We start from the raw sequence: 112,895 nt of genomic DNA, 5'->3' as shown, positions 1-112,895 counted from the left end.
AACTCATCACCGGCGCCCATGCCGACGTGGAGACCGCGCTCGAAGAACTGGTGCGCGTGCACCAGTTCACCTACCGCGTGCTGGACGAAGCCGGCGACGAGCGGCTCTGGGTATCGAGCATGCCGTGCGGCCTGCCGACCGATGAGACCATCCCCATCGGGCGCTACGGCTCATCCAACGTTGGTCGCGCCAAGAGCGTCTACCGCATGGGCCTGAGCCACCGCTACGGGCGGCGCATGCAGACCATTTCGGGCATTCACTACAACTGGTCGCTGCCGGAGGTGTCGAGCGAGCAATATTTCGGGCTGATCCGCAACTTTCGCAGGCACGCCTTCCTGTTGCTCTACCTCTTCGGCGCATCGCCCGCGCTGTGTTCGACCTTCGTCGACGGCCGGCCGCACGAGTTGCAGCCGCTGGGCGAGGGCAGCATGCACATGCCCAACGGCACCTCGCTGCGCATGGGTCGACTGGGCTACCAGAGCGAGGCGCAGGCATCGCTGGCCGTGAGCTACAACAGCCTCGACGGCTATGGCGCGTCGCTCCAGGATGCACTCACGCGGCCGTGGCCCGCCTACGAGGCGATCGGCATCCGCAGTCTCGGCGGCGACTACAACCAGCTCGCCACCAGCCTGCTGCAGATCGAGAACGAGTTCTACGGCACCATCCGCCCCAAGCGCGTGATCTACCCCGGCGAGCGACCGCTGCACGCGCTGCGCGAGCGCGGGGTCGAATACGTCGAAGTGCGGCTGATGGACCTTGATCCCTTCGAGCCTGTCGGCATCAACGCACAGACCATGCGTTTCCTCGATGTCTTCCTGCTGCACTGCCTGCTGACGGACAGCCCGCCCGACACGCGCGAGGAGATCGCCAACCTGGCGCACAACCAGAACGTCACGGCTGCGCGCGGACGCGAACCCGGCCTGCAATTGCTGCGCGACGGCCGTCAAGTGGCGCTCACCGATTGGGGGGCGGAACTGCTCGAGGAATTCGTTGCCATCGCGGGGGCGCTGGATGCGGCCCACGGCGGAACGAAGCACGCCGAGGCCGTGCAGGCCGCCCGCGCCGCGCTCGCCGACCCGGCCGTCCTGCCGTCGGCACGCGTGCTGGAGGCCATGAAAGCGCACGGCAACTCCTTCGTCGGCTTCGTTCGTGCCCAGTCCGAGCGGACACGCGAAACCCTGGTCGCGCTGCCGTTCCCGGCCGAGAAGCAAGCGCAGTTCGAACACATGACGCAAGCCTCGATCGAGGCCCAGGAGCGCATCGAGGCCAGCGACACCATGCCTTTCGAGATCTACCGCGAACAGTACGTGTCTCCGGCGCGCCTCGGCTTCAAGAACCACTGGGCCGAGACGCCGCAAGCCCGCGCCGCGCTCTGACCGGTGTGCACTCGGTAGGTGCATGCCTACCTGCATTGGCCGCTATGACCCACCGTGGTGTCATGAGGGACAGGGATGATGGGCATCAGAGACGAAACATCTGTCAACTCTGATTTGCCCTGTCCTCAAAATGACTTTCAAGACCTACCTGGTCGAAGACAACCCGGTGATCCGGGACAACCTCGTCGGCTTTCTCGAAGACATCGCGGATGCGACGGTGATCGCCCACGCCAGTGGCGAAGCCGAAGCCGTGTCGTGGTTGCGGAACCACCGGGATAGTTGGGACGTGGCGATCGTCGACCTGTTCCTGGACCAGGGCAATGGCCTCGGCGTGGTGGATGCTTGCCGGAAGAGATCGGCCCATCAGAAGGTCGTGGTGCTCAGCAACTACGCGACGCCGGATATGCGTGCGCGCTCCAAGGCGATGGGCGCCGATGCCTTTTTCGACAAGTCCGCCGAAATTGACCTCCTTCTGGACTACTGCGAAAAGCTCAGTAGAACGAACTAGGTCACGGCTGCGACGGGGGAGGCCGTCCGTTTGGGGTAAAACGCGTCGCGTCAACGACTCCAACGAAAGCATTCCGGCATGAGCAATCTCGATTTCAAGGGCCGCGTGGCCATCGTCACCGGCGCGGGCAACGGCCTGGGCCGTCAGCATGCCCTGGCGCTCGCGGCGCGCGGCGCCAAGGTTCTGGTCAACGATCTCGGGGGCGCGCGTGACGGTTCCGGCGGTTCCGTCAGCGCAGCGCAGGCGGTGGTCGACGAGATCAAGGCCGCGGGCGGCGAGGCGATTGCCAATGGCGCCTCGGTCACCGACTTCGAGGCCGTGCAGGCGATGGTGCGACAGGCAGTCGACGCCTGGGGCCGCGTCGACATCCTCGTCAACAACGCCGGCATCCTGCGCGACAAGAGCTTTGCGAAGATGGATGTTGCCGATTTCCGCCTCGTGATGGATGTCCATCTGATGGGCGCGGTGCATTGCACCAAGGCCGTCTGGCCGATCATGAACGAACAGAAATACGGCCGCATCGTGATGACGACTTCGTCGTCCGGCCTTTACGGCAACTTCGGGCAGAGCAACTACGGCGCCGCCAAGCTCGCGCTGGTGGGTCTCATGCAGACGCTGAGCATAGAGGGCGCGAAGAACGACATCCGCGTGAACTGCCTGGCGCCCACGGCCGCCACCCGCATGACCGAGGACCTGATGTCCGAGGAAGTGCTCAACGCCCTCAAGCCAGAGGCCGTCGTGCCGGCGATGCTGGTGCTGGCCGCGCAGGACGCACCCAACCGCGCCATCCTCTGCGCTGGCGCCGGCACCTTCGAGGCGGCGCACATCACGCTGACCCAGGGCGCGTGGATCGGCCTCGACGCCGATGCACCGGAGCAACTCGCGCAGCGGCTCACCGAAGTGACCGACCGCAGTGGCGAGATCGTGCCTCAGAGTGGGGCGGCACAGGGCTCCAACGAAGTGGGCAAGGCCATGGCGAACGCCCGCCAGCACTGACACGCTGCCACACTGCCACTTCGGCCGGCTTTCCAGGAGGACGTCATGACCACGGGTCCCGCACTCGATCCCCTGCCTCTGCCTCCGGGCATCCGGTCGCGATTCGTCGACAACAGCAACGGCCTGTCGATGCACATGCTGGAAGCCGGCTTCGAGACACCCGACAGGCCATGCCTGCTGTTGCTGCACGGATTCCCGGAACTGGCCTATAGCTGGCGCAAGGTGATGCTGCCGCTCGCGGCGGCCGGTTACCACGTGGTCGCGCCCGATCAGCGCGGCTACGGGCGTACCACCGGTTGGCGCGAGGGATTCGACGCCGATCTCGACGAGTTCCGAATGCTGAACCTCGTGCGCGATGCACTCGGACTGGTCGCTGCACTGGGCCATCGCACCGTGGCCGCGGTCGTTGGCCATGACTTCGGCTCGCCGGTGGCCGCATGGTGCGCGCTGGTGCGGCCCGACGTGTTCCGCTCGGTCGTGCTGATGAGCGCACCGTTCGGCGGCGTGCCTCCCATTCCTTTCGACGCGGCCGATTCCGCGCCCGCCGCCTCGGGCCTCGGCGTCATCGCCACGCTGCTGAAGGAACTGGGCGAGCTGTCGCCGCCGCGCAAGCACTACCAGTGGTATTACTCGACGCGTGAAGCCGATGGTCACATGCGCCACGCGCCACAGGGCCTTCACGCCTTCCTGCGCGCCTACTACCACTGCAAGAGCGCGGACTGGCCGGCCAACAAGCCGTTTCGCCTGCAGTCGCTCACGGCCGATGAACTCGGGCAGCTTCCCGCCTACTACGTGATGGAAGCCGACAAGTCCATGGCCGAAACCGTGGCCGCCGATATGCCGACCCCGGAGCAGATCGCAGCCTGCCGCTGGCTGCCCGAGGACGAGCTGGCGGTGTACGCCGCCGAGTACGCTCGCACCGGCTTCCAGGGCGGCCTGCAGTGGTATCGCTGCGGGACCGGCGGACAGTACACGGCGGAGCTGCAGACCTGGTCGGGTCGAACGATCGACGTGCCCTCGTGCTTCATCGCCGGCAGGAGCGACTGGGGCATCTACCAGAAGCCCGGCGACTTCGAGGCGATGCAGGCCAGTGCCTGCACGCAGATGACCGGCGTGCACATCGTCGGCGGCGCCGGGCATTGGGTGCAGCAGGAACAGCCGGAGGAAGTGAGCCGGATCCTGACTCAGTTCGTGCAGCGCTAGCCGGCGGCTTTCAGCGCAGTACCGCTTATGCCTCGCACGCTGAAGCAGTCGATGGGGCGCTGAAACCCCTTCAGTGTGAGCGCCTGCGGAGGCTCCACGTCGAGCATGGCCTCCAGTTGCGCATAGACAGGGCGTGAAATCAGGATCTGACTGCTTGCCGCTTCGCCGCACAGTCGCGCCGCCAGGTTGGTGACCGTGCCGATCGCCCCGTAGTCCCAGCGCCCATCGAAGCCGATCGCGCCGATGGTGGCGAAGCCTTGCGCGATGCCGATGCCGAGTCCCAGCGAGTAGCCGCGCCGCACCCAGCTCTCGGCGATCGATCCGATGCGTTCGCGGATCGCGAGCGACATTCGCACGGCGCGCTCGGCGGCGTCGGGGATGGGGATCGGGTCGTTGAAGAAGATCATCATCCCGTCCCCGGTGAAGTGCTCCAGCGTTCCTTCGTGCGCGAGGATCAGTTCACCGGTCGCGGCGTGGTACTGGCGCAGCACGCCCATCACTTCCTCGGGCTCGGAGCGTTCGGCAAAGGCGGTGAAGCCGCGCAGGTCGAGGAACACCACGGTGATCTCGCGACGATGGCTCTGCAGCGGGTCTTCCGCACCGCCGCTGACGATCAGCTCGGCGAGTTGCGGCGAGAAGAAGCGCCGCAACCGGCCGACCCGTTCGAGTTCGGACACCTGTGTCGCGACGCGGCGTTCGAGCGATGCATTCCAATGCTTCATCTCGTCCACCAGCGATTCGACGCGGTCGTGCAGGCCCTTGATGCGAAGCATCGAACGCACGCGCGCGGCCAGCGCGGCGTGATCCACCGGCTTCGTCAGGTATTCGTCCGCGCCCGCTTCGAGCCCCGCGATGACGTCCTTCAGGTCGGCCATCGCCGTCACCATGATGATGGGCGTGAAGGGGAAGCCGGGGTCGGCGCGCAGGCGCCGGCACACCTCGACGCCGCCGACCTTGGGCATCATCACGTCGAGCAGGATCAGATCCGGAGTGAGTTGCCGGGCGGCGGAAAGTCCCTCTTCGCCGTCGGCTGCCGAGACCACCTCGTAACCCTCGCTGGCCAGCCGGGCCTGCAGAATCTTGACGTTGGTCGCGTTGTCGTCGACGATGAGGATGCGTGGTGGGGTTCTCATCGTCGTTCTCCCGGGACAAAAAATGTAGCGGCTTCGTGGGGGTTCCACAAGGCTGCAACGCCAATGGCGAGTGGTGCGGGAGCACTCTCCCTGGCCCATGGGGAGCCTGGCCATCAAACTCGAACAGCTTGTAACGCAGGTGTTGAAGCGCTCACCTTTCGCCGGACTCGTGCACGGGGTGGCGGGTGTTCGCGCCTCGGTCCACACGAAGCTGCTGTTCGCGTTTCTCATCATCACGCTGCTGTTCATCGCGATGGCGGTTGCCAGCCTGCTGATCCTCGTGAACACCACGGCGCAGAGCCGACTGCTCGATGAGGCGCACGAGCGGGTCAGTTGGGCCCAGCAGAGCCAGCATGCGCTGGACCGGCAGATGCACTTCACCGCACTGGCGCTGTTGTCGAAGGACGAGGCGGCCATCGAGCGCATCCTGCGCGAGAACAACCGCTTCAACGAAACGCTGGCCAAGCTGGAGACCGCCGCCGCGGCCGGGCAGAAGGGCCTGATCGACCAGGTTCGCGCCTCGCAGGACGACGCCATGGGCGTGGTGGCCGACATCGCCAACGCCATCCGCGACGGCAAGCTCGACACCATCACGACCGAACTGCTCAGGCGCGAAGAAAAGCTCGACGAGCAGATCGCGCTGCGCATGGGCCAGCTCGTCGATGTCGAGCAGGATCGCATGGCGCGGCTGCGGGAGAGCGTCGGCGCCGCCAACCGGCGGTCGCTGATCCTCACCTCCGTCTTCGCCGTGAGCGCGGTGCTTCTGGCATGGCTGTGCGGTTTCGTGATTTCCTGGTCCTTCATCCTGCCGGTGCGGGAGGCGCAAGTTTTCCTCGGCGATGTCGCGGCGGGAAACTTCGGGCGCAAAATCTCGGTTCCCAACCGTGACGAATTCGGGGCGCTCGCCGACCGGATGAACCACATGAGCCTGCAACTGCATCGTTTCGACGAATCACAGCGGCAAGCGGCCGCGAAGCTCGTGGACCTGAATGAGCAGTTGTCGCGCGCGAGCAAAGCCAAGTCGGAGTTCCTAGCCAACATGAGCCACGAGCTGCGCACGCCGATGAACGCGATCCTGGGGTTCAGCGAAATGATGATCGACGGGATCTACGGCACGGTGCCCGAAGAGCTCAAGGAGCCGCTCACGGATATCCAGGTGAACGGCCGCAATCTGCTGCGGCTCATCAACGACGTGCTAGACCTCTCGAAGATCGAGGCGGGGCGCATGGAGCTGGCGCTCGGCGAGTATTCCGTCGGCGACGTCGTCAACACGGTCCGGACCTCGCTGCGCTCCATCGCGGCCGAGAAAGGCCTGGAGTTCACGGCGCATGTGCCGGACGACCTGCCAGTGGCGTACGGCGACAGCGGCCGCCTGACGCAGTGCCTGACCAATCTTGCCGGCAATGCCTTGAAGTTCACACGGCAGGGCCGGGTCGACATTGCGGTCGAGCTGTGCGGCAGCGAACTCATCTACCGCGTCGCCGACACTGGCATCGGCATTGCGCAGCAGGAGCTCGACAACATCTTCACGGAGTTCCGCCAGGTCGACACGACCATCACGCGAGAGTTCGGCGGAACGGGTCTGGGGCTCAGCATCTCGAAGAAGTTCGTGGAGCGGCTCGGCGGCCGCATCTGGGTCGAGAGCAAACTGGGGCAGGGCTCCACTTTCATGTTTTCCGTGCCGTTGCGCGCGGGCGAGGGGAGCGAATGAGCGAGCACACGATTCTTTATGTCGAGGACAACGAGTACAACCGCAAGATCGTGCGGCAACTGCTCAGCCGTTCGGCCTGCAAGCTGCTCGAAGCGGCCGATGGCGAGACCGGTGTCGCGCTCGCGCAGCAGCACCTGCCCGACCTCATCCTGATGGATGTGCAACTGCCCAAGATGTCCGGCCTGGATGCCACGAAGCTGCTGACCACCGAAGAGCCGACGCAGCACATCCCGATCATCGTCATCACCTCGTACGCGCTGAGCGGTGATCGCGAGAAGGCGATGCAGGCTGGCGCCTCGAGCTACCTCGCCAAGCCCTACAGCCCGAGCGAGCTGCTGACCATGGTCAAGCAGTTTCTTCCCGGTCTCTGACTGCACAGCGAGGAGGTCGCATGACGATGTCCGTTCGACACGCAGCCCGCCAGGTCGTCGTGGTACTGGCCCTGATGGCGGGCTTCGGCGCCTTCCCGGTACAGGCCGAGGACCAGGCCCAGCAGTTCACGCCCGAGTTCCGCGAAGTCCACAAGGGCTTCGACCCCAAGCACACGCCCAAGATCGTCGCGCCGGACAGCGTGAAGCGCGGGGCGTGGTTCAACGTCACGGTGAGCGTGGGCGCCGAGTCGTTGCATCCCTCGCTCCAGGAGCATTTCGTGCGCTACATCGCCCTCTACAAGGACTCGGTGGAAATCGCGCGCGCGTACCTGCACCCGGTGTATTCATCACCCACGGTGACCTTCACCGTTGCGCTCGATGAAGGCGGGGCCTTGAGGGCGGTGGCCGAGCCCACGCACTCCTCCGCGTGGGAATCGTCCAGGAAGATCACCGTCGTTCCCTGACGAGCGATCAACGGCCTTTCATCTCGACAGTGACCTGCGCGGGCTGCTGGTCGTTGACCGCAACCGTGGCCTGCATCGTGCCAAGTCGTTCCTGCCAGATTTGCAGCTGGTATTGGCCCGGCGGCAGGTTGTCGAAAGCAAAGCGCCCATCCGCACCGGTGACCGCGTAGAACGGGTGCGCCGTCACGACCACCCACGCCGTCATCCACGAGTGCAGGTCGCAGTTGATGCGCACGATCTCCGGCTCCGCGAAGGTGACCGGGATCGTCCGGCCCATCGGCTGCGTGCGGTTGAACGACACGTTGCGCTTGGGTGTCGCGTGGATGTTGTGCAGCAGGCGATCGCTGTTGAGGAAGTCCACGGTCCCGCCCGCAGGAACGACGACGACCCGGGGCATGAACGAGCAGCCCTTCTGGTCCATCTCGACCTTCTCGGTCCGTGGTGGCGATACCGCACCGCGCGGCGGGTTCTCGATCCACACGACCGCGTTGCGGATCTCGCGGGCGGCGGAGACCTGCAGGTCATCGGAGAGTTTTTCAGTCCCGCACAGGTACTGGTCGATCGTGACAGGCACTTTGGTCTGGGCAGGTGCAGTGCCTGCGAAGACGACTTTGCCCCGCACACTGCCGGCCAGGCTAGGACCCAGCAGGCCGCAAGACAGGATCAGCAAGGTAAGGACTCGCGGAAACCGGGCTCCATTCAATGGAAACTCCCTTCATGTGCGACAGCATCGGCGTTGTGCAAAAAGAGTAGTCCACGCGCGCCGAAGCCGTCAATACACCGATCAGTGGAGGAAAAGCGCTATTCGACGATTGCGTCGCCGTCCTTGCGAATCGACTCGCGGTTGCGGTGGCCGTAGAGGCGTCCCAGCGTGCTGTCGAGCGCACGCTTGAGCTTGTCGGAGGCCCCGCGGAAAGCCTCGTCCATGTTGGGCGCGTGCTGCGTGACGGCCAGCGGCTGATGATGGGCGAGTCGCGCTTCCATCACGCAACGCTTGTCGGCCGCACCGCTGGGGTCGTGGTTCTCGTCGCTGAGATGGACTTCCACCCGGGTTACTTCGGCCACGAAGCGGCTCAGGGATTGCCTCAATTCGCCGTCGGCCCACCGCTCCAGCGTGTCCTTGTTCTCGATGCCGTTGCTCGTGTTGACCTGAATCTGCATGCTGTATCCCCTTTCACTTGCCTGATGGCCAAGGCCCTACTTTGCGCCCATTACGTGCCGGCATGCGTAAGCATTTGGGCAACGGCTCCGAGGTTCGAATGCCCACATCGCCGATCGGCTTGAGCCCGAACAGCGGCCGCAGCCAGCGGAATCGGCGAATGAGGCCGTCCGTCAGTACCCAGCATGCAATCAGGGTGATCGCGACCAGCGGGGCGGGTTCCAGCACCGGTCCGAGCCGAAGTGACGCCAGGGCAACGGCGCCGGCAATGATCAGCGTCTGGTGCAGCATGTACCAGGGGTAGACCGACTCGTTCGCCCAATCCAGCCAGCGCCAGGGGCGGTTCAGGTGGCGGTGGGCAAAGCCGAGGATGGCCACGATGGCCGTCCACAGGTAGGCCGCGCGCAGCACCCGCGAGGCCCAGACGACGATCTGGGCGTCGCCATCGGTGACTCTCAGCGCAATGAAGGCTGCAATGCAGGCCATGGCCAATGCGAGCGACCAGCCTCGCAGCCGCTCCAGTTCGCGCCAGATGCCCTCGTCGATGCCCATCCAGTAGCCATAGAGGAACACGGTGAAGTACAGGGCGTGCAAGTACCAGTCGTGAATCAGGTCGTGCGTGGCCGGGAAGCGCGGCGCCAGCACCAGCGTGTACAGCATCAGCGGCAGGGCGGGGAGCACCAGCAGCCGCCAACGCCGAAGCCCCGTGAAGGCGGCACGAACACGCAGGATGGGCGCGGATCGCATCAGCGGCGTCAGCAGCGCCAGGGCGGCGCTGTAGGTGAAGAGATAGGGCAGGTACCAGAGGTGATTCCACGTCATGGGAAAGTCGGACCCGTCGAACGCCCCCTTGGGCCACGGTCCCCCGACCAGATAGCGCGCCATGAAGGCCGCGAAGCCCGGCGCGACCAGTCCGTTGGCGACGCCTTGGGCGTAGGCCTGGTAAGGCACGACCACCGCCATGCCGAAGACCAGCGGCAGCAGCAGCCGCAGCGCCCGCTGCCGGATCAAGGCCAACGGCGCCAACCCCCGGCTGAGGAAGCCGAAGGCCACCCCCGAGACCAGGAACACCAGGTCCATACGCCAGACATTGACGACCACCATCGGCCATCGCAGCCATGCGGCCGCATGCGGGCTCTTGATGTGCCAGGGCCAGTCGGCCACGTAGTACATGCCCACGTGGTAGAGGATGAGCAGCAGGAACGCCAGTGCCCGCAGCGCGTCGATGTCGTGTCGTCGATTTGTTGTCATGCCGTGCTCCTTGTGAACGCCGGATGGCATGGTCAGGCGGCAGGCCGGGTAAGAGGGCGGCCCAGTGACGATGCGTGGCCGGTTTGTGACGAACGGCGACGGCGGGGGACGAAAAATCCGCCATCCCGGCGGATTTCGTGAGAATCCGCGCATGAGCGAGCCGCGGATGAACATGTTCGAGCGCTATCGGCCCTTCCGGCGATGGGTGGAGGCGGGTTTGTGGATGCTCGTGCTGACGGTCCAGGCCGCCTTCGCCACGGTGGTTGCCGTGATCGATGCGCGCGAGGCCGGGCACGGCACGGCGACCTGGCAGCCGGTGACCTGGGAGATTTCCAGCCACCTGGCCCTGCTGGCGCTGGTGCCGGTCCTGATCGTCTTCGAGCGCCGCTTTCCGCTGAACCGGTCGACCTGGCGGCGCAACTGGGCGTGGCATGTGCTGGGAAGCGTGGTCTTCAGCCTGGCCCATGTGGCGCTGATGGTCGGCCTGCGGCAGATCGTCTATGCCTGGGCCGGCAGCCGGTACGACTTCGGCGACTGGCTGGCCCAATGGCCCTATGAGTACCTGAAGGACGCGCGAACCTATGCGCTGTTCCTGCTGGCGATCATGAGCTACCGGCTTTTCATGCTGCGGCTGCAGGGCGAGGCGCGTGTGCTCGATCCGCCCGAAAGCGCGGCGGAGCTGGCCCCCCCTGACCCCCCCGGCTCTCCCGATGCCCCGCCCAGGCCCGATCGTTTCCTCGTTCGCAAGCTGCGTCGCGAATTCCTGATCGCGGCCAGCGATATCGACTGGCTGCAAGCGCAGGGCAACTACGTCGGGCTGCGCGTCAACGGACACGACTACCTGCTGCGCGCCACGCTCACGGACTTCCTGACGCAACTCGATCCCGCGCGCTACGCCCGGGTGCACCGCAGCTACGCCGCCAACCTGGACCGCATCGCCGAGATCGAGCCGCTCGACGGCGGCGATGCGCGCCTGCACATGCGCGACGGCACGCACATCCCGTGCAGCCGCCGCTACCGGCCGGCATTGCAAGCCTGAGGCTGTGCGCCGGCCCGGCGACAATCCACGGTCGTCCCCCGCAGAAAGAGAAAGACACCTCGATGGCCATCCAGTGGTTCCCCGGTCACATGCATCTGACCCAGAAGGCCATCGCCGAGCGCATCAAGGACATCGACGTCGTGATCGAGTTGCTCGACGCCCGCCTGCCCGGCTCCAGCGCCAATCCGATGCTGGCCGACCTCACCGGCCACAAGCCGGGCCTCAAGGTGCTCAACAAGCAGGACCTGGCCGATCCCGAACGCACGGCGCTCTGGCTGGCGCACTACAACGCGCAACCGGCCACGCGCGCCATCGGGCTCGACGCGAGCCAGACCACGCCGGCGCGGCAACTCATCGACGCCTGCCACGAACTCTCACCGCTGCGCGGCGGCATGGCCAAGCCGATGCGCGTCCTGATCTGCGGCATTCCGAACGTGGGCAAATCCACGCTGATCAACACGCTCACCGGCAGCCGCAAGGCCAAGACCGGCGACGAGGCCGGCATCACCAAGCTGGAACAGCGCATCACACTGGCCGACGACTTCTACCTGTGGGACACGCCCGGCATGCTGTGGCCGCGCATCATCGTCGCCAAGAGCGGCTACAACCTGGCCGCGAGCGGCGCCATCGGCCGCAATGCCTTCGACGAAGAAGAGGTCGCGCTCGAACTGCTGGACTACCTGAAGCGGCACTACGCTGGACTGGTCGAGGCGCGCTTCAAGATCGACCCGATCGAGGGCCTGAGCGACGAGCAGGTGCTGGAAGCCATCGGCCGCAAGCGCGGCGCGTTGCTGGGCAAGGGCCGGGTCAATCTGCAGAAGGCGGCCGAGATCGTGATGCACCAATTCCGCAGCGGCAACATGGGCCGCATCACGCTGGAGACGCCGGCGGAGTTTGCGGAGTGGCTCACAGCCGGCCAGCGCGTGGATGCAGAGCGCCAGGCCAAGAAGGAAGCGCGCAAACGCAAGAAGGGCACGGGCCGGCGCGAGGACGATCCGCCAGCCGAAGCACCGTAGCCGGCCGGCTCGGCGAAGCCCTGCCGACTGCGCCGCGTCAGCCTGCCCGGCCGCGCGCGCGATCTCGATCGCGTCGGTGCGCGCGCCCGCGGCCAGCAGGCGCTTCACGAGTTGTCGATCGCGCCCCCGGTCGCCGGCGGACCGGGCTCAGCCGCCGAAGAAGCCATACGAGCCGATCTCCGTCAGTTCGACGGTGACCGGCGGCTCCTCGCAGCGGTCGCGGATGCCGGCCGCGAAAGCCTTGAACTCGGGCAGCGAGGTCAGCGCGTTGCGGCCATCGGGTTCGCGGTTTGGTCGCCTGCAGGAACTGCCGCGCAGGCCTATGCTCGCACGCTCGCCCGTGTCGAAGGGTCCCGTCCCCGCCCGGTTCTCAAGTCTCGCTCAAGGAGTCTTCCGTCATGCGTCACCATCCGCTCGGCCGTACCGGCCTCTTCGTGTCCGAACTTTGCCTGGGCACCATGACCTTCGGCGGCGGCGAAGGCATCTGGTCGCAGATCGGCGACGTTCAGCAAGCCGATGCCGAACGCCTCGTCGGCGCCGCGCTCGATGCGGGCATCAACTTCATCGACACCGCTGACGTGTACTCGGGTGGCCTGTCGGAGCAGATCACCGGACAGGCGCTGAAGAACCTCAAAGTTCCGCGCGAGAGCATGATCGTCGCGACCAAGGTGTTCAGCGAGACCGGCACCGGCCCGAACGCGCGGGGCGCCTCGCGCAGCCACATCATGGACGGCGTCAAGGCCAGCCTGAAACGGCTGCAGCTCGACCATGTCGACCTGTATCAGATCCACGGCTTCGACCCGGCCACGCCGATCGAGGAAACGGTGCGGGCGCTCGACCAGCTCGTGCGACAGGGCCATGTGCGCAACGTCGGCGTCTCCAACTGGGCGGCCTGGCAGATCGTCAAGGCCCTCGGCATCGCCGAGCGCTGGGGGCTGTCGCGCTTCGAGTCGCTGCAGGCCTACTACACCGTCGCCGGGCGTGACCTCGAGCGCGAGCTGGTCCCGATGCTTCGCAGCGAAGGCGTCGGGCTGATGGTGTGGAGCCCCCTCGCAGGCGGCTTGCTCAGCGGCAAGTATGGGCGCGACCAGCAGGGCGAGCAGGGCAGCCGTCGCACGAGCTTCGACTTCCCGCCGGTCCACAAGGACCGCGCCTACGACTGCATCGACGCGATGCGCCCCATCGCGGAGGCGCATGGCGTCTCGGTGGCGCAGATCGCGCTCGCGTGGCTGCTGCACCAGCCGCAGGTCACCAGCGTCATCGTCGGCGCGAAGCGGCCCGAACAGCTCGCCGACAACATGGCCGCCACGCAGGTCGAGTTGAGCGCGGCCGAGTTGGAGCAACTCGACGCGGTGAGTCGACTGCCGGCCGAATACCCCGGCTGGATGTTCACTCGGCAGGGCGAATACCGCCGAAAGCAGCTCGCCGATTCGGCGCGTTGAGCAAGGATGATGGGCATGGTCGGGGCCGAAGTCGCCGGTGCATAGCTTCTTGCAATGAGAACTTTGTATTGAATTGAGATTGAATTCTTGCAATGATATTTTCGTCTCATTAAAGTTCGCGGATACCCAACCCCGACCCCGCCGGAGGACCCGACCATGGCACTCACCCACACGCAGATGGACCGGAAGATCGAAGAGCACTTCAACTTCGAAGCCAACGACGACGTCGAAGGCGTCCTGGCGACCCTCGCGCCCGACGTGGAACACGACATCGTCGGCTCTCCCTCCGGGCCGACGCGCGGCCACGCGGGCGCGCGTCCCTTTTACGAAAGCCTGTTCAGCGACCTGTCGGACGGCAAGGTCGAATGCCTGCGCCGGCTCTACGGCGACGGTTTCCTCGTCGATGAATCGATGTGGCGGGGCACGGCGCCGGGCAGGCCCTTTGGTCTGGAAGGGCGGGGCCGCCCGCTCGAATTCCGCCTGCTGCACGTGGTGGAGTTCGCCGAGAGCGGCGCCATCCAGCGGGAAAACGTGTGGCTCGATCTCGCGGCCGTCATTCAGCAATTGCCCCAGGACTGAGGCCGAGCACGATGCGCATGCGGGCCGAGCAGATTTCCGCCGACAACGTCGTCGGCCGCCCCAACCAGCGCCGCCGAACCCGCAAGGACCTCCTGCAGGCCGCCTCCCGCCTGCTGAAGCAGGGCCGCAAGCCGACACTGGAGGAAATCGCCGAGGAAGCGGCCGTGTCGCGCGCAACGGCCTACCGCTATTTCCCGAACGTCGATGCGCTGCATCGGGAGGCTTCGCTCGACATGGCGGTCCCCGAGCCGGCGGATGTGCTGCAAGGCGTGCAGACGCAGGACCCTGTGACGCGCCTGGAGCGCGTCGATGGCGCGCTGCACGACATGATCGCGGCCAACGAGATTCCGTTGCGGATGATGCTGGCGCATTCGATCGAAAGAGTCGTGCGGGGCGAGCACGACGGCGATTGGCCCGCTCGCCAGAATCGACGCACGCCGCTCATCGAGGCCGCGCTGGAGCCCGCGCGGAATCAGTTCAGGCCGGCCGCGTTCAAGAACTTGAGCCATGCGCTGGCGCTGGTCATCGGCACCGAGGCGATGGTGGTGTTCAAGGACGTGCTGCAGCTCGATGATGCGGAAGCCTTGAAGGTGAGGCGCTGGGCGATCCGCGCGTTGGTGGAGGCGGCGAAGAAAAGTTGATTCGGCTCAGCCGAAGGTCCGCACCAGCAGCGACTCCAAGGTCGCCTCGGCCCCCTTGAGCATCGCCGTCTCCGTCGTCTGGGCGGTCGCCGCGGCTTCCGCATAGCGCGAAAAGCCGATCTGCTTGTCCATCGGCGGCAGCATCACCGACAGCGACTTCAGATCCTGCTGGTTGAGGCTCGCCTGGTTGATGGCCCGCTTGGCGTTGATCTGGAAGTGCCGTCGCGTCCGGTTTGTCTGCAGCGCCGCGAAGATGTAGCGCGGCAGGGCGCGTTCGCGATCCATCACGAGCCGCATCATGTTCGACTCGAACACCGTCGGCTCCGCCAGCGACGGAATCAGCACGCTCTTGCCCAGGTGCTCGGGGCTGTTGACGCGGTTGACAATGATGTCCCCCTCGGCCAGCCCGTACCGCTGGATCTCCTCGTCGTCGAGTTGCAGCCGCTTGATGAGTGCCGGATCGCTCAGCTCGCCATCGCGAAAGCTGTCGATACGCACGATGGGCGTGCCCGTGCCGTAGGCCGACTTGTGCTTGTACAAGCCGTTCTGCGGATTGAGCTTCAGCAGGCTGCCGAGCGGCACGACGGGCCAGCCCTTCGGATTGGTCATCGAGTCGCCGAACAGGTCGAAGAACAATGCCGGCACCATCTGGTTCGTCTTCACGCGGATGTCGCGCCGCAATCGGATCACGCTCTGCGCGCACAGCAGCACGTCGACGATGCGCCGCTGCGCCTTCAGGTCGGGCAGGGGCAGCTTCTGGTCGAGGATGCGCGCATCGGACACGGCCGGGTACAGCGCGCCGGTCGCCAGTTTGCACACGCTGCGGACAAAGCGGCTGGATCGAACGAAGAAGTACAGGTACTCGGGCAGCACGCGTGGCGTCGCGCGCAGCACGCAGAACGCGGTGCTGGCGACTTCGCCGTCGAGCGATTCGGGCACCAGCGCGACCGCATTGAGGTTCGGCCGCACGGTGGAGACGAGCACGTCGCCGGTGCGCATCACTTTGCGCGCGCGGCTCGGCGCCTCAGCGCCCTTCAGGACGCGGGCGCCGGTGACGGTCTTTCTCTTGTTGTCGACGGCGGCGACGTCGACGTAGGTGAATGGGTCATTCGGCCAGGCGGACGGGTTCATCGTGCCCGTTTTCGCCTCGACCACCTCCCTGAGCGCCACCCATGGCGCAGTCATCCATCCAACTCCGCAAGCAGCATTCGAAGCGTTTCCATCTCCTCGGTGCACTCCAGTTGAAGCGCGATCAACTCGTCGAGCAATTCGCGCGGATTTCGATGCTCGGCTTGCGCTTCGCTCAGGGGCCGGTAGCGGCTGGCCGACAGGTTGTAGTCGTTGGCGCGCAGCGCGGGCGCGTCGGCGAACCACCATTTGCCGTTCCACTCGGCCTCGGGTTCGCGCGCCTGCCATTGCGCAAGTGATTCGTCGCGCTGCGCGTAGACCTTTGCGAGGCGGGGCAGGTCATCCTTGTCGATGGGCGTGTCGTGGTTGGCGTCGAGCGCGTAGCCGTCTTGCTCGACGTGGAGGAACAGCACATGCTCGGTTTGCCCGCCCTTGCGAAAGAAGAGCGCCGAGGTCTTCACGCCCGAATACGGATGGAACACGCCGCCCGGCAGGCTCATCACCGCGTCGACCTGGTTGTTCTCCACGAGCTGGCGTCGCAGTGTCTTGTGGGCCGCAGTGGAGCCGAACAGCACGCCTTCAGGCACGATGACTGCGGCGCGGCCGTCGGAGCGCAGGCTGTCGAGCATGTACTTGAGAAAGAGCAGCTCGGTGCTGCTGGTGGCGCCGACCCGCACCTCTTCCGCGATGCGATCCTTGTCGACGCGGCCCGAGAAGGGCGGGTTGGCCAGCACCACGTCGAAGCCGTCCCGCGGCAGGCCGTGCCCGGCCTTCTGCTCGTCTCCGAGCACGGCGGTCAGCACATTGCGCTGCAGGATGCGGACGTTGGCGAGCCCGCGCAGCGTGAGGTTCATTGTCGCCAGCCGCACCATCTTCGGGTCGACATCGTTGCCGAAGAAAGTCTTGCGCTGGAGGATGACGAGATCCTCCGGCGTGAGCCGGTCGCCCAGGCCGCGCCGCTGGCTCTTGCCGTCGACTTCCGCTTCGGAGATGGCGTCGGGCGACGAATGGGCTAGACGGATGTGGTTGTAGGCCGCGACCAGGAAACCCGCGGTGCCGGCGGCCGGGTCGTAGATGGTTTCGCCAAGGGTCGGGTCCACCATCTCCACGACGCTGCGGATGATGTGGCGCGGCGTGCGGAACTGACCCAACTCGCCGGCCTGCCTGATCTGCCGCAGCACGTGCTCGAACAGGTCGCCCTTGGTGTCGGAGTCGGCATCGGCCAGCCCGAGGCCGTCGACCAGGCGAACGACCTGCGAGAGCACCGTCGGCTCGTTGATGCCGAGGCGGGCGCCGCGCATGAAATCGTGCGCGCCAGCGGCGCCGATCTCGGCGAAGAACGGAAACACCTCGTCGCGTACGAAGCGCACGAGCGCATCGCCCGTCAGTTCGCTGGCCCACGCCGACCAGCGGAAGCGGCTGCGCGGAATGGTCGGCGTGCCGGTTTGCAGTACCGTCGCGGCGAGGTTGCCTTCGTGGGCCGAGGGGATGGTGGCGTTCGTCGGGTTCCTGAGGGTCCAATCGCCGTTGAACAAGCTTGTGTAGGGCTGCTTCAGGACTTCGGCGCGGACCTTGTTCTCGTCGTCGATGCTCTCGAGCAGATAGAAGAAGAACAGGAACGACAGCTGTTCTGCGTTGCTGACAGGGTCCGGGTAGCCGCCGCCAAACAGGTAGTCGCGAATCTGGTCGATCGACCGTCGCATTTCAGCGGTCAGGGGCATGGGAACGGGAAGGGGGCGGTGCGCATGGTGAGCCCACGAGTCTACGAGGCAATTCGGCGGCCGACGCCAGGTCGCGAGGTGGGGCAAACTCCGGAGACCCGGCTGCGCCGTCCTTCCCCTTAAAAAATGCACCCATGACCCAGAAGCTGCCCGACTTGGAAATCCTCCCGCGCGACATCTCCGCCTACCGCGACGGCAACACCGGCATCGACTACGTTCACCGCTTCGAATCCGGCCAACCCGGGCCGCACGTGCTGATCAACGCGCTGACCCACGGCAACGAGATCTGCGGCATGGTTGCCGCGACCCATCTGCTGGACACCGGTGTGCGGCCGAAGATCGGGACGCTGACCGTGAGCTTCGCGCATGTGGAGGCCTACAACGCCTTCGACCCGGAGCGGCCGCACGAGAACCGCCAGATCGTGCACAACCTCAACCGCGTCTGGTCCGACGAATGGCTGGACGGGCCGGACGACAGCCCCGAATTGCGCAGGGCGCGCCAACTGCGACCGGTGGTGGCCGCGGCGGACCACATCCTCGATATCCACTCCACGAGCCAGGACGTGGTGCCGTTCTGGGTCTACCCCGCCTTCGATCGCAATGCCAAGGTGGCGCTGGCGATCGGCTTGCCACCGGTCCATCTGGTAATGCCCAGCGGGCTCGGCTCCGGCACGCCGTTGATCCAGCACGGCCTGCATGCAGGTCCCGATGCTCCCGGTGCTGCAATGGTGGTCGAGTGCGGCCAGCACTTCAAGCAGGCCGCCGCCGATCTGGCCACCGAGGTCACGATGCGATTCCTGGCGCACTTCGGCCTCGTCGACAAGGACCCGGCGACGCCCGCGCCCGAGGCGCAACGCCGCTTCGAGCTTCTGCAGACGCATGTGATCCAGTCCGAGGAATTCCGCTTCGTGCGTCCGCTGGTCGGTTTCGAGACCTTCGCGAAGGGCGACCTGATCGCGACCAATGGGCCGGACGAGATTCGTGCACCGTGCGACGAATGCACGATCTTCATGCCGGCGCAGCGGGCGATCGTGGGGCGCGAGGCGGTTTACCTGACGAAACCGCTGTAGGGGCGCCCTCGGGAACTTGCCAGGGAATTATTTCCCCCAGCTGTCCCGCATCCCGGCCGCCCGGTTGAACACGCGCCGGCCGGCGCTGTCCGCGCGCGAATCCAGCACGAAGTAGCCGTGCCGCTCGAACTGGATGGGCGCGCCTTCCTGGGCCTGCGCCAGTGAAGGCTCGACGTAAGCCATGGTGGTTAGCAGGCTCTCGCGATTCAGTTCGTCGAGCAACTCGCCGTTGCCGGGCTGCGGCGCTGCGAACAGGCGCTCGTACAGCCGCACCTCGGCCTGCAGCGCGTCGGCCGCGGCGACCCAGCTGATGTTGCCCTTGACCTTGATCGCGTCGGCGCCCGGCGTGCCGCTCTTGGTGTCGGGCACCAGCCTGGCTTGCACTTCGATGAGTTTGCCGTCCGCGTCCTTGGTGCCGCCGGTGCACTCGATGACGTGGCCGTATTTCAGCCGCACCTTGTTGCCCGGGAAGAGGCGGAAGAAGCCCTTGGGCTGCACTTCCTCGTAGTCGGTGCGTTCGATCCACACCTCGCGGCCCAGCTTGAAATTGCGGCGGCCCATCTCGGGGTGGTGCGGGTGGATGGGGGCCGTGCAATCGTCCAGCACGTCGTCGCCGCCCATGAGTTCGCCCCAGTTGGTGATGACGAGCTTCACGGGGTCGAGCACGGCCATGGCGCGCGGCGCGATCGGGTCGAGCGTGTCGCGCAGGGCGGCTTCGAGGCTCGCGTAGTCGATCCAGCCGCCCGACTTGGTCACGCCGGAGCGTTCGCAGAACAGCTTGAGCGCGTCGGGTGTGTAGCCGCGGCGGCGCAGGCCGGCGAGGGTGGGCATGCGCGGGTCGTCCCAACCGTCGACGTGGCCTTCCTCGACCAGCTGGCGCAGCTTGCGCTTGCTGGTGATCACATGGGTGACGTTAAGGCGCGCGAACTCATACTGGCGCGGATGCGGCGAGGCGACCAGGCCGCCTTCGGCGAGGCGGTCGAGCAGCCAGTCGTAGAAGGGGCGCTGGTCTTCGAATTCCAGCGTGCAGAAGCTGTGGGTGATCTGCTCCAGCGCGTCCTCGATGGGATGCGCGAAGGTATACATCGGGTAGATGCACCACTTGTCGCCCGTGTTGTGGTGCGTCGCACGGCGGATGCGGTACAGCGCGGGGTCGCGCATGTTGATGTTGGGGCTCGCCATGTCGATCCTGGCGCGCAGCACGGCGGCACCGTCCTCGAGCTGGCCGTCGCGCATGGCGCGGAAGCGGTCCAGGTTTTCTTCGGGCGTGCGGGCGCGGAAGGGGCTGTCGGTCCCGGGTGTGTTGAAGTCGCCGCGGGTGGCTCGGATCTCTTCGGCGCTCTGCTCGTCGACGTAGGCCAGGCCGGCGCCGACCAGGTATTCGGCCGCGCGGTACATGAAGTCGAAGTAGTTGCTCGCGAAGTACACGTGCTCGTTGGGCGCACCGGGGTGGGCCGGGTCGTCGGCCAGCACGGCGTCGTATCCGAGCCACTTCACGGCATCGCGGATGGCGTCGACGTATTCCTGCTCTTCCTTCTCGGGGTTGGTGTCGTCGAAGCGCAGGTGGCAGACGCCGCCGTATTCCTTGGCCAGCTCGAAGTTGAGCCAGATGCTCTTGGCGTGCCCGATGTGCAGATAGCCGTTGGGCTCGGGAGGAAAGCGCATGCGCACCCGGGCCGGGTCCTGCATGCCCTGTGCGTGATGGGCGGCGTCGCCCGGCGAGCCGCCCCACTTGCGGGTGGAATAATTGCCCTGTTCGAGGTCGTTTTCGATCACATGGCGCAGGAAATTGCTGGGCTTGGCGGTGTCGTTGTCTGCGGGGGAAGTCATCCACTCATTCTAGGTGGCGCCCCAATGGAGTTACTTTTGGCAACCTTCTTCACAGAGCGGCGTACACCGTCTTGACACTTGCCGCGTTCAATACAGACATGGGCGGCCAACCCCGCCCCTATAGGAGTTCAAATCATGAGCGTCACTCGTTCCACTCTCTTCAAATGGGCTGCCGCCGGAGCGGTCGCAGCGGGCGCACTGCTTGCCACGGCCTCGGCGAGCGCCGGCAACGTGGCCTGGTCAGTCGGCGTCAACGTCCCTGGCGTCGCGGTCGGCGTGGGTGCGCCGTATTACGCGCCGGCGCCCGTCTACTATCCGCCGGCACCGGTGTATTACGCGCCGCCGCCGCCGGTGTACTACCGTCCGGCTCCCGTTTACTACGGCCCGCCACGGGCGTACTACGGTCCTCCGCGTGGCTACTACCGTCCGGCGCCGGGCTACTACCGCAATCACGGCCATCGCCGCGACTGGCGCTAAGCCGAGTCAATAAATCTCTTGCTGTCACATGACGAAACCGGCCCCAGCGGCCGGTTTTTTCTTGGGCGTCAACTTTGTTCTTACATCGCGCGGAAGAGGTGCGCGTAAAGCCGGCTGACCGGGATCTTCTCCGCCCGCCCGCGCAAGTTCAGGTGTTGCTTGCCGGCGTCGTCGCGGTGCACGGACTCGATGGCGTTGCTGCGCACGACCACGGCGCGGTGCACCTGCCAGAAGACGTGGGGATCGAGTTGCGGCAGCAGTTGCTTCAGTGGCGTGCGGATCAGGTATTCGTGCGTGGTGGTCAGCACACGGACGTACTTGTCGGCTGCTTCGAAATACTGCACCTCGTCGATGGGCACCATCCGCACGCTGTTGCCCGATGAGCCGGCCTCGCTGGCGGCGATGAGCTGCAGCGGTCCGCCGTTGCCTGGCGATGGCCCGCCTTGGCCCGCGGCGGCGAGGACCTTGCGCCATTGCGCGAGCGTATCGGCGAGCAGGTCGTCGGCCGGCAATGACGGCGGGTTTCGAGTTTCAAGCGCCTGCCGCAGTCGGTCCACGGTGCGGCGCAGGCGATCGGGCTGCACGGGTTTCAGCACGTAGTCGATGGCTTGGGCGTCGAAGGCGCGCGCGGCGTATTCGTCGTAGGCGGTCACGAAGACCAGTTGCGGCATCGGTGCCTCGTCCGCAGGCCACGCGTCAGCGAGTTCGGCGGCGACGCCCAATCCGTCGAGCCCCGGCATGCGGATGTCGAGGAAGAGCACCTGTGGCAGCCGTTCCAGCGCCTCGCGCACGGCGCTGCGGCCGTCGCCCACCGTGGCGAGGATCTGAAGCTCGGGCCAGGCGGCGGCGAGTTCTGCGCGCAATGCCTGGGCCAGGAGCGGTTCGTCTTCGGCGATGAGGGCGGTCGGGTTCATGTCGGCAAGGGGAAGGTGATGGTGGCGCGCGTTCCGCCGGTCGCGAGCGCGCTCATGGTCATCGAGCTCTGCGTGCCATAGACCGTGGTGAGCCGCTCGCGCACCTGGGCAACGCCGAATCCGCCGGCTTCGGCCGCGGAGGGCGCAGGCGCATTTCCGATGCCCACGCCGGTGTCGCTCACTTCGATGATGAGTTGGCCGCCGTCGCGCCGTGCGCGCACCGTGATCTCGCCGCCTTGCACCTGCGGCTCCAGGCCGTGGCGGATGCTGTTTTCCACCAGCGGCTGAAGCATCAGCGGCGGCACCAGCACGTCGCGCAGGTTCTCGGGCAGGTCCAGCGTGTAGCGCAGCCGGTCGCCCATGCGCACCGACATCAGTTCGAGGTAATCGCCAAGCCGGTCGAACTCGGCGGCGAGCGGATGGGCCAACGCGCGCGATCCGCCGAGCGTTACGCGCAGGTAGCTGTTGAGGCGGTCGAGCATGGCCACGGCGCGCTGCGGATCCGTCGTGATCAGCGCCCGCAGATTGGCCAGCGTGTTGAACAGCATGTGCGGCTCGAGCTGGGTTTCGAGCAGCTTGAGACGCGCATCCGCGGCGTCGCGCTGGGCGAGGGCGATCTCGCCTTCGAGGTACTTGCTCTTGCCGCGGCTGTAATAGAAATAGCAGATCGCGATCCCGGCGACGGCGGTGATGACCAGGGTCGAGGCGAACTTGTGCGGCGCGAAGGTCCAGAACTCGAGCAGGGGCGCACCGGTCCAGGCGTCTCCGATGGCATTGCCGCCGAGGAATCCGGCCGTGATCCCGACCAGCACCAGCAGCACGCCCTTGATGCCGTTCGGCCAGAGCTTCCGGGGATCGGGGCTCAGCATCAGCCGCCCGATGTCGATGACAAACCAACTGATCAGCCCGATCGAGAGCGAATAGACAAGCTGCGCACCCCAGGCGCCACGTCCGGAGATGGCGAGCGCGACGGCGATGAGCGAAGAGAAGAGCGCGGTGGTCAGGGCGTGCCGCAGCAGGTCCACGCCGTTCTCGCGCGTCATGTTGCGCCGGAGGGTGGCGATCACGAGATGTCTCCGGCGTCGGGCGCGCCGCGCAGGATGGGCCACAGTGCTGTCATGGCAGCAGATTCTGGACGAAGAAATCGCGCATGGCTGCGTAGACGGCGTCGAGCGTGCGGCGGTCGAAGCCGGGCGGGTCGTTCAGGAGCCGAGCGGCGCGCGGCGGCAGGTCCGGAGGCATGGGCGAGAGGATCGATCCATGGCCGGCTTCGGTCATGTCCGCGAGCAGCACGCAGCTTGTGCAGGTGGCGCGCACGGCGTCGATGTGCCAGCGCGGCGCGAGCCAGGCGTCCTGTCCGGCGCGCACCAGGCCGAGCGGGATGTGGGGAGCCGCGAGCGTCGGCATGTCGATGGGTGCCGCCATCGGCACCGCGGCCACGGCGACGGCGATGCGCGGATCGGTCCAACCTTCGAGTGCCGTCTCCCCGTCGAACTTCAAACGGATGAACCGGCGGGCCACGCCCATGCGGAGCGCGTCGAGCGGACCGCCGGTCAGTTCGGTGCTGAGACCGACGCAGGTCGGAAAGTCCTCCGCGAGATGGGCTTCGCAATGCCGTGCGAGCAGCGCCGGAGACCAGCGTGCGCCGGCCAGGGTCAGTGCGGTAAGTCCACCGGCCGACATGCCGTAGATGCCGACGCGCTTCAGGTCGAGCAGCGGCGCAAAGCGCGGGTCGACCGCCATTGCGTCGATGGCCTGAGTCACCTCGTGCGGCCGGTGCCTCCACGACGCCGGGCCGACCGCGCTGTGGTCGTGCCAGTTGTCCCCGGCGTGCTCCGGCACGGCCACCGTGAAGCCGGCCGCCACCAGCATCTGGGTCATGTCGGTGTGTACCCAGGGCGCACCGCCCGAGCCGTGCGAGATGACGATCAGGCGGCGGTTGCCGGTGATGGGTGTCGCATCGACGGCGACGTTCAGGGTGAAAGGGCCGCGCCGCACCGCCGTGGCGGGCGCGGCGGTCGGGTAGAAGACCGTGACCGGCCCGGAGTCCGTCGGTGCGGCCAGCACGGTGAGCCCGGTGGCTGCCTGCGCGGCGGAAACCAGAGTGCAGGCTGCAGCCAGCGCCAGCCGGCACCAAGTCGACGCCTTCACCACTGATCTCCCTTGGCGTCGGCGAGCCGGGCGCGTTCGCGGTCCACCATCCGCTCCAGCAGGCGGCCGCCGGGTGCGAAGAGCCACACGGCCGCCCCGTGCAGTACAAGGCCGAGCCCCCAGCCCAGGGCCGGGTAGATCGCCCATCCATGGCCGCTGGCCAGCGAGAAGGCGACCAGCAGCAGGTTGACCGTGACGTAGGCCGTGGCGTGGATGAACCAGCCGATCTTGGCCTTGGCGCGGCGTCGCGCCAGTCGGTCGATGTCGTTCGTGGTCATGGGTGTGGCTCCTTCGGATGTCAGACGGCGAGCGTGGCACGGTCGGCTTGAATCGCAAGGCGCCACAGCCGGATTGCACGACCCATGAAGATACCGGTGAAGACGCCATAAAGCGTGCTGATTCCGACCGCGAACGACACCTGGTGCGCGAGTTCCGGATGCATCGCGAGCAGCACGCCCACGACGTATTTGGTGAAGAAGATACCCATCATCAGCAGCATCGGGACCGCGCTGCCGGCGACGTGAAATTGGCGCGCTGCCGCGTCGTAGCGCGTGCTGTCCGGCAACGCGCGCTGCATCACGAAGCCGAGCAGTGCGAAGGCCGTGACGGCCCAGGCCAGCAATGCCATCGGCGAGTCGCCGAAGGCGGAGGCGACGCCGTAGACCGAAAGCCCCGTCATCACGATGGGCATCAGCGTCACCCGCACGAGGCTCACGCTGCCGGCCAGCAGTTGCCTGGCGCCGAGCCAGAGCAAGGTGGCGAAGAGCGCGAACACCCACTTGGGCGTGTGAAAGAGGATCTGGGTCAGCATGAGCATGGTGGTTCTCCGTGCGGGATTGAGACGAATGAGAGAAATCAGACAAGGCCCAGCCACTGGCCCCAGAGCATGTGGCCGAGATAGCGGCTGGGCAACAGCGTGAAGGCGCCGGCCACGATGCAGGCGCTGATGTAGGTCGCCTGCATCGAGATGCGATGGCTGCGGATGTCGCCCTTGGCAAGCTTCCAGAAGGCTCGCGTCAGCCCGAAGAAGACCACCGACACCAGCAGATGGACGGGCGTGTAGCCCCCGATGTTCGGAAGCTTGAAGTCACGGATGAAGAGGGCCGACACCGCGGTCATGACCATCAGCGTGACCCACGCGTAGCCGAGCGCGCGGTGAAGCCTGGGGTGCTGGGTGCGGCCGCGTCGGGCCCAGAGGACGACGGGTCCGAGGACGAGGGCGCTCACGGCAGCGGTGAGGTGGACGGCGATGATCGGGGACATTTGCACGGCGGGCTCCTGGATCGATGGGCGGACTGTGCCGATCGCTCCCGATGCCCGCCACGCCCATGCGACGAACTGCCTCGAAGCGGCGCCAGTGGCATTCCGCTGTCGCCAGATGCAGGAGGCAATGCCGGCTTTACCGAGGCTTTACGGTTGGAAGGGGCTGGGCGCTACGATTCGGCGCTCCACTAGTAGCCTGCTGCTCCTTTGCCCAACTCACCGATGTCGTCTCCCATCCCCGAGCCCACCTCTACCGTCCATCCCGCCCCCCGGGCTCCCTCGCGCCGGCGCCGCTGGCTGGGCAGCCTGCTGGCGCTGCTGGTGGTAGGCGGGCTGGCGTGGGGTGCCTGGTATCTGATCAAGCGTTCCGGCGAGCCGACCGGCGGCCGCGGCGCCTTCAGTGGTGCGAGTTCCACGGTCGGGCATGCTGCCGCACGCCGGGCCGAACTGCCGATCGTCATCGACGCCCTGGGCACGGTGACGCCGCTGGCGACCATCACGCTGCGCCCGCAGGTCGGCGGCGTGCTGACCGAGGTGCTTTATACGGAAGGCCAATCCGTGACCAAGGGCCAGCTGCTGGCGCGCATCGACCCGCGTCCCTACGAGCAGGCGCTGATGCAGGCCCAGGGCACCCGCGTGCGCGACGAGGCGTCGCTCGAGGCGGCACGTGTCACGCTGGCGCGCTACCGCACGCTTCTGACCCAGGACTCGATTGCCCGGCAGGATGTCGATACGCAAGCCGCGCTGGTCAAGCAACTCGAAGGCACCGTGATCACCGACCGCGCCGCCGAGGCCGCCGCCAAGCTGAACCTCGACTACACGCGCATCACCGCGCCCGTGACCGGCCGCATCGGCCTGCGTACGGTCGACCCCGGCAACATCGTCACCGCCAACGCGACCACCGGGATTGCCGTCATCACGCAGATGAACCCCATCGACGTGCAGTTCGCCGTGCCCCAGGACCGCGTGCCCGACATCCAGGCGCAGCTCGCCAAGGGCGAGCCGCTCTCCGTCAAGGCGCTCGACCGCGTGCGCTCCGCGACGCTCGACACCGGCGTCTTCTCCACGCTCGACAACGTGGTCGACACCAGCACCGGCACCGTGCGGGCCAAGGCCCGCTTCGCGAACGCCGGCACGCCGCTGTTCCCGAACCAGTTCGTCAATGTGCAGATGACCTTGCGCACGGTCGACGCGATCGTGGTGCCGGTGACGGCGGTGCGTACCGGCCCCAACGGCAACTTCGTGTATGTCGTCAATGAAGACCGGACGGTGTCGATGCGCACGGTGAAGCGCGGCGAGTCCACGGTCGACGTGGTCGCGATCGTCGACGGCCTGAAGGTCGGAGAGGACGTCGTGACCGAAGGCGGCGACCGCCTGAAGGACGGCGCCCGCGTGCTGCTGCAAGGCGACAACCCCGCCGCGCAGCGCCCGGCGAACGGCCCGCGCACGGCGCGCGGCGAAGGCAGCAGACGCCAGCGTCCTCCACAGTGAGGGTGAGCGCATGAGCCCGTCGAAGCCATTCATCGAGCGGCCCGTCGCGACGGCGCTGCTCATGCTCGCGATCGTGCTCGCGGGCATGGTGGGATTCCGTTTCCTGCCGCTGGCCGCGTTGCCGCAGGTCGACTACCCGACCATCCAGGTGCAGACGCTCTACCCCGGCGCCAGCCCCGAGGTGATGAGCCGCACCGTGACCGCGCCGCTGGAGCGCCAGTTCGGCCAGATGGCCGGACTCGATCGCATGAGTTCGACCAGCGCCACCGGCGTGTCGATCGTCACGCTGCAGTTCGCGCTCGACCAGACGCTCGACGTCGCCGAGCAGCAGGTGCAAGCCGCCATCAACGCGGGTGGCTCGCTGCTGCCGGCCGACCTGCCGGCGCCGCCCGTCTACGCCAAGGTCAATCCCGCGGATGCGCCCATCCTCACGCTGGCTGTGAGTTCCGAAACCATGCCGCTCACCGAGGTGCAGAACCTCGTGAACACGAGGCTCGCGCAGAAGATCAGCCAGGTTGGCGGTGTCGGTCTGGTGTCGCTCTCGGGCGGCCAGCGGCCGGCGGTGCGCATCCAGGCCAACACCAACGCGCTGGCGTCGGTCGGCATCGGGCTCGACACCTTGCGCACCGCGATCGCCGCGGCCAACGCCAACAGCGCCAAGGGCAGCTTCGACGGACCGAAGCGCGCGTACACCATCAACGCCAACGACCAGCTCGTGACGGCGGCCGATTACAAGAACCTCATCGTCGCGTGGAAGAACGGCGCCCCCGTACGCATGACCGACGTGGCGCGCGTCATCGACGGCGCGGAGAACACTCAGCTCGGCGCCTGGGCGGCCGTGCATTCGAGCGCGAAGACCGGCGAGCAGGACGGCAAGCTGTACCCGGCGATCATTCTCAACGTGCAGCGCCAACCGGGCGCCAACGTGATCGGCACGGTCGACGCCATCAAGAAGCAACTTCCTGATCTGGAGGCATCGCTGCCCGGCTCGCTGAAGGTCGAGGTGCTGAGCGACCGCACGACCGGCATCCGCGCATCGGTCAGCCACGTGCAGCTCGAACTGGCGCTCGCCGTGGTGCTGGTCGTGCTGGTGATCTTCTTCTTCCTGCACAGCGTGCGCGCGACCATCATCGCCAGCATCGCGGTGCCCATCTCGCTGATCGGCACCTTCGGGCTGATGTATCTGCTGGGCTACAGCCTCAACAACCTGAGCCTGATGGCGCTGACCATCGCGACCGGCTTCGTGGTGGACGACGCGATCGTGATGATCGAGAACATCGCCCGCTACCTGGAGAAGGGCGAGCCGCCATTCCAGGCTGCGCTCAAGGGCGCGACGCAGATCGGCTTCACCATCATTTCCCTGACGGTCTCGCTGATCGCGGTGCTGATTCCGCTGCTGTTCATGGGCGACGTGGTGGGGCGGCTTTTCCGCGAGTTCGCGGTCACGCTGGCGATCACCATCCTGATCTCCGCGGTGGTCTCGCTCACGCTGGTGCCGATGATGTCCGCGCGCTGGCTCAAGCCGGAGGCGGAAGAGGGCGGCCGCTTCGGGGCGAGCGTGCAACGCTTCTTCGACCGTGTGATCGCGCGCTATGACATCTGGCTGCAGTGGGTGTTCCGTCACCAGTCGCTGACGATGGTGGTGGCGTTGTTGACGCTGGCGCTGACCGTGCTGCTGTACGTCTTCATTCCCAAGGGGCTGTTTCCGACGCAGGATACGGGGCAGCTCAAGGCGCGGATCGAGGCGGCGCAGGAAGTGTCGTACGCGCGCATGGCCGAGTTGCAGCAATCCGCAGCCAACGCGATCCTCGCCGACCCGGATGTGCAGAGCCTGAGTTCGGTGGTCGGTGTGGATGCAGCGAACAACACGGCGTTGAACACGGGCAGCATGCTCATCAACCTGCGCCGCGATCACGATACGCAGAGTGAAGTGATGCAGCGGCTGCGCGAACGCGTGCGCAGCAACGTGGCCGGCGTGACGCTCTATCTCCAGCCGACACAGGACTTGACGATCGATGCCGAGACCGGGCCGACGGAGTTCCGCGTGTCGCTCGAAGGTGTCGATACCGCGACGGTGAACACTTGGGCGCGCAAGCTCGTCGAGCGTCTGCGCAGCGTGCCGCAGGTGCGCAATCCGACGACGGATGCCGGCGCCCAAGGCTTGGCTGCCTATGTGGATATCGACCGCAACACGGCGTCGCGCCTGTCGGTGACAGCCAGTTCGGTGGACGACGTGCTCTATAGCGCGTTCGGCCAGCGCATCGTCTCGACGATCTTCACCGAGACCAATCAGTACCGCGTGATTCTGGAAGCGCAGCGCGAGGCGCTGGCTTCGCCGGAGGGGTTGGGCAATCTTCAGTTGCGCACGGGTGCGGGCACGGCGACACCGCTGTCTTCGCTGGCGACGGTGCGGGAGCAGTTCGCGCCCTTGCAGGTGACGCGGGTGGCGCAGTACCCGGCGGCGACGGTGGGCTTCGATACGGCACCGGATGTGGCGCTAGGCAAGTCGGTCGCGGCGATCCGTGCGGCGGCGAAGGGCATTGCCATGCCGGCGAGCGTGAGCATGACGTTCCTCGGTGCCGCAGGGGCCTACGAGAAGTCGCTGACCAACCAGCTGTGGCTGATTCTGGCGGCGGTGGTGTGCGTGTACATCGTGCTGGGGGTGCTGTACGAGAGCTACATCCACCCGCTGACGATACTTTCCACGCTGCCTTCGGCAGGTGTGGGTGCGTTGCTGGCCTTGATGGTGACGGGCAATGACCTGGGGGTGATCGGAATCATCGGGATCATCCTGCTGATCGGCATCGTGAAGAAGAACGCGATCATGATGATCGACTTCGCGATCGACGCCGAACGCAACCAGGGGAAGGCGCCGCTGGAGGCGATTCACCAGGCGGCGTTGCTGCGGTTCCGGCCCATCTTGATGACCACGCTGGCCGCCTTGTTTGCCGCGCTGCCTCTGATGTTCGGGTGGGGCGAGGGCGCTGAGCTGCGGCGTCCTCTTGGTTTGGCGATCTTTGGTGGGCTCGTCGTGAGCCAGGTGTTGACGCTGTTCACCACGCCCGTGATCTATCTGGCGTTCGATCGGATGGGGCAGAGGTTTGGACGGAGGGCGACTGCTTGAACCTTTCCAAGCCTTTTGTCGAGCGCCCGATCGCCACGGTATTGCTGACCATCGGCATTGCCCTCGCCGGCATCGTCGCGTTCTTCGTGCTGCCGGTTTCGCCGCTCCCGCAAGTCGACTTCCCGACCATCTCCGTACAGGCCAGCCTTGCCGGTGCAAGCCCGAGCACGATGGCTTCGAGCGTCGCGACGCCTCTGGAGCGCAGACTGGGCATCATTCCCGGCGTCAATGAACTGACGTCGACGAGTTCCAACGGCTCCGCTCGTGTCACGCTCCAGTTCGACCTGAGCCGCAACATCGACAGCGCGGCACGTGAGGTGCAGGCCGCCATCAACGCCGCTCGTGTCGATCTGCCCGCCACGCTGCGCAGCAATCCGACCTACCGCAAGCGCAATCCCACGGCGGCGCCGGTCATCATCCTGGCGCTGACCTCCAAGACCCGCACGCCGGGGCAGATCTACGAAGCGGTGTCGAACATCGTGAGCCAGCGGCTGTCGCAGGTCGAGGGCGTGGGCGAGGTCGAGATCGGCGGCGGATCACTGCCTGCGGTGCGCGTCGAGCTGGAGCCGTTCGCGCTCAACAAGCTGGGCATCAGCACCGAGGATGTGCGCGCGGCCATTCAGGCCAACAACGCCAACCGGCCGAAGGGCGCGATCGAAAGCGCCGATCGCAAACTGCAGATCTATACGCCGGCGCCGGGGCGTCGTGCTGCTGACTACCGCGACCTCGTCATTGCGTGGCGCAACGATGCCGCAGTGCGCCTGGGCGATGTGGCGCGAGTCATCGACAGTGTGGAGAACACTCGCACGCTGGGTCTCTTCAATGGCGAGCCCTCGGTCGTGGTGCTCGTCACGCAATCGCCGGGGGCCAACATCATCGAGACCGTGGACGGCGTGCGCAAGCTGCTGCCCGAGCTGCGCGAGCAACTGCCGCAGGACATCGACATCCAGGTCGCCTCCGACCGCACCAACTCGATCCGTGCCTCGCTGCGCGAGATCGAGTTCACGCTGATGATCTCCGTCGTGCTCGTCGTGCTGGTGGTCGGATTGTTCCTGCGCAAGGCGCGTGCCACCATCGTGCCGGCCGTGGCGACGATCGTCTCGCTGCTCGGCACCTTCGGCGTGATGCACCTGCTGGGCTACAGCCTCAACAACCTGAGCCTGATGGCGCTCACGGTCGCCACCGGCTTCGTGGTGGATGACGCGATCGTCGTGCTCGAGAACACGACTCGCCACGTCGAGGCCGGCATGAACCGCGTCGAGGCGGCACTGCGCGGCGCGCGGGAGGTCGGCTTCACGGTGCTGTCGATCAGCCTGTCGCTGGTGGCGGTGTTCATCCCGCTGCTGTTCATGGGCGGGCAGGTGGGGCGGCTGTTCCGCGAATTCGCGGTCACGCTGTCGGCCGCGGTGCTGATTTCGCTCGTGATCTCGCTCACCACCACGCCGATGCTGTGCGCCATGCTGCTGCGCAGCGAGGCGGAAGAGGGCGGCAAGAAGCCCGGACGCGTGCGCGGCTGGTTCATCCGGCAGTCGGAGCGCGCATGGGACGGCACGCTGCGTGTGTATGCCCACAGCCTCGACTGGGCGCTGGCGAGCAAGGGCGTCGTGATCGTCGTGCTGCTGGCGGTGATCGGGCTCAATGTCTATCTCTTCAACGCGATTCCCAAGGGCTACTTCCCCCAGCAGGACAACGGTCAGCTCAACGCCGGCCTGCGCGCCGACCAGAGCATCTCGTCGGCAGCCGTGGCCGAGAAGCTGCGGCAGGCGGTGGACATCATCCGCAAGGACCCGGCCGTCGACACGGTGGTGGGCTTCTCGGGTGGCGGGCGTGCGGGCGGCGGCTTCATGTTCGTCAACCTCAAGCCGGTGTCCGAACGCAATGTGAAGACGCAGGCCGTCATCGACCGCCTGCGTCCGCAGCTCAACCAGCTCTCGGGGCTGCGCGTGTTCCTGAGTCCGGTGCAGGACCTTCGCATGGGCGGGCGCTCGAGCAATTCCAGCTACCAGTACACGCTCAAGAGCGACAACCTCGCCGACCTGCGTGCGTGGTCGACCAAGCTGGCCGACCGGCTGCGCCAGGAAACCGCGCTGACCGACGTGGACAGCGACGACGCCGACAACGGCGTCGAGACCTTCGTCGAGGTCGATCGCAATGCCGCGGCGCGGCTCGGCGTGACATCGGCCGCAGTGGACAACGCGCTCTACAACGCCTACGGGCAGCGCTCGGTGGCGACCATCTACGACGAGCTCAACCAGTACTCGGTGATCATGGAGTGGTCGCCACGCTTCCAGCGCTCGCCGAACGCACTCAGGGACCTGTACGTGCCCTCGACCCTGAACACGACGACCACCACGAGCGGCGAGTCGATCACGTCCTCGGTCGAACTCAACAAGGACGCGACCACAGGCACGTCGACCACGACCTCCGCCAATCCGGGGTCGCGCACGTCATCCGCCGGCCAGCAGATCGCCACCGACACGACGCTCATGGTGCCGCTGTCGGCCTTCGCGAAGTTCACCGAGCGCGCGGTACCGACCTCCATCGACCACCAGGACACCGAGCTCGCGAGCACTGTCTCCTTCAGCCTGGCCGATGGCGTGAGCCTGTCGGATGCCAAGCGCATCGTCGCGCAGGCCGAGGCCGACATCGCCATGCCGGTCAACGTGCGCGGCAGCTTCCAGGGCACGGCGCTGGCGGCGCAACAGTCGCAGGGGCAGCAGTGGTTCCTGATCATCGCGGCGCTGATCGTGATCTACATCGTGCTGGGCGTGCTCTACGAGAGCCTCATCCACCCGATCACCGTCCTGACCACGCTGCCTTCGGCCGGCGTGGGCGCGGTGCTGGCGCTGCTGCTGTTTCGCATGGAGTTCTCGATCATCGCGTTGATCGGCGTGTTCCTGCTGATCGGCATCGTCAAGAAGAACGCCATCCTGATCATCGACTTCGCGCTGGAGGCCGAGCGCTCGCGCGGACTGACCGCCGTGGAGGCGGTGCGCGAGGCCTGCCTGCTGCGCTTCCGTCCGATCCTGATGACCACGCTGGCCGCTGCGCTCGGTGCGTTGCCGCTCGCCATCGGCTTCGGCCTCGGCGCGGAGCTGCGCCAGCCGCTGGGCGTGGCGATCATCGGCGGACTGATCGCGAGCCAGTTGCTGACGCTGCTGACCACGCCGGTCGTCTACGTGCTGCTCGACAAGCTGCGCCGGCGTCCTGCCAACGAGAAATTCCTAAGCCGCGCGGCCGACGCCTCCGCATGAAGGCCGCGACGGGGCATTCGACACCATGACCGCATCGAACCGACTTTTTCTCCGCCGCCGCACAGGCGGTCTTGAACGCACAGCCCTCGTGCTGGCATTGGCTGCGGCGCTGGCAGGCTGCGCCATCGGCCCTGCCTATGTCCAGCCTGAGACCACGGCGCCGGCCGCATGGAAATCCGCACCCGCTGCGGAGGGCTGGCTCCCCGCGGCGCCCGCCGACGCGCTGGACCGCGGCGAGTGGTGGACGCTTTTCGGCGACCCGGTGCTGAATGAGCTTGCAGCGCGTGTGCAGGTGTCCAACCAGAACATTGCAGTCGCTGTCGCCAACTACTCGCAAGCGCAGGCCCTGGTGCGCGGGCAGCGCGCGGCGCTATTCCCCACCGTCTCGGCCGACGGCGGCGCGCGCCGGGCGGGCGCCCGCAACACTTCGCCAACCAACGCCATGACCGCTTCGCTCAACGCCGACTGGGCGCCGGACGTGTGGGGCCGGCTGCGCAAGGCCGTGGACAGTGCGCAGGCCGGCGCTCAGGCGAGCGAAGCCGATCTCGCCCTGGCACGCCTGTCCACCGTGGGCAGCCTTGCGAGCAGCTATTTCTCGCTGCGCGAGGCAGATGCCGAACTGCGCATCCTGAGGGAAACGCTCGAAGGCTACAAGCGCAGCCTGGAGATCACACGCAACCGCTACGCCGCAAGCATTGCGGCGCAGAGCGATGTGCTGCAGGCGGAGACCCTGTACGTCAACACGCAGGCCGACGCCCTCGAGATCCAGCGGAACCGCGATACGCTGGAACATGCGATTGCCGTCTTGGTCGGCGCCGCGCCTGCGGACTTCTCCTTGCCGGTGGCCGAGTGGAATCCCGTCGTGCCCGGCATTCCGGCCGGCGTGCCCTCGACCCTGCTGCAGCGCCGGCCCGACATCGCCGCTGCGGAGCGTGACGTGGCTGCGGCCAATGCACAGATCGGCATCGCGCGCGCGGCGTACTACCCCAGCTTCACGCTGAACGGGGGCATCAGCAGTGCGTCGAGCCGCGTCGGCGACTTGTTCAATGCATCGAACACGCTCTGGTCTCTGGGGCTGTCCGTCGCGCAGGTCGTGTTCGACGCGGGAGCCATCGGCGCCAGCGTGGACGCGGCCAAGGCCGGTCATGAGGCGTCCGTGGCGCGCTATCGCCAGACGGTGTTGACCGCCTTCCAGAATGTCGAAGACCAGCTCACCGCGGGTGCCAGCCTCGCCGAGCAGGAAGGACTGCGCCGGCAGGCGTCGGCCGCGGCGGACCGCACGGAGCAGCAGTTCGTCAACCGCTACCGCGCGGGCACCATCGACTACACGAGCGTCGTGGTGGCGCAGGTCTCGGCGCTCAACGCGCGGCGCAACCTGCTGCAGTTGCAGGTCAACCGCCAGAACGCGGCCGTGGGACTGATCCAGTCGCTGGGTGGTGGCTGGGAGGCCGAGTGGATGGAGCCGGGAACGCCGCAGCCGCCCGTGGCGCGCGCCGGCTCCTGAGTCGTCAGGCGCCGCGCAGGCGGGGCGCCTGCAGGTAAGCGCCCGACTCGAACAACTGCGCTTCGGCCTGGTCGATGCGCTTGACGACCGCCTTGCCGGAGCGGCTCGCGAGCAGTTCCAGCAATGCCTCCGTCAGCGCGGTGCCCGCCGCGATGGACGGGAAGAAGGACGGGCTGTGGATGGCGAACAGCAGCGTTTCGTCCGCCAGCAACGACAGCGGCGAAGCCTCGCTGTCGGTCAGCGCCAGCACCTTGCAGCCCGCGGACTTGGCGGCTTGCGCCACCTGCAGCGCCTCGCGCGAATAGGGTGCAAAGCTGGCGATGACCAGGGCATCGCCCTTCTTCATCGCGCGCTGCTGCATTTCGAGAGAACCGCCCTGGCCGTCGATCAACTGCACGCTGGTGCGGAACATCCGATAGACGTAGACGAAGGAAAACGCAATCGGAAAGCTGGCGCGAAAACCCGCGGCATGTACGGTGTTCGCCTTCTCCAGCAACGCGCACGCTTTCTGCAGCGAAGCCGCGCTGTGGCGCTCGGTGGCCTCGAGGTTCAGTCGATGCACCTTGAACATCTCGCCGACCAGCGACTGGTCGCTTGCGCGGCCGATCAGCGTGCGGGCGCGCTCCCCATAGGCATCCGGACCGAGGCCCATCTCCGCCGCCATCGCTTCCTTGAGTTGCGGCCAGCCGGCAAAGCCCAGGTGCTGGGCAAAGCGCACCAGCGTGGCGGGCGTGCCCCCGGCGCGAGTGCCGACGGCGCGCATCGAACTCGTCACCACGTCGTTCGGATGGTCGAGCACGTACTTGGCGATTTGCTGGAGCGCAGGGCTCAGGCTCTCGTAGCGCTGGCGCAGGTCTTCCTTGACGCCCATGGTGGCTTCCTTTCCTGGTTGGAACAAATGTACCGGATGAAACAGTGTTGTTCCAGAAAGCGGTTGACGGAACAAATGTTCCAAACAATAATTCCATCAGTACATTGGTTCCAAGCCGGGAAGTCCTCATGACGCATGTCTTTCATCGCCATCTCCGCCATACGCCGCCGGTCGCGGCATCCGCCGCCGGCATGACCATTCGCGATGCGGACGGGCGTGAATACCTCGATGCATCGGGCGGCGCTGCGGTGTCGTCGCTGGGCCATGGCCATCCCGACGTGATTGCAGCGATGCACGCGCAGATCGACACGATCGCCTACGCCCACACCAGCTTCTTCACGACCGAGGTGGCGGAAGAATTGGCAGACGAGCTGATCCGCACAGCGCCCGAAGGCATGAGCCATGTCTACCTCGTGAGCGGCGGTTCGGAGGCGGTCGAGTCCGCGCTCAAGATGGCGCGGCAGTACTTCGTGGAGATCGGCCAGCCGCATCGAACGCACTTCATCGCGCGGCGGCAGAGCTACCACGGCAACACGCTGGGGGCACTGGCGGTGGGCGGCAACGCATGGCGCCGGGAGCCTTTCGCGCCGATCCTGGTGCCGGCCACGCATGTGTCGCCTTGCTATCCGTATCGCGAGCAGCGCGAAGGCGAGACGGCGGAGCAATACGGGCTGCGCCTCGCGGCCGAACTGGAAGCCGCGATCCTCGCGCAGGGCGCGGACCGCGTGATCGCCTTCGTCGCCGAAACGGTGGGCGGCGCGACCGCCGGCGTGCTGAGCCCTGTTCCGGGGTACTTCAAGGCCGTGCGCGAGATTTGCGACCGCTACGGCGTGCTGCTGATCCTCGACGAGGTGATGTGCGGCATGGGCCGCACCGGCACGCTGTACGCGAGCGAGCAGGAGGGCGTCGTGCCCGATCTGGTCCCCATCGCCAAGGGCCTGGGCGGCGGCTACCAGCCGGTCGGCGCGGTGCTGGCGCAGAAGAAGATCGTCGATGCCATGTCGCAAGGCAGCGGCTTCTTCCAGCACGGGCACACCTACCTCGGTCATCCGGTGGCTTGCGCCGCGGCGCTGGCGGTGCAGCGTGTGATTCACCGCGATGGCTTGCTCGCCAAGGTGCGCGACGACGGCGAAGCCTTCGGCGCCATGCTGCGCGGGGCATTGGGCGGTCACGCCAATGTGGGCGACATCCGCGGGCGCGGCTTTTTCTGGGGCATCGAACTCGTGGCGGATCGCGACAGCAAGGCACCGTTTGCGCCGGAGTTGAAGCTGCACGCGCTCATCAAGAAGGAAGCGATGGCGCAAGGCCTGCTGTGTTACCCCTTCGGCGGAACGGTCGACGGCGAGCGGGGCGACCACGTGCTGCTCGCGCCACCCTTCATCGCACCGCGCCAGGAGCTGCAGGACATCGCGGGCCGGCTGGCCTCGGCCATCGATGCCGTCACACGCAGCGTCGCAGCAGCTGGCTCGCGCTGAAGCGCCTCCCGGATTTCGCGTTCCCGTTCTTCAACCTGTACCGAGGAGTCTTCCCGTGGCCTTTGCTCGTCTGTCCATCCTTGCCGGCGCGGCCTGCGTGCTCGCCTCTACCCTGATGCCGCTCGCAGCGGCCCATGCCCAGGACGGCGGCACGCTGACCGCGGCCAACCGCATTCCGCAGGAAAAGCTGTACAACCGCTGGTTCATGTCGCCGATTCCGCCGAAGAACATCAACATCAACTACCCGCTCAACGCCGAGACGAAGGACGCGTTCGCCAATCCGTCGTCGAAGGGGATCTGAGCCTCTCCCATGACCCGCATTGCCCTGATCCACGCGCTGGCCCATTCGGTCGCTCCCATCAACGAGGCGCTCGAACGCGACTGGCCCGCGGCCACGCGCATGAACCTGATCGACGACAGCCTGAGCGCCGATCTCGCGCGCGGCGGGCGTGGACTGGATGAGGCGATGCACGAGCGCTTCCAGCGGCTGGCGCAGTACGCGGTCGACACAGGTGCACAGGGCATTCTCTTCACCTGCTCGGCCTTCGGGCCATGCATCGAGGCGGTGGCGCGGCGGCATGCGGGCATTCCGGTGCTGAAGCCCAACGAGGCGATGGTGACTGAGGCTGGGGCGGGCCAGGGCAAGCTGGGTCTGCTCGCGACTTTCGGGCCGACGCTGGCGTCGATGCCGCCGGAGTTTCCGCTGGACGTGGAACTCGAACTCGCGCTCGCCGAAGGTGCACTCGATGCGTTGAACGCAGGAGACGCTCATCGGCACGATGAACTGATCGTCGCGCAGGCCCGTTTGCTCCACGACCGTGGCTGCACGCGCATCGCCCTCGCGCAATTCAGCATGGCGCGTGCGCGATCGGCCTGCGAGGCGGCCACGGGGCTGCCGGTACTGACCACGGTCGACAGCGCCGTGCGCGCGCTGCGCGAGCGCGTTTGATCTCTGAGCCCATGAAGGACCTTCTCGACAACATCGCCTGGCACACCCTTGCCGGCCCGCATTCGAAATACGCCATCGGCGATGGCCGTGCCCGCCGGTACGCGCCGGGCTTCTCGCCGATCGTCGGGTTCGAGAACGTCCAGAGTCCCGATTTCGACGCACTCGCTCGCTGTTGCGAGCCGGGCGATCGCTTCTATTGCATGGACTGGTCGGGTGACGCGCCGGATGGCTGGCAGATCGAACTGGATTCGACGATGTTCAGGATGGTGTGGGACGCTTCCATGCCCGAGGTCGAGGCCGAAGAGTGGGGCGACGCCGTCCCACTGCGGCCGGAGCATGCGGCGCAGGCCGTCGAGCTGGCCGCGCTGACACGGCCTGGACCCTTCGGGCCGAGGACACCCGAGCTCGGCGAGTATTTCGGCTGCTTCGAAGGGGATCGACTGATCGCCATGGCCGGCGAACGCATGAGCGCGGGTTCGCTGCGCGAGATCAGCGGCGTGTGCACGCACCCCGACTCCCAGGGGCGAGGGCTTGCGCGCCGCCTGGTCGCGAAACTGATTCGCCGCCAGTTGCAGCGCGGTGAAACGCCGTTCCTGCATGTCATGAGGGACAACGAGAGCGCCCACCGTCTCTATGGCCGGATGGGTTTTCGTGACCACTGCGAAGCCATCGTGCGCGTGATCTCGCAGCGCTGAACCGTGCACGGCCCGATCCGTCGCCTGAACGGATCCTGACCGTCGCCATCGCGATAATCGACGCTCTTTCAAGGAGCGTGTGTGGATATCGTTTTGCTGGTCAAGGCCGCCATCATGGGCATCGTCGAGGGTCTGACGGAATTCCTACCCATCTCATCGACAGGCCATCTGATCCTCGCGGGCTCGCTGCTCGGCTTCGACGACGACAAGGCCAAGGTGTTCGACATTGCGATCCAGACTGGTGCGATCTTCGCGGTCATCCTGGTCTATTGGCAGAAGATCCATTCCACCATCGTCGCGCTGCCGCGCCAGCCCAAGGCGCGGCGTTTCGCGCTCAACGTGCTGATCGGCTTCCTGCCGGCTGTCGTGCTGGGACTGCTGTTCGGCAAGATGATCAAGGCGCACTTGTTCACGCCGGTGGTGGTGGCCAGCACCTTCATCATCGGCGGCTTCATCATCCTGTGGGCCGAGAAGCGGCCACCCGGTTCGGTGCGCGTCGAGCACGTCGACGACATGACGCCGTGGGATGCGCTCAAGGTCGGCATCGTGCAATGCTTCGCGATGATCCCCGGCACCAGCCGCAGCGGCGCGACCATCATCGGCGGCATGCTGCTGGGGCTGTCGCGCAAGGCGGCGACCGACTTCTCGTTTTTTCTCGCAATTCCGACGCTGATCGGCGCAGGGGCCTACAGCCTCTACAAGGAGCGCGCGCTGCTGTCGGTGGCCGACATTCCGCTGTTCGCGGTCGGGCTGGTGTTCTCGTTCGTCAGCGCGTGGTTATGCGTGCGCTGGCTGCTGCGCTACATCAGCACGCACGACTTCATCCCCTTCGCGTGGTATCGCATCGCCTTCGGCATCGTGGTGCTGGCGACTGCGTGGAGTGGCGCTGTCGTCTGGAAGGATTGACGCTCGCCCCCGGGCTTGCTCACTTCGTGTAGCCGCCCACCCCCTTCCGGGGGCAGTATCGGTGGCCCGGCGGAGCCGGTTCCACGGTATTCCTGGAAGGGAATCGGGACGGTCGTTGGTTTTTTTTAGGCGAGCAGGTTGCGCAATGAGGCCTCCACCGCAGCGGCCGTCGCGATCGGCTTTTCCATCGGGAACAGGTGGGTGCCGTCGAGCATCATGATGCGGCCCTTGGTGACTTGCTGCGTCATCGTCATGCCGACGCGGCGCATCTCGACCGACTGGCGGCCGCCGATGAAGGCCACGGGGCACTTGAGCGGGTGGGCGCGCAGCAGCGAGCTCAGGTTGTGGGGGAGCGTGTCGTAGATCGCCGTTTCCACATCGCGATCGAAGCTCAGCGCCCGTGCGTCGTCGACATCGAAAGTGCCGTGCTCGATGTAGTCGCGCAGCACGCGCTCGTCCCATTTCGCGAAAGCCTTCTTGCTGCGAAAGTGCTCGAAGACCGCCTCGCGGTGCTCCCAGAGGTTCTTGCGCCTGCGGCTGATCATGCCGGGTGAGACGCTCTTCATCAGCGGCGTGCGCTTCATGAGGTTGATGGTGCCGGCGCGCCAGCCTCCGATGATCGGCGAATCGATCAGCACCACGCCCCTGGCGAGCGTCGGATGGCGCGCGGCGCACATCAGGCTCAGGAATCCACCGAGCGAATGACCGATGAGGAACACCGGCGCGCCGGCCTGCTTGGCGCGTTCGTTCGCGAAGTCCGCGAGCTGCTGTACGAGATGCGGCCAGTTGTCGGTCACAGGATACTTTGGATCGTGGCCGAATTTCTCGATCGCGTCGATCTCGAAGCCGCGATTGCGCAGGCTGTCGAGCATCACGCGGTAGGTGCTCGCGGGAAAGCTGTTGCCGTGGGAAAAGATGACGGGAGGGAGCATGGGAATGCGCGATTTGAACAAGCCGGCCAGCGAAGCGATGCCCGTTCGCAAAACCCCGCGGAACCGGCTTGGCCGGGCCGCCGGGGTTGCCCCCGGCAGGGGGTGGGCGGCCACACGAAGTGGGCGAGCCTGGGGGCGAGTTCTATCTAGATCAGCTTTTCGTCTGGAGTGGAAATCTTGCGCAGCGGGCTGTGCCGCGTGGCAGGCATCTTGAGCGGGTGCTCGGTGAAGGCGTCGTCCCAGACCGGATCCTCGATGCTGTCGAACACCTCGCGCAGCTTCTGTCCCCAGCTGTTGTGCATCATGCGGTAGTAGGGGTTGTCGGCGTCGATGCAGACCACCTTGTCGGTCTGCAGGCGGTTGGCCTCGTAGACCACCAGGTCCAGCGGCAGGCCGACCGACAGGTTCGACTTCATCGTCGAATCCATCGAGACCAGCGCGCACTTGGCGGCTTCGTCGAGCGGGGTGTCCGGCGTCAGCACGCGGTCGAGCACGGGCTTGCCATATTTCGATTCGCCGACCTGGAAGTAGGGTGTCTCGCTGGTCGCCTCGATGAAATTACCGGCGGCGTAGACAAGGAAGAGGCGCATGCCTTCGCCCTTGACCTGGCCGCCGAAGACGAAGGAGACGTTGAAATCCAGCCCGGCGTGCTTGAGCGCCTCGGCATCGCGGTCGTACACGTGGCGCACGGCCGAGCCGAGCACGCGGGCGGCGTCGAACATGCTCGTGGCGTTCCAGATCGTGATCGGCGGGCCGTCCTCGCCGTCTTCCCGTACCTCGCGAAGTTCCTCGATCTGGAGGATTTCGCGCACCGACTGCGAAATGCTCAGGTTCCCCGCGGACAGCAGCACCATGACGCGGTCGCCCGGCTGCTCGTAGACGATCATCTTGCGGAAGGTGCTGATGTGATCCACGCCCGCATTGGTGCGTGAATCGGAGAGAAACACCAGTCCGGCGTTGAGTTTGATGCCGACGCAGTAAGTCATGAGTTCTTCTTGCACGAATCGGACCATCAGCCCTGGTCGCGCAGTTGGAGTTTCTTCAGTGAGTAGAGCGCTTCCAATGCCTCGCGCGGGCTCATCGCGTCGGGGTCGAGCGCGGTCAGCGCGGATTCTACGGCGCTGGCCATTGGTGCCTCGGCAACCGGCGGCGGTGCGAAGAGGTCGACCTGCGCGCGGGTCTGCGTCTGCTGGGCCTCCAGCGCTTCGAGCGCCTGGCGAGCATGGTTGACCACGGCGGCCGGCATGCCGGCGAGCCGCGCGACCTGAATCCCGTAGCTCTTGCTGGCCGGGCCGGGCTGCATTTCGTGCAGGAACACGATGTCGCGCCCCGCTTCGGTGGCGCTCACGTGCATGTTGACCGCGCCGTGGTGCGTGGCCGGGAACTCGGTGAGTTCGAAATAGTGCGTCGCGAAGAGCGTGAAGGCGCGCGTGCGGTCGTGGAGCTGCGCGGCGATGCCGGCGGCCAGTGCGAGGCCATCGAAGGTGCTCGTGCCGCGGCCGATCTCGTCCATCAGCACCAGCGAATGGGCGGTGGCGCCGTGCAGGATCTGTGCTGCCTCGGTCATCTCCAGCATGAAGGTCGATTGCGCATTGGCCAGGTCGTCCGCCGCGCCGATGCGCGTGTGGATCGCGTCGATGGGCCCGAGCCGGCAGGATTCCGCCGGAACGTGCGAGCCGATCGAGGCCAGCAGCACGATGATCGCGACCTGCCGCATGTAGGTCGACTTGCCGCCCATGTTGGGGCCGGTGATGACCTGCATCCGTTGCTGCGGACCGAGGCGGGTGTCGTTGGCAATGAACGCGCCCGATGATTTTTCGGCGAGGCGGGCTTCGACCACCGGATGGCGGCCCTTGTCGATCTCGATGCACGGATGCGCCACAAAACGCGGCGCGCGCCAGTGCAGGGTATGCGAGCGTTCGGCGAGGGCGCACAGCGCGTCGAGCGTCGCCAGCGCGCCGGCCAGCCGAGTCAGCGACGCGACGAAGGGCTGCAGGGCGTCGAGCAGTTGCTCGTAGAGCCATTTCTCGCGCGCCAGGGCGCGGTCCTGCGCCGATAGCGCCTTGTCCTCGAAGGCCTTGAGTTCGGGCGTGATGAAGCGCTCGGCGTTCTTCAGCGTCTGGCGGCGGCGGTAGTTGTCGGGCACCTTGGTGAGTGCGCTTTGCGTGACCTCGATGTAGAAGCCATGCACGCGGTTGAATTGCACGCGCAGATTCGTGATACCGGTGCGTTCGCGCTCGCTGGCTTCGAGCTGCAGCAGGAAATCGTCGCAGTTCTCGCTGATGGCGCGCAGCTCGTCGAGTTCGGCGTCATGGCCTGTGGCGATGACACCGCCGTCGCGCACCAATGCGGCGGGTTCCGGGCTGATCGCGGCCAGCAGCAGTTCGACGCAGCCGGCGGGCGGCGCGAGCTGGTTGGCAATCTGCGCCAGGAGCGATGCCGACGTGGGCAGGGCGGGCGACAGGTGTTCCGCCTTGGCGAGCGCGAGCCGGAGTGCCACCAGTTCGCGCGGGCGCACTTGCCGCAGCGCGACGCGCGCCGCAATACGCTCGACGTCACTGGTGTTCTTGAGTTGTTCCCGCAAGCTGCGCCAGGCCGCGGAGGTGCCGCCCGGTACTGCGGCCTGGAGTGCATCGATGGCTTCGAGCCGGGCCTGCGCATCGCCGCGATCGCGGCGAGGTGCCAGCAGCCAGCGCTTGAGCAGCCGGCTGCCCATGCCGGTCATGCAGGTGTCGAGCAGGGAGAACAGCGTCGGCGATTCCTCGCCGCGCAGGGTCTGCACCAGTTCGAGGTTGCGCCGCGTGGTCGGAGGCAACTCGATCAGGTCGCCATCGCGTTCGACCGACAGCCGTTGGACGTGCGACAGCGCGCGGCCCTGGGTGTGTTCCGCATAACCCAGCAGCGCCGCGGCGGCGGCATGCGCGTTGGTCAGCGATTCGGCGCTCCAGGCCGCCAGGTTGTTGCTGCCCATCTGTTCGCAGAGCTTGCGTTCGCCCAGGCCGCCGTCGAATTGCCAGGCTGGTCGCAGCGACAGGGTGAAGGGTGTGGCGCTGCGGGCGGCTTTCAGGCGTTGCTCGAAGGCAGGTGTCACCTCGGCGCTGTAGAGCAGTTCGCTGGGCGCGATGCGGGCGATCCATGCTTCGAGTGCATCGGCCGGACATTCCGCCAGCCGGAGTTCGGCCCCGGTGACGCTGAGCCAAGCGAGCCCGCAGAAGTTGCGCGTACCTGCGTGCACGGAGAGCAGCAGCGATTCGCTCTTGTCATTGAGCAACTCGGCGTCGGTCAGCGTGCCGGGCGTGACCACGCGAACCACCTTGCGCTCGACCGGCCCCTTGCTTGCGCCGACCTCGCCGACCTGCTCGCAGATCGCGACGGATTCGCCGAGTTTGATCAGCCGGCCGAGGTACGTGTCGACAGCGTGGAACGGCACGCCGCACATGGTCACGGGCTGTCCGGCCGACTGGCCGCGCTGGGTCAGGGTGATGTCGAGCAGGCGCGCAGCCTTTTCAGCATCCGCGTAAAAGAGTTCGTAGAAATCGCCCATCCGGTAGAAGAGCAGAGTGTCCGGATGGTTGGCCTTGAGACCCAGGTACTGGGCCATCATGGGCGTGTGAGGTGCGGTGGCGGGGAGAGTCATCGGAAATGGATCGGTGCGCGGCCGACGGCCGGCAGGCCCGCATCATAAGGAACGGGGGCCTATCCCTCTGCGACGACGGCAGAGGGAGGAAGAAAGCGGCTGGACGAAGCCGCTCAGACTTGGCCGCGGCGCCTGCGGGCGACGCGCACGGCGTCCACCCAGGTATCGACGTTGAATCGCTGGCCGGAATCCGCGATGCGGGCGGACGTGATCCGGTGCAGCGGCACGCGCCGGATGTCACCCGGCAATTCGCCGTGCCCCGTGATCGTCTTCTTCTGCACATCGAGGTGGTCGACCTGCAGCGTGCATTCGACCTTCCTGTCATGGGCGTCGAGGTAGCGAACCCGGATGCGGGGCGTCTCGTCGACCACCGCATGTTCACCCTTGCCCTGGATGAACCATTCGGGGAGGGTGTCGGGCACCGAGTCGCCGGAAGGGTTGATGCCACCGCGCACGGTGGGAATCTCCAGCGGTACGTGGCCCGATCGCACTCGTGCCGCTTCGATGCGGCGCTCCGCCTCGCGGCGCATCGCGGCGCGTCGCCATGCCCACGTCACACCCCACAGCAGCAGGACGCCCGTCAGCAATGCCACGAAAAATTGCCACTGCATCAGCCCGATGCTCATCTGTCGGCCCCCTTGGATTCCTAATGCCTAAGTACTCAGCGGCGGAATTTTCGACCCCCCGTTCGGGATAGTCAAACTATCGCCTGGCATAGCGCGTTTGGGGGATGGGGCGAGCTTCAGTCCTCGTGGGTGTCATGCGTGGCGACCGCACCGAGGCGCCAATAGCCCGCCGCCTTGATCCACTTGGGATTCGCGCCGCGCTCGCCGACCAGATGCGCACGGAGCGCCTTGGCTGCTGTCGACTCGCAGGCCACCCAGGCGTGGAAGTCGCCCTCCGGCAGCTTGAGCTTGCGCAGCGCGTCGAGCAAGGGTGCGCCCACGCCAGGCTCGGCATCGCGGCGGTGCACCCATTGCAGATCGAGCTCGGCTGCAGTTTCGAAGGCGATCTCATCGGCCTCGCCGTCGACTTCCGCCAGCACCACGACGCGCGCGCCGGCCGGCAACTCGGCCAGCCGACGCGAGATCGCAGGCAGCGCCGTGTCGTCGCCGATCAGCAGATGCCAGTCGAAAGCGGTCGGAATGATGAAGGAGCCGCGCGGGCCACCCACGCCGAGGGTGTCGCCCGGTTTGGCGGTTTCCGCCCACAGCGTGGCGGGGCCGGCGTCGTGCAGCACGAAATCGATCTCGAGCGTGCCGGCCTCGGCGTCATGGCGGCGCGGAGTGTAGTCGCGCATGGCGGGCTTCTGGCCAGCCGGCCAGGCGGGGCCGTCGGGGCCGACGCTCGGCACGACCAGCGCACCGGTCTTCTCGTCGGGAAAGAAGATCTTGGCGTGGTCGTCGAAGCCCGGGCTGGTGAAGCCCGCGAGATCGTCGCCTGAGAGCGTGACGCGGATCAGGTGCGGCGTGACGCGCTGCACCTTCTGCACCTGCAGCTTGCGAAATCGCAGCTCGTGGCGCACGCGCCGCGGCAGGCGGTCGGGGGTGGAGGAGGGTGTCGAGGTTTCGGTCATGCGGGAGTTTTCTAGATGCGTTCCAGTTGTTGGGCGGCGCTGTCGAGCACTGCGGCGAATTCGTGGGCTTGTTGTTCTGTGAGCGGTTCGCGCGCGAGGCGCATGCGCATCGCGAGCTTGAGGTTCTCGATGGCACGGATCACCTGCGGCGGCCGGCCGGCCCGGGGGCCGGCGCCGTCGACGCCGCCGTCCATGCGGGCCATCATTTCGTCGGTCGTTTCGCGGTTGGCGGCGAGGAAATCCTTGCCGCCATCGGTGACCGTGTAGCGCTTGCGCCCACCGCCGTCGGCGGTATCGACGCTCACGTAGCCGAGTTCCTCGAGCAGGGTGAGCGTGGGGTAGACGATGCCAGGGCTGGGGCTGTAGCGGCCGCCGAGGCGCTCCTCGATGGCCTTGATGAGCTCGTAGCCGTGGCTGGGCTTGTCGGCGATCAGCTGCAGCAGCACGAAGCGCAGACCGCCATGGCCGAACACCCGGCCGCCGCCGCGCCCGCCGCGCGGGCCGGCATGGTGCTCGCGTCCGCCGCTCAGGCCGTCGCCGTGTTCACCGCGCTGGGTGCCGTGTAAAAAGCGTTTGAAATCCCGCATGGGAGTCTTTCTGTGTCGTCATCTGATTTGTTAAAGATATATCTAAATAGTGTCGAAGTCAAGTCTGACCTTGGGCCGCTGCGCGCGCGGAGCGGTGTGTGAGCAGTCCACGCCATGCCTACGTCGCGCGCATCAACCGCGTGATCGACCACATCGACGGCCACCTTGCCGAACCGTTGGATCTCGCGAGGCTGGCGGAGGTGGCGAACTTTTCGGCGTGGCATTTCCACCGTGTGTTCCAGGCCATGACCGGCGAGACGCTGGCTGATCGCGTCCGGCGGCGCCGGCTGGAGGTGGCTGCGGCCCGGTTGCTGTTCCTGCCGCCCGAGCCCGTGCTGGCCATTGCGCTCGATGTCGGCTTCGGATCGGCGGCGGTGTTCACCCGCTCCTTTAGCGCGCATTTCGGCGTCACGCCGACGGTCTGGAGGCGGGGTGCGTTCCGCGCGTGGGCGGAGACCCGCCGCATCCAGCTTGGCAAGATTCATCAAGCGGACCGCAATCGGCATCAAGCCGTCGCGGAAGCCTTCCTGCACGATGAGCGCTCCTGGCCGAAGGGCCATGTTCCTCACGGTGCAGATTCAGGAAACGGACAAATGAAGGTCGAACTCAAGACGATCGCGCCGGCCCGCGTGGCCTACATGCGGCAGGTCGGGCCCTACGGCAGCCCCGAGATCACGCGCACCTGGCAGCGTTTTGCGGCGTGGTGCGAGCAGAAGGGGCTGATGCAGCCCCGCCGCGTGATGTACGGCATCAGCCACGACAACGCAGACGTGACGCCGCCCGAAAAGTGTCGCTACGACGCGTGCATCGAGGTCGACGACGCTTTCCGACCCGAGGGCGAAGTCGGCGTGCAGACCCTGCGCGGCGGGCGCTTTGCGTGCGTTGCCTTTGCAGGTACCGCCTCGGAAATCCACGCGGCGTGGGTGCAGCTTTGCGACTGGCTGCCCGACAGCGGCTATCAGGCCGACGATGCGCCGCCGGTCGAGGTCTATGGCAAGGACTTCGCCGTCGACGAAACGACCGGCGCCTTCGCTTGCGAGTTGTGTATGCCGGTGCGGGCGTTGTAGTGGCAACGACGATTCCGTGACGGGTTGCCCGGTTCGCTGCGGCGCCGTGGGGCGGGTATTGAAAGGTCTAGGGTAAACCCTTACAATACTACTTATGACCTCTTCCAACTGGTACTTCCCCCGCAACCCGAAGTTCACCGACTCGTTCGAGCGTGAACTGGCCGGCGATGACGCTCGCCATATCGGCCGCGACGAACCCTCCATCGCTCGGCCCGCGTTGAAGGTTCTTGCCAAAGGCTTCGACACCGTGGTTCGCACCGTGCGTTTCCTGCGCGCATCGGCCCAGCAGCCGGCACTGGCCCTCAAGGCCAGCTGATCCTGCCGCGCAGCCGCTAAAAAGCCCCTCACGAGGGGCTTTTTGCTGTCTGGCTCATCGCTGGGGCATGTCCTTGGCGGAGTAGCCAAGGCTCACGGTCGCATCCTCCGGAATTGGCGGCATCGTCGCGTTCCAGGCGAGCCAGGCGTCGCGCATCGCGGCCAGACGCTCGGGCTGCTTGTGCGCCTGGTTGGTCCGCTCACGCTCGTCGCCCGGGATGTTGAAGAGGTATTCGTTGCCGTCGACCTGCAGGTACTTCCAGTCGCCGTCGCGCATTGCGCGTTGCCCGCGGTGGTTCATGCGCCAGTGCAGGGGCCGCGCAAAGGTCTGCGTGGCATCGCGCAGCACCGGAAGCAGGGAAACGCCGTCCAGCGGGTACTGCGGATTCGCCGCCACGCCCGCCGCTTCGAGCATGGTCGCCGACCAGTCCATCGTCATGCAGTGCTGCGCGCTCTCTCCGCCCGCGCCGATGACCTTTGGCCAGTGCGCGATCCATGGCACTCGGATGCCGCCTTCGGTCAGGTCCATCTTGCCGCCGACCAGCGGCCAGTTGTCGGAGAAGCGTTCGCCGCCGTTGTCGCTGGTGAAGACGACAAGCGTGTTGTCGGCCATGCCGTGCTTTTCGAGCGCCGCCATGATCCAGCCGATGCCTTCGTCCATGTGATGGATCATGCGGCGGTAGGTGTGGATGTTGCCGCCCGCGAGGTCGAACAGATTGTTCTTGACCGTGGGCGCCTTGGCCTCGTCCTCGCGCGTTTCCCACGGCCAGTGCGGTGCGGTGTAGTGCAGGCTCAGGAAGAAAGGGGCTTCCTGCTGCGCCATGCGCTCCACGTAGTCGACCGCGCGTTGCGAGAGCAGATCCGTCAGGTAGCCCTCCTGCCGGCAGTCTTCCTCGCCGAACCACAGGTCATGCCTGCCGCTGGAATCGCAGTGGGTGAAGTAATCGACGCCGCCCGACATCGGCCCGAAGAACTCCTCGTAGCCCGAGCGCAGCGGCCCGAAGGCCGGCGGAAAGCCCAGGTGCCATTTGCCGACGAGGGCGGTGCGGTAACCGGCGCCGCGCAGCAGCGAGGGCAGGGTGGGGTGCTCCGGCGGCAATCCCAGCGATGTGCTGCCGCGGCTCTTGCTGTTGATGGGCTCCTCGGCCGCGCCGCGCAGGCGGTACTGGTAGCGCGCGGTGATCATCGCGAAGCGGGTGGGCGAGCACACGGGCGAGTTCGCATAGCCCTGTGTGAACTTGATGCCCTTGGCGGCGAGCCGGTCGAGCACCGGCGACACGGGGCCGAAGGTGGCGTCCCGGCCCCCGTAGCAGCCGAGGTCGGCATAGCCGAGATCGTCGGCCACGATGAAGATGATGTTGGGTTTCTGCATGGGTTTGCTCGCTCAGTCGCTATCGGATCTCGCGCGGGCGGAGGCGCTCGCGCGACCATCATGCTGCCTCAGTCGACCTTCATGCCGGTGGACTTGACGATCTTGCCGTAGCGCACGCTGCTGGCGTCGAGATGCTCGACGGCGGCATTGCCGGTCTCGCCCAGCGCCACCATGTCGAGTGTTGCCAGTCGCGACTTGATTTCGGGCAGCGCCATCGCGGACTGCAGGGCCTTGCGCAGCGTCTGCATCACCGGTTCGGGCGTGGCGGCGGGGACCATGGCGAGGTAGAGCACTTCGAACTCCAGATCCTTCAGGCCCAGTTCCCCGACCGTCGGCACATGTTGCAACAGCGGCGAACGCTGACGGCCGGTGACCGCCAGCGGCCGCACTTTGCCTGACTGGATGTGCGGCAGGAGACCCGGCGTCGCAAGGATGCCGGCCTGCACTTCATTCGACAGCAGCGCCATCACCGCCGGCGCGTTGCCTTTGTACGGAACGTGCGTGATCCTGGCGCCCGTCGCAGTGGAGAAAATCTCGGCAGCGATGTGGCCCGGACTGCCGTTGCCCGCGGACCCGAAGGTCGAGGCTTCGGACTTGCTCTGCGTCACGAACTCCGGCAGCGTCTTCGCGCCGACGGAAGGGCCGACACCGAACGTCAGGCCCGACGAACTGAAGATCATCAACGGCTTCAGGTCCTTCGTCGCGAAGGGCATCGATGCGTACACATGCGGATTGATGGTGAAGGTCGTGTCGATCGTGAGCAGCACCGTGTAGCCGTCGGCCGGGCTCTTCGCGACCAGATCGGCGCCGATGTTGCCGCCGGCGCCGGGCCGGTTGTCCACCACGAAAGGCTGCTTGAGTTCCTTCTGCAGCGGTTCGGCCAGCGCGCGGCCGAGGATGTCGAGCGGGCCGCCGGCCGGGAAGCCGGTGATGAACTTCACCGGTTTGGTGGGGTAGGCCGTGTCGGCATGTGCAGCCTGCGTGATCGGGCCTGCAGCCAACAGGGTGCAGGTGGCCATCAGGCCGAGGCGGCGCAGCGCGCCGAAAGAGTCGTGGCTGGTCATGTGTGCTTGTCTCCGTGATCGACGCGGCGGCGTCGGCCGCTGGTCCGTGGGGGCACTCTAGGAGGACGACGCTGCCGGCACAACTGAAAGCTCTTCCACCAGCTATTCCGGATGGTTATATTGGAGCGCCTGGCTCCCCAAGGGGCGGCACATTCCAGCCATGAACTTTGCTCGCCTCAAGCTCAGGCACCTGCAGTGCCTTGTGATGGTCGGTCAGGAGCGCAATCTCGTTCGCGCAGCGAAGGTGCTCGCGCTCACGCAACCGGCAGTCTCCAAGACCATTGCCGAACTCGAAGACATCGTGGGTCGTCAGTTGCTCGTCCGGCGGCGGCGCGGGGTCGAGCTCACGCCGGCCGCCGATGTGCTGGTGCGCCACGCCGTTGCCGCGCTTCGCGGACTGCGAGAGGGATTGACCCTTGCGCTCGATCAGCCGGAACTGGACCAGGTCCGCGTCGCCGTCGGCGCGTTGCCCAACATGGCCGCGAGCCTGCTTCCAGAGGCTGTCGCGGCATTGCATGCGTCGACGCCGGCATTGCGCGTGCGTGTCGCGAGTGGCACCAACGCGCAGTTGATGACCCAGTTGCGCCAAGGCGAAATCGATCTCGTGCTGGGGCGCATCGCGCAGGCGTCGGCGATGGCCGACCTCGCCTTCGAGCAGCTCTACAGCGAACCGCTGCTGCTGGTCGCCCGCCCCGGACATCCGCTCGCCGTGTCGCGGCGGCCGACGCTCGATGCGCTGGCCGAATTTCCGATGGTGATGCCGGTGTCCGGCACGCTGATCCGGCACACGGCGGACGCCTTTCTTCTCGCGCAAGGCATGGTGCCGCCGCGCTGCCTGATCGAGGCGACGGACACGAGCTTTGCGGTCGGGCTGATGCGGCGCTCCGATGCCGTCTGGTTTGCGCCGCAGGGGGCCGTCGAGGCCTATCTGGGGCGCGGCGAACTGTCTCGCATCGCGATCGATACGCACAGCACCGAAGGGCCGGTCGGACTGACGATGCGGCGTGCGGGCGAGCCCAGCGAGGGCGCGCGCCTGCTGATCGAGGCGATCCACGGCGTGCTCCGGCAACGCGCAGCCGCCGCTGCATCGGCGCCAGCGCCGAAGCCCGCGCGACGCACTCGACGGCCCTCCTGAAAGGCGAACCGGTTCAGCGCGGCTCCATCGCCCCGGCAGCAGCCCGCGGCTCCGACTCGCTGTCGAAACGCACCTTCGGCAGGAACTGCGGGTATTCGCGCTGCATGAAATCGATCAGCCCTTCGCGCACCGTGCAGCGCAGATCGAATGCCAGCGCCGAAGAGGCAGCCGTGCAGAGCACCCGGATCTGCATGGTCCGTTCGGTCGCGTCGGTCACGCGCAGGTTGAAGAAGCGGCCGTCCCACTCCGGCGCCGCTTTCACGATGCGTTCCACCTCGGCCCGCAGCGGCGCAAGCGGCATGCCGTAGTCGGCAAAGACGAAGACCGAGCCGAGCAACTGCGAATCGTGGCGCGTCCAGTTCTGGAACGGCTGCTCGATGAAGTAGGTGAGGGGCAGGATGAGCCGGCGGTCGTCCCAGATCCGCAGCACGACGAAGGTGCCATTGATTTCCTCCACCCGGCCCCATTCCCCCTCGACCACCAGCACGTCGTCGAGACGGATCGGTTGGGCGAGCGCGATCTGCAGGCCGGCGATGAGGTTGCTGAAAACGGGCTTCGCGGCCAGACCGGCGACGATACCGATCACCCCCGCCGAAGCCAGCAGGCTGGCACCGACCTGGCGCGCGCCCGGGAAGGTCATGAGCATCAGTGCGCCGCCTGCGACCAGCAACACGGAGTTCGCGGTGCGGGCCAGCACGCGCGCCTGCGTCAGCACGCGGCGGGCCTCCAGGTTGTCCCTCACGTCGGAAGGATGCTGCTTGACCATACCTTCGGCGAATCCGCTGACCGCACCGACCGCGAGCCACGTCGCGGCCGCGATCAGCAGCAGCCCGTTCAGGTGCCGCACGTTGCCGACGAAGCGCAGGTCATCGGGCGCAGCCTGCCAGATGAGCTGGAGGGCGACCAGCGGCAGCACGACCTTGGCGGGCAGCTTGATGCTCAGAAGCATCGTGTGCAGCGCCGGCACCGAGCGGGTGACGCGCTCCAGCACCATGCCGCCGATGCGGTGGATCAGCAGTGACAGCGGCACGGCAATCAGCGCCGCGACCAGGGGTCCGAACCACGGGTTGGCGAGCAATTCTTTCATCATCAAGTTGCCTCGGGGGCATTCTCGGCGAGCGATTGCAGGATGCGTGCCGCATCGTCGCGCAACTGCCCCGCAATGACCGTGGCCAGATCCAGGCGGCGCAGCAGCCAGGGCGTGATGTCGTTGTCGAAGGGGTCGGGCAGAGGGATCGGACCGGCGAGGGTGCTCGCGGGTGAGCTTTCGGGCATGGCGGGGCCGCCGGTGGGTGGGGCGCCGACCATGGCTTCGATGCGTTGGGCCGTGCGGGCCAGCGGTCCCTCGATGTCGGCCGGTGTCAGCCGGTCGCGCCGCAGGACCAGCATCGATTTGACGGCACTCAACTGCGCCAGCAACTGGTAGCTGTGGGCCTGCAGATGTTCCAGCGGTTCGAGCGGCGGCTGCACGGCGCGTGGCTCCGACAGCGAGCGTTGCGTGGCCTGCACCAGCGCCGAAAGGCTGTCGTAGGCCTCGCGGCGCGCCAGCCGCCATTCGAGCTCAGGGCTGGCGTCGACCGAGCGCAATTGCCCGAGTCCCAGTGCAAGCCGTGCGTGGCGCGCTTGTGCGGTGAGGACGCGCGCGACGAGCGCCGGGATCTGGCCGCGCTCCCACGAGGGGAGCACGTAGCAGAAGGCCCATGCCACCGCCGCGCCGATGAGCGTGTCCGCCACGCGCTCGAAGAGCGCGAAGGTGGTGCTCATGCCGGTGTTCAGCATGTGCGCCTGAACCAGCCCGAGCACCGTGGCCGCGACGGAGGTGATGAGATAGCGCCGAACCGCGAAACCGTGCGCGATCGCCTGCGCCAGCGTCATGGCAAACAGCAGTGCCAGCGGCGTCGGGTGTGCGGAAAGCAGGGCGACCGCGAACACGCAGCCCAGCAAGGTGCCGGCCACGCGGCTGTTCCGGCGTTCCAGCGTCTGCGACAGGCTGCCGCGCAGCACGACCACGATGGTCAGCAGGATCCAGTAGTCGTGCGAGCCCCAGGGCATCGCCAGTGCGATGCCGTAGCCGGCCGCGATCGCGAGCGCGGCCCGGATGGCATGGCGCAGCGGAGGCGCGTCCCATTTCCACAGGGCAAGGAAGGGCCGCCACGACCAATCTGTCGGGCTCACGAACATCTGCCAGCTGGCGCGCACGACGGCCAGGTTCGGCTCGATGTCGCCGCGGGCGAGTGCCGAGAGGCGCAGCACCTCGTCGTTGATGTGGCCGATGCGGCTCGCCAGGCCGCGCGCGAGCACGGCGGGCGTGGGGCCCGTGTAGCCGCCTTTCGGCGCTGCGTCCTCGACGAGGCGGATCGCCGCGAGCTGGGGCCGCCGGTCGATCACCACGGCCGGCTGGCGCCCGAGCAGTAGCGCGTCGGCCAGCGCTGTGGTGTCGCCAGCCAGCTCTTCGAGGATGCGCCGCATCTCGACCAGTGCCGCGGCATGCCCGGGATGCGCCTTGAGCGCGTCGATATCGAGTTCGCTCGCCAACAGCAGGTCGCGCAGTTCGAGCACCGTCATCAGCATGCCGGCGAGTCGCTGCCGGCGCGGCGTGCGCGGCGATTCGAGAACGATGTCACGCGCGGCCTGCAACTGGTCGGCCAGTGCGGCCTGTTCGCGCAGGAGGCGGCTGAGCAGCGAGGCAGGCACTTCGCGCACGTCGCCGGATTCGTCCATGGGCGTGAACTGGCAGGCCTCGGTGCGCATCAGCGCGGCCAGCGACAGCAGCAGGTCGGCCATCGTCTGCACGCGGTAGCGGGCGTTGAGGAGCTGATTGGCGAGCGTGGCGTAGATGACGTAGAGGCCCGCCCCCAGGCCGAAGTACAGCGTGCGCTCGACGGCTTCTGCCATGCCGGTCGGCGTCGGCGTGGCCATCGAGAAGATCATCGAGAACATGACCGCGATGGCGATCGGAATGCCCCGCTTGCCCCAGGCCATCGCCAGGAAGGCGATGAATGTTGCCGGCACCAGCAGCAGGCCGAGACGCAAGGGCGCTGCATGCAGCAGCTGGACGCAGAAGAACAGCGGCAGCCCGATCAGCGGCGCCGGCAGCATCTGGAAGAACTTGCCCCGGCGCGGGGCGGCAAGATCGGGCGGTGCGGTGACGATCACGCCGACCGAGGCGGCGGACGCCGCGAGCGTGCCCAGGAACAGGTGCACGCCCCCCGAGATCAGCAGCAGCCCGAAGGCGACCGACACGCCGTTCGCGATGTACTGGCTCAACGCCACGCGCATCGCGGCGCGGCTACGGTCTGCGGCCGCGCGATGCGCGTGCATCACTTGGCGGGGGCGTCGCCCTCGGCGGGCGTGGCGGGAGCCTCGCGGCGGATGCGCGTGAGCTTGCGCTGCACGGGCGCTTTTTCCGGGGGGGGCTCGGCCGCCTCGTCCGTGTCGGAGCTCATGTCGACGGTGCTGCGCGCGTAGGTGTCGCCCGCGGAGGCCGAGGGATCGACGGCGCGCACGCGGTCGCTGGCGCGCAGCTTGTCATCCACGCTGGCGAACTTCGAATACTTGGCCAGCAGCGGCACGAGTTGACCGTAGATGCGCGGGGCGCCCGCGAGGCACTCGCGCTGTTCGAGGAAGTCGGGCTCCCCGGTGAAATTGCCGATCAAGCCACCCGCTTCGGTGACGATCAGCGAGCCGGCCGCCACGTCCCAGATGTTGAGCCCCGTCTCGAAGAAGGCGTCGGTGAAGCCGGCCGCGACGTGAGCCAGGTCGAGCGCTGCCGCGCCGGGGCGGCGCAGGCCCGCCGCACGAGGCATCAGGTCGGCCATGATGGCCAGGTATTGCTTGAAGTTGTCGCCCGTGCGGAACGGAAAGCCTGTCGAGATCAGGCATTCATGCAGGCGCGTGCGCTTGCTGACGCGCAGCCGGCGGTCATTCATGTAGGCACCACGGCCCTTGGTGGCCGTGAACAGATCGTTGCGCGTCGGGTCGTAGATGACGGCCTGCTCGATCTTGCCGCGGACCGCCAGCGCGATCGAGACGCAGTAGACCGGGAAGCCGTGGATGAAGTTGGTGGTGCCGTCCAGCGGATCGATGATCCACACATAGTCCGAGTCCTTGGCCCCGTGCTGGGTACCCGATTCCTCGGCCAGGATGCCGTGCCCCGGGTAGGCGGTCATCAGCGTTTCGATGATCGCGTGCTCGCTCGCGTGGTCGACTTCGGTCACGAAGTCGTTGACCTGCTTCTGCGAGATGCGCACGGCTTCGACGTCGAGCGCGGCGCGATTGATGATGGCGCCGGCGGCGCGTGCGGCCTTGATGGCCACGTTGAGCATGGGGTGCAGGTTGGGGGACGACATGAATTGTGTGAAGAACGATAAAGGGCGGTATGTGGATGCGGCCCCCTGGAAAGCGGCCCGGCGATGCGGGCAGCGAGAATCGGGGGATTTTACCGGCTCCGCTCCGCCGGCACCTCCGCCTTCTTTTTTCCAGCTTCCATGCGTACCCGATTCATCCTGATCCAGACCAGTCACGCCGGCAATGTCGGCGCCGCCGCGCGCGCCATGAAGACCATGGGCTTCGGCGACCTGGTGCTGGTCGCGCCACGCTGGGCCAACGTGCTTCGGCGCGAGGAAACCATCCAGCGCGCAAGCGGTGCGCTGGATGTCTTGGCCAACGCCCGCATCGTCGAGACCCTGGACGAAGCGCTGGATGGCGTCACGCACCTGTGCGCCACCGCGATGGTGCCGCGCGACTTCGGCCCGCCGACCCGCACGCCGCGCGAGCATCTGGAACCGCTGGTCAACGGCGAGGAGCAGCACGTGGCCTTCCTGTTCGGCTCGGAACGCTTCGGCATGCGCAACGAGGACGTGTACCGCTGCAATGTGGCGCTCAGCATCCCGACCGACCCGAAGTTCGGATCGTTGAACCTCGGCGCCGCGATCCAGGTGATCGCCTACGAATGGCGCCTGGCCCTCGGCGGCTACGAGGTGCACGATGCCACGGCACCCGTGCGCGCGGCCGATGCGCAGGCGGTGGCGGGCATGCTCGACCACTGGGAGCGCTCGCTCGTGGACATCGGCTTTCTGGACCCCGAGGCTCCGAAGAAGCTGATGCCGCGGCTGCAGCAGTTGTTCAACCGTGCCCAGCCGACGCAGGAGGAAATCCACATCCTGCGCGGCATCGCCAAGGCGATGAGCGATGCGGCGCGAGGCGGCCCGAAAACCCCATCCCCTGTACGCGAAGACCCGGGGCTATAGACTGCCCGCCCCATATCCATATAACAACAAGCAAGCATGTTTTCGCGACTGCGTTCCGATATCCAGTGCATCCTCGACCGTGATCCGGCGGCCCGCACGCGCTGGGAAGTCCTGACCCTCTACCCGGGCCTGCATGCCATCGTGCTGCACCGGCTGGCGCACTGGTGCTGGACCCACGGCCTCAAGTGGTTCGGACGCTTCGTTTCGCAGTGCTCGCGCTGGTTCACGGGCATCGAGATCCATCCCGGCGCCATCGTCGGCGACCGCGTGTTCTTCGATCACGCCATGGGCGTCGTGGTGGGGGAAACCGCCGAGATCGGCGACGGCTGCACGATCTACCAGGGTGTGACGCTGGGCGGCACCTCGCTCTACAAGGGCGCCAAGCGCCATCCCACGCTGGGTCGCAACGTGGTGGTCAGTGCCGGCGCCAAGGTGCTGGGCGGCTTCGTGGTCGGCGACGGCGCCAAGATCGGAAGCAACGCGGTGGTGATCAAGCCCGTGCCCGCCGGCGCGACTGCCGTGGGCATTCCGGCCCGGATCATTCCCTCCAAGACCGGTGAGAGCGCCGACGTGGCCCAGCCGGCGGCCAAGTTCTCGGCCTACGGCGTCACGCTGGAGGACGACCCAGTCAGCCAGGCGATGAAGGGACTGATCGACAACGCCGCGGGCCAGGAGCATCAGATTGCGTTGCTCTGGCAGGCGATCGAGACCCTGTCGACACAGCCTGGCAAGAAGGATTGCGTGCCGTGCGATGCGGCGAAGGATGAGTCGTTCGAGGCGGAACGACTCACCCAGTTGATCGGGAAGTGAGCCCGGATCACATCCCCACGTAGTTGGGTCCGCCTCCGCCTTCGGGCGTGACCCACACGATGTTCTGCGTCGGGTCCTTGATGTCGCAGGTCTTGCAGTGCACGCAATTCTGCGCGTTGATCTGCAGGCGTTCCTTGCCAGTGTTCGTGTCGGGAACGAATTCGTAGACGCCGGCAGGGCAGTAGCGGCTTTCGGGACCGGCGTACTCGGGCAGGTTGATTTCGGTCGGCACCGCGGCGTTCTTCAACGTCAGGTGCGCCGGCTGATTCTCTTCATGGTTGGTATTGCTGATGAACACGGAAGAGAGGCGGTCGAAGGTCAGCTTGCCATCGGGCTTCGGGTAGTTGATCTTCTTGGATGCCGAGGCCCGCTTCAGCCGCTCGTTGTCGGACTGGTGACGGTGGATGGTCCACGGCACGTGTCCGCGCAGCACCAGTTGCTCGATGCCGGTCATGATCGTGCCGACCGTCAGGCCCTTCTTGAACCACTGCTTGAAGTTGCGCGCCTTCTTGAGTTCGGTGTGCAGCCAGCTCCGCTCGAAAGCTGCCGGGTAGGCGGTGAGTTCGTCGTGCTGGCGGCCGCCGGTGACGGCCTCGTAGGCGGCCTCGGCCGCGAGCATGCCGGTCTTGATGGCCGCGTGGCTGCCCTTGATGCGGCTCGCGTTCAGGTAGCCCGCCTCGCAGCCCACCAGCACGCCGCCCGGGAACACGGTCTTCGGCAGCGACAGCAGACCGCCGGCGGTGATGGCGCGTGCGCCATAGCTCAGGCGCTTGGGGGCCTTCAGGCCCTTGTCCTGGCCTTCGAAGTACCAGCGGATGTTCGGGTGCGTCTTGAAGCGCTGGAACTCCTCGAAGGGGCTTAGATAGGGATTCTGGTAGTCGAGGCCGACCACGTAGCCGATGACGATCTGGTTGTTCTCCGCGTGGTACAGGAACGAACCGCCATAGGTGTCGGAAGGCAGCGGCCATCCGGCCGTGTGCACGGCCAGTCCGGGCTCGTGGCGCGCCGGGTCGATCTCCCACAGTTCCTTGATGCCGATGCCGTAGCTTTGCGGGTCCTTGCCCGCGTCGAGCTTGTACTTGGCGATGAGCTGGCGGCCCAGGTGGCCGCGCGCGCCTTCGGCGAACACCGTGTACTTGCCGAGCAGTTCCATGCCGAGCTGGAAGTTCTCGGTGGGTTCGCCGTCCTTGCCGATGCCGAGGTTGCCGGTGGCAACGCCGCGCACCTTGCCGTCTTCCGTGTAGAGCACTTCCGCTGCGGGGAATCCGGGGAAGATCTCGACGCCAAGGGCTTCGGCCTGCTGCGCCAACCAGCGCACGACGTTGCCGAGGCTCACGATGTAGTTGCCTTCGTTATGGAAGTTCTTGGGCAACAGGAAGTTCGGCGTTCGGGTGGCGCCGGTCTCGGTCAGCATCAGGAAGGTGTCCTGCGTGACGGGCTGATTGAGCGGGGCGCCCATCTCTTCCCAGTCGGGCAGCAGTTCGAACAGCGCACGCGGATCCATGATCGCGCCCGAGAGGATGTGTGCGCCCGGCTCCGAGCCTTTTTCGAGCACGACGACCGAGATGTCCTTGCCATGCGATGCGGCCAGCTGCTTCAGCCGGATCGCGGTCGAGAGGCCGGCAGGGCCAGCGCCGACCACGACCACGTCGTATTCCATGGCTTCGCGGGGTCCGAACTGGGCGAGTATTTCGTCGTGCGTCATGTGGGTCTCGTCGATAATGATTTGAGGGTGCGAGGCACCGCGGTGGGCCGGGCCATTTTATGCGTCGGTTGCATGCACTCGGGGCCGTCGCATTGGCGACTCCAACAGGAGCATCTCCATGGCTTACAGCATCGATCTTTCAGGCCGGGTGGCCTTCGTCACCGGTGCATCGAGCGGCCTCGGCGTCCAGTTCGCCAAGACCCTGGCCCGTGCCGGTGCCGCGGTGGTGCTGGCCAGCCGCAGCACCGACAAGCTGAAGGAACTGCGCGCGCGCATCGAGGGCGAGGGTGGAGATGCCCATGTGGTCGATCTCGACGTGACCGATATCGACAGCATCAATGCCGCCGTGGCGCGTGCCGAGACGGAGGTCGGCCCCATCGACATCCTGGTCAACAACTCGGGCGTGAGCACCACGCAGCGATTGCAGGAAGTGTCCGGCGACGACTACGACTTCATCTTCGACACGAATGTCAAGGGCACTTTCTTCGTCGCGCAGGCCGTAGGCAAGCGCATGCTGGCGCGTGCCAAGGGCGCGGCGCCGGGCACCTACATCGGCGGTCGAATCATCAACATCGCATCGGTGGCGGCTCTCAAGGTGCTGCCGCAGATCGGCGTCTATTGCATGAGCAAGGCGGCGGTGGTGCAGATGACGAAGGCGATGGCCTTGGAGTGGGGCCGTTTCGGCATCAATGTCAACGCGCTGTGTCCGGGCTACATCGCGACGGAGCTCAATGAAGAGCACTGGGTGACCGACGGCGGCCAGAAGCTGGTGGGGATGCTGCCGCGCAAGCGGGTCGGCAAGCCCGAAGACCTCGATGGGCTGATCGTGCTGCTGGCGAGCGGCCAGAGCCATTTCGTCAACGGCGCGGTCATCGCGGCCGACGACGGCTTCGCACTTTGACGCGGCACGGCGAGCCAACCCCTCACGCCTGGGTTCAACGCGGACGCGCAACGGGCGCCGTACTGTCGACGGCCGGCCTGCCGTCGAGCGCCAGGGTGGCGTTGAGCGCCAGCAGGTCGTCGGCCGTCAGCGTGCCATTCGCCTGACGCAGGCGCAGGTCGCCCAGCAGCACGTTGTAGCGTGCCAGCGCCAGGTCCCGTTTGGTCTGGAACAGCTGGCTCTGCGAATTGAGGACGTCGATGTTGATGCGCACACCGACCTGGTAACCCAGGCGGTTGGCGTCCAGCGCCACCTGGCTCGATGCTTCCGCGGCCTCGAGCGCCTTGACCTGGCTGGCGCCCGACACCAGCCCGAGGTAGGCGGCGCGGGTCGACACCGAGACGCTGCGCCGCGTGTTGTCGAGTGCGGAACGCGACTGGTCCTCGAGCGCCAGTGTTTCTCTCACCCGGTTCTCGGTTGCGAAACCCGCGAACAAGGGCAGGTTGAAGACCACGCCGATGCTGGCCGCGCGCACCCGCACCTTGCCAGTCGAGATGCTGGTGGTGGTGCCCTGCGGATTGTTGGTGGCGTTGTAGCCCAGCTGCGCGTCGAGCGTGGGCTTGTGCCCGGCCTCGGCCTTGCGCACCTCCAACTCCGCGACCTCCACCCCGAGGGCCGCCTGCACGATGGCTGGATGTCCGGCCTCGGCCTGCGCGAGCCAGACATCCACGTCGCGCGGCATCAGAACGGGCAGCACGACGGGGGCCGCGAGCGGCGTCGGCACGCTGCCAGCCTGCCCGACGAGTTGGTCGAGGACGATCTTTTTCACCTGCAGATCGTTCTCGGCGGCGATCTCCTGTGCCACGACGAGATCGAAGCGCGCCTGAGCCTCGCGCGTGTCGGTGATGGTCGAAGTGCCGACTTCGAAATTGCGCTTGGCGGAGGCGAGTTGTTCGGCGACGCCGATCTTCTGCGCCCGCACCAGCGCCAGGCTGTCCTGGCTCGCAAGCACGTCGAAGTAGGCCTGGCTCACGCGCACGACCAAGTCCTGCTCGGCCAAGGTCAACTGCGCTCGGGCGATCTCCTGCTGCCGCTTGCCCTGCTGGTAGGCCGCCCAGTTGGCGGGTCGATACAAGGGCTGGGTCGCATTGATGCCCGCGTTCTGTGCATTGAAGCCGCGCGAGAGGGAGTTGTTGTCGGTCGTCAGATCCTGATCGGTGTAAGAGGCTCCTGCCGTGACACCCACCGCCGGCAGCACACCTGCGCGTGCCTGCGCCGCCCTGGCCACGCTGGCCTCGTACTGGGCTCGCGCACCCTGGTAGACCGCGTCATAGCCTTGTGCCAGACGGTAGAGATCGACCAGGCTCTGTGCCTCGGCAGGCGCAGCGGCGAGCGCCAGCAGCAGCGCCATCAGCGCAGTCGTCGATGTAGCGTGGCCGCGTGACAGTTCGTGACGCATGGATACGTTCCCCGTGAGTTGATGACGATGACGCGCGCAAGAACGACTGCACAACTCGGCTACGCCGGGTCATGAACACTTGCTGTCTTGAGGCGCAGGCGACTGCACACCTTCAGGAGAAGGCGTTGCCGCTCGATGGCGCTATTGACGAAGCTTGTGCCGTCGCCCATGCAGGCAACGCAGGGCCGCAGCCTGCGAGGGGTCGGGCGGTGGCGGGAAAACCTGGCGGGACCGCTGGGTCCGCAAAGGCGGACGCCAGCCGGATGCGATTCGGGAAAGGTCTTTCGACGACTGCATTTTTCATCTCCTCCGGACATTGATCTTCTCTGGACCGATGTCGGCTCGCCGACGGTCTTCTGCGCGCGCAGGCGACCGGCGGTGGTCGAGTGCCGCATTGCTTTACGCAACCAGCGGTGTCGAATGTATGGGAAGGTTAATCGGAATTGCAAACCTTTTTTCTTACCGATTCACGATCGCTCCAGCCATTGCCCCTATGGCGAACTATCACGGAAGTACTACCAATCACTTAAGGAGATCTTAAGAGTCGGCATTGAGACTGTCTGTGGCGTAAGTAACGCTTTCGAACCATCGGAAACAACCACCCCAGAGGAGACGCAACATGTCAGTGACCGTCAATCAAGCAGACCTTGAGTTCATCCTCGCGCAGATCAAGATCGCGGAGGATCACGCGGCGGGGCAGCCGCTGTTCGGGCCCAATGGCCTGGTGCCGGCGTACAACCTCAGCTATGGCCTGCGGACGGTGGATGGCACTTACAACAACCTGCTGCACGAGACCTGGGGGGCGGCGGATCAGCAATTCCCGTCGCTGATGGATCCGGTGTACCGGCCCGCCGATGGCACGCCGTTCGATCCGGACGGTCCCGGGCCCGCGCCCTCCTTGCCGACGGCGCCGAACTACAACCCGAGCAACAACCCGAACTCGCTCGTCTTCGACTCGAGCCTGCGGACCATCTCCAACCTGCTCGTCGACCAGACCCTGGGCAACCCGGCTGCGATCCTGACCGCCCTGGAGCGCGCGGGCTCGGCCAACGCCATGGCCGATCTCGCGGCCGTCACCGCCATCTACGAGACCTTCAAGCCCGCCTCCGACACCGAATACCAGGCCCGTGTCGTGGCGCAGAACGCCCGCGCCGCCGCGGAAGAACTCGGTGACGGCGATCCCGCCACGCCTCCGAGCGCGGAGGAGCAGGCCGCCCTCGATGCGTCGGTCGCCGCGGATGCTGCTCACGCGCTGACGGTCACTGCATTGGAAGCGGCCCGCGTGATTCGCGACGCCGCCGTCGAACCCTTCGGCATCGTGATGGAAGGCGACAACGTCAGCCTGCCCAACGTGTCGCCGGACGGGGGCCTTTCGGCTTCGTTCAACTCATGGTTCACGCTGTTCGGCCAGTTCTTCGACCACGGCCTCGACCTCGTCAACAAGGGTGGCAGCGGCACCGTCTTCATTCCGCTTCAGCCGGACGATCCGCTCTACGTCCCAGGCAGCCAGACCAACTTCATGGTGCTGACGCGCGCCACCGTGTCCGCGGGGACCGACGGCATCATGGGCACGGCAGACGACGTCGGCCCGGTGAACACCACGACCTCCTTCGTCGACCAGAACCAGACCTACACCTCGCATTCCTCGCATCAGGTGTTCCTGCGCCAGTACACGCCGACCGGCCCCGGCGGCGCGCCGGTCGCGACCGGCAAGCTGATCGAAGGCGGCAACGGCGGCATGGCGACATGGGGCGAAGTCAAGGCGCAAGCCTTGCTTCTGGGCATCGAGCTGACGGACTTCGATGTGGGCAGCGTGCCCTTGCTCCGAACGGATCAGTACGGCAACTTCATTCCCGACCCCCTGACCGGGTTCGCACAGGTCATCACAGGCATCGGAGCCGACGGCATTCCGAACACGGCGGATGACACCGTCGTCTCCGGAACGCCAGACAACCCCGTCAACCCGACGACCGCACTCGCGCTTCGCACCGGCCACGCGTTCCTGGCCGACATCGCGCACGAAGCAGTGCCGATCGGCAAGATCGCCGATGGCGACATCACGATCGGCCTGGCCAATCCGGGCAACGGCGATACCGAGTACGACAACGAACTGCTCGACGCCCACTTCATCGCCGGCGACGGCCGCGTGAACGAAAACATCGGCCTGACCGCCGTCCATCATGTCTTCCATGCCGAGCACAACCGCATGGTCGATGTCAACAAGGAGGTCATCCTGGGCACCGGGGATCTGGCCTTCATCAACGAGTGGCTGGCTGTCGATGTCGCAGCGGTGCCCACAACCGAGGCACAGATAAACGCCCTGGTCTGGGACGGCGAGCGCCTGTTCCAGTCCGCCAAGTTCACGACCGAGATGCAGTACCAGCATCTTGTGTTCGAGGAGTTCGCGCGAAAGATCCAGCCACAGATCAACCCCTTCGTCGTGCCGGATGGCTTCGACGTCACGATCGACCCGTCGATCGTTGCCGAGTTCGCGCATGTGGTGTACCGCTTCGGCCACTCGATGCTCACCGAGTCGATCGATCGCCTCGATCCGAATTTCAACGGGGATGACATCGGCTTGATCCAGGGCTTCCTCAATCCGGTCGCGTTCGACTCCGTGAACGGCGTCGCGCATGGGGTCACCGACGACATCGCCGCCGGCGCGATCATCCGCGGCATGACGCGCCAGGTCGGCAACGAGATCGACGAGTTCGTGACCAGCGCGCTGCGCAACAACTTGCTCGGACTGCCGCTCGACCTGGCGACCATCAATCTGGCGCGGGGCCGCGACACCGGGGTGCCATCGCTCAACGCCGCCCGGACCCAGTTCTACAACGCCACCAACAACGCCGCGGAGCTGAGGCCCTACGACAGCTGGGTCGACTTTGCCGGCAACCTCAAGCACGAGGCGTCGATCATCAATTTCATCGCAGCCTACGGCACGCATGCATTGATCACCGGCCAGACCACCATCGAAGGCAAGCGGGACGCGGCACTCACCATCATCACCGGCGTGTCGGTCGGTGGCCTCGTAGTTCCGGTGGACGCCGAGGACTTCCTCAACGGCACGGGTGCATACGGTGCCGCCGGCGCACGCGGCGGACTCGACACCGTCGACCTGTGGATCGGCGGCCTCGCCGAGAAGATTCTTCCGTTCGGCGGCATGCTTGGCTCCACGTTCAACTTCGTGTTCGAACAGCAGATGGAGAACCTGCAGAACGGTGACCGCTTCTATTACCTGCAGCGACTCGACGGCCTGCACCTGTTCGGCGAGATGGAGAACAACTCGTTCGCCGAGATGATCATGACCAACACGAACGCGACGCACCTGCCGTCGGACGTGTTCTCGACGCCAGGCTTGATCCTCGAAATGGATCGGACCAAGCAGTACAACCCATTCCCTGAAATCCCCGGACTTGAAACCGCTGGCGCGGACGGCATCCTCGTCGATGACCCGACCACGGCAATCGATGAATCGGCCGACAACGTGTTTTCTGGCGACCCGACCGGCGGCGGCATCCTGACGCCGCTGGTGGTCCGCAACAATCCTGCGACGAGTGGCCCGGACACCAACTACCTGAGGTACACGGGCGACCAGCACGTCGTGCTGGGCGGCACCGACAACGCCGACATCATCATCGCGAGCGAGGGCGACGACACGATCCACGGCGACGGCGGCAACGACAACCTCGAAGGCGGCGCCGGCAACGACATCATCAACGCCGGCGACGGCGACGACATCGTTCGGGATCTCGGCGGCGACGACAACATCAAGGCCGGCTCGGGCAATGACGTGGTGCATGGCGGCCCCGGCCTCGACCTGATCATGGGCGGCGACGGCCAGGACTTCATCGTCCTGGGCACCGACGCGGGCTCCGAAGTCTTCGCGGGCCAAGGCAACGACTTCATCCTCGGCAGCAAGAACGCCGAGCGCATTCTCGGCAACGAGGGCGACGACTGGATCGAGACGGGCACCTTCGACGGCGCGCCCGGCGACAGCTTCGACGAAATCTTCGCGGCCGACAGCATCGTGGGCCACGATGTGTTCCTGGGCGATGGCGGCTTCGACGAGTTCATCGCGGAAGGCGGCGACGACATCATGGTGGGAAGCCCCGGCCGCGGCAAGCTGGCCGGCATGTCAGGCTGGGACTGGGTGACCTACAAGGACAACACCTTCGGTGTGGACGCCGACCTGACCCGCGCCATCGTGTTCGACGAGAACCCGAACCCGCCGCAAAACGGCACGCTCGACGGTTATGAGTCGGTCGAAGGCCTCTCGGGCTCGCGCTTCAACGACGTGCTGACCGGCGCCGACACCATCACCGAAGAGCGTCTTCCCTTTGCGCAGGGCGGCACAGAAGGCTTCACCGGCAGCCGGCTCGACGGGGCAGGCATCGCGCGCATCGCCGGCCTGCAAGCCGTGCTGGGCACGGGCGTCACCAGCTACATCGCCGGCGACATCATCCTGGGCGGCGACGGCAGCGACATCATGATGGGCCGCGGCGGCGACGACATCATCGACGGCGACAAGTGGCTGGATGTGCAGATCGGCGTCTTCGCGACCGACGACCCCAACCACACCGGAACGCCCACGGCGTTGCACAACAGCATGAAGACGCTGGTCAACGCCATGTTCGCGGGGCAGATCAACCCCGGCCAGTTGGCGATTGTGCGCACCATCCGCACGGACGCCACGGCGGGCGACACCGACACGGTACGCTACCTAGGCCCGCTGTCCAACTACGCATTCGGCACGGACGCGGACGGCAGGCTGACGGTGACTGACGTATCAGCCGACCCGATCGAAGGCACTGACACGCTGAGCAACATCGAACGCCTGCAGTTCACCGACGCCGTGCTCGGCATCGTGACCGGCACCAACGGCCCTGACACGCTCACCGGCACTGCCGGCGATGACCTCTTGCTGGGCCTGGGCGGCAACGACACCCTGAACGGACTGGCGGGCAACGACGTGCTGGTCGGCGGCGCGGGCACCGACACGCTCAACGGCGGCCTGGGCAACGACACCTACGTCTTCGGCCTCGCGGATGGCAACGACACCATCAACGAACCCGTCAACGCGACGAGCGGCGGCGACGCTGACCGCATCGTGATCCAGGCGGCTGGCACGGCGCTCACCGGCCTTAATGCGCAGGACAACAACACCAACACGGCCAACGGCAGCCTGGTGGTCAACTTCAACGGCCAGTCGGTCACCGTTGCCGGCCACTTCACCGGCGGCAACGCGCAGACCGGTGTGGAGCGCATCAACTTCAACGACGGCAGCTTCGCGGGCTACCTGCTGGGTGTGGACGACTACATCATCAGCCGGCAAGACCCGACGGGCGGCTCGCGCACGCTGGACTTCTCCGCCTCGACGGTGAACAACTTCATTGTCGGCGAGCAGGGCACCAGTGACGTCATCACCGGCGGCAGCGGCAATGACCTGATCTTCGGCGGCACCGGCGACAACCAGCTCAACGGCGGGCTGGGCGACGACCTGCTGGTGGGCGGCTCGGGTGCCGGCGACAACGACGTGCTCGACGGTGGCCTCGACGCCGACACGATGGTGGGCCTGAACGGCAGCGACACCTACATCGTCGACGACGTCCTCGACGTGGTGGTCGAGGCGGCGGGACAGGGCACGGACGAGATCCAGACCGAGCTCATCACCTACTCTCTGGAGCTCATCGACAACGTCGAGAACCTGACCTACACCGGCATCGACGCCGATCCGTTCGTGGGCACCGGCAACGCGCTCAACAACGTCATCAGCGGCGGCGACCTCGCTGACACGCTGAGCGGGTTGGGCGGCAACGACACGCTCAACGGCGGCATCGGTACCGACACGCTGACCGGCGGTGAAGGCAACGACACCCTCAACGGCGGCGATGACGATGACATCCTGACCGGCGAGAACGGCAACGACATCCTGGACGGCGGTGCCGGCAACGACACGCTGACCGCAGGCGCCGGCAACGACAACCTGTTCGGCGACGACGGCAACGACCTCTTGGACGGCGGCCTTGGCAACGACGCGATGAACGGCGGCGCCGGCAACGACACCTTCCTCGTCGACAGCACCACGGACACCGTCACAGAAGGCGCCGGCGGCGGCACGGACACCGTGCAATCGACCGTCACCTTCACCATCACCGATGCAGACGTTGAAAACCTGACACTGCTGGGCACTGGCAACATCAACGGCACGGGCAACGCGTCGGCCAATGTGATCACCGGCAACGCCGGAAACAACGTCCTCACAGGCGGTGGCGGCAGCGACACCGCGAGTTATGCCACTGCGACTGCGGGCGTTACGGTGTCACTGGCCATTGCTGGCGCCCAGGCGACCGGTGGGGCGGGCACCGACACGCTCGCGACCATCGAGAACCTGTTGGGCAGCGCGTTCAACGACACGCTCACCGGCAGCGGGACCGCAGGCACCGGCATCGTCAATCTGCTCAGCGGTGGAGCGGGCAACGACACGCTGGGCGTCACGATTGACAACGTGCGCGACACACTCGATGGCGGCGCCGGCACCGACACGGCCAACTACACGGCCTACGCGGCAGCACTGACGGTGAACCTGGGAGGCGCGGCGCCGATCGTCGTCACAGGCTCTGGCAACAATGCGGCCAACTCCGACGTCCTGGTGGGGATCGAGAACTTCACCGGTGGTGGTGGAGGCGACACGATCACCGGCAGCACGGCCAACAACGTGCTGAACGGCGGCGGTGGCAATGACACCATCAACTACGCGATCGGGGGCGGTGCCGACACCATCGACGGCGGCGCCGGAACGGACACGCTGAACATCACCGGCGTGGGCAACAACGACGTGCTGGATGTGGTGCTCACGGGCACGACCATCACCTCCATGGAAGGTGGCACGGTTACGGGCGTCGAGTCGGTCATCGCCAACCTCGGCGGCGCGGCCGACACGCTGTCCTACGGCGCGACCACGACGGCGGTCACCGTCAACCTCTCGGGTGCGGTGGATACGGCAACGGGCTTCACCTCCATTGCCAGCATCCTCAACATCACCGGCGGTGCCGGCAACGACAACCTGACCGGTGATGCCGGCGCCAACACGCTCAACGGCGGTGCGGGCACCGACACCATCAACGGTGGGGCCGGCGGCGACATTCTCATCGGCGGCATCGGCGCGGACACCATCAACTCGGGTGCGGCGAACGACAACGTGCAGGACATCTTCCGGTTCAGCGCGACGACCGAGTTCGGCGACGTTGTCACCAACTTCGACGCCGACGGCGCTGCGGGTGTGGACGACCGCATCGAGTTCACCGGCGCGCTCAACACGGCCTGGGACGACGGCAACAACAACGACGCCTTCCTGTTCTCCTCGGGTAACGGGGCTGCCGGCACGATCAATGTCACGGTCGGGCAAGGCAACGGCGACGTCGAGGCACTGTTGCTCACGGGCGCCGGCGGTGAAGGCGTGACGACGGCGAACCTTGGCAACGCGGCGCTGGTGGCAACGGCATTCAACAACGAGTTCGCCATCACCGCAGCCAACGGCGAGGACGCGTTGCTGGTCGTCAACGACACCAACGGCAACAGCTTCAGCCTCTGGCAGTGGACCCAGGCCGGCGGTGGGGAGGTGTCGGCAGCTGAGCTGACCCTGATCGGTACCTTCACGGCCAATGCCACGGTGACGGCGGACAACTTCGACTTCGTCTGATCGGCACCAAAACGAGGGACGGGGCAGGGCGCGCGAGCGCCTTGCCCCGCGAACCGGAGGAGACGAAAAAATGAAGCCGATCTGGACCGAGCTGAAGCCGTTGTTGTTCCATCTGGCGCTGTTCTCGTTCGTCATCAATCTGCTGTACCTGGTGCCTGCGCTGTTCATGCTGCAGGTCTTCGATCGGGTGCTGCCCACCAACAGCCGGGAGACGCTGTGGGTCTTGCTGGCGGGCGTCGGGGCTGCGCTGGCCATCCTGTTCGCGCTCGACTACGTGCGGCTGCGCCTGCAGCACCTCATCGGCAACATCGTCGATGAGCGGCTGTCGCCACCGGTGGTGCATGCGGTCGTCACCGCTGCCGCCCGCTCGCCGCTTCATGCGCGGCCCGATGCGATGCGCGACATCGCCACGCTGCGGAGTCTGTTCTCGGCCAACGGATTGACGGCACTCATGGACGCGCCGTGGATCGTGGTCTACGTGGCCGTCATCGCCGTCTTTCATCCGGCGCTGGGCTGGGGCGCCGCCGGCGCCGCAGCTCTGATGATCGGACTGGCCTGGCTCAACGATCGCATGAACCGCAAGGCGCTGGACGCGGTGCAGAAAGAAGCGCGCCAAGCGTCGCGCTACGTGGAAGGGTCGCTTCGCAACGCCGAGGTGCTGCAGGCCATGGGAATGACCGAGCGCTTGCTGGGCCGCTGGCGCAAGCAGCAGGACGAGGCGCTTGCCCTACAAGCGAGCACCAGCCACGCGAGCGTCAGCTTCAGCGCCGCGTCGAAATTCCTGCGCCAGGCCGTGCAGGTCATGATGATGTCGATCGGCGCCTACCTGGTTCTCACGCAGGCGGCCTCCGCGGGCGTGATGATCGCCACCACCGTGCTGCTCGGCCGCGCATTGCAGCCGGTGGAGCAGATCGTCGGCAGTTGGCGCGTGCTGAACGAAGCGCGTTCGGCCTACCGTCGCTTGCGGGAGCTGTGCGGCCACTTCAAGGACGAGCCGCGCATGTCGCTGCCTCGGCCGGTGGGCCATGTGCGGGTCAACGGGCTCTCGTTCCGCCCGCCCGGCACGGAGAAGCTGGCGCTGTCGGGCGTATCGCTGAACCTCGCTGCAGGCGAAGCGCTGGCCATCATCGGGCCGAGCGCGGCCGGCAAGTCCACCCTGGCGCGCCTCCTGACAGGCATCTGGCAGCCGACCATCGGATCGATACGGCTCGACGGGACGGACCTGTCGACCTGGTCGCGGCAGGAACTCGGGCCCTGGATCGGCTACGTCCCGCAGGACGTGGAGTTGTTCGACGGCACGGTGGCCGACAACATCGGCCGTCTCGCGGAGCCGGATTCCGAAGCGGTCATTGCCGCCGCCAAGCGGGCCAACGCCCACGACATGATCGTGCAACTGCCGATGGGCTACGACACGCCCATCGGTGACGGCGGAGCGCGCCTGTCGCCCGGCCAGCGCCAGCGCATCGCGCTGGCCCGCGCGATGTACGGCGACGTGCGCCTGCTGGTGCTCGACGAGCCGAATGCGAGCCTGGACGCCGAGGGCGAGATTGCGCTGGCGCATGCACTCAGCAGCCTGCGCGCCGAAGGCGTCACGTCGATCGTGGTCACGCACCGCCCTTCGCTGGTCGCGCACGTGGACAAGATCCTCATCCTCGATGCGGGCCAGGTGAAGCAGTTCGGGCCGGCCGGGGAGGTGATGAAGTCGATGCAGAAGCAATCGCAGGCAGCGCTCAACGAGCGCGCTGCATGAAGGCTGGAGGCAAGATCAAATGACGCACGCACAGGCTTTACCACTCGGCAGCGTGGCGCCGCGGCGCCAGAGCAGCGAACAGCAGATCAGGCGCCTCGTGCGCATGGGGCTGTGGACGGTGCTTGGCATCGTCGTTCCACTGGCCGCGTGGGTCGGGCTCGCCCCGCTGGCGATGGCGGTAGTGGCTCCGGCGCACGTCAAGGTGGACTTGAACCGGCGGCCCGTGCAGCACTTGGAAGGCGGCATCGTCCGCCAGGTGCTCGTTCGCGACGGGCAACTCGTTAAGGAAGGCGAGCCGCTGGTCATCATGGGCGATGTGGGCGTCGACGCCGACCGCAACCGGCTGACCTATCGCCTGGCGGTGGAGCGCACGACACTGGAGCGGCTCGACGCGGAGCAGCGTCGTGCCGGCAAGCTGGTGTTCTCCGAGAGCCTGCGGGCCGAGGCGCAAAAGGATCCTCGCCTGCAGGACGCGATGGCCAAGGAATCGGCCCTGTTTTCCGCGCGTCTGCATTCGCTAAGCAGCGAGCTGGCTCTGATGAAGCAGCTGCGTCAGCGCGTGCAGCAGGAAATCGGGGCGCTGGAGGCGCAGGGCACCAGGGCGCAGGAGTCCCTCGCGCTCCAGCAGCGCGACCTCGAGGCCAATCGCGACCTGGTTCGAGAGGGCTTCGTCTCGACCGCACGAATCAACCAGATGGAAGCATCGGTGGCCGACTACACGTCGAAGCTGGAGGAGCGCCGCTCCGAACTCGCACGCGGCCACGGGCGACTGATCGACGCCGACATCAAGAGCAATTCGATCGTCAATGAATACCTCCGCTCGGCCAGCGACCAACTCAAGACAGCGGTGGCCCGGGTCAGCGAGATCGAGCAGGAGTTGCGCAAGTCCGACGACGCCACCACGCGCCAGGTTGTCCTGGCGCCCGCGGCCGGCGAGATCATCGACTTGAAGTTCACCTCGCCGGGCGCGGTCGTGCGGCCCGGCGAAGCCATCGCGGAGATCGTGCCGAGCAACACCGCGCTGATGATCGAGGCGCAGATCCGCCCGGAAGAAGTCAACAACGTCATGGTGGGGCAGAGCGCCCGCATCAAGTTCACTGCCTTCAAGTACCGCAACGCCACGATGGTGACGGGCAAGGTCACCTATGTATCGGGAGACCGGTTCACAGACAAGGCGACTCAGCTGCCTTACTACAGCGTCTCCGTCCTCGCCGACCCGGAGTCGGTGAAGGCGGTCGGTGACCTGAAGATGCAGGCCGGCATGCCGGCCGAGGTCTACATCGACGGTGGATTCCAGACCGCGCTTCAGTACCTGCTGGACCCGGTCACTTCCACATTGCGCAGGGCGGCCCGGCAGATGTGAGGCGCCGCCGGAAACCGGACCTCGGCGCGCAGGCCGCCCAGCGGTGATTCGAGCAGACGCACCACCGCGTGGTGTGCCTGCGCCACCGCCTGCACGATCGCCAGCCCGAGCCCCACGCCGTGAGCATCGACGCGGCCGAGGCGGTTGAAGCGCTGGAACGCTTCGGCATGCCGGCTGGCAGGGATGCCGGGGCCGGAATCATCGACGGTGAGCAGGATGGCCTGGGTGTTCAGCACACTGCCGACTTCGATGCGCCCGCCGGCGGGCGTGAAGCGGATCGCGTTGACGAGCAGGTTGTGCATCAACATGTGCAGGCCGAGCTCGACGGCCAGCAGCTCGTCCACCTCGAATCGCGCCTTCAGCGTGACGTCGCGTTCAGCCGCCGTCGGACCGAGTTCGGACATCACGTTCCAGTAGACCTTTTCGAGCTTCACGGTCCCCAGGACATGCCCGCCGGCCACCGCAAGGCTGTCGATGCGGGCGAGATCGAGCAGCCGGTCCAGAAGGTAGCTGGCCTGGTCGATGCCCGACATCAGGCCGCGCAGGGAAGCCGACAGCTCCTGCGGCGAACCGGCCAGCGTGGCGGCCAACTGGGCCTGCGCGCGCAGGCCGGCCAGCGGCGTGCGCATCTCGTGCGCCGCAATGGCCGTGAATTCCCGCTCGACAGACAACGTCTGCCTGAAGCGGCCGAACAGGGCATTGATCGAATCGACCATGGGCTTGAGTTCAGCGGGTGGGTTCGTCGCATTCAACTCCGTGAGGTCGAGCACATGGCGTTCCCGAAGCTCGGTAGCGTAGCCGTCGACGGAGTGAAGGGCACGGTTGAGAAACCACCAGGTGCTCACGAAGATCAGCAGGAGCGGAATCGCCAGGAAGGTGAGGAAGTAGCCGGTGGTGATGCCGACAGCGGCTTCCCGGTCGCGCATGCGCTCTGCGATCTGAATGACCATGCCGGCTTGCTTGGCCGCTTCGGCGTAGGTCCGGACGTCCTCTCCATCCACCATCGCTTCGCCGAAGCCACGCTCGGCAAGGGGCCGCATCGGTCCGCCCGAGGGCGCCTTGTGACTTTGGTGCAGCAGCCGTCCGTCGAGTGACCAGACCTGGTAGTGATAGCGCGTGCCGAGCGAACTCTCGGTTTGCCTGACCGCGTCGCCGAGGCCTTGGGTGAAGCCTTCCTCTTCGATCTCGTGCTCTGCGAATGCGAGCACCGTGTTCGCCAGCGTGACGAGCCGGGCATCCAGCACATTCCTGTCGGAGATCTGGTCGGCCCGGTGCATGGCGACGCCGCCCGCCAGCAAGGTCGCGGTGCAGACAAAGAGCGCGATCGCCGTCACGCGACGGCGCAAGGACCACGAAGCGATGGGCCTACTCATTCCGGACTCGTGGCTCGGGTCCGAGTTGATACCCGACGCCTCGCACCGTCTGAATCAGATCCTGCGAGAACTTGCGCCGCAAGTAATGAATGTGGACCTCGACCGCATTGCTCTCGACCTCGGCGTCGAAGGTGTAGAGCGCCTCCTCGATCTGGGCGCGCGAAAGCACTTGGTTCTTGCGGCGCACCAGGATTTCCAGCAGCCAGAACTCCTTGTTGGTCAACGGTACGACTTCGCCATGCCACGTTGCCATGCGGTGCGAGGGGTACAGCTTCAACGGGCCGTGCTCCGGCTCGGCCGAGCCGGGCGCCTTGCCGTGTACCCGACGCAACACCGCCCTGACTCGCGAGGCCACTTCGTCCAGGTCTAGAGGCTTGACCATGTAATCGTCAGCACCCATGTCGAGCAGACGTACCCGATCCTCGATGCCGCACCGTGCCGTGATCACGATCACCGAAACGGGGATGCCACGCGTGCGAATGTTCTTGAGGACTACGTCCCCGGAGGCATCGGGCAAACCGAGGTCGAGGAGGACGCAGTCGTAGTTGCAGGACGCGAGCGAAGAAAGGATCTCCTTACCTGAACGGGTCCAGTCCACGGCGTAGCCGGCCCGCACCAGACCCTTGTGAACGGCCGAGCCGAGTAGCTCGCTGTCCTCGACCAAGAGCAGGCGCATGGATTCTCCAGACAGTGTGAGACCTTTCGAGCAGTGGATCCCGAGCGGTAGCGGCGCACAGCCCGGGCAGCAGCGCGGGTTCGTCGCTCACCGCCTTGAGGCGAGTGAGGACAACCGGTGGGCTTGTGGTGAACGCGACTGGGCAGCCTGCGCGATAAGACGCAGTCGCGCGATGGCGCTATCGACGGAGCTTGTGTCGTCGCCCGCGCAGATAGCGCAGGGCCGCGGCGCGCGAGGGTCGGGCGCTGGAATCCGCACCGGTGGGGCGCCGGCCGGACCCTGATCGAAAGATGCCTTTCGACGAGTGCATTTTTGTCTCCTCCGGACATAGATCTTCTCTGGACCGATGTCGGCTCGCCGGCGGTCGTCTACTCGCGCAGGCAACCAGCGGTGGTCGAGTGCCGCATTGCTTTACGCAACCAGCGGTATCAAATGTATGGAAGGTTATGAGAAATAGCAAACCTTTTTTCTTACTATTTGATACCTGACCGAAAGCTGACTTTCGCGATTTCCAACCGCTACGCGGGGCGCAGCACGATGCGCGCTTCGAAGCCGCTGGCCGCGCCATGCGGGGGCGAAGTCAGTTCCAGCCGTGCGCCCAGTTTCTCGACGATGGTGACGACGATCGACAGCCCGAGCCCGTAGCCGGCGCGATCGGACCCGTGGCGCACGTGGCGCTGTTGCAATGTGCGCAACTGTTCGGGGCTGACACCGGGGCCGAAGTCGCGTACCGACAGCGTGCAGGGCGCCATCACCTCGATCACGACGCGCCCGTTGCCGTAGCGAAGTGCGTTTTCGATCAGGTTGCGCAGCGCGATCGCCAGTGCGTCGACATCGCCGAGCGCCATCGGCGGTTCGTCCTCGGGCACTTTCAGCTTGAGGCGCTCGTTCGCACGGGGGTCCTGCCAGAACTCCTGCGCGACCGTGCCAGCCAGTTGGACCAGGTCGATCTTCGCGCGCGTCAACGAGGCGCCGGATTCGGCCCTCGAGAGCTGCAGCAGCTTCTCGGTGCGATGGCCGAGCACCTGCAAGGCCTCGAGCGCGGCCAGGACCTCGTCGCGCTTCAGGTCGTGTTCGAGCGCGGTCTGCAGTCGCAGCCGCGCGGCCGCGAGAGGCGTGCGAAGTTCGTGCGCCGCATTCGCCGCCAGCGCCCGCTCGACGTCGAGCGATTGCGAGAGTCGTTCGAGCAATTGATTGACGTGGTCGCCGACAGAGCGGAGTTCCTTGGGCAGTCCGGGGAGCTGAATCGGGCGCAGGTCGGTGCCGCTGCGTTGCTCGATCTCACCGGCGAGTTGCTGCAGCACTCGCAGCTCTGTGCGCGCAACGTTGCGCAGGACGAGCGCCAGCAAGGGAAGCACTGCGCCCAGCGGAATGATCAGGCCCAGCAGCGTGCGATTGAGCGCGGTGCGGCGCTCGTCCAGCGGATCGGCGACCTGGAAGAACAGGTCGCGCGAAGGATGCCGCACGGTGTAGATGCGCCAGGGCTCGGTGTTGGCGAAGCCGGGCGCGAGCGGTACGTCGAAGGCGTCGACGGGCGCCTCGGCGGAACGCAGCAGCACGCGCTCGTGCGTGTCGACCACCTGGTAGATGACGGCATCGGTCGAGAAGAGTTGCGGCGGTGCGATCAGCGGGGAGCGTGCGTCGGGGTTTTCATGCCGGAGTTTTTCGAGTTCCTGAACGGCCATTTCGAACATGCGGTGCGAGACTTCCACCAGCTCGTTGTCGAAGTTGTGATTGATTTCCCGGTCCACATACCAGACCACGCCGAGCACGCACAGGAGCCAGACCCCGCCCACCCAGACGATGAGCGTGCGCGTGAGACGGCCTGCGAGCGAATCGCGCCGCCCCAGCGGTTCGAGGCCGGCCTGCCCCAAGAACCTGAAATTCATTCGTCTTCTTCTTCCGGCGCAAACGACAGCCGGTAGCCCAGTCCGCGCAAGGTCTGGATGTGGTTGCGGCCGAGCTTGCGTCGCAGGCGGCTGATGAAGACTTCGAGCGTGTTGCTGTCGGCTTCGTCGCCAAAGCCGTAGAGCGCGTCCGCGAGGTTCTCGCGCGTGTGGATGCGGTCGGGGCGCGTCGCCATCACGCGCAGCAGTGCCCATTCCTTTTGCGTGAGCGTGACGGGCATTCCGTCCTTGCGCACCATGTCGCGCCCCAGGTCGATCTCCAGCGTGCCGAGATGCAGCACCGGAGAGCTGCTGGCGCTGCGTCTGCGCTCCACGGCGCGCAAGCGTGCCAGCAGTTCGGCGGGGTCGTAGGGCTTGATCAGGTAGTCGTCGGCGCCGGCGTCCAAGCCGCGAATGCGGTCGGTGACCTGGTCGCGCGCGGTCAACACGATCACGATGGGGCGCTCGCGCAACGCGCGCACGGTCGGCAGCAAGGACAGGCCGTCGCCATCGCCCAGGTGCAGGTCGAGCAGTACGGCGGCGTACTGCACGGCGGTAAGCGCGGCGCGCGCATGCGCGAGGCTGGGTGCCACATCGACCACGAAGGCCTTGGCCTCCAAGTAGCTGCACACGGCGCTCGCCAGCGCGGTGTCGTCTTCGACCAGCAATATGCGCACGGCGCCATCCTTTCAAAAGTGAGGAGTCTAGTGCTGCTTCAGGCTAGGTTCAGCCGGTGAAACTAAGCTGGCGGCCTTCATGACCCGCTCTGCCGTCCCCAGCTCCAGCCCCCTCGTCTCCACACTTCTGGCTCTGACCCTGCTGCTCATTTGGGACGCGGCCGGCCTCGACGTCGCGCTGGCCTCCTGGGCGGGCACGCCGATGGGCTTTCCGTGGCGCGAGCACTGGTTCCTGGTCAAGGTGATGCACGAGGGCGCCCGGTCCTTGAGCTGGGTGCTGGTCATTGCGCTCTTCATTTCCATTCGGTGGCCGGTCTGGATCCTTCGCCGGTTGAGTGCGGGTGAGCGCGCGCAGCTTGCGGCGACCACGCTGGCTTCGGTCATGGTCGTTTCCCTCATCAAGTACACCAGCACCACCAGTTGCCCCTGGGACCTGCAGGCCTTCGGCGGCGCGGCGCACTACGTCTCGCACTGGGCCTGGGGCGTGCGCGACGGAGGCGGCGGCAACTGCTTCCCGGCGGGCCACGCATCCGCCGGGTTCGCTTACCTCGGAGGCTACTTCGTCTTCCGACGCTCGTCCCCCGGCGTCGCCCGAGTGTGGCTTGCATGCGCGGCGGCGGCGGGGCTGGCGCTGGGTTTGTCGCAGCAGCTTCGCGGTGCCCACTACATGAGCCACACGCTGTGGACAGCCTGGGTGTGCTGGGTGACGGCCTTCGCCATCGATGCGCTGGTCTGGCAGGCGTCGAGCTTGCGTCAGCGGCGGTTGACTTCGACCGTGACGTGAGCCAGTTCATCATGAACGCCTAGCAACTGCCGAAAAAAGTCCGGTGTGGCCGCGGTGGCGCCTTCCACGGCCAGCGCAACGATGCAGGCGTACTTTCCCTTGCCGACGCGCCAGACATGCAGGTCGGTGATCTCGGCCGCAACGGGGCTGGTCTCGATCACCTCGCGGATTTCGGCCACCACGGGGGCATCCATCTCGGCATCGAGCAGCACGCGGCCGCTGTCGCGCAACAGCCCCCACGCCCAGGACGCCACCAGGCCGGCGCCGACGATGCCCATCGCCGGGTCGAGCCAACTGGCGCCCCACTGCTTGCCGCCGAACAGCGCGGCGAAGGCCAGCACGGATGTGGCCGCGTCCGCCAGCACATGCAGGTAGGCCGACCTCAGGTTCAGGTCGTGTTGATGCCCGTGTTCTTCGTGGCCATGGTGGTGGTGGTGATGGTGCTCGTGTCCATGATGGTCGTGTTCGCCCTTGAGCAGCCAGGCGCAGATGAGGTTGACCGCAAGTCCGACCAGCGCGATGGCGATGGCTTCGTCGTAGTGGATGGGGGAGGGCGAAATCAGGCGCTCGACGGACTGGAACAGCATCAGCCCGGCGACCCCGACGAGGAACACCGCACTGGTGTAGCCACCCAGGATCTCGATTTTCCAAGTGCCGAAAGCGAAGCGCTTGTCCTGGGCAAAGCGGCGAGCCGCGGCATACGCGGCGACCGAGAGACCCAATGCCACCGTGTGCGAACTCATGTGCCAGCCGTCGGCCAGCAGGGCCATCGAGTTGAACATCCAGCCGCCTGCGATCTCCGCGACCATCATGATTGCGGTGAGCGCCACGGCCCACAGCGTGTTTCGCTCGGCCAAAGGGTTGCCTTGGTCGAACACGTGGGAATGCTGCCAGTCCGCAGCGGAATGGAAGGGGTGAATGGGCGTTGGCCGCTGGGTCATGGCTCGTACTTTACCCAGCATTGCCAAAGCTGAATGAAACCTGATCGATCCATTCAGCGAGTTTTCAGTCCTGCTTTCTAGTCTCGTGGGATGTCCGGTTCCCACGTGCAACCCACGTCCCTTCCCCAGGATCGCGTCTCCCAAGGCGTCTCCATCGAATTCCCCTCGACGATTCCGTTCGTTGGACTCTGGGAGTCCATCGACAGCGTGTTCGCGCGCCCGCGTTCGCCGCGCACCATCGTCGTCTGGCTGACGCTCTATCTCGCCCTCGCCGCCAACTTGCCGCTGTGGGGCGAACTCGCGCGCATCGGCGGTGCGCCGAGCGTGTACCTGCCCACCATCGCGCTCATGGCCTTGCTCACCGTGTGCGGCACCGTGGCCATCCTGTCGTTCACGGCCTGGACGCGCTGGATGAAGCCGCTCTGGTTCGGCGTCGTGGTGCTTGCCGCCGTGGTGCAGCACTACATGCTGAGTTATCGGGTGGTGATGGATCCCAGCATGCTGGCCAATGCGCTGCAGACCGATCCCAACGAAGCGCGCGACCTGATGAGCTGGCGCATGGTGTTCAACGTGCTGCTGGTCTGCGTGTTGCCCGCATGGGCCCTGTGGCGCGTGCGCGTCCGGCCGCAGCGCTTTGTCGCGCAGGCCTGGCGCAATGGAGTGCTGTTGCTGGCTGTCGCCGCCATTGCCGCAGGCGGAGCGCTCGCGATGAATCGGCAACTCGCGCCGCTGATGCGCAACAACGTGCATCTGCGCTACATGATGAATCCGATGGCGAGCATCTACTCGGCCGCGACGGTGGCGATCCGGCCGATGTTCAAGCACAGCCGGAAGCTCGTCCCCGTGGCCGGTGGCGCTGCGCTGGGCGCGAGCTATGCGGGTCAGACCAGGCCGCCGCTGTTCGTGCTGGTGGTGGGCGAGACGGCCCGTGCCGATCACTTCGGGCTCAACGGCTACGTACGCGACACCACGCCCGAACTTGCGGCGCGGCGCGTGTTGAGCTACCGCGACGTGCATTCCTGCGGCACCAACACCTTGGCCTCTGTGCCTTGCATGTTCTCCCCGCTGGGCAAGCAGGGTTTCGAGGGGCGCAAGAACGAGTATGAAAACCTCATGGACGTGCTGCAGGCTTCCGGCCTCGCCGTGTTCTGGCTCGACAACCAGGCGGGCGGCTGCAAGGGCGTCTGCGACCGCGTTCCGCATGCGTCGGCTTTCGAGCATCTCGATCCGAGCGTGCAAGCCGCGCTCTGCGATGGCGACGAGTGCCTGGACGACGTGATGCTCCGAGGCCTGGACGAGCGCCTTGCCGCACTGCCCGCCGAGCGTCGCGCCAAGGGCGTGGTGCTGGTGATGCATCAGATGGGAAGCCACGGGCCGTCGTACTTCAAGCGTTCCTCGCCGGACGTGAAGCGCTTCCTGCCCGAGTGCAAGACGAACGCGCTGGCCGAATGCAGCCATGCCGAGCTGGTCAATGGCTATGACAACTCCATCGCCTACACCGACCGCTTCCTCGGCAAGACGATCGACTGGCTCAAGGGCCAGAGCCGGCGCTTCGACCCTGCGCTCCTCTACCTGAGCGACCACGGCGAATCATTGGGTGAGTACGGGCTGTTCCTGCACGGCGTGCCCTACGGTTTCGCGCCCGAGGTGCAGAAGCACGTTCCGATGGTGACCTGGTTCAGCGATGGCATGAAGGCGCGGCGCAAGTTGTCGATCTCTTGCATGGAGGCAGGCGTCGATGCACCGCTCAGCCACGACAACCTCTATCACACCGTGCTGGGCTTGATGGACGTGAGGACGCCCACCTACAAGTCCACGCTCGATGCGCTGGCGTCCTGCCGCGGGGATAACGTCGCGAGCAACTGAACGCGGTGGCGGCGTTCAACCAGGCTTCTTCTCGCGCGGCAGCCGGCCCATCAGGAAGAATTCCGGATTCGGCTGCATGCCGCTGAAGCTGGCCATGCGGTTGGAAAGACCGAAGAACGCGGTGATGGCGGCGATGTCCCAGATGTCGTCGTCGCTGAAGCCGTGCGCATGCAGCGGTGGGAAATCGTTCTCGTCGAGTTCGTGCGAGCGCTCGCAGACTTTCATGGCGAACTCGAGCATGGCCCGTTGGCGCGGGGTGATGTCGGCCTTTCGCCAGTTGACGGCGACCTGATCGGCCACCAGCGGCTTCTTCTCGTAGATGCGCAGCAGCGCGCCGTGCGCCACCACGCAGTAGAGGCATTGGTTGGCCGCACTGGTGGCGGTGACGATCATCTCGCGGTCGCCCTTGGTGAGCGAGCCTTCTTCCTTGAGCATCAGTGCGTCGTGGTACGCGAAGAAGGCGCGCCATTCGGTCGGCCGGCGCGCGAGCGCGAGGAACACGTTGGGCACGAAGCCGGCCTTCTCCTGCACGTCGAGCACCGCGGCGCGGATGTCGTCGGGCAGATCCTTGAGTTCAGCCAGGGGGTAGCGTTCGGACATGGATGTCTCCTGGGATGTGGGGGACGAGGCCAATCATAGGAGCGCTGGGCCGCTGCCCGCTGCCAGGACCGCGAGGTCGCTTTCGTCCTTCAGGTCGATGCCGGTCAGGCTTCGGCGCAGGGATTCGCGCGCGAGCCAGGCGAGCTTGAAAGCCGCTGCCGGATAGGCCAGGCCCTCGGGTCGAACGTTCGAGATGCAGTTGCGCTCTGCGTCATGCCGACCTCGTCTTGGCGCGTGCGTGATGTAGATCCCCAGGCTGTCAGGCGAACTGAGGCCGGGCCGCTCGCCGATCAGCATGATCGACAGCCGCGAGCCGAAGGCCTCCGCAATCTCGTCCGCAAGGGCGACCCGGGCTTGCGATGCGATCACGATCGGCGTCAGCGAAAGCGCGGTCGGCAGGTGCTGCCGCAGCGCGGCCAGCAGCGGCACGGCATGACGGCTCACGGCCAGCGAGGAAAGTCCGTCGCCGATCACGATGCACACGTCCCGGGGTTGCCCGGCCTTCGCCGTCAGACGCGATGCGTCGTCAGGGTCCAACTGCCGGCCCAGGTCCGGCCGACGCAGATAGGCCGTTCGGTCCGGTGCGCGGCTGTGGACCTGAGCGACCTCCCAGCCATCCGCATGCAGCGACGCTTCGAGCGCCTTGACGTCCAGCGCGGCATGGATCGCATCGCGCGCCATCGCATGCGCCCAGCCGAAGCGCAGGACTTCGTCGGTCGGCATGCCGGCGCCCGCGCGGCCGAGTGCGAGGCGCGCTGGCGTCGCGCGACGCCAATCGGCCCAGGGGCTGTGTGTGACAGGGTCGTCCTTCATGGGGTCAGCGCCTTCAGGTTGTTCATGTCCGCGACAAGCCGGTTGGAGCAGGGCGCTTGCAGACGGCCCGCAATATCCGTGATGCGCATGCGCTGCAGCCAGCCCTCGAACTCGGGCGCGCGCTTCAGTCCCATTGTTTCGCGCAGGAACAGCGCATCGTGGAACGAGGTGCTCTGGTAGTTGAGCATCACGTCATCCGCGCCCGGCACGCCCATGATGAAGTTGATGCCGGCCGTGCCGAGCAGCACCAGCAGCGTATCCATGTCGTCCTGGTCGGCTTCGGCATGGTTGGTGTAGCAGACGTCGCAGCCCAGCGGCAGGCCGAGGAGCTTGCCGCAGAAGTGATCCTCCAGGCCCGCGCGAATGATCTGCTTGCCGTCGTACAGGTATTCGGGGCCGATGAAGCCGACCACCGTATTGATGAGCAGCGGCTTGTAGCGCCGCGCGAGCGCATAGGCGCGTGCCTCGCACGTCTGCTGGTCGACGCCGAAGTTGGCGTCGGCCGAGAGCGCGCTGCCCTGGCCGGTCTCGAAGTACATGAGGTTCTCGCCGACCGTGCCGCGCTTCAGCGAAAGAGCTGCCGCGTAGGCCTCGTCGAGCAACTCGGGTGTCACGCCGAAGGAGCGGTTGGTCTTCTCGGTGCCGCCGATCGACTGGAACACCAGGTCGATCGGCGCGCCGGACTCGGCGAGCTTTAGGGTGTTGGTGACGTGGGTCAGCACGCAGCTCTGCGTGGGGATCTCGAAATGCTGGATCACCTCGTCGAGCATGTGCAGCAGATCGGCCAGCACGGGCATGCTGTCGGAGGCGGGGTTGAGCCCGATCACCGCGTCTCCCGCGCCCATCAGGAGACCATCCAGCATCGATGCTGCAACGCCTCGCAGGTTGTCGGTGGGGTGGTTGGGCTGCAGCCGTACCGAAAGGTGGCCCGGCAATCCGATGGTGTCGCGAAAGCGTGTAACCACGCTGCACTTGCGCGCGACCGCGACCAGGTCCTGGTTGCGCATCAGCTTCGAAGCCGCGGCCGTCATCTCCGGCGTGAGCCCGGGCGCCAGCGCGGTGAGTTCGGCGGTACCCGCCTTCTCGGACAACAGCCAGTTGCGGAAGTCGCCGACGGTCAGGTGCGACACCGGCGCGAAGGCTCCCGCGTCGTGGCCGTCCATGATGAGCCGCGTGATGTTGTCGTCCTCATAGGGAACCAGCGCCTCGGAGAGGAACTGCTTCAGCGGCGTCTCAGCCAGCACGTGGCGCGCCGCCATGCGCTGCTGCGCCGTGGCGGCGCCGATCCCCGCGAGGTAGTCGCCCGAGCGGGCGGGGCTCGCGATGGCCATTACCTGCTTCAGGTCATCGAATTCGAAGACCTGCGATTCGATCGTGCTTCGATAGCGCATGGGTGCAAGAAGTGTTCAGACGGTCGTGGAAAGCATCTCGTCGGGGGCCGCCGTGCGGCGCTGCTCGGCCGTGAGCCGGAAATAGCCATAGGCCAGCGCCATGAGCACGAGGAACAGCAACGTCAGCATGCCATTGAACCAGACCATTGCGCCGAGGCACACCACGCCGAGGCCCAGCGCAATGGCCGGAAACCATGGGTAGAAGGGCGCCTTGTACGTGCGCTCCAGGCCGGGTTCCGCGCGCCGCAGCTTGAAGAGGGCGGCCATCGAGATCAGGTACATCACGATCGCGCCCAGCACCGCCATGGTCACGATGTTGGCGGTAAGTGTCTGTCCGCCGAACTGCACCCACTCGTCGCTGAAGATGGCCGCCACGCCGATCACGCCGCCGGCCACCAGCGCGCGGTGCGGCGTGTTGAAGCGCGGGCTCAACGCCGCGAAAGTGGCGGGCAGGTACCCGGCGCGCGCGAGCGCGAAGATCTGCCGCGAGTAGCCCATGATGATCCCGTGGAAAGACGCGATCAGGCCGAAGAGCCCGATCCACACCAGCATGTGCAGCCAGCCACTGTTCTCGCCCACGACCGTTTTCATGGCCTGGGGCAAAGGGTCGTTGATGTTCGAGAGCTTGCGCCAGTCGCCCACGCCACCGGCGAAGATCATCACGCCGAACGCAAGCACGACGAGCGTGAGGATGCCCGTGGTGTACGCCAGCGGAATGGTGCGGTGCGGATCGCGCGCCTCTTCGGCCGCCATGGCCGCGCCTTCGATCGCGAGGAAAAACCAGATGGCGAACGGGATCGAGGCGAAGATGCCGGAGATCGCCGCGCCGTTGAGCACGTCGCCGCCGGCCCAACCATTGGCGACGAAGTGCGCCATCGACCAACCCGGCGTGACCACGCCCATGAACACGAGCAGTTCAAGGATCGCAAGCACCGTGACGAACAACTCGAAGGTCGCCGCGATCCGGACCCCGATCCAGTTGAGGCCGATGAAGATCACGTAGGCGCCGAGCGCGAACCACTTCGGGTTGATGCCCGGGAATTGCACGTTGAGATAGGCCCCGATGGCGAGCGCTATGGCCGGCGGTGCGAAGACGAACTCCACCAATGTCGCAAAGCCCGCCACGAAGCCGCCACTGGGCCCGAAGGCGCGCCGCGCGTACGCGAACGGACCGCCCGCATGCGGGATGGCGGTCGATAACTCGGTGAAGCTGAAGATGAAGGTCGTGTACATGGTCGCGACCAGCACCGTCGCGATCAGGAAGCCGAGCGTGCCGGCGGTGTTCCAGCCATAGCTCCAGCCGAAGTATTCGCCCGAGATCACGAGTCCGACCGCGATGGCCCAGAGCTGAATCGGGCCGAGCACCTTTTGCAGGCGGGCGGGGTGCTTGGAAGCTTCGATGCTCGACATGCGCTTTTTCCTTGGCCGGCAAAGGCAAATGGCAACGGCGTGCAAGAGCAGTGCCAGGCGGGTGGGCCCCCGGCAATAATGAACCCGTTCATCCATTCAACCAACCAAGGTATCTACCGTGCGATCAGTTCTTTGCGCAGCCCTCGTTTCGATGCTCGTCCTGCCGACCGCCTTCGCCCAGTCCGCGCCCGTGACCAAGCCGAGCGGCCTCGTCTTCCAGTCGGTGACCGAAGGCAAGGGTCCGTCGCCCGCGGCGTCCGACGTGGTCAAGGTCCACTACCGCGGCACCTTCCCTGACGGCAAGGAGTTCGACAGCTCTTACAAGCGAGGCGAGCCCACCGAGTTCCCGCTCAACGGCGTCATCCCGTGCTGGACCGAAGGCGTGCAGCTGATGAAGGTGGGCGGCAAGGCCAAGCTGACCTGTCCACCTGCCATTGCCTACGGCAAGCGCGGCGCCGGCGGTGTGATTCCGCCCGACGCCACGCTCAACTTCGAGATCGAACTGATCTCCGTCAAGGGTCGCTGAAATCAGGCGGCGGAGCCACCATCGACGTTGAGCGAGACGCCCGTGATGAAGCTGGCATCCGGGCTCGCGAGGAAGGCCACCGCGGCGGCGATCTCTTCGGGACGGCCGAAGCGGCCCATCGGGATGGCCGCCTTCTGAACGGCCGCGAAATCGCCGTTCTCGGGATTCATTTCGGTGTTGATCGAACCGGGTTGCACCGTGTTGACCGTGATGCCGCGCGGCGCCAGGTCCCGCGCCCAGCCGCGGCTGTAGGCGGCCACTGCGGCTTTGGTGGCGGAGTAGTCGGCCACGCCCGGCCACGGTGAATGGTCGGCGGCGCCAGATCCAATGGAGATGATGCGGCCGTTGTCGCTGAGCAGGGGCACTGCGGCACGCACGGCGGCGGCAACGCCGCCCACATTGATGGCGAACTGGCGGTCGAAAGCCGCGATGTCGGTGTCCGGTGCGCCGACCTGGCCAATGACGAAAACGCCCGCGTTGTTCACCAGGATGTCGAGCCGGCCGAAGTGCTCGGCGGTCTGATTGACCAGGGCCTCCACCTGCAGCGGATCGGCCTGATCGGCCTTGAACGCGGCTGCGCGCACGCCGAGTTGCCGCAGTTCGTTCACCAGCGTTTCGGCGCGGTCGGCGGAGGCCGAGTATCCGATGGCGACGTCCGCGCCGTCACGCGCCAGGCGGCGCGCGATGGCCGCGCCGATGCCGCGCGATCCGCCGGTGACGAGGGCGACTTGCTTCGAGAGGGGTTGAGTCATGGTGTTCTCCAGAGAGTGGGTGTTGCGATGGGATGGAGTTTGGGATCGCACCCGCTTCGGACCAAGACGGTGGCCGTGACTTGTTTATTCACGATTCGCTAATAATCCGGCGATGGACCAGATCGCCGCCATGCGCGTGTTCGCCCGGGTCGTCGAAGCCGGCACCTTCACCCGTGCGGCCGACTCGCTGCAGATGCCCAAGCCCAGCGTCACCAAGCTGGTCCAGCAACTCGAAGCGCATCTGCGCGTAAAGCTGCTGCAGCGCACGACGCGGCGGGTGACGGTGACGCCCGAAGGTGCGGCGTACTACGAGCGCACGTCGCGCGTGCTGGCCGAGCTGGAAGACATCGAGTCCGATCTGACGCATGCGCAGGCCAGCCCGCGCGGGCGGTTGCGCGTGGACATCGGCTCATCCCTGGCCAACCGCATCCTGATTCCGGCGCTGCCGCAATTTCATGCGCGCTATCCCGACATCCAGCTCGAACTCGGCGTCAGCGATCGGCCCGTGGATTTGATCGGCGATGGCGTCGACTGCGTGATCCGCGGCGGTGCTCTGATGGACCAGTCACTGGTCGCGCGCCGCGTCGCGCAGTTGCCGTACGTGAGTTGCGCGACACCCGACTACCTGAAGCGCCACGGCATGCCGAATGAACCGGCCGATCTGATGAACGGGCACAGGGTGGTGAGCTATTTCTCGTCGCTCACGGGACGGCCCTTTCCGCTGCGCTATGTGCGCGGCGAGGAAACCTTCGAGATCAACGGTCACACCGCCGTGGCCGTGAACGAAAGCACCGCGCACGTGACAACGATACTGTCCGGTCTCGGCATGGCGCAGACCTTTGCCTTCATGGCGAAGCCGTATCTCGACAGCGGGGAGCTGGTTGAAGTGCTGCCCGGCTGGGAGCCGCCGCCGCACCCGGTCTACGTCGTCTATCCGCCCAACCGCAACCTGAGCGCCAAGCTGCGCGCCTTCGTCGATTGGGTTGTGGAGGTCTTCACGCCCTATGGCACTGCCTAAGTCGCGGCTAGAAGGGTTGGAATTGGTACAGCCAGGTCTCGGACAACGTCTGGTCGCCGTTCTTCAGATAGAGCCGCATGTCGACCGGCTCCGTGCCCTCGGCCGTGAAGTCGAACTGCGCACGCCAGTGGCCCGGCACGCCGTTCGGCACCGCTTCGGCAAAGATGTACGAGAACTTGCCCCGCGACGCCGTCAGCACCAGTTCGGGCTTGACGCCGAAGGGCAGCGATTCCAGCGGCTTGCCAATGAACTCGACCATGAACTTGCGCACCCCTTGCGGGCGCGGCTGACCAGGCTGGCCGCCGCGCCCGATCCGCGTGGCCACGGTGCGCGCCAGTGGCGACGGGAAGGGCTCTTCCGCGCTCCAGTGCAGCCGGTACTTGATGTTGTAGCTCGACCCCGCAGCGGCGGGCGCCTTGGGCACCCAGCAGGCGAGGATGTTGTCGTGGATCTCGTCGTCGGTCGGGATCTCGATGAGTTGTACTGACCCTTCGCCCCAATTGCCCAGCGGTTCGACCCACAGGCTGGGGCGCTTCTCGTAGTAGACGCCGTCCTGGTAGTGGTCGAAGGCTCGGTCGCGCTGCAGCAGGCCGAAGCCGCGCGGGTTGGTGTCGGTGAAGGCCGAAGCGCGGGTCTGGGTGGGGTTGTTGAGCGGTCGCCAGATGCGTTCACCGGCGCCGTTCCATATCGCCAGGCCGTCCGAATCGTGCACCTCGGGGCGCCAATCGATTCCGGTGGGCTTCACCAACTCGGAGTACCAGTACATGGAGGTCAGCGGCGTGAGGCCGAAGCGGGCCACGTCGCGGCGCAGGAAGAGGCGTGCGTCGATGTCCATCAGCACGGCCTTGTCGCGCTGCAGGACGAATTTGTAAGCGCCCGTGATGCTCGGGCCTTCGAGCAGCGCGTAGATCGTCATCGAATTGGATGCGTCCGATGTCGGGGGCTCGAAGTAGAAGCGCGTGAAGGTCGGGAACTCCTCCGGGCGATCTGGCATGGCTGCGTCGAGCGCAATGCCGCGGGCAGAGAGCCCGTACTGGTAGAGCTCGCCGATGGCGCGAAAGTACGACGCACCGAGGAAGGCGGCCCAATCATTCGTTTGCCAAGGCAGCTTCTTCTGGTCCCCCAGGCGGCTTTCCTGCAGGCGGAAACCGGCGAAGCCGGCGCCGTCCTTCAATTGCCGCGCGGGGCTGTCCGCGGGCATGGCGAAATACGATGCGTCGTAGACGATCTCCCGTGCGAAGCCGTCGCCGCCAGCGCTTTCCAGAACGAACATGTGCACCGGCGTCTGGAAGTAGCGCCCGAGGTGAAAGAAGGTCACCGGAAACTGGCCAGGTCCGTCCTTGAACAGGGCGTTGTCGGTGTTGAACTTGATCTTGCCGTGCGCGTCGTAGTCGATGCGCTCGAGCACGCTGGCCGGTAGCGAGGTGTCGGCAACGTAGGGCTTGGCGCCCAGTGACTTCGCCAATGCAACAAGACGTTCGAAGGAGAAGGGCCGGGGTTGGCTGAGTGTGAGTCCGCCGGCCGCAAAGGCGTCGGCAGGCAGTCCGAGAGCGGCGAGCGCCAATGAGGCGCCGCCGGCGGTGAGGAAGGAACGGCGATCGGTCATGTGGACCAAATGTTAACGAGGCCTGGCACCGCGCCCCGTAGGCCAAGCGCTGAAGAAAAAACGGGCTGGCCGGCGCTGTCCTACGATCGAATTCGAAAGCAAGACCCGGAGTGCACCATCGGCGGCTGATGCCTACAGTGAACGCATCGATCAATCACCAGACTGAAGGATGCATATGAACATGAGCAATCCCAACGAAATGCGGGCCCTCGCCACCGTGAGCGACTCTCGCTGGGCGTCCGTGCTGGCCCGCGACCCGGCGGCCGACGGCCGCTTCTTCTACTCGGTGAGGACCACGGGCGTTTATTGCCGGCCTTCGTGCGCCGCGCGCTCCGCCCGACCCGAGAACGTGGAATTCCACGCGACGGCCGCAGACGCCGAACGCGCGGGCTACCGCCCCTGCAGGCGCTGCAAGCCGGATCAGCCGGCGCGGACCGAGCAGCACGCGGCTGCGATTGCCAATCTCTGCCGCTTCATCGAGCGTTCGGAGCAGGCACCCACGCTGGACGAACTCGCCGAACGCGCGGGGTGGAGCACCTGGCACCTGCATCGGATCTTCAAGGAGATCACCGGCGTCACGCCCAAGGCGTACGCAGCGGCCCACCGCGCGAGCCGGGTGCGGCAGGAACTGGCCCGCAGCGATACGGTGACCGATGCCATCTACGACGCCGGCTACAACTCCAATGGCCGCTTCTACGAGCGCTCGAACGAGATGCTCGGCATGACGCCCACCGCATGGCGAGCCGGAGGCGCCAACACCGACATCCGCTTTGCAATCGGCGAGTGCGCGCTGGGCGCCATCCTGGTTGCGCAAAGCGAACGTGGCGTTTGCGCGATTGCTCTGGGGGACGACCCCGATGCGCTGGCGCGTGATCTGCAGGACCAGTTTCCGCAAGCGCGTCTGATCGGCGGCGATGCCGGCTTCGAGGAACTGGTGGCCAAGGTGGTCGGCTTCGTCGAGGCGCCGGGGCTGGGTCTGGACTTGCCGCTCGACGTGCGCGGCACTGCCTTCCAGCAGCGCGTATGGCAAGCCCTGCGCGAGATTCCGGCCGGCACGACCGCGAGCTACAGCGACATCGCAAAGCGCATCGGCGCACCGACATCGATGCGTGCCGTGGCCCAGGCCTGCGGCGCCAACACGCTGGCGGTGGCGATTCCGTGCCATCGCGTGGTGCGCAGCGACGGCAGCTTGTCGGGCTATCGCTGGGGCGTGGAGCGCAAGAACGCGCTGCTGCAACGGGAGGCGAAGCGGGCATGAATGCACGGGACACGAATGTGCCGGTCGCTCGGGTCGCTGCGATCGACTGGGCGCAGGCGAGCGGCGATCTCGATGAACAGGGGAACGCGGTGATATCGGGCCTGCTCACGCGGGCCGAATGTGAAATGCTCGCTGCGATGTACGTGTCGGATGCTCCGTTTCGCAGCCGCGTCGTGATGGAGCGGCATGGCTTCGGCCGCGGGGAGTACAAGTACTTCGCGTACCCGTTGCCCGATCTCATCGCGGGCTTGCGGGAGGCGATGTACCCGCATCTCGCGCCGATCGCGAACCGCTGGAACGAGGTCATGGGCATCGACGTTCGCTTTCCCCCTCGGCATGCCGACTTCATCGCACGATGCCATGCGGCGGCGCAGACGAAGCCGACGCCCTTGCTGCTGCAGTACCGGGCCGAGGACTACAACTGCCTGCATCAGGACCTGTACGGCGAGCACGTCTTTCCGCTGCAACTCGTGATCCTGTTGTCCGAACCGGGCCGCGACTTCATGGGCGGCGAATTCGTGATGACCGAGCAACGCCCGCGCATGCAGTCACGGCCGATGGTGCTGCCGCTGCGGCAGGGCGATGCAGCGGTGATCGCGGTGCATCACCGGCCGGTGCAGGGGACGCGTGGCGTGTACCGGGTCAACTTGCGGCATGGCGTGAGCAGGGTGCTGTCCGGGCACCGGCACACGACAGGCATCATCTTTCACGACGCGGCATGACGGCAGATCTGTTCGACACCGTTGCAGAGCCGACAACCCCTTGGGTGGAGCCACTCGAGCCCGGGGCCATGGTGTTGCGTCAGTTTGCGCGGCGCTACGAGGCGGCTTTGATGGAGGCGGTTCGGCAGGTGTTCGAGGAGTCACCGCTTCGGCACATGGTCACGCCGGGGGGCTTTCGCATGTCGGTCGCGATGACGAACTGCGGCGAACTGGGATGGGTCACCGATCGCAAGGGCTACCGGTACGACGCGATCGATCCCGAGACGGGCCGGCGCTGGCCGCCCATGCCCGCCGTGTTCTCCCGGCTCGCGAGCGAAGCGGCTGCGCAGGCCGGCTTCGATCGTTTCGCGCCGGATGCCTGCCTCGTCAACCGCTACGTAGCGGGAACGCGGCTGTCACTGCATCAGGATCGGGACGAGCGCGACTACACCCAGCCCATCGTTTCCGTGTCGCTGGGCCTGCCCGCGGTGTTCCTCTTCGGCGGGGCGAAGAGGACGGACAAGGCGCGGCGCATACCGCTCGCTCATGGCGACGTGGTCGTCTGGGGTGGACCGGCGCGTCTGCATCACCACGGTGTGCTTCCCTTGAAGGAGGGCTCGCATCCATTCATGGGCGACTGCCGCATCAATCTCACTTTTCGCAAGGCGGGTTGAGGGCGCCTCGCCGATCGCTACTGGGCGGACGCCACCGAAGTCGTGTCGCCGGTCAACCAGGCGAGTGCTTCGATATTCGCGCTCAAGGACGTCGCCGCCTCGGCGAGTCGCAGCTCACCCTTCGCAGCCTCACCGCTGACGATTCCCGCCGCGGACGCCAGGGTCACCGCGCCGGCCAAGATGAAGTTCCATGTCGTGTTCATTTGCTGCCTCTGTGAGACACGAGTCTGAGGCCATTCGCACGCGCTGGTTCGAGGCAAAACGAACTGCAGTGTTCGCTTCGCGGAAACAATGGCGTGTCGTTCAGGCTCCGCGCGATGCGAGGGCAACGCGGGGTGCGAGCTTCCGTGTCTCGCCGACCGCGGTCACGAAGAACTCGTCCTCCGGCATGCCCTGGGCGCTGCGAAGCTCCGCGAGCTTTCTCGGCGGCTCGTCCAGGGCCTCGTCGGTCAGCGTGAAGACGCCCCAGTGGATGCCGAGCGAGCGCTTGGCGCCGACGTCGCCGTGGATCTTCAGCGCTTCCTCGACGTCGACGTGCTGCTTGCTCATGAACCAGCGCGGTGCGTAGGCGCCGATGGGGATCAGCGCAATGTCGAATCCGCCGCCACGCTCGGGCGTCTGGCGATCCTGGAAGTGCCGGCGGATATCGGTGAAATCGCGCGAGTAACCTGTGTCGCCCGTAAAAAGGAGATGGCAGTCCGGCGCGAGGGCTGCAAAGCCCCCCCAAAGAGTCGCCATGGCGTCGCCAGGGCTGCGCGAGGACCAGTGCTGCGCCGGGACCAGCGTCACTTCGACATCGCCGCCAGGTGACGGCACGCGGATGCTGTCCCACCAGTCGAGCTCGACCGCATGGCGGATGCCGCGCGCGGCCAGCCATGGCTTGAGACCCAGCGGCACGACGAACAACGGCGCTCCGCCCGCCTGTCGGTTGAGTGCCAGCACCGACGCCGCATCCAGATGGTCATAGTGGTTGTGAGACACCAGCACCAGATCCACGTGCGGCAGTTCCGCCAGGGCGATGCCGGGCGGGGTGTGGCGCTTCGGACCCACCAGCCGCACGGGCGATGCCCGCTGCGAGAACATCGGGTCGGTCAGCACGGTCAGGCCGTCCATCTGGGCCATGACCGTGGCATGGCCGACGTAGGTGACGGCCGGTGTCATTTGCACACCGGCGAGCGCGTTGGCGTGCAGCCAGGCCAGTTCGGGCGTCACCCTCGGCGTAGGTGCCAGCGGCGGCGGTGGCAGGTGGTCGCGGATGGCATCCCTGCGCCAGCGCAGCAGTTCCGAGAGGCTCTTCGGCTGGTATTCCGTGTAGTTGTTCTGGAAACCGCGCGCACGGTGGTGCGGCTTCTCTGGGTCGTGATAGGGATTCATGCTTCGCCGCAATCTATCCGGCGATCAGTTTTTGCACCAGTTCGGCAGTGGTCGCCGCGGCGTACTTGCGCATCAGCCGCGCGCGGTGGATTTCCACGGTACGGTGGCTGATGGCGAGGGCCTTGCCGATCTCCTTGGAGGTGCGCCCCTGCATGACCTGCGCCGCCACCTCGCGCTCGCGCGGCGTGAGTTCGGCCTTGACGGATCGGCGCGAGCCCAGGTCCTCGAAGGTCCAGATGCCCGCCTCGTGCGGTGCGGCGCGGTTGAGCGCCTGGCCGCTCACGTGGCACCAGAAGGTTTCGCCCGCGAAAGCGCCGTGCAGGTTGCCGAGTCTTTTCATCATGCGGTTGTCTGCGTAACGCCCGCTTGCATTCAGGATGGGCTCCATCCGCTTGCCGATACGCTCGAATTCGACGACGCTCGGGTACAGCACCTGGAACGACTGGCCGACCAGCGCACTGCGCGTGGCGCCGAACATCTCGCACAGCCGCGCGTTGCAGTCCACGATGATGCGATGGCGCGACAGAACCATGCCCACCGGCGATTGCTCAAAGGCGAGCCGGTAGTCGATGGCCGTCAGATCGGTGTCGGGTGTCTCCATTACGAATTACTACGTATGCCTGTACGTAGTATCGTCTGAGACTCTGAATCAACCATCACCCAGCGAGGAATCATGGCGAACAAGATCTACCCCTCCGCGGACGCGGCGCTCAAGGGTGTCGTGGCCGACGGCCAGACGCTCGCCGTCGGCGGCTTCGGCCTGTGCGGTATTCCCGAAGCGCTGATCGAGGCGCTGCACGATTCGGGTGCGAAGAACCTGACCTGCATCTCCAACAACGCGGGCGTCGACGGCTTCGGCCTCGGCAAGCTGCTCGAAACCCGCCAGATCAAGAAAATGATCGCGAGCTACGTGGGCGAGAACAAGGAATTCGAGCGCCAGTACCTCGCGGGCGAACTCGAGCTCGAATTCACGCCCCAAGGCACGCTAGCCGAGAAACTGCGCGCCGGAGGCGCCGGCATCCCGGCCTTCTTCACCAAGACCGGTGTGGGCACGCAGGTTGCCGAAGGCAAGGAACTGCGCGAATTCGATGGCGAGACCTACGTGATGGAACGCTCGCTGGTGCCCGACGTCGCGCTGGTCAAAGCCGACGTGGCCGACAAATCCGGCAACCTGCGCTTCCGTCTGACGGCACGCAACTTCAATCCGGCCGCGGCAATGGCCGGCAAGATCTGCATCGTCGAGGTCGAGAAGATCGTCGAGGTCGGCGAACTGGCGCCGGACGACATCCATCTGCCAGGCATCTACGTGCACCGCATCGTGCTCAACAGCAATCCCGAGAAGCGCATCGAGAAGCGGACGGTGAGCGCTGCGGCACCGGTCGACGCAGTGGCCGCCAAGGTCGAGGCGCAGGCCGTCATCGCGCAAGCCGCGGCCGGCAGCGAAGTCCCGGCCCCCATCAAGAACAGCAGCAGAGGAGCCTGAGATGCCCTGGACCCAAGACCAGATGGCCGCACGCGCGGCGCAAGAACTCGAAGACGGCTTCTACGTCAACCTCGGCATCGGCATCCCGACGCTTGTCGCCAACTTCGTCGGCGACAAGGAAGTCTGGCTGCAGAGCGAGAACGGCATGTTGGGCATCGGCCCGTTCCCTACGGAAGACCAGGTCGACGCCGACCTGATCAACGCCGGCAAGCAGACCGTGACGACCTTGCCCGGGAGTGCCATCTTCGGCAGCCACGACAGCTTCGCGATGATCCGCGGCGGCAAGATCAACCTGTCCATCCTCGGCGCCATGCAGGTGAGCGACAAGGGCGACCTCGCCAACTGGATGATCCCCGGCAAGATGGTCAAGGGCATGGGCGGCGCGATGGACCTCGTGGCCGGCGTCAAGCGTGTGATCGTGCTGATGGAACACGTCGCGAAGAAAAAGGACGGCACCGAGGACCTCAAGATCCTCGAGCAGTGCACGCTGCCGCTGACGGGCGTGGGCGTGGTCGATCGCATCATCACCGACCTTGCCGTCATGGACGTGGTGCCGCAAGGCCTGAAAGTCGTTGAACTGGCGCCGGGCGTTAGCTTCGAGACGCTGCAGGCCAAGACCGGGACCAAGCTGATCCAGTGAGGCAAAGCGCCGTATGACGTGAAGGGCAGGGCCGTGTGAACGTGCCCTGCCTTTTTTTTGGAGAGCAGGACATGAATGCGACCGGGGAACTGAACCGGATCTGGAGGCTTGCCGGCATGCCGCCGGAAGCGTTGGCTTTTGTGCGTCTTGATGGCGCCGACCCGGTATTGCCATCGTCGTTCGCCGTCGGGACCGCGGCGCAGAGCACCATCGCCGCTGCTGCGCTTGCCGCCTGCGAGCTGGGCCATGCACGTGGCACACCGCGCCAGCAGGTCAGCGTTGAGATGCTGCATGCGGCGCTGGAATGCACGGGTTGGTTCAGCGTGGACGGAAGGGTGCCGGATTTGTGGGATGCGTTCTCCGGGCTGTATCGGGCGTCCGACGGTTGGGTGCGTATCCATGCGAACTTCGCGCACCACCGGGACGGGGCGCTGCGGCTGCTAGGCCTCAATCCACAGACCGCGCAGCGTGCGGATGCCGAAGCGGCGATGCAGTCGTGGAAAGCACTGGAGTTCGAATCCGTGGCGGCCGTCAAGGGGCTGGTGGCGACTGCCCTGCGGCACTTCGATGAATGGGACGTCACGCCGCAAGGTGCCGCGTTGGTGTCGCAGCCACTGTTCACCATCGAGCGAATCGGCGATGCGCCGGCGCTCGATCTGCCGCCGCTTTCCGCAGAGGCGAGGCCGTTGTCGGGCGTGCGGGTGCTGGATCTGACGCGCATCCTTGCCGGCCCTGTGGGCGGTCGCGCGCTCGCGGCGTATGGCGCGGACGTGATGCTGATCAACTCGCCGAACCTGCCCAACATCGAAGCCATCGCGGACACCAGCCGCGGCAAGCTGTCGGCCCATGTCGATCTGCAAACGGAGGTTGGCCGCGGTGCATTGACGGCCTTGCTGCAAGACGCACATGTCTTGATCCAGGGCTATCGGCCCGGCGGCATCGCGACGCTGGGCTTCGGTGCGTATCAGGCGGCGCAGGTGCGGCCGGGGATCGTCTACGTCTCACTCTCGGCCTACGGAACCCACGGCCCCTGGGCAGATCGCCGTGGCTTCGATTCGCTTGTGCAGACCGCGATGGGTTTCAACCATGCAGAGGGTGAGGAGGCCGGTGATGGAAAGCCAAAGCCGTTGCCGATGCAGATCCTCGACGAGGCGACGGGCTACCTGATCGCGATGGGCGCGTCCGCGGCGCTGTGGCGTCAGCAGCGCGAGGGCGGTAGTTGGCACGTGCAGGTGTCATTGGCTCAGACAGGTCATTGGCTTCGCGGGCTGGGCAGGGTGGCTGGCGGGCTCCGGATTGAAAGGCCCGACAAGTCGCCGTACCTGGAAACATCGGCTTCGGGATTTGGGAAACTGTGCGGGGTGCGTCACAGTGCGCAGCTTTCACGTACGCCTGCATTGTGGTCGCGGCCTTCGATGCCGCCTGGGAGTCATCTGGCAGTTTGGACATAGGGGGTGGCGTCGTCGCCCCCCCGACGGCAAGAAAGTCTCACCCCTTCCCCAACATTTCGATCAGCCGAGCAAGCGCCACCGAAGGCGTCCCTTGCCACACCAAGTGCGTCCGATTGGCACGCATGCGTTCCGGCAAGGGATGCTGGTGAACATCCGCCGTGGCGCGCAGCGCCTTGAGCACCGACACGGGCACGATCGCAAAGCCGGTCCCCGCGGCAACGCACGCAATCATGGCCTGGTAGGAAGAGAACTCCAGCGAACGCGAGGGTGCGACGCCACCCTTGCCGAGCCACTGTTCAAGCAGTCTTCGGTACGAGCACCCTTGGGCGAAGGCGATGAGCGTGGTGTTCGTCAGATCACCCGGCTTGGTGACAGAGGCAACGCTGCGCGCCGTGATCAACACCAGTTCTTCGTCGAAGACGGCCATCGCTTCGAGGCCTGATGCTGCGAAGGGTTCGGACACGAACGCCGCCTCGACCTCGAATGCGCTTACCCGCTTCAACAGCGCGCCGGTAGTGCCCGTCACCAGCTCGACGACCACCCCCGGATAGAGCTTGTGAAAGCGCGACAGCACGGGCGCCAGACGACTGCCCGCCGTGCTCTCGAGCGAACCGAGCCTGAACGTTCCGAGCGGGAGATCGCTGCGCAATTCGCTTTCGGCTTCGTCCGCCAGGCGCAGCAGGCGATCGGCGTAAGGCAGCAGCTTGTGTCCGGCCGGCGCCAGCGCGAGGGTCCGGCCTTGGCGATGGAAGAGCTTCTGGCCAAGTCGCTCCTCCAACTGCTGGATGCGGGTCGTCACATTCGACTGCACGCGGTTGAGCTTGTCCGCCGCACGGATCACGCCGCCCTCGGCCACGACCGTGCGGAAGATCTCCAGGGAATCCAGATCGATAGTTCTCATAAAGCGAATGAATGTTCTGAATAATTCATTTGTGGCGCATTGGCATTTTGCGTCTAATGACTGCCCATGTCGAACCCTTCCTTCGCCGTAGCGCGACCCTCTTTCTTCGCCGTCTGCGCCGCAGGCTTGATGGCGTTGGCTATTGCGATGGGCATCGGGCGCTTTGCCTTCACGCCGATGCTGCCGCTGATGATTCGTGCAGGCAGCGCCGACGTGGCAGCGGGCGGGTGGCTCGCCGCGGCCAACTACGCGGGATATCTGCTGGGCGCGATCACGGCGGCACGTATTCCGCTCACGCCGCAGCGCATCGGTCTGGTGTCGCTCCTTGCGATCGTCGTATCGACTGCGGCGATGGGTTGGACCGGGTCGGTGGCCATCTGGCTGGTGCTCCGTTTCGTCGCGGGGGTGGCAAGCGCATGGACGCTGGTCAGCACCAGCGTCTGGTGCCTGGCCTGGCTTGCGCGCCTGGAACGGCCGGCCGGCGCTGGCCTCTTGTATGCGGGTGTCGGGGTTGGCATCGCGATGGCCGGCCTCTACTGCTGGCGCGCCGGTGCGGCGGGCGTGCAGCCGGACATGCTCTGGCTGCAACTCGGGGCGCTCGCGCTCGCAGGTCTGCTCGTGGTGGCAGCACTGATGCCGCGCGACGCAGGCGCTTCGCACTCAGTCGCCCGCGAAGCCGCGACGACCCACCAGGCGCCATCCCGCGGCACGCCGTGGAGCCTCGTCCTCTGCTATGGCGTCCTCGGCTTCGGGTACATCCTGCCTGCGACCTTTCTCCCCGTGCTGGCTCGCGCGGTGGTTGACGATCCTTCCATCTTCGGTGCCGCGTGGCCCGTGTTCGGTGCCGCAGCAGCGGTGTCCACGCTGTTTGCCAGCGCGGTGCTAGGTCGTGTCTCCCGGCGCCGTGTGCTGGCGGGAAGCCATGTGCTGATGGCGGCCGGCTGTCTGTTGCCGGTGCTGCACCTGTCCGCCTCGACCGTGCTCGCAGCGGCTCTGCTGGTGGGCGGAACCTTCATGGTTGCGACCATGGCGGGCATGCAGGAGGCCAAGGCGAGTACCGTCGGAGATCCGACGCGAGCGCTCGGCCGCATGACCGCCGCTTTCGCGATCGGCCAGATGGCCGGGCCCGTGCTGTCCTCCGCATTGAGCGGCAGGGCGCAGGGTTTCGGCGGTCTCTTTGCTGCGCTGGTCGTCGGTGCCGTGGCCCTGCTGGGCAGTGCCGTGTGGCTGTTCCGCGAGCCGTCCCGAATCTGAATATACGAAAGGAACCCCGTCATGTTTCAACAAGGCCATACCGTCCCCTGGTCCGAGCGCCTGCCGATGCCGGCTGCCGAGGCGATGTCGGATGCGCAGCGCGCTGCGGCGCAAGCACTGATCGACGGGCCGCGCAAGGCTGTCTTCGGCCCCTTCGTTCCGCTGCTGCAGAGTCCGGTGCTGATGGAGCGCATCGGCAGCCTGGGCGAGTACCTGCGCTTCGACAGCACGCTCGATGCGCGTCTTCGCGAGCTCGTCACCTGCGCGGTCGCGCGCCACGTCGGCAATCAGTTCGAATGGGTGTTGCATGCGGCGGCGGCGGTCAAGGCCGGCGTCAGTGCCGAAGCGGTTGAAGCCCTGCGGCTCGGGCGCCGCGCTGCACCGCTGGCCGACGACGAGCAGCTTGCACTCGACTTCGCGATGGAACTCCTGCAACACCACGGCGTTAGCGAGCCGACCTACGCTGCCGCCGCAGAACGCTTCGGCGCCAGCACCGTGGTCGAACTCAGTGCCCTCGTCGGCTACTTCACGATGGTCTGCTGGGTCATGAACGTAGCGCACACGCCGGTGCAAGGGACAGAGGGGCAGCGCGGGCTCGAAGCTTTTCCGTTGTAGCCTTCTTTGCGATTCAACGGGTCCATGCACCAACCCGAAGGCTATCGGCCTCGAGTGCAAGCACCGCGTCTGCAAGGGCTTGAATGCCTTGCTCGGTCAGATCGCTCGTGTCGACGCGGGAGCGATCCGACCAGGCCTTGAAGTGACGCGCCTGCGAGCTCGCGTAGTGCGGGTCGTAGTGCTGTGTCATCAACTCGGCGAACAGCGGCGCCAGTTCTCGCGCACGCGCCCAGGCTTGCCAACGCTGCACCGTCTCCTTGCCCTGCAGTTCCTTGAGCAATCCCAACTGCGTGGCGAGCGCCTCGCCGTCTTCGCCCAGGTAGGCATAGTCGCGCAGCAGATAGTCCAGTCGCGCTGGCGGCGTGGCAACGATTTCGATGCAGGGGCTGGTACGCATTCGCGAGACCAGCGACACGGGCAGTGCAATGCGGCCGATGCGCGGGCTTTCGCCTTCGACGTACAAGGGCCGATGCAGATCGACGGCTTCGAGAACTTGGGCGATGCGCGTCTCGAAGTGCTTCTGCGACGGCTGTGCCACACCTGGTAGCGCACCGAGCAGCGAACCCTTGTGTTTCGCGCAATCTTCGAGATCCAGCACCTGGGCGCCTCGAAGGGCCAGCGCCTGCAGCACGCGTGTCTTCGCACTGCCCGTGGCGCCGCAGATGATTCGCAATGGCAACTGCGGGCACAGCGCTGCGAGCCGTTCAATCACGTGGTGGCGAAAACTCTTGTAGCCACCGGCCAGTTGCTGGGCGTCCCAGCCGACCAACCGCAGCCACGTCACCATCGATCCGCTGCGCAAACCGCCGCGCCAGCAATAGACAAGCGGCTTCCAGGTCGCGGGCTGGTCGGCGAACCGTTCTCGCAGGTGTCTGGCGAGATTGGCGGCCACCATCGCACCGCCGACGCGCCTGGCCTCGAACGCGCCGCGCTGCTTGTAGAGCGTGCCGACGATGCGGCGCTCATCGTCGTCGAGGACGGGGCAGTTGATGGCGCCGGGGATATGGTCCAGCGCGAACTCGGAAGGCGAGCGTGCGTCGATCAGGGTATCGAAGGCGTGCAGGTCGGCCACGCGGATGGGAGGGCGTTGCATGAGCGGTTCAGGAGCGGTTCAGGAGCGCTTCTGGGCGCTCGTGGCTGGCACAATGCCGATCCATCCCGGTGGCTTCGCTGTCTTCATCATCATGGAACAGATAGCTCTCACACAGTTTTCACACGGAGGGGGTTGCGGCTGCAAGATTGCGCCGGGCCTTCTGGCGGAGATTCTGGCACGCGCCCCGCAGGGCATCGTGCCGCCCGAGTTGTTGGTTGGCATCGAGACCAGCGATGACGCGGCCGTCTACCGCCTCAATGACACACAGGCCCTGGTCGCGACCACCGATTTCTTCACGCCCATCGTGGACGATCCGTTCGACTTCGGTCGCATTGCCGCGACGAATGCGCTGTCGGACATCTACGCCATGGGCGGCACGCCGATCATGGCGCTGGCGCTCGTCGGCATGCCCATCGACAAGCTGCCGCCCGAGGTGATCGGCCGTGTGCTGGAAGGCGGGGCCAGCATTTGCCGCGAAGCCGGCATCCCCATCGCGGGCGGTCACAGCATCGATGTGCTCGAGCCGATCTATGGACTGGTGGGGTTGGGGTTGATCCATCCCGATCGCGTGCGGCGCAATGCGGACGCACGGCCGGGCGACGTGCTGGTGCTCGGCAAGCCTTTGGGCGTGGGCATCCTGTCGGCGGCGCTCAAGAAGGGGTTGCTCGACGAGGCGGGGTACGCGCAGATGCTGCGCCATACGACGCAACTCAATCGCGTGGGCATCGAACTCGCGGTGCTCGACGGCGTGCATGCGATGACCGACGTCACCGGCTTCGGCCTCGCTGGCCACCTGCTCGAAATCTGTCGGGGGGGGAAGTTGCGCGCGCGCGTGCACCTCGACGCATTGCCGACCATCGATGCCGCGGTCGCCTTCGCGAAGGACGGCATCGTGACCGGCGCCTCCGCTCGCAACTGGAACGGCTACGGTTCGCAGGTTGCCTGGCCATCGCATGCCGAGCCATGGCAACGTGCATTGGTTGCCGATCCGCAGACCAGTGGCGGGCTGCTCGTGAGTTGCCGAGCCGAAGCCGTGGATGCCGTGCTTGCGGCCTTCGTTGCCGCCGGCTTCGAACAGGCGTCGCGCATCGGAACCCTTCATGCGCTGGACACCCGGGCGCCGCCGGGCATAGAGTTCGACACATAAGCGCGGAGTACGAATGGGAGGAACGCTGATGAAACGTCGCATACGCGTCTTGCTGGCCAGTGTCGCGATGACCCTGCCATCCCTGCCGACCTTCGCCGAGCAGAGCCAGTCGCAGGATCTATCCGACAAGGGCTACTGGGAACTCCTCGTTGGTCCCTTCGCCGTGCACTGGAGCCGGGACGAAAAGCACAAGAACGTTTATCTCCTGGGGGTGGAGCGTGGCCTGTCGGACGGGACTCTCTGGGGTTTCTCGGCGTTCCAGAATTCTTTCGGCCAGGCTTCCGCCTACGCGTACTACGGGTACCGATGGGAAGACCTGTTCGGATATTCGGGCCTCTACGCCAAGCTTTCTGGCGGCATTCTCTATGGGTACAAGGAGCCGTACGAGGACAAGATACCGATCAACCACGACGGTTGGGGCCTCGCCATCATTCCCGCAGTCGGCTATCGCCTCACACCGAAGGATGCGCTGGAGGTTGGCATGCTTGGAACGGCCGGTCTCATGTTCATGTACACCCGCCGGTTCTGATCCTTCGCGTCGATGATCGAGAAATCTTTCGGGCTCGGCCGAAGAGGGCCTCGCAAGCCTCTATAATTCGAAGCTCGAAAAATGCGGGAATAGCTCAGTTGGTAGAGCGCAACCTTGCCAAGGTTGAGGTCGAGAGTTCGAGACTCTTTTCCCGCTCCAGTTTCGCCCTTGCGGATCCATCGCCGTCACAGGGCATCCGTCCCGGCAACTCTTCTGCCGGTGCGTCGCGCGGGTTCCTCGCGCAGATCTCCAGGGCGACAAACCTCCAGTCAAATGCCCATGGACATCGTCGTCAACGAAGAACTCAAAGCCTATATCGATCCGCTCACCGCGGAGGAAGATGAGGCGCTCGAACGCAGCATCCTGGCTGAGGGTTGCCGCGATGCTCTCGTGCTGTGGGGTGACGTGCTCGTCGATGGCCACAACCGCTATCGCATCTGCCAGAAGCACGGGCTGCCGTTTCAGACGGTGCAGAACCCGCGGTTCCGTTCGATGGAGGACGTTCACCTGTGGATGATCGATCAGCACCTGGGACGCCGCAGCATTTCGGACTTCCAGCGTGGCGTGCTGGCATTGCGCAAGAGAGAGATCGTCGCCGAACGCCGCACGCGCGCGGCCACTGCGCCCGACCCGGCAACCACCGCCGATGCGCCGGCGGATGCCGCACCTGCTCAAGCCGTTGCCGACTCGCCTGCGGATGCTGCGTTCAACAGCCGTGAGGCCATCGCCAGGGCGGCGCGCCTGAGCAGCAGCCAGGTGGTGATGATCGAGAAAATCCAGAAGCAGGCCGCGCCCGAATTGGTCGCTGCGGTCAAGTCCGGAACGATTTCGCTCAATGCGGCAGCGGCCGTGGCGACCTTGCCGGCCGAAGAGCAGATCGCGGCAGCGAATGCCGGCAAGGATGAACTGAAGCAGGCCGCCAAGCGGGTTCGCGAATCGAAGCGGAAGCCTCGGGAGGACCGCGACGATCGCGATCGGTCCGTTGCGTCGGCATCACCCGAAGGCCCTGCCGAGTCCGATGAACTGCGCGCACTGCGTCAACGCGTGGCCGAACTGACGGTGGAGAACGAGGCGCTGCGCAGGCAACTCGCCGAATTGCAGTTGCAGTAGGGAGACATCAGGGCAGAGGTGCGCCTCGGATCGTGTCGGCCGACTTCTTGAGCTGGTCGGACATGTCGCGGTGAAAGCGCGAGGTACCTCGTTGATGGAGCACGTCGATCAGCCAACCGCCTGCGACCAGTAGCGCCAGCGCAACCATCGTGAAAATCTCAGAATCCATGACGATCTCCCGGACCTTTGACACCTTGAACTTTGAAGCGCCCAACCCCGTTTGGGAATCGGCCAAATAGCATGTGTTGCTATCCGCGCCAGCCGTGAAATTGTTCCTTTTTTCGGGTCGTCGGCGGTCTCATCCCGAGAAGCGCATCACCCCATCGTTCACCGCGCCGTACCGCAAGGTCATCAGGTCGGCGAGGTAGTTCTGGTTCAGCTTCCAGGGCTTCTTCAGGCCCTGCTTGGGCAACTGGTCCATCGCGCGCTGGAAGTAGCCCGAAGAAAAATCAACCCATGGCCGCAGCGGCATGAGGTCGTCGCCCGCGTGCGGCACGCATCGGCGTGCGCCGGCCTGTTGCATGTGGTTGAGCAGACGGCAGACGAAGAGGCTGGCGAGATCGGCCTTCAGCGTCCATGACGCGTTCGTGTAGCCGAAGATCGACGCGAAGTTGGGCACGCCCCTGAACATGATGCCCTTGTAGTTGACGAGTTCGGAAGACTGGAGAGGCCGGCCGTCCACGCAGAGTTCGACGCCGCCGATCAGCTTCAGCCTCAGGCCGGTCGCGGTGACCACGAGATCCGCCGGCAATTCCGCACCGCTCGCGAGTTTCAGGCCGGTCTCGGTGAAAGACTCGATCCGGTCGGTCACCACGCTGACGCGCTTCTCGCGGATGGCTTTGAACAGGTCGCCGTCGGGCACGAAGCACAAGCGTTGTTCCCAAGGGTTGTACTTGGGCGAGAAATGGGTGTCGACGTCGAAGTCCGGCCCGACCTGCCGACGGACCAGCTTGAGCATCGTGTCCCGCGCGAACTTGGGCTTGCGCCGGCAGAGGGTGAAGACTCCCATGCCCAGCAACAGGTTCCGCCAGCGGGTGATGCCGTGCGCGGAAGAGGGGCCCAAGTGACGCAGCAGCCATCCGGCCATCCGGTCGACCGACGGGATGGTGAGCACATAGCTGGGCGAACGCTGCAGCATCGTCACGTGCGCCGCCTGCTTTGCCATTTCGGGGACCAGCGTGACGGCCGTGGCGCCGCTGCCGATCACGACGACGCGCTTGTCCGCATAGTCGATGTCGTCGGTCCATTGCTGCGGATGCACGATGCGGCCGGTGAAGCGTTCGCGGCCTGGAAACGCCGGGGAGTAGCCTTCGGCGTAGTCGTAGTAGCCGCTGCACGCCAACAGGAAGTTGCAGTGGATGGAGGCGGCGTCGCCCTGATCGCGCTCGAAGTCCACGGTCCATTGCGCCTCGTCGGATGACCACGTCGCGCGCCGCACGCGATGCCCGAAGCGGATCAACCTTTCGATGCCCTGCTCACGCGCCGTGTCGCGCAGGTACTGGAGGATGGAGGGCCCGTCGGCGATGGATTTCGTTCCCGTCCATGGCCGGAACGAATACCCCAGCGTGTACATGTCCGAGTCGGACCGGATGCCGGGATAGCGAAATAGATCCCAGGTGCCGCCTAGCGACTGGCGCGCCTCCAGGATGGCGACGCTCCGGCCAGGGCACAGCCGCTGCAAGTGGGAAGCCGCGCCGATGCCGGAGAGGCCTGCCCCCACGATCAGTACATCGACGAATTCATCAACCATCTGTTCGGGATCTCCGCACGCGCGCGCGAGAACTCTGGCGCGGCGCGCAATCCTGGATTCTGGCTGGAGTGTCGCGGGGTGCTCCTCCCCCGGAATGATGATGCGCCGGCGGCAGGGCACCGGGAGCGGTTCAGCCCTTGGCTTGCCCTTCTAGCCTGCGATTGGCGTCCAGCGCGTAGACGACAGGCTTTTCATCCGAGGTCTTGTGGGAGGGCGCTGCGCTTTCCCCCAAGGGAAGGTGCGACGATCCGTAGACCTCGCGCTCGAGCCGCTTGGCACGCTCGGCGTACATGCGAGCCAAGGCGCCATGGTGCTCCGCGGCCGCCTGGTGCTCGATGCGCGCCAGATGGGCCTCCTCGAGCAGCGTCATGACGCGTCGCAAATGGCCGTTTCGATTGGGCTGGAAAAAGCTGAACATCAGATCCTCCATCGGGGTTGCCGCTGATAGATCCGAGTTTTAACTTCAATTGGGGTGCGGTGCTTGTAAGGCAGCGCCTACCTTAGGGATAGACCGCACGGCCGATCACCGTGCGAAGCGCAACGCAGTAGATTCGCCAGTTGCCGCAATCAGTCGCGTGGGCGCAACGAGTGGGCGGATTTCATATCTCGTCGATCGACGTGCTTCGGGTCTCGCCCTGGGCCGCCAAAGAGTAGCGTTCGCGCGTTTTCACGTAGAAGCTCGCCCCGAATCGGCCGACCGGAAAGTAGTGTTGCAGCCGGACGCGCCAGGTTTCGGTGTCGATGAGTTCGTCGCGTGCATGCATCCAGCGCACCTGCCCGATGAAGATCTGCCGGCTCTCGGTTTCAAGCGTTTCCCATAGCGTGCACTCGAATGCGACGGGCGCCTCGGCGATGCGGGGGGGGGTTACCGCGCTGCTGGGCAATGCGGTGAAGCCGACGATGTCGAGTTCGCTCACGTGCGGTGGATGGCGGTCGCCGCAGCGGTGCATTTGCTCCGCGATGTCCTCGTCGGCGAGGTGCACGACGAATTCGCCGGTCCGCACGATGTTGGCGGCCGTATCCTTGAGCACGCCATCCTGCAGGCGGTTGACGCTGATCATCACGATCGGCGGTTCCTCGCCGAGCATGTTGAACATGCTGAAGGGCGCGGCGTTGACGATGCCGTCGGGCCCGAGCGTGGTGACGAGCGCGATCGGCCGGGGCACGATCAAACTCGCCATGAGCTTGTAGCGCTGGTACTCGGTCAGGGTCGCGAAGTCGATGTTCATAGGGGTTCCAGGGCGGTCACAGGGCGTTACGGCACGAAGCGCTGTCGTGGTTTCAAATGGACCGGGCGACTCCGCCCGCACATAAGGACGATTCCACCATGCCCGAACGGGACTCAGCAGAATTCAGGCCAGCACGCGAATCTTCGGTGTGGACCCTGGTGATCGTCGTCGTGGTGATTCTCGCGGCCGCATTTGCCTGGTGGCGCTGGTCGCTGCAGAAGGCGACGCCGCCGCCGGAGTCACCCGCTGCGACCGCGCCCCAACCCGCGCCGGCCGATGCACCGCCCGCTCCCGTGGCGCAAGGCCCGCAGAATCCGGTCGATGCATTGGCCGAGCCCGACGCCGCATTGCCCGCGCTGAACGACGCCGATGGCCGCGTCACCGCCGCGCTCAATGAATTGCTCGGCAAGAAGGCGGTCGTTTCCAACCTCCAGGTCGATGGCTTCGTGCGCCGCGTGGTTGCCACTGTCGACAACTTGCCGCGCGCACAGGCGACCTCGCGCATGTGGCCAACGCATCCCGCGCCGCAACGCTTCGCCGTGCAGGGCAGCGGCGTGGAGAAGACGATCAGCGTCGACAACAGCAGCCGCTACACCCCCTTCGTGCTTTTCGCGGAGTCGGTGGACACCTCCCGTGCGGTGGCGCTCTACGCCAAGCTCTATCCGCTGTTCCAGCAGGCATACGAGGAACTCGGCTATCCGGGGCGCTACTTCAACGACCGTCTGGTGGCGGTCATCGACCATCTGCTGCAGACTCCCGTCCCCGCGGGGCCGGTGCAGGTGAAGATCACGGAGGTGAAAGGCGAGATGCAGTCGGAGCGCCCCTGGGTGCGCTACGAATTCGTGGACCCGGAACTCGAATCACTATCGGCCGGCCAGAAGATCCTGGTGCGCATGGGGCCGGTCAACGAGCGCCGCATGAAGGCCAAACTGGCCGAGTTCCGCCGCCAGGTGGCGACGGGCGCGGTGGCGAAGAAATAGCGTAAACGCCGCTCAATCGGCGCCCGGCGGGGCCGCGCTGCCCGAGCACGCAAGCGCGCGCATGAGCAGCAGCTTGCGCTCGCGCGCATTGCGCGTGAGTTCCGCGGCGCGCTTGAACTCCACGTAGGCCTCGCCCTTGCGGCCCAGCTTGGCGAGCAGGTCGCCGCGAACACTGGGCAGCAGGTGGTAGCCCGTCAGTTGCGGTTCTGATCTCAGCGCATCGACGAGTTCGAGGCCCACCGCGGGCCCGAATGCCATCGACAGCGCGACCGCGCGATTCAGTTCCACGATCGGGGAGGGTGCGAGCTGCGCGAGTGCTTCATAGAGCGCGGCGATGCGCTGCCAATCGGTCTCCGCAGCAGTGCGGGCGCGTGCGTGACATGCGGCGATGGCGGCCTGCAGCGCATAGGGCCCCAACGCGCCACCGAGCTTTTCGGCACGTTCCAGCGCGCCGAGGCCACGCCGGATCAGGAGCTGGTTCCATCGCCCGCGGTTCTGGTCGAGCAGCAGGATCGGGTCTCCGTTGGCATCCACGCGTGCCGCGGCGCGCGAAGCCTGGATCTCCATCAGAGCGACCAGTCCGTGGACCTCCGGCTCGTCAGGCACGAGCTCGGCGAGGATGCGGCCGAGCCGCAGCGCTTCCTCGCAGAGTGCGGGGCGCATCCAGTCGTCACCGGCGGTGGCCGAATAGCCCTCGTTGAACACCAGGTAGATGACTTCGAGCACCGACGCGAGGCGCGCGGCCAGTTCGTTCGCGCGCGGCGCCTCGAAGGGCACGCGCGCGGCGGCCAGCGTTCGCTTGGCGCGCACGATGCGCTGCGCGATCGTCGGTTCGGGGACAAGGAAGGAGCGCGCGATCTCGTCGGTGGTCAGCCCTCCGAGCAGGCGCAAGGTCAATGCGACCCGGCCTTCGGGCGAGAGCACAGGGTGGCAGGCCGTGAACACGAGGCGGAGGATGTCGTCACCCACCTCGTCGTCGAGCGCGGCGTCCACCGCTTCGGCCAAGTCCGCTGCGGCCATGGCGTGCCGGGCATCCAGTTCGCGGCCGACTTCTTCTTCCTTGCTGGCGTGCAGCGTTCTCTTGCGAAGCAGATCGATGGCCCGGTGCTTCGCGGCGGTGGTAAGCCAGGCACCGGGGTTGTCCGGAATGCCATCGCGCGGCCATTGTTCCAGCGCGGCGACCAGCGCGTCCTGCGCCAGTTCTTCCGCCACGCCGACGTCACGCACCATCCGCGCCACCGCACCGATGATCTTCGCGGATTCGATGCGCCAGACGGCGTTGATGACGCGGTGTGTGTCTGCTTCCGGCACGACGAACCGCCTATTGCGCCTCGTTCCTCAGCGCCGCGAGCCGGCTTCGCGCCCGGCCGCGTTGTCGCGCAGCAGCTCTTCCTGCTTGCGGATCTCGGGTGTGAACTCGGCGCCGAAATCCTCGGCCTCGTAGATCTGGCGCAGTTCCAGCTCGACGTTGCCGTGGCCGTCGATGGGCGGCCAGCGCTTGACCCATTCGAGGGCTTCTTCCCGCGACTTCACCTGGATCAGCGTGAAGCCCGCGATCAGTTCCTTGGCCTCGGCGAAGGGGCCGTCGGTGATCGTCGGCTTGCCGCCGTTGAACTTGACGCGCGCACCCTTCACGCTGGGCTGCAGGCCCATGCCGTCGAACATGACACCTGCTTTGATCATCTCTTCGTTGTACTTCATCATGTCGGTCACGAGCTGCTCGGTGGGCATCATGCCGGCTTCAGTGTCCTTGTCGGCCTTGCGAATGATCATGAATTTCATGGTCGGATCTCCTTGGGGTCGTGCAATCAGGACTTCTTGGCGGCAATTTCGGCTGCAAGTCGCTTTTCCTGTTCCCGGAGTTCCGGCGTGAGTTCGGCGCCGAAGTCTTCCATCTCGAAGACCTGACGCAGCTCGAGTTCGTCGCCGTCCTCGAAAGGCGCGCGCTTGAGCCATTCGATGGCTTCTTCCTTCGAGCGGACCTGCCAGAGCCAGAAGCCGGCGATCAGCTCCTTGGTCTCGCTGAAAGGTCCGTCGATCACCGTCCGCTGCTTGCCTGAAAAGCGCACCCGCGCGCCCTTCGAGCTGGCCTGCAGGCCTTCGCCCGCCAGCATGACGCCGGCCTTGACCAGCTCTTCGTTGTACTTGCCCATCGCGGTCAGCATGGCCTCGGTGGGCATGACGCCGGCTTCGGAGTCCTTGCTGGCCTTGACTATCACCATGAATCGCATGTCGTTGCTCCTTGGGTTGGGAGCCCGGAATCCGGTCGGCAGGACCGGGGCCTTTCCGGGGCTCTACTTCAACGTCGGAGCAAGGACGGCGAAATCGACGGCTTGGGCAGCGGCGTTGTAAAAGAATGTTAACGAAGGCTCAGGCCTTGGCGTAGTCGCCCACCGGCACGCAACTGCAGAACAGGTTGCGGTCACCGTAGACGTTGTCGACTCGCCCGATCGGCGGCCAGTACTTGGCCTGCTTGAGCGTGGCGAGCGGAAAGGCCCCGAGTTCTCGCGAGTAGGGGCGGGCCCACTCGCTGCCGAGCAGGCTGGCCGCGGTGTGGGGCGCGTTCTTGAGCGGGTTGTCGTCCTTCGGCCAGACACCTTCCTCGACGCGACGGATCTCGCCACGGATCGCGATCATGGCGTCGATGAAGCGGTCGAGTTCGGCCAGCGGCTCGCTCTCGGTCGGCTCGACCATGAGCGTGCCGGGCACCGGGAAGCTCAGCGTCGGCGCGTGGAAGCCATAGTCGATCAGACGCTTGGCGACGTCCTCGGCGGTCACGCCGCTGGCGTCCTTGAGGGGGCGCAGGTCGAGAATGCACTCGTGCGCGACGTGGCCGTTCGGGCTCGCGTACAGCGTGGGGTAATGGTCCTTCAGGCGCGAGCTGATGTAGTTGGCACTGAGGATGGCGATCTCGGTCGCGGCCTTCAAACCCGTCGCGCCCATCATGCGGCAGTACATCCAGCTGATCGGCAGCACGGCCGCGTTGCCCAAGGGGGCGGCCGACACGGCACCCACGCCGTGCGATGCGATTCCGCCGGTCGCGTGTCCGGGCAGGTAGGGCACGAGATCCTCGACGACGCACACCGGCCCGACACCCGGGCCGCCGCCGCCGTGCGGGATGCAGAAGGTCTTGTGGAGGTTCAGGTGGCTCACGTCGCCCCCGAATTCGCCGGGTGCGGCCACGCCGACCAGTGCGTTCATGTTGGCGCCGTCCACGTACACCCGGCCGCCGTGCGCATGCACGATCTCGCAGAGTTCCTTCACGCGGGTCTCGAACACGCCGTGCGTGCTGGGGTAGGTGATCATCATCGCCGCGAGCTTGTCGCCATGCGTGCCGCAGGCGCGCTTGAGGTCGTCGATGTCGACGTTGCCGTCGGCGTCGCAGGCCGTCACCACCACCTGCATGCCCACCATCTGCGCGCTGGCCGGATTGGTGCCATGCGCCGAGGACGGGATCAGGCACACATTGCGATGGCCTTCGCCCTTGGCCTCGTGGAAGGCCTTGATCGCCAGCAGGCCCGCGTACTCGCCCTGCGAGCCCGCGTTGGGCTGGAGGCTGATGCCGGCATAGCCGGTCGCCTCGCAGAGCCAGGCGCGCAGCTGCTTGTCGAGCTGGGCATAGCCTTGCAGTTGCTCGGCCGGCGCGAAGGGATGGATGTTCGCGAACTCGGGCCAGGTGATCGGGATCATCTCGCTCGTCGCGTTGAGCTTCATCGTGCAACTGCCCAGCGGAATCATGCTGCGGTCGAGCGCGAGGTCCTTGTCGCTCAGGCTGCGGATGTAGCGCAGCATCGCGGTTTCACTCTTGTGGGTGTTGAACACCGGGTGCGTAAGGAAATCGGTCGTGCGGCGCAGGTCCTCGGGAATGCGCGGCGTGATGCGGTGGGTCAGGTCCTCGAAGCGCGGCATCGGCTTGCCCGTCGGCACGAACAGCGCCCACAGCGTCTCGATGTCGGCGCGCGTCGTGGTCTCGTCGAGCGAAATGCCCAGGTGGTTCTGCACGCGCTGGCGCAGGTTGACGCTGGCGGCCTCGGCGCGTTCCAGGATCTTGGCTGTGTCGTCGCCGGTCTTGACGGTGATGGAGTCGAATGCGGTGGCGTTCACCAGCTCGCGGCCCATTTGCTCCAGGCCCTGCGCGAGCACCGCCGTCAGCCCGGCGACGCGCTGCGCGATGCGGCGAAGTCCCTGCGGCCCGTGATAGACCGCGTACATGCTCGCGACCACGGCCGGCAGCACCTGCGCCGTGCAGATGTTGGACGTGGCCTTCTCGCGGCGGATGTGCTGCTCGCGTGTCTGCAGTGCGAGGCGGTAGGCGGGCGCGCCATGCGTGTCCACGCTGACGCCGACGATGCGTCCGGGCAGCGAGCGCTTGTACTCGTCGCGGCACGCCAGGTAGGCCGCGTGCGGGCCCCCGTTGCACATCGGCATGCCGAAGCGCTGCGTGGTGCCGCAGACGATGTCCGCGTCCCATTCGCCTGGAGGCGCCAACAGCGTGAGTGCCAGCAGATCGGCCGCGACGCAGAACGCAGCGCCGAACTGGTGCGCGTGCCCTGCGAGCGGGCGCAGGTCGTGCACGTGCCCGGTCGTGGCCGGGTACTGCGCCAGCACGCCGAAGAACTCACTGCTCGCCATCAGGTGCGGCAAGGTTTCGGAGACGGTGCTGACCTTGACCTCGATGCCCAGCGGCGCGGCGCGCGTCTTGATCACCTCGATGGTCTGCGGGTGGCAGTCCCCCGACACCAGGAAGACGTTGCTCTTGCTCTTGACGCTGCGCTTGGCCAGCGTCATCGCCTCAGCGGCAGCCGTGGCCTCGTCGAGCATCGACGCATTGGCGATCGCCATGCCCGTCAAATCGCAGACCATGGTCTGGAAGTTGACCAATGCCTCCATGCGGCCCTGCGAGATCTCGGCCTGGTAGGGCGTGTAGGCCGTGTACCAGGCGGGGTTCTCGAGCACGTTGCGCAGGATCACGCCCGGCGTGTGCGTACCGTAGTAGCCCTGCCCGATGAAACTCCGGGCCACCTTGTTCTTGGCCGCGATGCCCTTGAGCTCGACGAGCGCGTCGGCCTCCGTCGTCGGCGCCGGGAGTCGCATCGGCCGGCTGCGGCGGATGGCCGGCGGCACGATGCCATCGATCAACTCGGCGCGCGTCGTCGAGCCGATGGCGGTCAGCATGCGCGCCTCGTCTTCCGCTTCGATGCCGATGTGGCGCGCGATGAATTCCTCGGCGTTTTCGAGTTCGCTGAGCGTGGGGAGGGTGGGCAGGACGGGCGTCGACATGGAGGTGGTGGTTGGCGGAAGTGGGGTCGGTCAGGGATCAGTTGTCGGCAGAAAATTTCTCGTACGCCGTCTCGTCCAGCAGCGCTTCGAGCTGGATCGCATCGCTGATGCGCACCTTGAAGAACCAGCCTGCATCCATCGGGGCGCTGTTGGCGAGCGAGGGATCGGCGCGCAGCGCCTCGTTGACTTCGGTGATCTCGCCCGAGACCGGCATGAACACGTCGGCCGCGGCCTTGACCGACTCGACCACGCCCGCCACATCGCCCTGGTTGAAAGTCTTGCCGACTTCCGGCAGGTCGACGAACACCACGTCGCCCAGTGCGTCTTGTGCATGCACCGTGATGCCGACGGTCACGAGCGTGGTGTCTGCGTCTTGCTGAACCCACTCGTGGTCCTTGGTGTACTTGATGGTCATGAAGGAAGCTCCTTGGATAAAAGAATGTCGGTGGGAATCAACCGCGGAAATAGTGCGCAGGGACAAAAGGCATGGTGCTCACTTCCATCGGCACGGGCTTGCCGCGCACGATGGCCTGGATGCGCGTGCCCGGCTCCGCGTAGGCCAGTGCCACGTAGCCCATCGCGACCGGCCGGTCGACCGTGGGGCCGAGCAAGCCGCTGGTCACATGACCGATGGCCAGGCCTTCGAACGACTCAAGGAGCGTGCCATCGCGCACCGGAACGCGCTCCAGTGCGACCAGGCCGACGCGCTTGCGCTTCAGCGTGTCGTGGTCGAGATGGCCCGCCGTGCCGCTGGCAGCCGTGAGTTGCGCCAGGATCCGGACCGCGCCGGGA

At 66.2% G+C, this 112,895-nt stretch carries 100 protein-coding genes, 1 tRNA gene and 1 pseudogene (2 of these 102 cut by a window edge); 49 read left to right on the top strand and 53 right to left on the bottom strand.

All coding sequences use genetic code 11. The features are described from left to right. The 4 genes from gshA to QTI04_RS05335 all read left to right on the top strand — a co-directional run. Window positions 1-1,376 carry the 3' portion of a glutamate--cysteine ligase gene (gene gshA, locus QTI04_RS05350; RefSeq protein ID WP_286614445.1) on the top strand. 190 nt of this gene lie to the left of the window's left edge, so only the last 1,376 of its 1,566 coding nucleotides appear in the window; the start codon falls outside the window, past its left edge; its stop codon occupies window positions 1,374-1,376. 130 nt (window positions 1,377-1,506) lie between these two features. Continuing rightward, entirely contained in the window at window positions 1,507-1,884 is a 378-nt protein-coding gene (locus QTI04_RS05345) for a response regulator transcription factor (RefSeq protein ID WP_286605560.1), read from the top strand. A 78-nt stretch (window positions 1,885-1,962) separates the two neighbouring features. Next, the gene (locus QTI04_RS05340) at window positions 1,963-2,880 is read left to right on the top strand and encodes an SDR family oxidoreductase (protein WP_286614444.1); all 918 of its coding nucleotides are present in this window, start codon (window positions 1,963-1,965) and stop codon (window positions 2,878-2,880) included. Window positions 2,881-2,925: 45 nt separating this feature from the next. Then, window positions 2,926-4,083: an alpha/beta hydrolase gene (locus QTI04_RS05335; protein ID WP_286614443.1), complete on the top strand. Its 1,158-nt coding sequence runs from the start codon at window positions 2,926-2,928 to the stop codon at window positions 4,081-4,083. Here QTI04_RS05335 and QTI04_RS05330 read toward each other — a convergent pair. Further along, on the bottom strand, window positions 4,080-5,216 hold the full coding sequence (locus tag QTI04_RS05330) for an adenylate/guanylate cyclase domain-containing protein (RefSeq protein WP_286614442.1): 1,137 nt from the start codon (window positions 5,214-5,216) through the stop codon (window positions 4,080-4,082). The genes QTI04_RS05335 and QTI04_RS05330 overlap by 4 nt on opposite strands. Window positions 5,217-5,358: 142 nt before the next feature. On the opposite strand from QTI04_RS05330, the gene QTI04_RS05325 reads away from it, so the two are divergent. The 3 genes from QTI04_RS05325 to QTI04_RS05315 are packed head-to-tail and all read left to right on the top strand — an operon-like array spanning window position 5,359 to window position 7,762. After that, window positions 5,359-6,927: an ATP-binding protein gene (locus tag QTI04_RS05325; RefSeq protein ID WP_286614441.1), complete on the top strand. Its 1,569-nt coding sequence runs from the start codon at window positions 5,359-5,361 to the stop codon at window positions 6,925-6,927. Then, window positions 6,924-7,298, top strand: coding sequence for a response regulator (locus QTI04_RS05320; protein ID WP_286605554.1), 375 nt, complete (start codon window positions 6,924-6,926; stop codon window positions 7,296-7,298). The genes QTI04_RS05325 and QTI04_RS05320 overlap by 4 nt, the downstream gene beginning before the upstream one ends. A gap of 20 nt (window positions 7,299-7,318) precedes the next feature. Then, window positions 7,319-7,762 carry a desulfoferrodoxin family protein gene (locus QTI04_RS05315; RefSeq protein ID WP_286605552.1) on the top strand — a complete coding sequence of 148 codons (444 nt, stop codon included), beginning with the start codon at window positions 7,319-7,321 and terminating at the stop codon, window positions 7,760-7,762. A 7-nt stretch (window positions 7,763-7,769) separates the two neighbouring features. Here QTI04_RS05315 and QTI04_RS05310 read toward each other — a convergent pair whose 3' ends face one another. The 3 genes from QTI04_RS05310 to QTI04_RS05300 form a co-directional block, all read right to left on the bottom strand. Next, window positions 7,770-8,432, bottom strand: coding sequence for a carboxypeptidase regulatory-like domain-containing protein (locus QTI04_RS05310; protein ID WP_286605551.1), 663 nt, complete (start codon window positions 8,430-8,432; stop codon window positions 7,770-7,772). A 131-nt stretch (window positions 8,433-8,563) separates the two neighbouring features. Further along, window positions 8,564-8,923: an HPF/RaiA family ribosome-associated protein gene (locus QTI04_RS05305; RefSeq protein WP_286605549.1), complete on the bottom strand. Its 360-nt coding sequence runs from the start codon at window positions 8,921-8,923 to the stop codon at window positions 8,564-8,566. A 13-nt stretch (window positions 8,924-8,936) separates the two neighbouring features. Next, the gene (locus tag QTI04_RS05300) at window positions 8,937-10,172 is read right to left on the bottom strand and encodes an acyltransferase (protein WP_286614440.1); all 1,236 of its coding nucleotides are present in this window, start codon (window positions 10,170-10,172) and stop codon (window positions 8,937-8,939) included. A gap of 151 nt (window positions 10,173-10,323) precedes the next feature. On the opposite strand from QTI04_RS05300, the gene QTI04_RS05295 reads away from it, so the two are divergent. The 5 genes from QTI04_RS05295 (at window position 10,324) to QTI04_RS05275 (ending at window position 14,889) form a co-directional block, all read left to right on the top strand. Then, complete coding sequence (locus QTI04_RS05295) at window positions 10,324-11,211, top strand: LytTR family DNA-binding domain-containing protein (protein WP_286614439.1); 888 nt, start codon at window positions 10,324-10,326, stop codon at window positions 11,209-11,211. A 62-nt stretch (window positions 11,212-11,273) separates the two neighbouring features. Further along, window positions 11,274-12,227, top strand: a complete 954-nt coding sequence (gene ylqF / locus QTI04_RS05290) for a ribosome biogenesis GTPase YlqF (RefSeq protein ID WP_286614438.1) — start codon at window positions 11,274-11,276, stop codon at window positions 12,225-12,227. 398 nt (window positions 12,228-12,625) lie between these two features. Continuing rightward, window positions 12,626-13,669 (top strand): aldo/keto reductase, encoded by a 1,044-nt coding sequence (locus QTI04_RS05285; RefSeq protein ID WP_286614437.1) that lies wholly within the window; start codon window positions 12,626-12,628, stop codon window positions 13,667-13,669. Window positions 13,670-13,825: 156 nt separating this feature from the next. Next, the gene (locus tag QTI04_RS05280; protein ID WP_286605541.1) at window positions 13,826-14,248 is read left to right on the top strand and encodes an ester cyclase; all 423 of its coding nucleotides are present in this window, start codon (window positions 13,826-13,828) and stop codon (window positions 14,246-14,248) included. 17 nt (window positions 14,249-14,265) lie between these two features. After that, window positions 14,266-14,889 (top strand): TetR/AcrR family transcriptional regulator, encoded by a 624-nt coding sequence (locus QTI04_RS05275; protein WP_286614436.1) that lies wholly within the window; start codon window positions 14,266-14,268, stop codon window positions 14,887-14,889. A gap of 6 nt (window positions 14,890-14,895) precedes the next feature. On the opposite strand, the gene QTI04_RS05270 is transcribed toward QTI04_RS05275, so the two are convergent. Together QTI04_RS05270 and QTI04_RS05265 are read right to left on the bottom strand one after the other, a co-directional pair. Continuing rightward, a complete protein-coding gene (locus QTI04_RS05270; RefSeq protein WP_286614435.1) occupies window positions 14,896-16,074 on the bottom strand; it encodes a restriction endonuclease subunit S in 1,179 nt (392 codons plus the stop codon). Beyond that, window positions 16,071-17,720, bottom strand: a complete 1,650-nt coding sequence (locus tag QTI04_RS05265; RefSeq protein ID WP_286614434.1) for a class I SAM-dependent DNA methyltransferase — start codon at window positions 17,718-17,720, stop codon at window positions 16,071-16,073. The genes QTI04_RS05270 and QTI04_RS05265 overlap by 4 nt, the downstream gene beginning before the upstream one ends. Before the next feature lie 152 nt (window positions 17,721-17,872). Here QTI04_RS05265 and QTI04_RS05260 point away from each other — a divergent pair, with 152 nt between their 5' ends. Beyond that, window positions 17,873-18,808 (top strand): succinylglutamate desuccinylase/aspartoacylase family protein, encoded by a 936-nt coding sequence (locus tag QTI04_RS05260; RefSeq protein ID WP_286614433.1) that lies wholly within the window; start codon window positions 17,873-17,875, stop codon window positions 18,806-18,808. Window positions 18,809-18,835: 27 nt separating this feature from the next. On the opposite strand, the gene QTI04_RS05255 is transcribed toward QTI04_RS05260, so the two are convergent. Continuing rightward, window positions 18,836-20,638 carry a glutamine--tRNA ligase/YqeY domain fusion protein gene (locus QTI04_RS05255; protein WP_286614432.1) on the bottom strand — a complete coding sequence of 601 codons (1,803 nt, stop codon included), beginning with the start codon at window positions 20,636-20,638 and terminating at the stop codon, window positions 18,836-18,838. 135 nt (window positions 20,639-20,773) lie between these two features. On the opposite strand from QTI04_RS05255, the gene QTI04_RS05250 reads away from it, so the two are divergent. Beyond that, complete coding sequence (locus QTI04_RS05250) at window positions 20,774-21,115, top strand: hypothetical protein (RefSeq protein ID WP_286614431.1); 342 nt, start codon at window positions 20,774-20,776, stop codon at window positions 21,113-21,115. An 80-nt stretch (window positions 21,116-21,195) separates the two neighbouring features. Here the strand turns inward: QTI04_RS05250 and QTI04_RS05245 are convergent, their stop codons facing one another. From QTI04_RS05245 to QTI04_RS05220, 6 genes are all read right to left on the bottom strand, one after another. After that, window positions 21,196-22,029 (bottom strand): LytTR family DNA-binding domain-containing protein, encoded by an 834-nt coding sequence (locus QTI04_RS05245; protein WP_286614430.1) that lies wholly within the window; start codon window positions 22,027-22,029, stop codon window positions 21,196-21,198. Then, entirely contained in the window at window positions 22,026-23,072 is a 1,047-nt protein-coding gene (locus tag QTI04_RS05240; RefSeq protein WP_286605569.1) for a sensor histidine kinase, read from the bottom strand. Before QTI04_RS05240 ends, QTI04_RS05245 begins: the two co-directional genes overlap by 4 nt. A 73-nt stretch (window positions 23,073-23,145) precedes the next feature. Beyond that, window positions 23,146-24,180 (bottom strand): dienelactone hydrolase, encoded by a 1,035-nt coding sequence (locus QTI04_RS05235; protein ID WP_286614429.1) that lies wholly within the window; start codon window positions 24,178-24,180, stop codon window positions 23,146-23,148. Beyond that, the gene (locus QTI04_RS05230) at window positions 24,177-24,458 is read right to left on the bottom strand and encodes a 2TM domain-containing protein (protein WP_286605525.1); all 282 of its coding nucleotides are present in this window, start codon (window positions 24,456-24,458) and stop codon (window positions 24,177-24,179) included. Before QTI04_RS05230 ends, QTI04_RS05235 begins: the two co-directional genes overlap by 4 nt. A gap of 20 nt (window positions 24,459-24,478) precedes the next feature. Then, entirely contained in the window at window positions 24,479-24,991 is a 513-nt protein-coding gene (locus QTI04_RS05225) for a DUF6622 family protein (RefSeq protein ID WP_286605568.1), read from the bottom strand. Between the two features lie 44 nt (window positions 24,992-25,035). After that, window positions 25,036-25,449, bottom strand: coding sequence for a DUF2306 domain-containing protein (locus tag QTI04_RS05220; protein ID WP_286614428.1), 414 nt, complete (start codon window positions 25,447-25,449; stop codon window positions 25,036-25,038). Window positions 25,450-25,665: 216 nt separating this feature from the next. Between QTI04_RS05220 and QTI04_RS05215 the strand changes: the two genes are divergently transcribed. From QTI04_RS05215 to QTI04_RS05200, 4 genes are read left to right on the top strand one after another with little or no spacing between them, the layout of a single operon-like run. Next, window positions 25,666-26,934 (top strand): efflux RND transporter periplasmic adaptor subunit, encoded by a 1,269-nt coding sequence (locus tag QTI04_RS05215; protein WP_286614427.1) that lies wholly within the window; start codon window positions 25,666-25,668, stop codon window positions 26,932-26,934. Between the two features lie 10 nt (window positions 26,935-26,944). Next, window positions 26,945-30,058: an efflux RND transporter permease subunit gene (locus tag QTI04_RS05210; protein ID WP_286614426.1), complete on the top strand. Its 3,114-nt coding sequence runs from the start codon at window positions 26,945-26,947 to the stop codon at window positions 30,056-30,058. Further along, the gene (locus tag QTI04_RS05205) at window positions 30,055-33,312 is read left to right on the top strand and encodes an efflux RND transporter permease subunit (RefSeq protein WP_286614425.1); all 3,258 of its coding nucleotides are present in this window, start codon (window positions 30,055-30,057) and stop codon (window positions 33,310-33,312) included. Before QTI04_RS05210 ends, QTI04_RS05205 begins: the two co-directional genes overlap by 4 nt. 25 nt (window positions 33,313-33,337) lie before the next feature. Further along, the gene (locus QTI04_RS05200) at window positions 33,338-34,816 is read left to right on the top strand and encodes an efflux transporter outer membrane subunit (RefSeq protein WP_286614424.1); all 1,479 of its coding nucleotides are present in this window, start codon (window positions 33,338-33,340) and stop codon (window positions 34,814-34,816) included. Between the two features lie 4 nt (window positions 34,817-34,820). On the opposite strand, the gene QTI04_RS05195 is transcribed toward QTI04_RS05200, so the two are convergent. Then, window positions 34,821-35,687: a MurR/RpiR family transcriptional regulator gene (locus QTI04_RS05195; protein ID WP_286614423.1), complete on the bottom strand. Its 867-nt coding sequence runs from the start codon at window positions 35,685-35,687 to the stop codon at window positions 34,821-34,823. Between the two features lie 128 nt (window positions 35,688-35,815). On the opposite strand from QTI04_RS05195, the gene QTI04_RS05190 reads away from it, so the two are divergent. The 5 genes and pseudogenes from QTI04_RS05190 to QTI04_RS05170 all read left to right on the top strand — a co-directional run bounded on the left by QTI04_RS05190 (window position 35,816) and on the right by QTI04_RS05170 (window position 39,712). Further along, window positions 35,816-37,162 (top strand): aspartate aminotransferase family protein, encoded by a 1,347-nt coding sequence (locus tag QTI04_RS05190; protein ID WP_286614422.1) that lies wholly within the window; start codon window positions 35,816-35,818, stop codon window positions 37,160-37,162. Between the two features lie 181 nt (window positions 37,163-37,343). Beyond that, a pseudogene (locus QTI04_RS05185) lies at window positions 37,344-37,463 on the top strand (amino acid ABC transporter substrate-binding protein); the annotation flags it as partial. Between the two features lie 9 nt (window positions 37,464-37,472). Further along, complete coding sequence (locus QTI04_RS05180) at window positions 37,473-38,111, top strand: aspartate/glutamate racemase family protein (protein WP_286614421.1); 639 nt, start codon at window positions 37,473-37,475, stop codon at window positions 38,109-38,111. An 11-nt stretch (window positions 38,112-38,122) separates the two neighbouring features. Beyond that, window positions 38,123-38,806, top strand: a complete 684-nt coding sequence (locus QTI04_RS05175) for a GNAT family N-acetyltransferase (protein WP_286614420.1) — start codon at window positions 38,123-38,125, stop codon at window positions 38,804-38,806. Window positions 38,807-38,887: 81 nt separating this feature from the next. Further along, window positions 38,888-39,712: an undecaprenyl-diphosphate phosphatase gene (locus QTI04_RS05170; protein ID WP_286605511.1), complete on the top strand. Its 825-nt coding sequence runs from the start codon at window positions 38,888-38,890 to the stop codon at window positions 39,710-39,712. 125 nt (window positions 39,713-39,837) lie between these two features. Here the strand turns inward: QTI04_RS05170 and QTI04_RS05165 are convergent, their stop codons facing one another. From QTI04_RS05165 to QTI04_RS05140, 6 genes are all read right to left on the bottom strand, one after another. Further along, window positions 39,838-40,644, bottom strand: a complete 807-nt coding sequence (locus tag QTI04_RS05165) for an alpha/beta fold hydrolase (protein WP_286605509.1) — start codon at window positions 40,642-40,644, stop codon at window positions 39,838-39,840. Between the two features lie 146 nt (window positions 40,645-40,790). Continuing rightward, window positions 40,791-41,630, bottom strand: a complete 840-nt coding sequence (locus QTI04_RS05160) for a proteasome-type protease (protein WP_286614419.1) — start codon at window positions 41,628-41,630, stop codon at window positions 40,791-40,793. Window positions 41,631-41,656: 26 nt separating this feature from the next. Next, the gene (gene mutS / locus QTI04_RS05155) at window positions 41,657-44,281 is read right to left on the bottom strand and encodes a DNA mismatch repair protein MutS (protein ID WP_286614418.1); all 2,625 of its coding nucleotides are present in this window, start codon (window positions 44,279-44,281) and stop codon (window positions 41,657-41,659) included. 113 nt (window positions 44,282-44,394) lie between these two features. After that, window positions 44,395-44,907 carry a hypothetical protein gene (locus tag QTI04_RS05150; RefSeq protein WP_286614417.1) on the bottom strand — a complete coding sequence of 171 codons (513 nt, stop codon included), beginning with the start codon at window positions 44,905-44,907 and terminating at the stop codon, window positions 44,395-44,397. 116 nt (window positions 44,908-45,023) lie between these two features. After that, window positions 45,024-45,857: a siderophore-interacting protein gene (locus tag QTI04_RS05145; RefSeq protein WP_286614416.1), complete on the bottom strand. Its 834-nt coding sequence runs from the start codon at window positions 45,855-45,857 to the stop codon at window positions 45,024-45,026. Window positions 45,858-45,868: 11 nt separating this feature from the next. Next, window positions 45,869-46,444 (bottom strand): PadR family transcriptional regulator, encoded by a 576-nt coding sequence (locus QTI04_RS05140; protein ID WP_286614415.1) that lies wholly within the window; start codon window positions 46,442-46,444, stop codon window positions 45,869-45,871. A gap of 98 nt (window positions 46,445-46,542) precedes the next feature. Here QTI04_RS05140 and QTI04_RS05135 point away from each other — a divergent pair, with 98 nt between their 5' ends. Further along, entirely contained in the window at window positions 46,543-47,511 is a 969-nt protein-coding gene (locus QTI04_RS05135) for a GyrI-like domain-containing protein (protein WP_286597562.1), read from the top strand. Between the two features lie 94 nt (window positions 47,512-47,605). Continuing rightward, window positions 47,606-47,827 (top strand): hypothetical protein, encoded by a 222-nt coding sequence (locus tag QTI04_RS05130; RefSeq protein ID WP_286597563.1) that lies wholly within the window; start codon window positions 47,606-47,608, stop codon window positions 47,825-47,827. A 54-nt stretch (window positions 47,828-47,881) separates the two neighbouring features. Here QTI04_RS05130 and QTI04_RS05125 read toward each other — a convergent pair whose 3' ends face one another. Together QTI04_RS05125 and QTI04_RS05120 are read right to left on the bottom strand one after the other, a co-directional pair. After that, complete coding sequence (locus QTI04_RS05125) at window positions 47,882-49,198, bottom strand: sulfatase (RefSeq protein ID WP_286614414.1); 1,317 nt, start codon at window positions 49,196-49,198, stop codon at window positions 47,882-47,884. Window positions 49,199-49,266: 68 nt separating this feature from the next. Next, window positions 49,267-50,262, bottom strand: a complete 996-nt coding sequence (locus QTI04_RS05120; RefSeq protein WP_286614413.1) for a tripartite tricarboxylate transporter substrate binding protein — start codon at window positions 50,260-50,262, stop codon at window positions 49,267-49,269. Window positions 50,263-50,422: 160 nt separating this feature from the next. Between QTI04_RS05120 and pcaQ the strand changes: the two genes are divergently transcribed. Then, window positions 50,423-51,397, top strand: a complete 975-nt coding sequence (gene pcaQ, locus QTI04_RS05115) for a pca operon transcription factor PcaQ (RefSeq protein ID WP_286614412.1) — start codon at window positions 50,423-50,425, stop codon at window positions 51,395-51,397. Between the two features lie 13 nt (window positions 51,398-51,410). Here pcaQ and QTI04_RS05110 read toward each other — a convergent pair whose 3' ends face one another. The 3 genes from QTI04_RS05110 to QTI04_RS05100 are packed head-to-tail and all read right to left on the bottom strand — an operon-like array spanning window position 51,411 to window position 55,746. Continuing rightward, entirely contained in the window at window positions 51,411-52,487 is a 1,077-nt protein-coding gene (locus QTI04_RS05110; RefSeq protein WP_286614411.1) for a mechanosensitive ion channel family protein, read from the bottom strand. Further along, entirely contained in the window at window positions 52,487-54,718 is a 2,232-nt protein-coding gene (locus tag QTI04_RS05105) for an FUSC family membrane protein (RefSeq protein WP_286597570.1), read from the bottom strand. The genes QTI04_RS05110 and QTI04_RS05105 overlap by 1 nt, the downstream gene beginning before the upstream one ends. Continuing rightward, window positions 54,718-55,746 carry an inositol monophosphatase family protein gene (locus QTI04_RS05100; protein WP_286614410.1) on the bottom strand — a complete coding sequence of 343 codons (1,029 nt, stop codon included), beginning with the start codon at window positions 55,744-55,746 and terminating at the stop codon, window positions 54,718-54,720. Before QTI04_RS05100 ends, QTI04_RS05105 begins: the two co-directional genes overlap by 1 nt. A gap of 138 nt (window positions 55,747-55,884) precedes the next feature. Here QTI04_RS05100 and QTI04_RS05095 point away from each other — a divergent pair, with 138 nt between their 5' ends. Further along, entirely contained in the window at window positions 55,885-56,646 is a 762-nt protein-coding gene (locus tag QTI04_RS05095) for an RNA methyltransferase (protein ID WP_286614409.1), read from the top strand. Between the two features lie 36 nt (window positions 56,647-56,682). Continuing rightward, entirely contained in the window at window positions 56,683-57,456 is a 774-nt protein-coding gene (cysE, locus tag QTI04_RS05090) for a serine O-acetyltransferase (protein WP_286597574.1), read from the top strand. 7 nt (window positions 57,457-57,463) lie between these two features. On the opposite strand, the gene QTI04_RS05085 is transcribed toward cysE, so the two are convergent. After that, window positions 57,464-59,161, bottom strand: a complete 1,698-nt coding sequence (locus QTI04_RS05085; RefSeq protein ID WP_286597576.1) for an electron transfer flavoprotein-ubiquinone oxidoreductase — start codon at window positions 59,159-59,161, stop codon at window positions 57,464-57,466. A gap of 118 nt (window positions 59,162-59,279) precedes the next feature. Between QTI04_RS05085 and QTI04_RS05080 the strand changes: the two genes are divergently transcribed. Then, window positions 59,280-60,062: an SDR family oxidoreductase gene (locus QTI04_RS05080; RefSeq protein ID WP_286614408.1), complete on the top strand. Its 783-nt coding sequence runs from the start codon at window positions 59,280-59,282 to the stop codon at window positions 60,060-60,062. Window positions 60,063-60,096: 34 nt separating this feature from the next. On the opposite strand, the gene QTI04_RS05075 is transcribed toward QTI04_RS05080, so the two are convergent. Beyond that, complete coding sequence (locus QTI04_RS05075) at window positions 60,097-61,452, bottom strand: TolC family outer membrane protein (protein ID WP_286599215.1); 1,356 nt, start codon at window positions 61,450-61,452, stop codon at window positions 60,097-60,099. Window positions 61,453-62,119: 667 nt separating this feature from the next. On the opposite strand from QTI04_RS05075, the gene QTI04_RS05070 reads away from it, so the two are divergent. From QTI04_RS05070 to QTI04_RS05060, 3 genes are all read left to right on the top strand, one after another. Then, window positions 62,120-69,202: a peroxidase family protein gene (locus QTI04_RS05070; protein WP_286614407.1), complete on the top strand. Its 7,083-nt coding sequence runs from the start codon at window positions 62,120-62,122 to the stop codon at window positions 69,200-69,202. Window positions 69,203-69,272: 70 nt separating this feature from the next. Beyond that, window positions 69,273-70,952, top strand: coding sequence for a type I secretion system permease/ATPase (locus tag QTI04_RS05065; RefSeq protein WP_286614406.1), 1,680 nt, complete (start codon window positions 69,273-69,275; stop codon window positions 70,950-70,952). A 19-nt stretch (window positions 70,953-70,971) separates the two neighbouring features. Next, entirely contained in the window at window positions 70,972-72,315 is a 1,344-nt protein-coding gene (locus tag QTI04_RS05060; protein ID WP_286614405.1) for an HlyD family type I secretion periplasmic adaptor subunit, read from the top strand. On the opposite strand, the gene QTI04_RS05055 is transcribed toward QTI04_RS05060, so the two are convergent. The 4 genes from QTI04_RS05055 to QTI04_RS05040 all read right to left on the bottom strand — a co-directional run bounded on the left by QTI04_RS05055 (window position 72,258) and on the right by QTI04_RS05040 (window position 76,927). Continuing rightward, a complete protein-coding gene (locus QTI04_RS05055; protein ID WP_286614404.1) occupies window positions 72,258-73,688 on the bottom strand; it encodes a sensor histidine kinase in 1,431 nt (476 codons plus the stop codon). The genes QTI04_RS05060 and QTI04_RS05055 overlap by 58 nt on opposite strands. Then, window positions 73,681-74,364, bottom strand: coding sequence for a response regulator transcription factor (locus tag QTI04_RS05050; RefSeq protein WP_286597583.1), 684 nt, complete (start codon window positions 74,362-74,364; stop codon window positions 73,681-73,683). The genes QTI04_RS05055 and QTI04_RS05050 overlap by 8 nt, the downstream gene beginning before the upstream one ends. Window positions 74,365-74,882: 518 nt before the next feature. Beyond that, window positions 74,883-76,253: an ATP-binding protein gene (locus QTI04_RS05045; RefSeq protein ID WP_286614403.1), complete on the bottom strand. Its 1,371-nt coding sequence runs from the start codon at window positions 76,251-76,253 to the stop codon at window positions 74,883-74,885. Then, entirely contained in the window at window positions 76,250-76,927 is a 678-nt protein-coding gene (locus QTI04_RS05040) for a response regulator transcription factor (RefSeq protein ID WP_286597585.1), read from the bottom strand. The genes QTI04_RS05045 and QTI04_RS05040 overlap by 4 nt, the downstream gene beginning before the upstream one ends. 79 nt (window positions 76,928-77,006) lie before the next feature. Here QTI04_RS05040 and QTI04_RS05035 point away from each other — a divergent pair, with 79 nt between their 5' ends. After that, a complete protein-coding gene (locus tag QTI04_RS05035) occupies window positions 77,007-77,711 on the top strand; it encodes a phosphatase PAP2 family protein (RefSeq protein ID WP_286614402.1) in 705 nt (234 codons plus the stop codon). On the opposite strand, the gene dmeF is transcribed toward QTI04_RS05035, so the two are convergent. Continuing rightward, window positions 77,681-78,652 (bottom strand): CDF family Co(II)/Ni(II) efflux transporter DmeF, encoded by a 972-nt coding sequence (dmeF, locus tag QTI04_RS05030; RefSeq protein ID WP_286614401.1) that lies wholly within the window; start codon window positions 78,650-78,652, stop codon window positions 77,681-77,683. The two genes, QTI04_RS05035 and dmeF, sit on opposite strands and share 31 nt — an antisense overlap. Before the next feature lie 207 nt (window positions 78,653-78,859). Here dmeF and QTI04_RS05025 point away from each other — a divergent pair, with 207 nt between their 5' ends. After that, the gene (locus QTI04_RS05025; RefSeq protein WP_286614461.1) at window positions 78,860-80,518 is read left to right on the top strand and encodes a phosphoethanolamine transferase; all 1,659 of its coding nucleotides are present in this window, start codon (window positions 78,860-78,862) and stop codon (window positions 80,516-80,518) included. A gap of 15 nt (window positions 80,519-80,533) precedes the next feature. Here QTI04_RS05025 and QTI04_RS05020 read toward each other — a convergent pair whose 3' ends face one another. From QTI04_RS05020 to eat, 4 genes are read right to left on the bottom strand one after another with little or no spacing between them, the layout of a single operon-like run. Further along, a complete protein-coding gene (locus QTI04_RS05020) occupies window positions 80,534-81,118 on the bottom strand; it encodes a peroxidase-related enzyme (protein WP_286614400.1) in 585 nt (194 codons plus the stop codon). 33 nt (window positions 81,119-81,151) lie between these two features. Then, on the bottom strand, window positions 81,152-81,931 hold the full coding sequence (eutC, locus tag QTI04_RS05015) for an ethanolamine ammonia-lyase subunit EutC (RefSeq protein ID WP_286614399.1): 780 nt from the start codon (window positions 81,929-81,931) through the stop codon (window positions 81,152-81,154). Continuing rightward, on the bottom strand, window positions 81,928-83,322 hold the full coding sequence (locus tag QTI04_RS05010; protein ID WP_286614398.1) for an ethanolamine ammonia-lyase subunit EutB: 1,395 nt from the start codon (window positions 83,320-83,322) through the stop codon (window positions 81,928-81,930). The genes eutC and QTI04_RS05010 overlap by 4 nt, the downstream gene beginning before the upstream one ends. A gap of 15 nt (window positions 83,323-83,337) precedes the next feature. Further along, entirely contained in the window at window positions 83,338-84,732 is a 1,395-nt protein-coding gene (gene eat, locus QTI04_RS05005; RefSeq protein WP_286614397.1) for an ethanolamine permease, read from the bottom strand. A gap of 118 nt (window positions 84,733-84,850) precedes the next feature. Here eat and QTI04_RS05000 point away from each other — a divergent pair, with 118 nt between their 5' ends. Then, on the top strand, window positions 84,851-85,258 hold the full coding sequence (locus tag QTI04_RS05000; protein ID WP_286597592.1) for an FKBP-type peptidyl-prolyl cis-trans isomerase: 408 nt from the start codon (window positions 84,851-84,853) through the stop codon (window positions 85,256-85,258). 2 nt (window positions 85,259-85,260) lie between these two features. On the opposite strand, the gene QTI04_RS04995 is transcribed toward QTI04_RS05000, so the two are convergent. Beyond that, window positions 85,261-86,010 carry an SDR family NAD(P)-dependent oxidoreductase gene (locus QTI04_RS04995; protein WP_286597593.1) on the bottom strand — a complete coding sequence of 250 codons (750 nt, stop codon included), beginning with the start codon at window positions 86,008-86,010 and terminating at the stop codon, window positions 85,261-85,263. A 112-nt stretch (window positions 86,011-86,122) separates the two neighbouring features. Between QTI04_RS04995 and QTI04_RS04990 the strand changes: the two genes are divergently transcribed. Continuing rightward, complete coding sequence (locus QTI04_RS04990; RefSeq protein WP_286614396.1) at window positions 86,123-87,028, top strand: LysR family transcriptional regulator; 906 nt, start codon at window positions 86,123-86,125, stop codon at window positions 87,026-87,028. A gap of 7 nt (window positions 87,029-87,035) precedes the next feature. Here QTI04_RS04990 and QTI04_RS04985 read toward each other — a convergent pair whose 3' ends face one another. Next, complete coding sequence (locus tag QTI04_RS04985; RefSeq protein ID WP_286614395.1) at window positions 87,036-88,634, bottom strand: glucan biosynthesis protein; 1,599 nt, start codon at window positions 88,632-88,634, stop codon at window positions 87,036-87,038. Window positions 88,635-88,809: 175 nt separating this feature from the next. Here QTI04_RS04985 and ada point away from each other — a divergent pair, with 175 nt between their 5' ends. From ada to alkB, 3 genes are read left to right on the top strand one after another with little or no spacing between them, the layout of a single operon-like run. Further along, entirely contained in the window at window positions 88,810-89,892 is a 1,083-nt protein-coding gene (gene ada, locus QTI04_RS04980; protein ID WP_286614394.1) for a bifunctional DNA-binding transcriptional regulator/O6-methylguanine-DNA methyltransferase Ada, read from the top strand. Continuing rightward, a complete protein-coding gene (locus tag QTI04_RS04975; RefSeq protein ID WP_286614393.1) occupies window positions 89,889-90,614 on the top strand; it encodes a 2OG-Fe(II) oxygenase in 726 nt (241 codons plus the stop codon). The genes ada and QTI04_RS04975 overlap by 4 nt, the downstream gene beginning before the upstream one ends. Beyond that, a complete protein-coding gene (alkB, locus tag QTI04_RS04970; protein ID WP_286614392.1) occupies window positions 90,611-91,267 on the top strand; it encodes a DNA oxidative demethylase AlkB in 657 nt (218 codons plus the stop codon). The genes QTI04_RS04975 and alkB overlap by 4 nt, the downstream gene beginning before the upstream one ends. Before the next feature lie 17 nt (window positions 91,268-91,284). On the opposite strand, the gene QTI04_RS04965 is transcribed toward alkB, so the two are convergent. From QTI04_RS04965 to QTI04_RS04955, 3 genes are all read right to left on the bottom strand, one after another. Next, window positions 91,285-91,470, bottom strand: a complete 186-nt coding sequence (locus QTI04_RS04965; protein ID WP_286597599.1) for a hypothetical protein — start codon at window positions 91,468-91,470, stop codon at window positions 91,285-91,287. Between the two features lie 100 nt (window positions 91,471-91,570). Then, window positions 91,571-92,641, bottom strand: a complete 1,071-nt coding sequence (locus tag QTI04_RS04960; RefSeq protein WP_286614391.1) for an MBL fold metallo-hydrolase — start codon at window positions 92,639-92,641, stop codon at window positions 91,571-91,573. Window positions 92,642-92,654: 13 nt separating this feature from the next. Next, complete coding sequence (locus tag QTI04_RS04955) at window positions 92,655-93,221, bottom strand: LuxR C-terminal-related transcriptional regulator (protein ID WP_286599218.1); 567 nt, start codon at window positions 93,219-93,221, stop codon at window positions 92,655-92,657. Between the two features lie 93 nt (window positions 93,222-93,314). On the opposite strand from QTI04_RS04955, the gene QTI04_RS04950 reads away from it, so the two are divergent. The 3 genes from QTI04_RS04950 to QTI04_RS04940 all read left to right on the top strand — a co-directional run bounded on the left by QTI04_RS04950 (window position 93,315) and on the right by QTI04_RS04940 (window position 96,215). Next, a complete protein-coding gene (locus QTI04_RS04950; protein WP_286614390.1) occupies window positions 93,315-94,124 on the top strand; it encodes a CoA transferase subunit A in 810 nt (269 codons plus the stop codon). A 1-nt stretch (window position 94,125) separates the two neighbouring features. Then, window positions 94,126-94,764 carry a 3-oxoacid CoA-transferase subunit B gene (locus QTI04_RS04945; RefSeq protein ID WP_286597602.1) on the top strand — a complete coding sequence of 213 codons (639 nt, stop codon included), beginning with the start codon at window positions 94,126-94,128 and terminating at the stop codon, window positions 94,762-94,764. Window positions 94,765-94,835: 71 nt separating this feature from the next. Further along, the gene (locus tag QTI04_RS04940; protein ID WP_286614389.1) at window positions 94,836-96,215 is read left to right on the top strand and encodes a CoA transferase; all 1,380 of its coding nucleotides are present in this window, start codon (window positions 94,836-94,838) and stop codon (window positions 96,213-96,215) included. Window positions 96,216-96,252: 37 nt separating this feature from the next. Here QTI04_RS04940 and QTI04_RS04935 read toward each other — a convergent pair whose 3' ends face one another. Further along, window positions 96,253-97,116 (bottom strand): LysR family transcriptional regulator, encoded by an 864-nt coding sequence (locus QTI04_RS04935; protein ID WP_286614388.1) that lies wholly within the window; start codon window positions 97,114-97,116, stop codon window positions 96,253-96,255. 66 nt (window positions 97,117-97,182) lie between these two features. Between QTI04_RS04935 and QTI04_RS04930 the strand changes: the two genes are divergently transcribed. Further along, entirely contained in the window at window positions 97,183-98,370 is a 1,188-nt protein-coding gene (locus QTI04_RS04930; protein ID WP_286597607.1) for a YbfB/YjiJ family MFS transporter, read from the top strand. Window positions 98,371-98,391: 21 nt separating this feature from the next. Beyond that, window positions 98,392-98,985 carry a carboxymuconolactone decarboxylase family protein gene (locus QTI04_RS04925; protein WP_286597608.1) on the top strand — a complete coding sequence of 198 codons (594 nt, stop codon included), beginning with the start codon at window positions 98,392-98,394 and terminating at the stop codon, window positions 98,983-98,985. A 13-nt stretch (window positions 98,986-98,998) separates the two neighbouring features. Here QTI04_RS04925 and mnmH read toward each other — a convergent pair whose 3' ends face one another. Continuing rightward, a complete protein-coding gene (gene mnmH / locus QTI04_RS04920; RefSeq protein ID WP_286614387.1) occupies window positions 98,999-100,078 on the bottom strand; it encodes a tRNA 2-selenouridine(34) synthase MnmH in 1,080 nt (359 codons plus the stop codon). A 91-nt stretch (window positions 100,079-100,169) separates the two neighbouring features. On the opposite strand from mnmH, the gene selD reads away from it, so the two are divergent. The 4 genes from selD to QTI04_RS04900 all read left to right on the top strand — a co-directional run bounded on the left by selD (window position 100,170) and on the right by QTI04_RS04900 (window position 102,864). Next, window positions 100,170-101,225, top strand: a complete 1,056-nt coding sequence (gene selD / locus QTI04_RS04915; protein ID WP_286614460.1) for a selenide, water dikinase SelD — start codon at window positions 100,170-100,172, stop codon at window positions 101,223-101,225. Window positions 101,226-101,253: 28 nt separating this feature from the next. Further along, entirely contained in the window at window positions 101,254-101,754 is a 501-nt protein-coding gene (locus QTI04_RS04910) for an ABC transporter ATP-binding protein (RefSeq protein ID WP_286614386.1), read from the top strand. A gap of 83 nt (window positions 101,755-101,837) precedes the next feature. Further along, a tRNA-Gly gene (locus QTI04_RS04905) sits at window positions 101,838-101,913 on the top strand. 120 nt (window positions 101,914-102,033) lie between these two features. Beyond that, on the top strand, window positions 102,034-102,864 hold the full coding sequence (locus tag QTI04_RS04900; protein ID WP_286614385.1) for a plasmid replication/partition related protein: 831 nt from the start codon (window positions 102,034-102,036) through the stop codon (window positions 102,862-102,864). A gap of 7 nt (window positions 102,865-102,871) precedes the next feature. Here the strand turns inward: QTI04_RS04900 and QTI04_RS04895 are convergent, their stop codons facing one another. From QTI04_RS04895 to QTI04_RS04880, 4 genes are all read right to left on the bottom strand, one after another. After that, window positions 102,872-103,033: a hypothetical protein gene (locus tag QTI04_RS04895; RefSeq protein WP_286597614.1), complete on the bottom strand. Its 162-nt coding sequence runs from the start codon at window positions 103,031-103,033 to the stop codon at window positions 102,872-102,874. Between the two features lie 129 nt (window positions 103,034-103,162). Continuing rightward, on the bottom strand, window positions 103,163-104,614 hold the full coding sequence (locus QTI04_RS04890; protein ID WP_286597615.1) for an NAD(P)/FAD-dependent oxidoreductase: 1,452 nt from the start codon (window positions 104,612-104,614) through the stop codon (window positions 103,163-103,165). Between the two features lie 130 nt (window positions 104,615-104,744). Next, complete coding sequence (locus QTI04_RS04885) at window positions 104,745-105,032, bottom strand: hypothetical protein (RefSeq protein WP_286597617.1); 288 nt, start codon at window positions 105,030-105,032, stop codon at window positions 104,745-104,747. 181 nt (window positions 105,033-105,213) lie between these two features. Then, window positions 105,214-105,843, bottom strand: coding sequence for a flavin reductase family protein (locus QTI04_RS04880; protein ID WP_286614384.1), 630 nt, complete (start codon window positions 105,841-105,843; stop codon window positions 105,214-105,216). A gap of 98 nt (window positions 105,844-105,941) precedes the next feature. Between QTI04_RS04880 and QTI04_RS04875 the strand changes: the two genes are divergently transcribed. Beyond that, the gene (locus QTI04_RS04875) at window positions 105,942-106,823 is read left to right on the top strand and encodes a DUF3014 domain-containing protein (protein ID WP_286597619.1); all 882 of its coding nucleotides are present in this window, start codon (window positions 105,942-105,944) and stop codon (window positions 106,821-106,823) included. A 12-nt stretch (window positions 106,824-106,835) separates the two neighbouring features. Here the strand turns inward: QTI04_RS04875 and QTI04_RS04870 are convergent, their stop codons facing one another. From QTI04_RS04870 to gcvT, 6 genes are all read right to left on the bottom strand, one after another. Next, window positions 106,836-108,134: an RNA polymerase sigma factor gene (locus tag QTI04_RS04870; protein WP_286614383.1), complete on the bottom strand. Its 1,299-nt coding sequence runs from the start codon at window positions 108,132-108,134 to the stop codon at window positions 106,836-106,838. Window positions 108,135-108,161: 27 nt separating this feature from the next. Next, complete coding sequence (locus QTI04_RS04865) at window positions 108,162-108,605, bottom strand: YciI family protein (RefSeq protein ID WP_286614382.1); 444 nt, start codon at window positions 108,603-108,605, stop codon at window positions 108,162-108,164. A 26-nt stretch (window positions 108,606-108,631) separates the two neighbouring features. Further along, window positions 108,632-109,054 (bottom strand): YciI family protein, encoded by a 423-nt coding sequence (locus QTI04_RS04860; protein WP_286614381.1) that lies wholly within the window; start codon window positions 109,052-109,054, stop codon window positions 108,632-108,634. 139 nt (window positions 109,055-109,193) lie between these two features. Beyond that, window positions 109,194-112,103, bottom strand: a complete 2,910-nt coding sequence (gcvP, locus tag QTI04_RS04855; RefSeq protein WP_286614380.1) for an aminomethyl-transferring glycine dehydrogenase — start codon at window positions 112,101-112,103, stop codon at window positions 109,194-109,196. Between the two features lie 37 nt (window positions 112,104-112,140). Beyond that, the gene (gene gcvH / locus QTI04_RS04850) at window positions 112,141-112,518 is read right to left on the bottom strand and encodes a glycine cleavage system protein GcvH (protein WP_286614379.1); all 378 of its coding nucleotides are present in this window, start codon (window positions 112,516-112,518) and stop codon (window positions 112,141-112,143) included. A 37-nt stretch (window positions 112,519-112,555) separates the two neighbouring features. Continuing rightward, a protein-coding gene (gcvT, locus tag QTI04_RS04845) for a glycine cleavage system aminomethyltransferase GcvT (protein ID WP_286614378.1) crosses the window boundary here: on the bottom strand, window positions 112,556-112,895 show its 3' portion. 824 nt of this gene lie beyond the right edge of the window; only the last 340 of its 1,164 coding nucleotides appear in the window; its start codon lies beyond the right edge, outside the window; it ends in the stop codon at window positions 112,556-112,558.

Source organism: Variovorax sp. J22R115 (assembly GCF_030317005.1).
Taxonomy (GTDB): Bacteria; Pseudomonadota; Gammaproteobacteria; order Burkholderiales; family Burkholderiaceae_C; genus Variovorax.
This window is presented reverse-complemented; position numbering and strand designations above follow the sequence as displayed.

Excerpts from the sequence above, each read along its gene's own strand:
- QTI04_RS05240 (WP_286605569.1), bottom strand. The coding sequence starts at position 23,072 with ATGACGCGCGAGAACGGCGTGGACCTGCTGCGGCACGCCCTGACCACC.
- QTI04_RS05140 (WP_286614415.1), bottom strand. The coding sequence starts at position 46,444 with ATGCGGGATTTCAAACGCTTTTTACACGGCACCCAGCGCGGTGAACAC.
- QTI04_RS05315 (WP_286605552.1), top strand. The coding sequence starts at position 7,319 with ATGACGATGTCCGTTCGACACGCAGCCCGCCAGGTCGTCGTGGTACTG.
- QTI04_RS04890 (WP_286597615.1), bottom strand. The coding sequence starts at position 104,614 with ATGGTTGATGAATTCGTCGATGTACTGATCGTGGGGGCAGGCCTCTCC.
- QTI04_RS04860 (WP_286614381.1), bottom strand. The coding sequence starts at position 109,054 with ATGCGATTCATGGTGATAGTCAAGGCCAGCAAGGACTCCGAAGCCGGC.
- QTI04_RS04910 (WP_286614386.1), top strand. The coding sequence starts at position 101,254 with ATGAAACGTCGCATACGCGTCTTGCTGGCCAGTGTCGCGATGACCCTG.
- QTI04_RS05340 (WP_286614444.1), top strand. The coding sequence starts at position 1,963 with ATGAGCAATCTCGATTTCAAGGGCCGCGTGGCCATCGTCACCGGCGCG.
- eat (WP_286614397.1), bottom strand. The coding sequence starts at position 84,732 with ATGTCGAGCATCGAAGCTTCCAAGCACCCCGCCCGCCTGCAAAAGGTG.
- QTI04_RS04880 (WP_286614384.1), bottom strand. The coding sequence starts at position 105,843 with ATGAACATCGACTTCGCGACCCTGACCGAGTACCAGCGCTACAAGCTC.
- QTI04_RS05010 (WP_286614398.1), bottom strand. The coding sequence starts at position 83,322 with ATGCGCTATCGAAGCACGATCGAATCGCAGGTCTTCGAATTCGATGAC.
- QTI04_RS05045 (WP_286614403.1), bottom strand. The coding sequence starts at position 76,253 with ATGAATTTCAGGTTCTTGGGGCAGGCCGGCCTCGAACCGCTGGGGCGG.
- QTI04_RS05280 (WP_286605541.1), top strand. The coding sequence starts at position 13,826 with ATGGCACTCACCCACACGCAGATGGACCGGAAGATCGAAGAGCACTTC.
- QTI04_RS04990 (WP_286614396.1), top strand. The coding sequence starts at position 86,123 with ATGGACCAGATCGCCGCCATGCGCGTGTTCGCCCGGGTCGTCGAAGCC.
- QTI04_RS05130 (WP_286597563.1), top strand. The coding sequence starts at position 47,606 with ATGACCTCTTCCAACTGGTACTTCCCCCGCAACCCGAAGTTCACCGAC.
- QTI04_RS05110 (WP_286614411.1), bottom strand. The coding sequence starts at position 52,487 with ATGATGAAAGAATTGCTCGCCAACCCGTGGTTCGGACCCCTGGTCGCG.
- QTI04_RS04960 (WP_286614391.1), bottom strand. The coding sequence starts at position 92,641 with ATGAATCCCTATCACGACCCAGAGAAGCCGCACCACCGTGCGCGCGGT.
- eutC (WP_286614399.1), bottom strand. The coding sequence starts at position 81,931 with ATGAAGGACGACCCTGTCACACACAGCCCCTGGGCCGATTGGCGTCGC.
- dmeF (WP_286614401.1), bottom strand. The coding sequence starts at position 78,652 with ATGACCCAGCGGCCAACGCCCATTCACCCCTTCCATTCCGCTGCGGAC.
- QTI04_RS04975 (WP_286614393.1), top strand. The coding sequence starts at position 89,889 with ATGAATGCACGGGACACGAATGTGCCGGTCGCTCGGGTCGCTGCGATC.
- QTI04_RS05095 (WP_286614409.1), top strand. The coding sequence starts at position 55,885 with ATGCGTACCCGATTCATCCTGATCCAGACCAGTCACGCCGGCAATGTC.
- QTI04_RS05190 (WP_286614422.1), top strand. The coding sequence starts at position 35,816 with ATGACGCATGTCTTTCATCGCCATCTCCGCCATACGCCGCCGGTCGCG.
- QTI04_RS04940 (WP_286614389.1), top strand. The coding sequence starts at position 94,836 with ATGAATGCGACCGGGGAACTGAACCGGATCTGGAGGCTTGCCGGCATG.
- QTI04_RS04965 (WP_286597599.1), bottom strand. The coding sequence starts at position 91,470 with ATGAACACGACATGGAACTTCATCTTGGCCGGCGCGGTGACCCTGGCG.
- QTI04_RS05050 (WP_286597583.1), bottom strand. The coding sequence starts at position 74,364 with ATGCGCCTGCTCTTGGTCGAGGACAGCGAGCTACTCGGCTCGGCCGTT.
- QTI04_RS05020 (WP_286614400.1), bottom strand. The coding sequence starts at position 81,118 with ATGTCCGAACGCTACCCCCTGGCTGAACTCAAGGATCTGCCCGACGAC.
- QTI04_RS05085 (WP_286597576.1), bottom strand. The coding sequence starts at position 59,161 with ATGACGCACGACGAAATACTCGCCCAGTTCGGACCCCGCGAAGCCATG.
- QTI04_RS05075 (WP_286599215.1), bottom strand. The coding sequence starts at position 61,452 with ATGGCGCTGCTGCTGGCGCTCGCCGCTGCGCCTGCCGAGGCACAGAGC.
- QTI04_RS05160 (WP_286614419.1), bottom strand. The coding sequence starts at position 41,630 with ATGACTTACTGCGTCGGCATCAAACTCAACGCCGGACTGGTGTTTCTC.
- QTI04_RS05200 (WP_286614424.1), top strand. The coding sequence starts at position 33,338 with ATGACCGCATCGAACCGACTTTTTCTCCGCCGCCGCACAGGCGGTCTT.
- QTI04_RS05270 (WP_286614435.1), bottom strand. The coding sequence starts at position 16,074 with ATGACTGCGCCATGGGTGGCGCTCAGGGAGGTGGTCGAGGCGAAAACG.
- QTI04_RS05070 (WP_286614407.1), top strand. The coding sequence starts at position 62,120 with ATGTCAGTGACCGTCAATCAAGCAGACCTTGAGTTCATCCTCGCGCAG.
- gcvP (WP_286614380.1), bottom strand. The coding sequence starts at position 112,103 with ATGTCGACGCCCGTCCTGCCCACCCTCCCCACGCTCAGCGAACTCGAA.
- QTI04_RS05055 (WP_286614404.1), bottom strand. The coding sequence starts at position 73,688 with ATGAGTAGGCCCATCGCTTCGTGGTCCTTGCGCCGTCGCGTGACGGCG.
- QTI04_RS04885 (WP_286597617.1), bottom strand. The coding sequence starts at position 105,032 with ATGTTCAGCTTTTTCCAGCCCAATCGAAACGGCCATTTGCGACGCGTC.
- QTI04_RS05195 (WP_286614423.1), bottom strand. The coding sequence starts at position 35,687 with ATGGGCGTCAAGGAAGACCTGCGCCAGCGCTACGAGAGCCTGAGCCCT.
- QTI04_RS05330 (WP_286614442.1), bottom strand. The coding sequence starts at position 5,216 with ATGAGAACCCCACCACGCATCCTCATCGTCGACGACAACGCGACCAAC.
- QTI04_RS05215 (WP_286614427.1), top strand. The coding sequence starts at position 25,666 with ATGTCGTCTCCCATCCCCGAGCCCACCTCTACCGTCCATCCCGCCCCC.
- QTI04_RS05120 (WP_286614413.1), bottom strand. The coding sequence starts at position 50,262 with ATGACCAGCCACGACTCTTTCGGCGCGCTGCGCCGCCTCGGCCTGATG.
- QTI04_RS05305 (WP_286605549.1), bottom strand. The coding sequence starts at position 8,923 with ATGCAGATTCAGGTCAACACGAGCAACGGCATCGAGAACAAGGACACG.
- QTI04_RS05345 (WP_286605560.1), top strand. The coding sequence starts at position 1,507 with ATGACTTTCAAGACCTACCTGGTCGAAGACAACCCGGTGATCCGGGAC.
- QTI04_RS05035 (WP_286614402.1), top strand. The coding sequence starts at position 77,007 with ATGACCCGCTCTGCCGTCCCCAGCTCCAGCCCCCTCGTCTCCACACTT.
- QTI04_RS04950 (WP_286614390.1), top strand. The coding sequence starts at position 93,315 with ATGGCGAACAAGATCTACCCCTCCGCGGACGCGGCGCTCAAGGGTGTC.
- QTI04_RS05285 (WP_286614437.1), top strand. The coding sequence starts at position 12,626 with ATGCGTCACCATCCGCTCGGCCGTACCGGCCTCTTCGTGTCCGAACTT.
- QTI04_RS05180 (WP_286614421.1), top strand. The coding sequence starts at position 37,473 with ATGACCCGCATTGCCCTGATCCACGCGCTGGCCCATTCGGTCGCTCCC.
- QTI04_RS05165 (WP_286605509.1), bottom strand. The coding sequence starts at position 40,644 with ATGCTCCCTCCCGTCATCTTTTCCCACGGCAACAGCTTTCCCGCGAGC.
- QTI04_RS05255 (WP_286614432.1), bottom strand. The coding sequence starts at position 20,638 with ATGACTTCCCCCGCAGACAACGACACCGCCAAGCCCAGCAATTTCCTG.
- QTI04_RS05125 (WP_286614414.1), bottom strand. The coding sequence starts at position 49,198 with ATGCAGAAACCCAACATCATCTTCATCGTGGCCGACGATCTCGGCTAT.
- QTI04_RS05100 (WP_286614410.1), bottom strand. The coding sequence starts at position 55,746 with ATGTCGTCCCCCAACCTGCACCCCATGCTCAACGTGGCCATCAAGGCC.
- QTI04_RS04925 (WP_286597608.1), top strand. The coding sequence starts at position 98,392 with ATGTTTCAACAAGGCCATACCGTCCCCTGGTCCGAGCGCCTGCCGATG.
- QTI04_RS04985 (WP_286614395.1), bottom strand. The coding sequence starts at position 88,634 with ATGACCGATCGCCGTTCCTTCCTCACCGCCGGCGGCGCCTCATTGGCG.
- QTI04_RS05175 (WP_286614420.1), top strand. The coding sequence starts at position 38,123 with ATGAAGGACCTTCTCGACAACATCGCCTGGCACACCCTTGCCGGCCCG.
- QTI04_RS05295 (WP_286614439.1), top strand. The coding sequence starts at position 10,324 with ATGAGCGAGCCGCGGATGAACATGTTCGAGCGCTATCGGCCCTTCCGG.
- pcaQ (WP_286614412.1), top strand. The coding sequence starts at position 50,423 with ATGAACTTTGCTCGCCTCAAGCTCAGGCACCTGCAGTGCCTTGTGATG.
- QTI04_RS04995 (WP_286597593.1), bottom strand. The coding sequence starts at position 86,010 with ATGACTCAACCCCTCTCGAAGCAAGTCGCCCTCGTCACCGGCGGATCG.
- ylqF (WP_286614438.1), top strand. The coding sequence starts at position 11,274 with ATGGCCATCCAGTGGTTCCCCGGTCACATGCATCTGACCCAGAAGGCC.
- cysE (WP_286597574.1), top strand. The coding sequence starts at position 56,683 with ATGTTTTCGCGACTGCGTTCCGATATCCAGTGCATCCTCGACCGTGAT.
- QTI04_RS05210 (WP_286614426.1), top strand. The coding sequence starts at position 26,945 with ATGAGCCCGTCGAAGCCATTCATCGAGCGGCCCGTCGCGACGGCGCTG.
- QTI04_RS04895 (WP_286597614.1), bottom strand. The coding sequence starts at position 103,033 with ATGGATTCTGAGATTTTCACGATGGTTGCGCTGGCGCTACTGGTCGCA.
- QTI04_RS04930 (WP_286597607.1), top strand. The coding sequence starts at position 97,183 with ATGTCGAACCCTTCCTTCGCCGTAGCGCGACCCTCTTTCTTCGCCGTC.
- QTI04_RS04935 (WP_286614388.1), bottom strand. The coding sequence starts at position 97,116 with ATGAGAACTATCGATCTGGATTCCCTGGAGATCTTCCGCACGGTCGTG.
- QTI04_RS05300 (WP_286614440.1), bottom strand. The coding sequence starts at position 10,172 with ATGACAACAAATCGACGACACGACATCGACGCGCTGCGGGCACTGGCG.
- QTI04_RS05275 (WP_286614436.1), top strand. The coding sequence starts at position 14,266 with ATGCGGGCCGAGCAGATTTCCGCCGACAACGTCGTCGGCCGCCCCAAC.
- QTI04_RS05230 (WP_286605525.1), bottom strand. The coding sequence starts at position 24,458 with ATGACCACGAACGACATCGACCGACTGGCGCGACGCCGCGCCAAGGCC.
- ada (WP_286614394.1), top strand. The coding sequence starts at position 88,810 with ATGAACATGAGCAATCCCAACGAAATGCGGGCCCTCGCCACCGTGAGC.
- QTI04_RS05245 (WP_286614430.1), bottom strand. The coding sequence starts at position 22,029 with ATGAACCCGACCGCCCTCATCGCCGAAGACGAACCGCTCCTGGCCCAG.
- QTI04_RS05060 (WP_286614405.1), top strand. The coding sequence starts at position 70,972 with ATGACGCACGCACAGGCTTTACCACTCGGCAGCGTGGCGCCGCGGCGC.
- QTI04_RS05080 (WP_286614408.1), top strand. The coding sequence starts at position 59,280 with ATGGCTTACAGCATCGATCTTTCAGGCCGGGTGGCCTTCGTCACCGGT.
- QTI04_RS05145 (WP_286614416.1), bottom strand. The coding sequence starts at position 45,857 with ATGACCGAAACCTCGACACCCTCCTCCACCCCCGACCGCCTGCCGCGG.
- QTI04_RS05065 (WP_286614406.1), top strand. The coding sequence starts at position 69,273 with ATGAAGCCGATCTGGACCGAGCTGAAGCCGTTGTTGTTCCATCTGGCG.
- selD (WP_286614460.1), top strand. The coding sequence starts at position 100,170 with ATGGAACAGATAGCTCTCACACAGTTTTCACACGGAGGGGGTTGCGGC.
- QTI04_RS04945 (WP_286597602.1), top strand. The coding sequence starts at position 94,126 with ATGCCCTGGACCCAAGACCAGATGGCCGCACGCGCGGCGCAAGAACTC.
- QTI04_RS05335 (WP_286614443.1), top strand. The coding sequence starts at position 2,926 with ATGACCACGGGTCCCGCACTCGATCCCCTGCCTCTGCCTCCGGGCATC.
- QTI04_RS04865 (WP_286614382.1), bottom strand. The coding sequence starts at position 108,605 with ATGAAATTCATGATCATTCGCAAGGCCGACAAGGACACTGAAGCCGGC.
- QTI04_RS05250 (WP_286614431.1), top strand. The coding sequence starts at position 20,774 with ATGAGCGTCACTCGTTCCACTCTCTTCAAATGGGCTGCCGCCGGAGCG.
- QTI04_RS05225 (WP_286605568.1), bottom strand. The coding sequence starts at position 24,991 with ATGCTGACCCAGATCCTCTTTCACACGCCCAAGTGGGTGTTCGCGCTC.
- QTI04_RS05150 (WP_286614417.1), bottom strand. The coding sequence starts at position 44,907 with ATGAGCATCGGGCTGATGCAGTGGCAATTTTTCGTGGCATTGCTGACG.
- QTI04_RS05320 (WP_286605554.1), top strand. The coding sequence starts at position 6,924 with ATGAGCGAGCACACGATTCTTTATGTCGAGGACAACGAGTACAACCGC.
- gcvH (WP_286614379.1), bottom strand. The coding sequence starts at position 112,518 with ATGACCATCAAGTACACCAAGGACCACGAGTGGGTTCAGCAAGACGCA.
- QTI04_RS05260 (WP_286614433.1), top strand. The coding sequence starts at position 17,873 with ATGACCCAGAAGCTGCCCGACTTGGAAATCCTCCCGCGCGACATCTCC.
- QTI04_RS04900 (WP_286614385.1), top strand. The coding sequence starts at position 102,034 with ATGGACATCGTCGTCAACGAAGAACTCAAAGCCTATATCGATCCGCTC.
- mnmH (WP_286614387.1), bottom strand. The coding sequence starts at position 100,078 with ATGCAACGCCCTCCCATCCGCGTGGCCGACCTGCACGCCTTCGATACC.
- alkB (WP_286614392.1), top strand. The coding sequence starts at position 90,611 with ATGACGGCAGATCTGTTCGACACCGTTGCAGAGCCGACAACCCCTTGG.
- QTI04_RS05105 (WP_286597570.1), bottom strand. The coding sequence starts at position 54,718 with ATGCACGCGCATCGCGCGGCCGCAGACCGTAGCCGCGCCGCGATGCGC.
- QTI04_RS04875 (WP_286597619.1), top strand. The coding sequence starts at position 105,942 with ATGCCCGAACGGGACTCAGCAGAATTCAGGCCAGCACGCGAATCTTCG.
- QTI04_RS05265 (WP_286614434.1), bottom strand. The coding sequence starts at position 17,720 with ATGCGACGGTCGATCGACCAGATTCGCGACTACCTGTTTGGCGGCGGC.
- mutS (WP_286614418.1), bottom strand. The coding sequence starts at position 44,281 with ATGACTCTCCCCGCCACCGCACCTCACACGCCCATGATGGCCCAGTAC.